We start from the raw sequence: 83845 nt of genomic DNA, 5'->3' as shown, positions 1-83845 counted from the left end.
TTTTTTAACAACTTGTTTTGTTGTTGTCGCCTCATCGAAGCGACTTAAATAATATATCATGTTAACCCGTAATATGTCAACAACTTTTTAAAATTTATTTTTAGAAGTTGTTGAGATAAAAAATAATCTCAGTCGCATTTCTTAACGACTGAGATATATATTATCATGGTTTATAGGTGTTGTAAATAGATAGTTGGAAATTTTTTATGATTTTTCGGATAGTCCATTAAAAAATAGATTCAATAATACTGCCACAATGGTTCCTGCTACTGTTCCTGAAGTGGTGATCCAACTTAACCATGCTGGTAAATTGGAAAAGGCTTCTGGCATAACAGCGACCCCTAGACCAACCGCAATTGAAGCCGCAATAATCATTGAATCATCATCACTAAGGGACATTGAACCTAATTCTCCAATTCCGAAAGCGAGAACATTCCCAAATAAGAAGACCATTGCGCCTCCTAATACAGGTTTAGGAATCATCGTCGCCAATACACCAAGTTTAGGAACAAATCCTAGCAGTAACATAATAACCACTAAATTCGCAATTACTTCTCGTTTACGCACACCGGAAACTTTGATAACTCCTAAATTTTGGGAAAAGGCTGTCTGTGGTGTGGTATTAAATAATCCAGCTAATATAAATGAGAGACCAACAGAAAGATACCCACGACGTAAGTCCCCTTCACTTAGACGTTCATCATCTTCTAATAAACCAAAGTAGTTTCCCGTAGCTTCTATAAATGTCACAATCCCAACAACTGTTAAAGTAATCACACTACCAAAATCAACTTCTGGCGTCGCTAATGCAAATGGCATTGGGAGTTGGAACCAACTGGCTGATTGTAATGCAGATAAATCAACCATCCCTAGAAATGCTGCACATATAGTTCCGGTAACCATTCCTATTAACGTCGAAATCGATTGTACAAATCCTTTAGTGAATCGATAAATAATTAAAATAATGACTAATGTAATAAATCCAACGATTAAATTTTGCAAGCTACCAAAATCAGCCGCTCCATCGCCACCTGCCCAGTTAGTAATCGCTACAGGAATTAAAGTAATCCCTATTAGTGCCACAACTAAACGTGTAACTAATGGGGGAAACAAGCGATTCAGTTTAGCAAATGCTGGTGCCAAGAAGAGCATAATAATCCCAGCAACTAAGAGTGACCCAAAAGCAACACCAGGACCGTGCGTTGATCCAATTTGAATCATCGGCGCAACGCCAGTAAATGTACTCGCTAAAACGACTGGTAATCCAATACCAATGACACGTCCTCGATAGACTTGTAGTAATGTCGCTAATCCACAAATCGCAATATCAGCTGCTACCATATAGGCTGTTTGCGTTGCATTAAGTTTCCAAGCTCCAGCAATTAAAATTGGAACAACTACTGCCCCAGCATACATCGCTAATAAATGTTGGATACTTAAGGTAATATTTTTCCACTGCCACATCTCTTTAAAAGAAAAATTTTTCATAAGCGCTCCTTTTGAATACTAACTGTTGCCACCAACTATATTATTGATTAATGACCCTCTTCAAAAGTAATTTTGTCTTTTCCTAATTCTTTAATTCGTGCGACAGAATACACATCGATACCTGCATCTTCTAATTTTTGACGTCCAGGTTGGAAAGATTTTTCAATACAAATACCAACCCCAGCAATTTCTGCTCCTGATTGTTTGACAATATCAACTAATCCTAATGAAGCTTCTGCATTAGCTAAGAAGTCATCAATAATGAGAACACGATCATCTGCAGATAAATATTTAGAAGAGACAATAACACGACTCGTTTTATTTTTAGTAAATGAATGAACATCATGCGTATATTGATCTTCAGATTTCATTGTCGATGGTTCGGTTTTTTTCGCGAATACCATTGGCACTTGTAATTCAGAAGCTACCCAAATAGCTGGCGCAATGCCTGATGCTTCAATGGTTAATACTTTTGTAATGCCTTTATCTCCAAAATAATCAACAAACTCTTTAGAAACTTCATTCATCACGACTGGGTCAATTTGATGGTTCAAGAATGAATCCACTTTTAAGACATCTTCATTTAGTGCAACCCCATCTGATAAAATACGCTCTTGCAAATAACTCATTTATTGTTCCTCCTCTAAATTTATCCTTCAAAAAGTAAGTCTATTATACGAAGAGTAATTAAGAATTTCAATGCAAAGTTCGGGTTTCAACATAATCCCTCACTTCCTACAACTAAAAAACTCCTAACAGTTTAAAACTATTAGGAGTTACGCGTTAATCTTGCCATTGACGTTCAATGAATGGTTTCCGTCCTGAACCAACAGAATAACGAGCATAATGTTCTGGATTTTTCTTGTAATAATATTGATGATAATCTTCAGCTGGCCAAAAGTCACTTGCTGGCGTAATCTGCGTCACGATCGGTTGGTCAAAACGACCACTGGCTTCCAACTGAGCTTTAGATTGTTCTGCTAACACTTTTTGTTCATCATTATGATAAAAAATTTCTGGACGATAAGAATCGCCACGGTCAGCAAATTGCCCCATTGCGTCAGTAGGGTCTGTTTGTTGCCAATAAATATCTAGCAATTCATTATAACTAATCACATCAGAATCATAAGTGATTTGCACCGCTTCCGTATGTCCTGTTGTTTCTGAACACACTTCACGATAAGTTGGATGATCGACATGGCCACCAGTGTACCCTGAAATCACTGACTCAATTCCTGGCATTTCGTCAAATGGTTTCACCATACACCAGAAACAGCCACCTGCAAACGTTGCTTTTTCCATTGTCATATGATGACCTCCTTTTGCTTCACTTTACACTATTACTCACTAGCAAACAAACGATTTGACCACTCTTCAAACATGTCCGCCATAATCCGACTAATATGAACAAAACGGTTAATCGCTAGAACATCTTCAGTTGGATAAATCGTGTTTTCTAAGGTCGGTTCATTGAATAGGGTGTCATAGAAAGGAGCCCTAGTTACTACTGTATTAACAGCTTTATCTTTATCTAACGGTGCATTTAAAACAATACGTCCTTTTGCATTATATTGCCAAGCAGACGAATAAGAAGTTTCGATATGATTTGACAGGTCATAATTATGAGGGACAAATAACCCAACATCTTCACCATAAACTAATGACGTCGTTTCAGATTGACCTTTGGAAATGTCAGCCGTTTGTCCATCCGTAATCGCTTCACCTTTTGATTGTAAGGTTACCCATTCTAATTGGTTTTGTAAGTAGTCAAGTAATCGATTGGTTTCTCCATAACGCGCCTCGTCAGAATCTGCTCCCATCGTAATCGCATAGACTTCTCGTCCAGCAATTTCTGTAATGACAATAATACATGATCCTGCTTCTTCTTCGGTTCCGGTTTTCAATCCATAAATATCAGACCGTTCATGAGGTAAGCCTGGTAGAAATTTATTGTGATTCACCAATTCATACGTTTCATCTTTAGAAACTGGAAATTCTTTCCTAGAGACTTGAGCACGATCTTGGATTTCTGGATATGTTTTCACTAATTCTCTAGCCAAAAATAGAATATCTCGAGCTCGCATTTTATTTTCCTTATCTAGGGAACTCGCATCCCCATTATCAGTCACCAAATATTGCGCCTTCATTCCACTAGCAGTATAAATTTCATAATCAGAAATACCAAGTTCCGTTAGTTTATCTTTCATTAGTGACACAAAGCCTTGCTCACTACCACCAATTTCCTCAGCTAACGCTACAATCGCGGCATTCGCTGAACCAATAATCGTCGCATCAATTAAGTCAGATACCGTATAAAAATCTTTTGATTCTTTTAATGGCACATTAGCATAGCCAGGCAAAGTCGCTAATTCTTCAACTTCTTTAGATACTGGTACTTTCGTATCCATCGACAATTTGCCATCATGAATGGCATCATAAACAACAAATAAACTTAATAATTTCGTCAATGACGCAATTCCATGTAATTGATTGTCATCTTTTTGATAGAGAATTTGTCCACTTTCATTATCAATCGCTAAAGCGGAATCCACTGATAGGGATAATTGATTCGAAAAATCCTCAACTGAAGGCGAGGTCTGTTCCTCAGCAAAAACCAACGTTGGAGCAACTAACTGTCCGCCAATTAAAAACAGACTAAAAGCTACCCAAAACTTTAACAAGCTAATCATTAACTATAAGCCCTCCTTTGTATAAGTATTGGGAAGTTCAAAAATAAAACGTGTACTTTCTTCATCTGATTCCGCCCAAATACGACCATGATGAAGCGTCACAATACTCTCCGTAATCGCTAATCCTAAACCGCTACCTTTAATGCCTTGATTACGAGAAGGATCGCCACGATAAAATCGTTGAAAGAGATTATTTAATACATCATCATCTATTTGATTCCCATCATTCGCCACCGTAAAACGAGTGACTTCTGGTTGTGGCTCAACCGTTAAACGAACCCATTTACCACATCCACCGTATTTAAAGGCATTCGTTAATAAGTTAGCAAACACACGGACCATCTTTTCACTATCCATTTCGACATACAGATCTTTTTGAGGTGCATCAACAATAATTGACCGCCCCACTTCATTCGCTTCAATTTCGAATTCAACAGCTAATTGTGCCAACATATGAGGGACATTTACCTTATCAATCGTTAATGCGGTATTCACTTGACGAACTTTCGTATATTCGAATAAGTCCTCTACCATTCGTTGGAGCTGTAATGCTTTGTCATAGGCAATTTGCGCATATTGATTGGCCTGATCCTCACTTTTATAGCGATGACCTTGTAGTAATCCTAAATAACCAATGACTGATGTTAACGGCGTTCGGATATCATGACTCATATTCGTAATCAATTCATCCTTCGATTGTTCAATTCGGCGCTCCTCTTCCATAGCTTTAACCGTACTATCCACTAATCGGTTAATACTATTCACCACTGGCTCCATGGAACTCGCCTTATCAATTTCAATACGATGATCATAGTGTCCTTGCGAAATATAATGCAATTCTTCCAGAATATAGCCCAGTTGAATCGTCCGCCGCCGTCTATAAATTCGCCAGACGACAAAAGCGACACTTCCAACTAAATACATCAATGTGAAACTCACAAAGAAGGTTTGTTGGAAGCGTAAGACACTCATCATCGCATCAGGATGATTTAAAATAAAAATAGGGTAATACTCTTCATAAAATACAATAAATAAAAACATTAAGCCGAAGTAAGCAATCATCAAAATAGCTAGCCAAACGACGGCTTCAATAATCACTTCGACACGTTCGCGTCCTTTACGTTTCTGCACGAAGATTCGCCTCAAATCCTTAATCTATTATTCGGGAGAGACAATTTTATAGCCAACGCCCCAAACAGTTGAAATCACTTTATCTCCGTTGGTGGCATCGCCAATTTTGTCCCGTAAATGGCTCACATGAACCATCACTGTTTTTGCTGAAACCACAGCTTCTTGTTGCCAAACACGTTCAAAAATTTCATCCGCACTAAATACCGTGTTAGGATGACTCGCTAGTAAGTATAAAATACCAAACTCTAACGCTGTTAATTTGATTTCTTCGCCTTCAATCGTTTTGACAATGTGAGAATTTTTGTCGATAACTAGCGGTCCAATTTCAATCACATTACTATTTTCTTCTTGAGAACGTGACCGACGTAACAATGATTTTACTCGTGCCATGACCTCTAATGGGTTAAATGGTTTTGTTACATAATCATCGGCTCCAGTTGTTAATCCAGAAATTTTATCCATATCCGTTGATTTAGCACTCAATAATAGAATCGGAATATTCATTTGGCGATGACGTAACTCTTCAACAACAGCTAAGCCGTCTTTCTCTGGCATCATAATATCTAAAATCATCAAATCAGTGTCAGGATTCGCAGATAATTGTTCCAAAGCTTCATTTCCGTCATAAGCTTTAACCACATCATAATCTTCATTCGCAGAGTAAATACTTAATAATTCAACGATTTCTTTGTCGTCATCTGCAATTAAAATTTTCATTACTGTTCACTCTCCATCATAAACTTGTCTATCTGTTATTTTACCAAAGTTTACCGAATGATTAAGGAAAATACTACTTAAAACGGTTTAAGAAACTGTTAAATCGCTCGCTAAGCATTGTGATTCATCAATCGAAGACATAAAAAAAGAGCCTGTCTCCAGGCTCTTTAGGTTAATATCTAACCTTTAGAATAGTTAGGTGCTTCTTTCGTAATTTGGATATCATGTGGGTGAGATTCAATTAAACCAGCACCTGTAATACGGACGAATTGAGCATTCATACGTAAGCTGTTAATGTCACCTGCACCAACATATCCCATACCAGCTTGTAAACCACCAATCATTTGGAAAATCGTATCAGTTGCTGTTCCTTTGTACGCAACACGACCTTCAATACCTTCTGGCACCATTTTATTAGATTCAGAAACTTCACCTTGGAAGTAACGGTCAGCAGAGCCTTTTTTCATTGCGCCTAAGCTACCCATTCCACGGTAAGTTTTGAAACGACGACCTTGGAAGATTTCAAATTCACCTGGTGATTCATCTGTACCAGCTAACATAGAACCAAGCATAACGGCATGTCCACCAGCTGCTAAAGCTTTAACAATATCACCAGAATATTTAATACCACCATCAGCAATAATCGTTTTGCCATATTCGTTAGCGACACCAGCTGCATCATAAATGGCAGTGATTTGTGGAACACCAACACCAGCAACGACACGAGTGGTACAAATAGAACCAGGTCCGATACCAACTTTTACAACATCGACACCTGCATCATACAATGCACGAGTAGCTTCTGCTGTCGCCACATTACCTGCAATAATTGTCGCATCAGGGAATGAGTCACGGAATTCTTTAATTTTACGTAGAACGCCGTCTGAGTGACCATGAGCGGTATCGATAACAATCGCATCTGCTCCAGCATCTAATAGAGCAGCCCCACGTTCAAACGTATCAGATGTTACGCCAACAGCAGCCGCACAGATTAAACGCCCTTTATCGTCTTTAGCTGAGTTTGGATAATCTTTAACGCGTTCGATATCTTTAAACGTTAATAATCCTGTTAAATGATTATCTTCATCAATAAGTAAGAGTTTTTCAATACGATGTTCTTGTAAAATTTTACTTGCTTCTTGTAAAGTCGTTCCTTCTGGAGCAGTCACTAAATCTTCTTTAGTCATCACATCGCCAATTTGTTGGCTAAAATCTTCAATAAAGCGAATGTCACGGTTAGTAATAATACCAACTAATTCATGAGATTCTTCACTTTTAACAATGGGTACCCCACTAATATGGTATTGACCCATTAATTGATCTGCTTCTTTAATAGTATTTTCTGGGAAGAGATAGAATGGATCAGTAATAACACCAGATTCAGAACGTTTTACTTTACGAACTTCTTCTGCTTGTTGTTCAATTGTCATATTTTTATGGATAACCCCTAAGCCACCTTGGCGAGCCATCGCGATGGCCATTTTAGAATCAGTGACGGTATCCATACTGGCAGATAATATCGGAATATTTAATTTTAAATTTGGTGCTAACCGTGTACGTAAATCGACATCATGCGGTAAGACGTCACTAGCTTGTGGTACAAGAAGAACGTCATCAAATGTTAAGCCTTCTTTAGTAAACTTGTTTTCCCAATTATTCGTCATTACAATAGCCATCTCCTTAAATATTTTTATCAACTTTACCACTTGCATACTCACTAGTCAACGGTTTTTATTAAAAACGAACGTAATTTTATATATTTATTTAAAATGTTCGGTTTTATCGTTTAAGAATGTGTGATTGTTAAAAAGAGATTGGAATTATTTTCCAATCTCTTAACTTTTATTAAAATAGTGTTCCTGTAATTCCATGTGCTTTTTTGAACCACCAACGACCCGCTAAGGCAATCACACCTAGAGCAATATAAATGAACGGTGGCATGACCGGATTAATAGCAGGTGGTAACAATTGTGTCATCGAAATAAAGAAAATCCATAAAACCATTACCCCTACAGCTGATAATAAATACCGACCCATTCCACGTTCCCCTTTTGGTTGGTTAACATCGGGTTGGTTTTTCGTAATCACTGCCATAGCGAAACCACCGATCACAAAGTTAAGTAGCATCGTAATCACACCGGCAGATTGTGCACCTTCTGTTCCATTACCAAATAGCATAATAATCCCATTGATTAAGGCGAAGACACCACCGATAAGTAAGCCACCTTCAACGACATATTGCCAGAATGGTGCGGATTCTTGCGGCGTCGCATTGTCATAGTCGCCATTTTCTAATTTATCTGCATAACCACGTGGCGTTCCATATAAGTGTTTCGCTGTGACTCCACTTGTTTGATGGGCAACTAATTCATGTAACATCTCATTTTCTTTTTCTAACCATTCACCATCAAAATCTCGATGCGCCATTTCTTTATTTAGTTGGTGCATAAAGGCATTATTCTTATTCGTTAATTGCGGATACAATTCCGCATTCTCCCGCTCCCAATTCGCACGTGAGGCGGTCATATCGACTTGTTCATGTTGTTTTTTTGCCATAACTCTCCCTCACTTACACGTTAAAGCGGAATAACATCACGTCGCCATCTTGCACGACGTAGTCTTTCCCTTCAGACCGATATTTTCCGTGCTCTTTGGCTGCTTGTGTGCTACCTAATTCAATTAAATCATCGTAGCTAACAGTCTCTGCACGAATGAAACCACGTTCAAAGTCAGAGTGAATAACACCTGCAGCTTGTGGTGCTCTCATCCCTTTACGGAATGTCCATGCACGAACTTCTGGTTCACCAGCTGTAAAGAATGTTTCTAATCCTAATAAAGTATAAGCTTGTTGAATCAAGACATCTAAACCAGATTGTTCCATCCCTAAATCTTCTAAGAACATATCGCGATCTTCTTCATCCAACGTAGCTAATTCTTCTTCAATCTTAGCGGAAACAACGACAACTTCAGCATCGTCTTGAGCTGCAATGTCACGCACTAATTCCACATAGTCATTACCTGTCGCGGCATCGTCTTCTTGAACATTTGCCACATATAAAACAGGTTTCATCGTTAATAAGTACATTTGTTTAATGAATGGATACTCTTCTTCTGTTAAATCCACAGTTCGTGCAGATTGTCCAGCTTCTAAGGCATCTTTCACTTTTTTCATTGCTTCTGCTTCAACTACGGCATCATGATCTTTTGATTTAGCCATTTTAGTCACTTTTTCATAACGTTTAGAAACAGATTCTAAATCCGCTAAAATTAATTCTAAATTAATCGTTTCAATATCTTCAGCTGGGTCAATTTTACCACTCACGTGAGTAATATTCCCATCATTGAAGCAACGAACCACATGACAAATAGCGTCAACTTCACGAATGTTCGCTAAGAATTTGTTTCCTAGTCCTTCACCTTTACTAGCACCTTTTACAATCCCGGCAATATCTGTAAATTCAAACGTTGTCGGAATCGTTTTTTTCGGTTGATACAAGTCAGATAATTTATCTAAACGTTCATCAGGTACTTCGACTACCCCAACATTTGGGTCGATAGTTGCAAACGGATAGTTTGCTGCTTCAACGGTAGATTTTGTAATTGCATTGAATAATGTGGATTTCCCAACGTTAGGTAATCCGACAATTCCAGCTGTTAATGCCATATTAATCCTTCACTCTTTCTTTATTCAGTTTCACTTGCTTTTTCTAAACGAGTATTCATTTTTTTCTCAAACTCACGCCGTGGCATCAATACAGATTGGCCGCATCCTTGGCATTTAATCCGAATATCAGCACCCATACGAATGACACGCCACGCGTTATTCCCACACGGATGTGGTTTTTTCATTTCTACGACATCATGAAGTTCATAATTTTTATCTTTAGCCATTATGTCCTCCTTAATCATCCAAACGAATATTTAAAATATCTAGAATTCGAGTCAAATCATTTTCAGATAAATACTCAATTTCAATTTTTCCTTTTTTACCTTGGTTTTTAATTTTAACAGATGTGCCAAATCGATCCATTAACTTATCTTCACTCTCACGAATATAGGCAGGTTTAGGCGGTTGTTTCGGTGTTTTCGTCACTTTTTGCACGGGCTCATTTAATGTTTGGATCAATTTCTCTAAGTGACGAACCGTCATTCCTTCATTAACGACTTTTTTCGCTAACCGTGATTGATCTTTTTTATTTTTTAATCCTAATAAAGTCCGCGCTTGTCCCATAGATAACGCGCCCGTTTGCACGAGTTCTTTGACATCATCATTCAAACCAAGTAATCGAATATGATTAGCAACATGCGTCCGGCTTTTACCTAATCGTTGACTCACTTCATCTTGGGTTAGATGTAGCTGTTCCATCATATTTTTGTACGCTGTGGCTTCTTCTAAAGGCGATAAATCTTCTCGTTGAAGATTTTCAATAATCGCCACTTCGACCATCGCATCATCTGACATGTCGCGAACAATGGCGGGAATGGTTTCTAAACCAGCACGTTTTGCTGCTCTAAAGCGACGTTCGCCAGCAATAATTTCATACCCTTTGATGGCAGATTCACGGAGAATAACCGGTTGAAAGACTCCTTGTTCTCGAATAGAAGCCGCCAATTCTTCCAATGCTTCATCATCAAAATGTGTTCGTGGTTGATAAGGATTCGGGCGAATCTTATCTAACGCCACTTCTTGAACTCGATTGTCATCAATGGTTGCTTGATCATCAGAAACGACTTCCTTCGTTTCTTCAAAGATATCCTCACTGGGCGCAAACAAAGCATCAATTCCGCGACCTAAGCCTCTATTCTTCTTCGCCTTCGTCATTTCCTAACACTTCCTTTGCCAGTTCCAAATAGACTTTCGCCCCGCGTGACTTAATATCATAATCAATAATTGATTGTCCATAACTTGGCGCTTCTGACAACCGAACATTCCGTGGAATCAAGCTATCATACACTTTTTCACCAAAGTATTTTTGGACTTCTGCAACGACTTCGTTCCCTAAGTTCGTCCGTGAATCGAACATCGTCATCAAGACACCTTCAATTTTCAACTGACGGTTAAAGTGTTTTTGCACTAATTGAATGGTATTCAGTAATTGACTTAATCCTTCCAACGCATAGTATTCACTTTGAACGGGAATTAATACGGAATCCGCTGCTGTAAAGGCATTAATCGTTAAGTGTCCTAGAGATGGTGGACAATCAATGAAAATATAATCGTAATCATCAACAATTGGCTGTAATGCTTTTTTCATCCGTGATTCACGATGCGTTAGATTCGTTAATTCCACTTCGGCACCGGCTAGCTGAATCGTCGCTGGGACAGCCATTAAGTTTTCTCGTGACGTTGGAACGATAGATTCCTCAATCGCCACTTCATTAATCAGCACATCATAAATATCCGCTTGTACTTCAGCTTTAGGGATGCCTAGTCCACTAGTGGCATTCCCTTGCGCATCGCTATCAATTAGCAATACTTTTTGATCATTGTACGCTAAAGCTGCTGCCAAATTAACGGTCGTGGTTGTTTTACCCACGCCACCTTTTTGGTTAGCTACCGCAACAATCTTACCCATCTTAAACCTCCTAGAGCATGCTAAAGACTTTTAACATGTTTTTTCCTATTTTTTCGAAATGAAAAGGACTATAACATCAGTCACAGCCCTTGCATTCATTAAGTAGGGCGTTCCTACTTTTCGCTGTTATTAAACTCACATCATTATTGTATCAAAAAATCACTTATTATGCTTCTGGAAACGATAAGAAATTGGTGTAAAATGATGAAAGATTAATTTTTTAAATACTTATACAAACTTAGCGGCAATGTTTGTTCAAAATCAAGTTGCATATGAACAACTGACGTTCCTTTCCCTTGATTATTAATGACGGTTGTCTGCGTAATCGTTTCACGCTGTGGTTGCACACGACCTAAATAATAAAATTTCTTATCTTGTTCGAGAGCTCTTTTTTGTACAAACATTAAGATGTTCCAATTATCCTCATGTTTTAAAATTTTGATTTCTGGCGACTGTAAATTACGAGGGGCTTTTGAATACCAGTGCATTGCTTGTTGACTGAGTAATTCGTCCCCATATTTTACTTGAGCACCTTGAAAATCGTCTCCCTTATCCAAGGTAACAAAAATAAGAAATAGATGTCGCTCTTTGTCTAATTTATATCCTCCAATATTTACTCCAGGAACTTGTTCTTTAAAATTGGCGAGCTGTAACGCATCGTCTCGCGTATATTTTTCATACATCGTAAACATATGAGTTTGATCATAATCTTTGCCATTCAATTTAGCCGTTTCAATGCTATCCATAAATAAATCATAAAACATTGGCTCTTCTAATGCTTTTACTAATTCATTTGATAATGAAATACCGTTATCAGTTATTGTAATTAATGGGCATCCAGCATATCTTTTAGCACTAGCTGAGACGTAATAAGTCAATGACAATACTTGCAACGTTGAATGAACCGTTTCATCATCAGCTCTGAGACCATTTTTATTAAATAGATTAACTATTTCTTTTAAAGATATCTCTTTTTGGCTTAATAATCTTTCTAGTAGAACAACTTCATTTAACCGTTTCCCACCAATAAGCTCTAAATGCATAAACTTGAGTAAAGTTTCTGCCTTTTTAGAAATCACCGGAATATCTTTCTCCATTTTCTGTAAAAAGAAATAGTAACCTTTATTATTTTTAGATGCTAATAATTCTGGATCTAACGTTCCTGTTGCTTTAAAATCCGCTAGTAGTGGGACACGATTTAAGCGATTTTTTAGTTGTAAATATTTCTCTTTTAGTTGTCGCATATCATCCGGCTTAAACTGATCAATCGCTTCAAAAATACGTTTTTTGGCAATTTGCTCCATATTAACGGCAGAGATTCCAGAAATATATTGCGTTTCTAATGTTCCTCGGCGAATATTATCTAAATCGTTCGAATAGTCACCCATCAAAGCCATAGGAATCATATAATTATTCGAATAATTTCCAATAAAATCTATAATCGTTACAAACTCTTTATTTGGTGACTTTCTTAAGCCACGACCTAATTGTTGAGTAAAAACAATAGTAGATTGTGTATTCCGTAACATAATCACTTGATTAATAGCAGGAATATCAATCCCTTCATTAAAAATATCAACAGTGAATATATATTCTAGTTCGCCATTCTCTAATCGTTTTACTTGCTCTTCTCGTTCAGGCATAGAAGTTTGCCCAGTAAGAGCCACAGATTTCTTACCTCTCTCATTAAATAATCGTGCTAATTCATAACATTCTTCGCGTCGACTACAAAAAACTAAACCTTTAGTCTTAACTCCAGATGTTTCGTAATAAGCAATTTTTTCTAACACAAAATCAACACGTTCTTGACTGACTAATTGTTGTAACTGTGTCGTTTCGTCAATCGTTTCGCCATTTTTTTCAAAATCTGTGACACCAAAATAATAAAACGGACATAATAATTCTTCATTTAACGCATCCTGTAGCCGAATTTCGTAAGCAACATTATTATCAAATAATTCATAAATATTAAAATTATCTGTTCGTTCAGGCGTTGCTGTCATCCCTAATAAAAATTGCGGTTGAAAATAGTCAATAGTTCTCAAATATGAATCAGTTCCTGAACGATGAACTTCATCAATTAAAATATAATCGAAAGCCTCAGGATTAAAAACTTTATACACATCTGGTTTAGAAATTGTTTGAATCGTTGCGAATAAATATTTTTTATCATAGTCTTTACTATTCCCTGATAAAATACCGTAATTATCAATAGGGCCACCAATCACTCGATGAAAAGACTTTAACGCACTATGAAGGATTTGCTCACGATGAACAATAAATAATAATCTATCTGGATGACATTGTCTGGCATCTAACGCTGCTAAATAGGTTTTCCCTGTTCCAGTTGCGGAAATGACCATTCCTCTATGTTCTCCAGACTCTCGTAATTGTTCTAGTTGTTCCAATGCTGCAGATTGCATTTTATTCGGTTGAATAGTTTTAGAATCACTTGATTTTTCCGCAACTAAAGCTAAATTTTCCCTAGTAATTGGTTGATAATTTTCCGCATATTGAATAATCCATTCTTTAGTTAATAGTGTACTTAATTGCCATTCCATTTCAATATGTTCTGTTAACTGGTGCAGAATTTCTCCGTGGTCATACGACGTTAGAAATACATTCCACTCATAGTTTGTTTTTAATGCCGTCATTGTAAGATTAGAGCTACCTATAATAAAAGATTTATAATTTTCGTGATAAAATAAATAACCTTTAGCATGAAAACCGGATTTGGGAGATATTCGAACATCTAAATTAGGAATTTTCAATAATTCTTGAAAGGTCTCTGGCGCGTTAAAAGCTAAATAATCAGAAGTTAATAATCGTCCTTTTACACCTTTACGATTTAAATCCGCTAATTGTGTCTTAATCGCATTTAATCCTCCAGGTGTTATAAATGCGATCGAAAAAAGAAATGATTGACACTGTTCCAATTGTTCCTGTAAAAGATTTAATAAAAACTCATGCTTATCCGGTTGATTAATCACTAATTGAGGATCTAATTCACTTCCCGTATTATTTTTATCAATAAAAGCTTTACGTAATGACGTCTCTAATTTGTCCATGGCTTATTCCTCATCTTTTATTTTTATCAATTTTTCTACAGTTGGTATATCAGCTGGAGCCCAATCTAGTTGTTCCAATTCATTAGAATATAACCATTTAATATTTTGATGTTCAGTTAAATGAACATCCCCATCCATTAACTGGCAACAATAAGTCGTTAAACAAACTTGTCCAAAATCATAAATATATTCTGCATATTTGAATGCTTCTTTCTCAACACATACATCAATTTGCAATTCTTCTTTGATTTCTCTCATTAACGCCTCTCTTGGCGTTTCATTTTCTTCAATTTTTCCACCTGGAAACTCCCATAAACCTGCTAAAGAATGCCCTTCACCACGTTGAGCACATAAAATTTTTTTATCTTTAATAAGGATAGCTCCTACAACATCAATTTTTTTCATTATATACACCTTGCTTTTATAAATAGTAAATACTTTCTTTACTATTTTATAGTATTTCATTCATAATTTCTTCAAATCTCGTGACTACTATATAACCATACCAAATAAAACTTTTCTTCATACATCTTTCTCCTCCCAAAAATGAAAGATATGTACAAAAAGCCTTCCTTATGGAGGGCTTTTTGTTTGTCTTTTTTGCTTATTTGGAATCATTCTATTGACAAGATGTAAAGGCTTTCGTATAATAGAAGTATCAAATCAATACCTTATGAGCAAGTAACCGATTATTAGGTTGCCCGGTCAAGCCGTGAAAAGCTTGGCAGCAGATGTCGATAATAAGACGTATCTGTGAGACAGTTTCGATTCTGTCCACGGATGCGTCTTCTTTTAAAATAATAGAGGAGGGATTCTGATGAAAATCAGAAAACAGACATTTAATAAAGGTGAAGGGATTAAAAGTTTAGTCTATGGTGGTTTGGATGGCACCATTACAACTTTTGCAGTCGTTGCGGGGGCTACTGGTGGCGCTCTCGATATGCGAGTCATTATTATTTTAGGATTCGCCAATCTACTCGGTGATGGGATTTCAATGGCTGTTGGAGATTATGTTTCAAGTAAATCAGAAAAAGAATATGCAGAACATCATAAACAAGAAATTGAAACGGAATATAATGAAGACCAGTCTGCTCAAATGTTAGAAGAAAAAGGTTTAAGCGCCATCGACGCCCATCATTTTGCGGAAACATTAAGTCACTATGATGCAGAAACGAGAGATAACTTATTAATAAACGATGACGAAGAAGAATCTAACCCAATTATTAATGCGATTATTACATTTATCTCTTTTGTTATTTTTGGCTTATTCCCATTACTTATCTTCATTTTTGCTTATTTCAATCATGATTTAATTCCGATTTCATTTATCACATCAAATATTTTAACGTTCACAACGCTGTTTATTCTTGGTGCCGTTAAAACAGTTGTCACAAAAGGCAATTGGTTCAAATCAGGTTTAGAAATGTTAATTGTCGGAGGATTAGCAGCTATGGCAGCTTATGGAATCGGTGTCGTATTAGGTGGTGTCTAAAATTTTTGGGGAAATCATTATTTTCACCCATAATCTTCATAATTTCTTCACATTTAACCTTTATTATACAACCATACCAAATAAAACTTTTCTTCATACATCTTTCTCCTCCCAAAAGAAAGATCGTTAAAAAACGTGTTGCTTGCTCGCAACACGTTTTTTTATCTTTTGATGCCAATCGAATTCTTTGCGTTAACTCTTATCATTCGTTATGATGAAAGTAACAAAGCTTTAAGGAGGCTAATTATGTTAAAAATTGCAGCAGTTTTAACCGACTTATTTGAAGACTCTGAATATACTGAACCTAAAAAAGCATTAGAAGATGCTGGACATGAAGTTGTGACTATTGGATTAGAAGCAGGCGAAAAAGCAACTGGTAAAGCAGATGGTACAGAAGTAACTATTGAAAACGCCGTTGCGAATGAAAACCCAGCTGACTACGATGCGCTATTAATCCCTGGAGGTTACTCTCCTGACAAATTACGTAAAGATGATGATATGTTAGACTTCGTTCGTCACTTCGCATCTCATCGTAAATGGATTTTCACAATTTGCCACGGTCCACAATTAATGGTGAATGCAGGAATCTTAAGCGGACGTAACATGACAGCCGTTAAACAAGTTGCTCAAGACGTTATTAACGCTGGTGGTAACTTCTTCGATGAAGAAGTCGTTATTGACGAACCAGGACGTATCGTTTCTAGCCGTACACCAGATGATTTACCTGCCTTCAACAAAGCCATTGTTGATGTACTAGACAAATAATCTCAGGTAATCCACTAACGTCCTTCCAATATATTGGAGGGGCGTTTTTATTTTGCCTACAATCCAATCGTTTCTACTATTATATCCCTAGAAAGGATAACTTATGAAAATCATTATCTCACCCGCAAAGGAATTATCAGCTGACGCCATTTCTAGTCAACGTTTACCCATCCTAATAGATCAAGCCAAGCAATTGAGTCATGCCAGTGATTTTAAAGATGATACTCACTACTACGAAGCCTTATCTCTTTATAATGGTTTACAATTCCGTTATTTAAAAGCAGACTTACAACCATCTGACATCAATTTTCTTGACGACCATCTCTATATTCTATCTGCACTCTACGGCCCGGTGAAACCACGTGATGGTATCCGCCCATACCGCAAAGATTTCAAAACAAAAGGATTGTATAAAGCATGGGGTGATGCCTTTTATCAAGTGATCTCTCAATCACAAGAACCAATTTTAAATCTAGCAAGCCAAGAGTTTAGTAAAACCATTACTCCTTACTTAACTTCTAACGACACCTTTATTACTTGTCATTTCTTCGAAGAAACAAATGAAGGCCAATGTAAGAAACATTCCACAATTTCCAAGAAAGCACGAGGCCAACTTGTTCACTGGATCGCTAAAAAACGTATCTATATGATTGAAGACGTCAAAGCATTTAATGATATGGGCTATCATTTCGTAGAGAGTGAATCTAGTGATAATGAGTGGGTGTTTGTGAGAGAACGAATGAAAAAGGACTGACTATCAAATCAGTCCTTTTATCATTTATTCAAACGTCAAATCTTCTCCATTTGTCGCAATGACTTTTTGATACCAAGCAAAGGAATCTTTTTTCATCCGTTTAAAACTTCCTTGTCCCTTATCATCGCGGTCGACATAAATCATGCCATAACGTTTAGACATTTGGCCGGAAGTAAAGGAAACCAAATCAATAATTCCCCATGGAGTATATCCCATTAACTGTACGCCATCATAATTGACGGCTATAGCCATTTGTTCAATATGCTTCGTCATATAATCCATACGATAATCATCATGAATCTGTCCATCAGCACTGATTTCGTCATAAGCTCCTAAGCCATTTTCAACAATGAACAATGGTAATTGATAACGATCCCATAATCGATTTAAAGTAATTCGCAATCCCATTGGGTCAACTGTCCATCCCCAATCACTACTTTCTAAATACTCATTTTCAACTTGATAAGGTACTTGCCCATGTACATTGGCTTCGTCATGTGTCGTTTGATTATCAATATCTACCGCATTCGACATATAGTAGCTAAATCCTATATAATCCACGGTACCATTCGCTAAAATTTCAGCATCACCCTCTAAGATTGGAATATTGAATCCTTCTCGCTCAAAATGTTTCAACGCATATTGCGGATAATAACCACGTACTTGAATATCAGGGAAGAAATAACGTAATCGCATCGCTTCTTCAGATAGCATAATATTCGCTGGATTGGCATTATTAGGATAGATTGGTACATGCGAAATCATATTTCCAATTTTAAACTCAGGATTAATGGCTTTTCCTTTAGCTACAGCAAGTGCACTTGCTAGCACTAAATGATGAGCTGCTGTATACATCACTTCTTCAGGATTTTCATCGTCTTCAACAGTCACTCCTGCATTTGTCCATAAGAAAATAGGATTGGTATAATCCATCATGTTATTGATTTCATTAAACGTCATCCAATATTTCACTTTATCTTGATAACGTTCAAAGACCGTTTCTGCAAATTTAACAAAGAAATCAACGACTTTTCGATTTTTAAATCCACCATATGTTTTCGCTAGATGAAGCGGCATCTCAAAATGCGTTAAAGTGATAACTGGCTCAATTCCATTCGCTAACAATTCATCAAACAAATCATCATAAAATTGTAAGCCAGCTTCATTTGGTTCTTTTTCATCTCCATTAGGAAAAATTCGTGCCCAATAAATAGAAGTTCTAAAAACTTTCAATCCCATTTCTTTGAAAAGTTGGATATCTTCTTTATAGTGATGATAAAAATCTACTGCTTCATGATTCGGATAATAAACACCATCTCGCACTTCGTCATGAATTTCACGAGGTTGTCCAGCAGCACCTGCTGTTAACACATCAGCTACACTTGGTCCTTTACCGTCTTCTAGCCAACCGCCTTCTAATTGGTGAGCAGCAACAGCGCCACCCCATAAAAAATCTTTCGGAAATTTACTCATAATTACCTCCTGAATATTCAAAGTTATAATTATCTAGTGTTACTTTAAACGAGAATAACTGTTTAGGCAAAAGGAAAATTTACATTTAAACAAAAAAGCCTTGAATAATTACTTTCTTAGTAATTATCCAAAGCTTTTTCTATATTATTCTATTTTTATTGTTGTTCTTGTTCTTTTGCTAAGTATTCTGCATTACGTTTTTTCATTTGTTTTGCGTACCAAGCAAATAATCCTAAGTATGCTACTGAAGCTAATACTAAGTAAACGATAGACATAATATTACCAACATTTGCAGTACCAACTAGATAAGCAACAAATTTTTCAATTGGTCCTTCTAGAGTAGAGTGAGTAATTAATGATCCAGCTGCTAATCCGTCTGGGAATGCACCAACATTGATTGCCATGTCAGTTACGGCTGGAGCAATTAATGTATCTGCCCATAAGAAGACTGGTAACATAAAGATACCAATTACAATCATACGCATAATTTTACCACGAGTAATAATTAATAATGATGGTGTTAATCCCATCGCAATAATACCACCTAAAGGTAAGATTTTGTTTCCTGGTAAGACTAACGCAATAACTAACATAATTGGTGCTAATACGTTAGCAGCAGCCCACATTTCAGCACGACCTGCAATAAATGGCCAGTCAAGACCAATATTAAATTGACGACCTTCGAAACGTTTATTAGCAAAGTTTGTAATTCCTTGTGACAATGGTTCTACAGATTCGATGAACCATGAACCAATAATTGAGAATAACTGCAAACAGAATGCTGCTGTAAACGCTAATTCAAAGATTTCAGTTAAGCTTTGTCCACCTAATAAACCAATAATAATACCTAAGTAAATACCGATAGCAAATTTAGATCCCCAGAAACCAATACGATCATTTAATGCAGCAGCATCAAAGTCATATTTATCTAACCATGGGAATAATTTATCAATGATTCTATCGAACAACATAACGATTGGATTCATCATATAGTTCATATGAGTACTTGTCATTGGGTTTTCTGCAGGTGCTCCTAGTAAATCATTGAATGTTGGTTTCATTAAATCAGAGTTAATGATTTTTAATCCACCGACAATTAATACAAAAATTGTTGTTACTAATAGGTTAGCTCCTAAATATCTTGCAATAATTGCTGTAATCGCTAAATGCCATACGTCGAAAATGTCGACATCTAATGTGTTCGTTTTATTTAAAACTAACATAATAATGTTAAGAATAACTAATACCATTAAGAAATAAAGAGTTAATGGTGAACCCCAAGTGATTGTTGCTAATGGTGCCCAACCAACGTCAGTGATTGATAATTCTACACCTGTATTTTCAACAAAAGCTTGTAATGCTTCTGAGAAAGCTCCAGTTAAAATACCAATGACGGCACCAATCGCTGTTAAGGCAATCCCTAATTTCAAACCACCTTCAAGTGCTTTTGTAAATTTTACTTTAAATAACAAAGCAATTAAGGTTAGGATAATTGTCATTAAAGGCCCAGCACCTAAGTCAATTAAGGGCTGGAATATCGTATTCGCAAAATCTATTACCGCTTGCATCTTTACACCCCATTCATAAATATTGCTTTATAAGACTATTATTTTAATTTTTTAATTTCTGCTTCAACTTTATCAAATACTGGTTGAGCCATTGCTGGAATACGATATAAAATTGGACCAGCTTCAACAACTGGAATATCTACTCCATAAGTATCTGTTTTTGAAATTGGTGTATAGATATCGTATTTACCTAACACTTCTGAGTTAACATCTTTGACCATTAAAGCATCCACTTTAATATCTTTGTGTCCTCTTTTTTTCATTTCTTCTGTAATTGCATTTGCAATTTGATGACTTGAGTTAACTCCGGCTCCACATGCTGCTAAAATTTTAATCATTTTCTCCACTCTCCAATACTTTTTTTGCAAATTTATAGACATCATTACTATTATTAATATCTGCGATTTCTTTTAACACTTTTTTATCAGAGCTTGTAATACCGCTCATAATTTTTGCTAAAATATTTGATTGTCCTGATGAATCATTATTTAAAATCATAAACATAAAGTTTACTTCTACTTCGCTAGAAGGATCAATCATGTTCCGCATTTTGAAAGGAACATTCAATTTGATAGGAATTACTTTTTGTGTTTTCACATACTCACTTTCTGTATGTGGAATAGCAATCCCACTCACATCTGAAAAAATTGGACTAATATCTAATGCTGTTGGAAAATCTTTTTCCCGTATTTTAATTTGTTCAGAAAATTCTTCTGTTACTAAACCTTCTTCAAAAAGAATCTTTCCAATCTCTTCAAATACTTCTGAAGATGATTCTTTTGATGTAATATAACAATATTTTTCATTAACTAAAGTATCAGCGTTCATCCAATTCCACCTTTTCAGTCCATGGTGTTGCTGTTTCTTTTAGAACATCACTTAATGATTCGATATTTTTGCGTCCCATTTCGCCTAACCATTGACGTGATCCTTCATCACCAGATTTGACGAATTCTTCTACTGAATCTTTCCAAGTAGCACGTCCACATAAGACACCATTAAATTTAGTTCCAGCTTCTTTAGAGAATTTCAATGTTTCTTTAAATAAGTCCATTGAAACACCTGCACTTAAGTAAATATAAGGAAGATTTGTTGTTTCATCTTGTTCTTTAAAGTAATTTAAAGCTTCTTCTCTACTATAAACAACTTCATCTGAACCAAAAGATTCCACATAGTTCATATTTACAGGAACTTCTACTTTTAGAACATCGACGTTATAGCGATCTTTAGAGAATTCTTCCATTGCTTTATTTACTTTATGAGGTTTTACTTTGGCGTATTCAGCACTTTTAGCATCTTCAATATTCGCATCATAAGAAACGATTTCTAAGAAGAACGGCATATCTTCTGCCATACATTCAGAACCAATCCGCTCAACAAACGCGTGTTTCTGATCGTTTATTTCGTCTCCTTCATCTACGTCATAATATAGAAGAAACTTAACGGCGTCAGCACCTTCTTCTTGTATACGTTTAGCAGACCAATTAGGTAATAAATCAGGCAAACGTCCTGGTTCTGTCGCATCATATCCCGTTTCTTCATATGCTAACAGAAGACCTGCTTTTTCATGACGTTTTTTAGCTGCTGGTAATCCATATTCTGGATCTAATAAAATTGAAGAAGAATACGGAGTTAAGACTTCAGATATTCCCACTTTAAAGTCTTCTATCGCTTTCTGAATATCCGATACGCCACCTCCAGATTGAATCATTTTTTTCAATGATCCTCTTTGGTCAATTGCTAAAGCTGAAATAACTTTCGAATCTGTAGAAAGGTTTTCTAATCTTTCATATTTTTTGTTCGAAATTTTTTTCATTATAGCCCTCCTTTTGTTCACCTTTGTTTCTTTTTGTTTATTATTGTCACCCTAAATAATAAACGCTTTCATGAGTCGTGTCAAGGCATTATTTTTATTTAATTTATTATTTCACAATTATTGACATTCCTATTTCTATCTTATATTATGTTAATGCAAACAAAAACAAACATTTAAAAACAGGTAGGTGGTCAGGTGATAAAAGAAGAACGTCTAAAATTTATTAAAGAATATTTGCAAGATCATAAAATTCTTCAAGTTCAATTTATAGTTGAACAATTAGGTGTAACTGATATGACTGTCCGCCGCGATTTAAAAATTTTAGAAAATGAAGGATTTCTTCAGCGAATCCACGGTGGTGCTAAATTAAATGAGGTAAATAACCTTTCTAAAATTGAATTAAGTCATAGAGAGAAAAAGAATCGTAACTTAAGTCAAAAACATGAAATCGCTAAAAAAATGGCAGCTAAAATTGAAGATAATGATATTATTTTTCTCGGTACTAGTACGACCACTGAACTTGTTTATGATTATTTAGATGTTGATAATTTAAAAATAATTACTAACTCTATTTTTGTTTTTGATAAATTCAAAAATGATGATCATTATGATTTGATATTAATCGGAGGAAATTATCGTTCATTAACTGGAGCCTTTATAGGAACCATTGCTAGTGATTTTATGAAAAATATTTATATTCAAAAAGCTTTTATCGGAGTGAATGCTCTGGATGAAAACTATTTATATAATGCTAATGAAGATGAAGGTGATATCCAACGCATTGCCTTAGACAATGCTAAAGAAAAATATATTGTTGCAGATGATAGTAAATTTGGTACGCAAGATTTCTATCGTTTTTATGAAATTGGTGATGCTGACCAAATGATAACTAATAAAGATAATCAATCAGAATTGTTAGAATCACTAAAAAACAAAATATCAATTATTAAATAATTTTATGGAGGTATTCTGATGAAAGTATTTTTAGCAAGTGATAAAGATGGTTTAAAATTAAAAAACTTTATTCATGAAAATATTAAAGATGACTATGAAGTTGTCGATTTAACACCAGAAGGAGAAGCAGATTTTGTAGAGTCTTCTAAAAAAATGGTTGAAGCTCTAGACTTTGGTAAATCTGAAGACTTAGGTGTTATTTTTGATGCATACGGCGTTGGTAGTTTCATGGCAAGCAACAAACATAAAGGTATGATTGTTGGTGAAATTTCTGACGAACGTTCTGCTTATATGACTCGTCAACATAACAATACAAAATTAATTTCTTTAGGTAGTGAAATTCTTGGTGAAGGTCTTGCTTTAAATGTTGTTTCTGAATTTCTTAAAGCATCTTATGACGGTGGACGTCACCAAGTTCGCGTTGATATGTTAAATGAAATGTGCTAATAAAATAGGAGGAATTTAAATGAAAATTGCTATTGGTTGTGACCATATTGTAACTGATATTAAAATTGCTGTAGCCGATCATTTACGTGAAGAAGGACACGACGTCATTGACGTTGGTACTTATGGTTTTGTAAGAACACACTACCCAATCTTCGGTAAAAAAGTTGGTGAAGCTGTTGCAAAAGGTGAAGCTGATTTAGGTGTTGTTATTTGTGGTACTGGTATTGGTATTTCAAATGCTGCTAATAAAGTTCCTGGTGTAAGAGCTGCCCTAGTTCGTGATATGACATCAGCTTTATATGCTAAACGTGAACTAAATGCTAATGTTATTGGATTTGGTGGTAAAATTACTGGTGAATTCTTAATTAAAGATATCGTTGATGCTTTCTTAAAAGAAGAATACCAACCATCTCCTGAAAATGAAAAATTAATTGAAAAAATTAATGCAATTGAAGAAACATATACAACTAAAGAGTTTAATGATAACCTATTCGATGAAGAAGTTAAAAAATGGGACGAAGGTTATTACCACGATTAATAACTCGTCAGTCAATTCTCTTGAGGTGAAGAAATCATGATTTTAACTGTTACATTGAATCCATCAATTGATGTTTCTTATCCACTAGATCAATTAAATCTTGATACTGTTAATCGCGTGGATAAAGTATCTAAAACACCTGGTGGTAAAGGGTTAAATGTTACTCGCGTTCTTAAAACATTAGATGCCGACGTTAAAGCAACTGGTGTTTTAGGGGGACATTTTGGTGAATATATTGAAAGCAAACTAGATGAAGTAGAAATTAATCACCAATTTTCTAAGATAGATGGTGAAACAAGATTTTGTATCGCTATCTTACATGAAGGCAATCAAACAGAAGTACTTGAAAAAGGGCCAGAAATCGATGAAGAAGATATCTACCATTTTAAAGATGCTTTTAGAGATTTAGTTTCTCATGCAACAACTATTACTATGTCTGGTAGTATGCTAAAAGGCTTCCCTAGCGATACTTATTCAGAATTAATTGCGATTGCTAATGACTATGGTCGTAAAGTTCTATTAGATACATCAGGAGATAGTCTCTTACAATCATTAAAAGGTGACCATAAACCTTACCTCATTAAACCAAACACAGAAGAATTAGAAGGTTTAGTTAACGAAAATATTGATCCTAAAAACACTGATCAATTAAAAGAAGTTTTATCAAACTCATTATTCGATGGTGTTGAAATGATTGTCGTCACACTTGGTGGAGATGGCGCCTTAGTCAAATATCAAGATAAATTCTATCAAGTCATTGTACCTAAAATTAATCCAGTTAATCCTGTTGGTTCTGGAGACTCTACTATTGCTGGTCTAGCTTATGCTATTGACGAAGGCAAAGACTTCTCTGAAATCATTAAAACTGGTATGACTTGCGGTGTATTAAATACACTGAACGAAAAAACAGGTGCAATTGATATGAATCAATTCGATACGTTCTTTGATCAAATTAACGTCTCTGAAATTTAAACCATTATGATTCTTTCTTTTAGGACTGATTTAAAAATCAGTCCTTTTTTGATACAAAAAATCAGGATTTGACGGTTAATCAAATCCTGATTTAATATTTTATTCTTCTAAATCAAAACTTATTTTTTATCTTTTTTCTTACGAGCTAGACCTAATCCTGAAACTAAAGAAGTTAAACCTCCCACAATCACTCCAACATTAACCCCTGTTTTTGGTAGCGTTTGATTATCTTTTTTAACCATTTCACGCTCTTCAGAAGCCATTAAAATGTTTTCCATTCCTTGATTATCCAAATTGATTGGTTGACTATTATATGAATCATCAATTTCACTTAAGTCGTGATCGATAAATTCTATAAAGTTATGATTCATCATTTCATTATCAATAGATTCATCATCATTTTCTTCTGAAGTAACACCTTCATTTGCAACTTCTTTGGAGATGATTTCTTTTCCTTCGATATATGGGTCTTCAACATATTCACTATGGAAGTCACCATTTGCTGGAAGGTCTGTGACATCTTTTTCGATGATGTTATCGCCTTCTACGTATGGGTCTTCAACATATTCTGATCCAGACTCTTCTGATGGTGAATATACATTTCTCAATAAATAGTCTGTTATATGTTGTCCATCTTCAGATTTTACTCGCAATATCCATTCTTGGTTTCCGTTAGCAATTAATGTGACATTACCATTATCTTCAGTAATTGTTTCAATTAATGGTGTATGAGCACTTGAAAATTCGAATGGTACATCAGGTGAGATGTCTACGACTTCCCCATTAATTTTAATTTGTTGAGCATTAGATTTACTATGAGCTAATTCCTCTTCAACATAAGTTAAAACTTCAATTTCAGTAAATCCAAAGGTTCTACCATCAACTTTATCTAACCAAATTCTTAATTTATCTGTTGTTACGGGATCTACAAAACTATAAGAAGTGACCCCTGATTGATAACTAACTTGAGTAATATTAGAGAATGGAATATTAACCCATTCTTCTTTTTCAGAATCATAATATTCAAAGTGAATACGATCAACGCCAGGTAATATACTATTATTATCTGTATAGTGCCATAAGTTTAAATTATTAAATGTATATTCTTGATCCCAAGTTAATTGTAAATAGAATGAATCAATAGAGTTATCATTTCTTAATGAGTATGTCGTCCAACGTTCATTCGTATTTCTACCATCATTATTTAATCCATCAAAACTGTCACTAATTGGTTTATCTTCTAAATCAGTGATGTTTCCTTCTTTATCTAAATAACCATTTGAAAATACAGGTTTTCCAATTTCAGGATTAGCGATATTTTTAGATTTTTCAATCGCTTCAACAACTCTCACATTTGAAATAACTGGAATCGTTTCATTAAAGATATTGGCCTCTCCATGAATTTGAACATTACCTAACTCATCAAACGTTTCATCACCAATATTCCATGTCACAGGAACTAAAATAGATTCTTTCCCTTGATTATCAATCGCACGTAAATATTCTGGTAAGTCTGGTGTTTCTCCTTGATATGTGAAAGTAGAATGATTTTCAACTGTCATCACAGGATTAACCACTTGCACTCGAACATTTACATAATAATCTGAGTCAGCTAATTTTCCAGAAATATTATAGTTTCCAGGTTTAGTAATTTGAGATAATTCTTCTTCATTCCAATTAACTGCTAATTCTTCTTGCTCACCATTGCTATCAGTGACTTGCACTTTATCTGGTAATTCTAAATCTTCACCAACAGTCATGTAGTAGCTACCAGGCATTTCATAGGATTCTAAATATGCTTCATTTTCTTTTTCTGGAGCAATTGATTTAATCATGATTTCATCAGTAGCTATATCATCTGAACTTGCAGTTAATTTAATATCTCCTGCTTTTTTCGTTGATTGTACAATCACTAAAGCCTTACCATGGAAAGCTCTTCGTTTAGTATCTTTATAAGAATCGGTATCCGCTTGATTTCCATTGTCAACACCGACAATTTCTCCTGGCCCCTCAATCTCAAAGTTAATCATATTATCTGCATTAGAAACAATATTTCCAAATTCATCTAAAACATCAACTTCAATATAAGCTAAGTCTTTTCCATCTGCAGTAATTTCATGATGCACAGTATTTAATTTTAGATTTGTTGGTGCATATGATGTTGAGATTTCATGTCTTCCAATAGCTTTTTCAGTTATTTCGTTTCCATCTTTATCAAATGCTTTGGCAGATAAAGTTCCTTCTTCCCAATCAACAAAGAAAGTTGGATAAGGTTTATCATTATCAAATCGACGATATTGATGTCCCATTGGAGTGGTATGTAATGTTGATTCAGCCTCTCCAATTAATTTATCATTCAAGTATAACTCAACACGATCCGCATCAGTATAGACATCCACTTGAACTTTGCCATCTTTTGTTTTAACGATTTCATCATCATTCCAAGTAGACATTAAGTGAAGCGTATTCTCTTTATCGTTCCACATACTATGATATAGATAATAAGTATCTTTAGGGAATCCAGCTGTATCTATAATACCGAAATAAGAAGAGTTAGGTTTCGCGCCTTGACCACTCACACTTCCAGGACCGATACCATTCCAAGGTGTTGGCTCTCCTATGTAATCAAATCCAGTCCATACAAAGATACCAGCATTCCAATCATTTTCAATAATATCTTTCCAAGCTTTGCTTGCAGAATGCCCCCATCCTACACGAGAAGAGTCGTTATCATATTCAGACATAGCTAATTTATTATTATCTCGTCCAAACGTACCATATTCTCCACGCGTATGAATAGCACTCGTTGTTTCTGATCCATAAAGAATCCAATCAGGGTGTTTTTCTCTCACTTGCTCTAAAGTTTTAGCATCTTTGTAGTTTTTACCTACGACACCACCAGCTTGAGTAATTAAATCATTAATCGGTTCTAGTATTGAATCATTAACTCTATTATCACCGATAGTTACTGGGCGCGTTGCATCAACTTCTTGGACCCATTTAATCAAATTAGCAGCCACTTCTGGATAGTGAGACATATCTCCAGAAGCTCCTTCTGTAATTTCATTACCGATTGACCACATAATAATTGACGGAGCATTTTTACCTCTCTCAACCATCGCTTTAGTTGCGAATTCTGCCCAGGTCATTTCTGAATCAGCGTGTAATAAGTAATCTTGGTCTCCTATTTTTTCATTAAAATATTTAGAAAAATCATTCGTATTACCGTTTTTATGATTGGTCCATCCATCAAAAGCTTCATCTATGATTAACATACCATGCTTATTAGCAAGATCAATTAAGGCCGTAGAAGCTGGATTATGCGTTGACCGAATAGCATTTGCACCCATATCTTTTAACATTAAGATTTGTCTTTCAATCGCTTTTTCGTTTTGAACAGCCCCTAATGCTCCTTGATCATGGTGCATAGATACACCTTTAATTTTCAATGGTTTTCCATTAAGGAAAAATCCTTTATCTCTATCAAAATTAAAGTATCTAAATCCATAGTCAATCGCTTTATGGTCAATAACGTTTCCATCACTTAAAATATCCGTTTCTAATACATATAAATAAGGATTTTCAACATCCCAAAGATGAGGATTATCGACATGTAATTCATTTGTAGCGATTGTACTTCCTGGTTTAACTGATAACAATTCACCTTCTGTAGATGCCACAACATTTCCATCGGCATCAATCGGTCGATGATTAATTTGAATATTTTTATCTTCATCTTCAGAATTAACAACAGAGACTTCGATAGGTACTGTAACAGTTCCTGACACTTCTTTTTCTAAATTAGGTGTTGTAACTGTGATACCATTTTGATCAATATGAACAGGATTTAATACAGAGATATTGACATCTCGGAAAATCCCGGTTCCAGAGTACCAACGACTACTTGGCAGTTTATTCTCTACACAAACAGATAAAAGATTCTCTGTTTTTCCATCTTTCACAAGGAAGTCAGTAATATCAAAGGTAAATGGTGTATATCCATTCTTATATTCTCCAACTTTCTTCTCATTAATATAAAGATCAGTTGTCATATAAGAACCATCAAAATTTAAATATATTCTCTTATCTGCATATTTCTCAGGAACTAAAAATTCTTTTCGATACCATGCGACACCACCAGGTAAAAAGCCACTTTCTGCTTCATATCTAGTAGAAAAGTCTTTACCAATACTAATATCATTTGGTAAGTCAATCGTTTCATAAATTTCATCATCAAAGTCTTTCTCTTTAGCAGACTCAACATCTTCTGGAATCAATTTCCAATTTTCATTGAAAGTAGTTTCTCTTTCATCTTCACTGATAAAATCTAAAGTTGTTTTTTCATTACTATCTGATTGAATACCCTTAATTTCTTCCGTATTAGTCTCAGTTTGAATATCCTCTTCAGTAGATTCTGAGACGTTTTCTTCTTCCTCTACTGACTGATCTTCTGTTTCTTCAACAACAGTTTCCTCAGAACTTTCAGAATTAGGTTCAGCTTCTGCTAAAGATTCTGTACCAGTCTCAGTATCTGAAGAAATATTATTTTCGACATCATTCACTTTTTCATCTTGGTTAAGATGATTTTCTTGGCCAACTTCAGGAGCAATTTCTTCGGCATGAACAGCTACTTGATTTTGGAACATTAAACAAGCTAAAGCACAGCTAACTCCTACAGAAAATTTAGAAATTTTTCGATAGTTCTTTAAATCTGGACCTTTCATAAATCTAATTCCCTCCTAAAAACATCTTATACATACCAATAACAAAGTTCATCGCAAACAAAACAAACATTACCCAACATAGTTACATAAATAATAAAGCGCTTTCAAACAAATGACAACATAAAGGAATATATATTTACAAATAATATGAAAAAAGTCCCCAATCGCTTGGAAAAAATCGATTGAGGACTCACTCTTTCTATCTTTATTTTCTACTCTTCATACGTATCCAAAAAGTGATGAACAATACGACAAGCTTGTCGAACATTTGAAGAGACAGCGTTATTAGGAAATTGTGTTGCTAAAATCCATGTGCCTAATGTATAAACATGATCTAATTGTCCATATCGAGAACTGATTAATTGGGTGTATGGCCAAGTCACTTTAATACCACCCACTTCATCTGCCATAATGATTCCTTTCTCATATAATGTCTTAATAAAGGCATCTTGCTCTTTGGCTACAGAAAGTCGATTTTCAAAACCAGTCGCATTGATTAAGACATCAGCTGTATAAGTATCGTTATTAGCAGTTAATGTAAATTGCTGGTCAGTTTTTTCGATATCAGTCAATCCAGAAACAATTCGCAATTGCCCTTGGTCGAGTAAATGAATGACTAATTCTAACGTTTCTTTGGGCATAATATTTAAGAAATGAATGATTTTTTTCGAATAGTGGGTAAAGAATTCCTGACGGTCACTTGTTGGTAACACATTAATTAAAGCGCTCATTTCCGGATACAACCCACTTATATATTTTTGAAAAGCCTGCATTTGAGGATCAGCTTCATTGACTTGATGACGAATCTGCTCAATTGACCCACTACCACAGTTTTCTAAAATATAATCATAGGTAATATCATGTGCTTTGAAATCTGCTTTGATTTGTTCGAAAATAATCTGTAACGGAATAATACCACCATAAGTTTCTAACTGTTCAGCTTGCCATTCTCTTGTTAAGGAATGAGGTTTCTCTTCTTCTAATTCAGGTTGGATAACCGTCGTAAATGGCTCTGTCCGAATATAAAATGTTACTGGTTGCTCAAACGTATAGTGATGATTTAAATAGCGAATAATATCTAGACCGGTTAATCCTGAACCGATAATTCCAATCGCCTCTTCAGCATTTAAATATGCTAGATTTTCTTTTAATGGTGCTGGATGATGAATGTAATTCTCTACTTCACGTAAATGGTACGGGTCCCGATATGGGGGATGGCCAATCGCTAGAAAGACCGCATCATAAGGTTGATGCCACGTATTATCCGTTGTTTGTAGGGCATAATATGGGTGGTTTAAATGACGCTGATTATAAACCACTTCGCCATCTTGATTAAGAATTTGCATATCTTTCACACGTTGCTTAATCACATGGACACGCTCATCCGCTAAATACGGTTGAATATGATCATTTAAATAGCGTCCATAATAATCACGAGGTGCAAACCAATGAGAAAAATCCTTATCTGATGAAATATGGGTATTCAACCAATCCGTAAATGCCTGTTTATTACGTTTGTCCATGCTTAATGCCCCAGGTGATGTATTAATCAATACACGTTCATCTTCTGGCTCATAGGGCAAACCAGCTCCGAGTCGTTCGCGGGTTTCAAAAATATCTAAACGATCATTTTCCCCAAATTGTTCATCATTTAATAATTCTGTTGTAATGGCTGTTCCACTAGCACCTAAACCAATAATAGCTACTCTCATGATGCCCCACTCCTTTATTTAGTTACCGCTACTATATCAAGGAACTGACAAATTTGTAAGCCATATACTAAAAAGGACCTAACACATCAATAAGTTAGGTCCTTTTTCAACATTATAGTGGGTTTTTCGCCGGTTTTCCGGGTTTACGAGGGTATTTATTTGGGGTTTCTTTGCGTTTTTCAATCCGAACAATATGACGCACACCAGCTTCTTGTGGCAATTCAAAAGCAATGTCTTCTATAAATTTTCCACCTAAAGTAGCGATAGCATGTTTCGCTTCTTCGATTTCATCATCGGTTTGTGAGGCTTTCATCGCTAAGAATTGTCCACCCTTTTTAAGTAATGGAAGACAAAATTCTGCTAATAAGTTTAATCGTGCTACTGCTCGGGCCGTCACAATATCAAATTGTCCTCGGAAGGTTTTATTTTGTCCAAAAGTTTCGGCACGATCATGATAAGCATGTACATTGGTTAATTTTAGTTCGGATATAACCGTTTCAATAAATTTAATTCGTTTATTTAGGCTATCCACAATTGTGACGTCAAGTTCTGGGAAGACAATTCGTAATGGGATGCTAGGAAAACCTGCTCCAGATCCGACATCAACTAATTTTTTAGGTTCTGTAAAATCGTTTGAAAAGGCTAAGCTAATTGAATCATAAAAATGTTTTAAATAAACTTCTTCCTTATCAGTGATTGCTGTTAAGTTAATCTTCTCATTCCATTCAACTAATAAGTTATAATAATCTTCAAATTGTTGCATCTGTTGATCAGTTAACTGAATGTCATGTTCTGCTAAAGCGTATTTAAATTCTTCAGGAGTCACTTCATCACCTCATTCATTGGTTCTATTTTCCTAGGCAAACATATCCGCATCATCACGGAAGCTAACAGAAGAGAATTTATTAAATTCTTTCGTAAAAATCAGTTTCACGGTTCCACGTTTTCCTGACCGGTTTTTTTCAATAATCACTTCAACGATATTATTATCAGCTTCTGGGTTATCTTCTTCGCCATCTTCACTGCGGTAATAATCTTCACGGTATAAGAAGGCAACAATATCCGCATCTTGTTCTATCGAACCAGATTCCCGAATATCACTTAATACTGGCCGTTTATCTTGTCGTTGTTCAACACCACGTGATAATTGTGACAATGCCACAACGGGAACTTCAAGTTCTTTGGCAATTTTTTTCAATTGACGTGAAATTTCTGATACTTCTTGTTGCCGATTATCACTTCGTTTACCGCTACCTTCAATTAATTGTAAGTAGTCAATCACAATAAGATCGAGTGATTTTTGTTCTTGTTTCAAACGACGCGCTTTGGCACGAATTTCAGCCACACGAATACCTGGTGTATCATCAATGAAGATATTAGACTCACCAAGTGCGCCCATCGCCACAATTAAATCTGACCACTCTTGTTCTTCTAATTGTCCTGTTCGCAACCGACTCGCATCAATACTACCTTCTGCACATAACATCCGGTTAACTAACGATTCAGCACCCATTTCTAGTGAGAAGATAGCAACTGTTCCATTTTGTTTAGTCGCAATATTTTGAGCAATATTTAAGGCAAAGGCGGTTTTACCGACTGCTGGACGAGCTGCTAAAATCACCAATTGATCCGGTTGTAATCCTGCCGTCATCTTGTCTAAATCAGGATATCCTGTTGGTATACCAGTGACGTCTTGTTGATTTTTAGAGAGTTCCTCAATCGTATCAACATTTTGCATAACAATATTACTAATATGTTTAAATCCGGCCCGATTACGACGCTCTGAAACACTTAAGACACTGCGTTCCGCATCTTCAATAATCCGTTCCACATCATCTTGTTCTTCGTAACTTTCACGGGTAATTTCATTTGCGGCACGGATTAATTTCCGTAGTACGGATTTTTCTTCAACTGTTTTCGCATAGTATTCCGCATTAGCAGCTGTTGGTGTATAGTCAACGAGCTGTACTAAGTAGTCCATCCCACCAGCATTTTCTAACATGTTCGTATTTCGTAACCGTTCCGCAACCGTTTTGAAATCGACACCTTCACCAGCGTTGGTTAAATCTTCAATCGCACTAAAAATAAGCTGATGACTCCGTTGATAGAAATCATCGGCTTGTAATATGGCGACAATATCCGTTATCACTTCAGCGTCCATCAACATGGAACCTAACACGGCTTGTTCGGCCTCTTGACTTTGAGGCGGCGTCCGTTGTAATAATTCATCTACCATTTTACTTGTCACCTCATATGTGTTTTCTATTCATTATAACATGAAAAAAGTAGCTGGCTGTAACCCCAGCTACTTGTAAAGAAAATAATCATCGATGTTATCCTTATTCTTCCACTACATGAACACGAATAGATGCTTCAACTTCTTTATGTAGTTTAACTGGAACATCTGCATAACCAAAAGCATGTAATGGTTCTTTTAATTCAATTTTACGTTTGTCGACTTTAATGTCATATTGTTTTTTTAGACCTTGCGCAATTTGTTTAGAAGGGACAGATCCAAATAAACGACCATCTTGGCCACCTTTAGCTTTAATTTCAACGACCGTATCTTCGTCTTCAATTTTTGTTTTTAATTCTTTAGCTTCAGCTAATTCTTCTGCCGCAACTTTTTTCTCTTTTTCTTGTTTACCACGTAATTCACTCATAGCACTATTTGTTGCTGCTTTTGCTTTTCCATTTTTAATAAGGAAGTTTTGAGCATATCCTGTTGAAACATCTTTAACTTCGCCTTTTTTACCTTGGCCTTTGACATCTTCTAGAAAAATAACTTTCATTATGAATCCTCCTTGTTATCACCTAATAATACATCTTTTAACATATCGATAGCTTCACTTACTGTCGCATCTTCAATTTGTGTGGCTGCATTAGATAAATGCCCACCGCCGCCTAGTTCTTCCATGACTGTTTGAACATTAACATTTCCTAGACTCCGTGCACTTATTCCAATCCGTTTATCTGAACGTAGGAAAACAACGAAAGATGCATCAATATCTCGCATAGAGAGCAACGTATCTGCCGCTTGAGCAGCTGTCACATTATCGTAGACGGTTTCTTCTTCTCCTGCTGCAATTCCTAAGTTTGGTTCGATAAATTCCACTCGAGAAATTAAATGATTACGTTTAATGTAATCTGATAAATCTTCTTTTAATAAATGTTGAATAAGTAGCGAATCAGCACCAACAGATTTCAAATAACTAGCGGCATCAAATGTTCGCGATCCTGTTCGTAACGAGAAGTTTCTAGAATCAACAATAATACCAGCTAACATCGTTGTGGCTTCAATACGATTAATTTGTTTCGCATTTTGATCTTGATATTCGAAAAACTCTGCAATCAACTCACAAGCTGATGACGCATAAGGTTCGATATATTCTAAAAGAACATTTTCTGGAACCTCTTCTCCTTTACGGTGATGATCGATAATAATAATATTATTAAATTTCTCAATTAAATCTGGCTCAACCGTAATCGATGGTTTGTGAACATCGACAATATATAAGAATGATTCTGAATCAATCATATCTTCTGCTTCTTTAGGGGTAATAATAGCTTCGTTAATTTTTTCGTCCTTACGTAATTCAACGAGCAAACGTTTAATATCTCCATTGATTCGACTTTCATTTAAAATGATATAACATTGCTTGCCATTCATTTCAGCAATCCGTCGAATCCCTAAGCAAGCCCCAATTGCGTCCATATCGGGATAATCATGCCCCATCACAAAGAACGAATCATTAGTTTCGAAGATGTTAGCAATTGTATTGGCAATTTGTCGTGATCTCACATGAGTACGTTTCTCCATTGGATTGGTTTTACCACCATAGTAACGTGCTTTAGAAGATTGAGTTTTCACCACAACTTGGTCACCACCACGACTTAGCGCTAAGTCTAAGTTAGATTGTGATAAATCACTAATCGATAGTAGTGACGCTTCTTCATTTTCTTCATGATAAGATAATCCGATAGAAATTGTTAATGGGAAATTTGCTTTGGAAGTCGTTTCTCGAATCGTATCAACGACATCAAAACCATCCTCTTCCATTTTTACTAACTCTCCATAAGTAGTAATTAATAAGAATTTATCATCATCAAATCGTTTAATATAACTATCATGATTTCCTGCCCATGTGGATAATTGTTTCATCATAAAGTTATCCACTGTGGATTTCCGACGATCACTAATCATTGTTGAGTTCTCATCATAGTTATCAATCATAATATTACCGATAACTAAACGATTATTACTTGCGTCCGCCGCAATTTCACCATAATACGTCACATCAATAAAATACAATGTTCGCTCTTCAGGTAACGAAAAAACATGGAAGTAAGAATCTTCCCAATATAAGCTTTTTTCTTTTACCTCATCATTCTCTTGAAATTCTTGGTAGAGCTGATATAAATCATCATCAAGTTCTTTCAAGTCGTTACCAATCAAGTCTTTTTTGAAGAAGAATTTTTGCATAAACGGATTTAACCATTTAATGGTACTTCCTTCGTCAAAAATAATTACTCCAATTGGCATTTTCAATAGAATTTCATTTTGTACAGATTCCACTTCACTCGCTAAATTCAACATATAGTTTTTCGTCAAATTTTTCATCGCGAATAATGCATAGGTGATTAACCCCGCTGCTATTAGAATCAAAGCAAAGACAATTATATTTTTAACCGTACCAGCAGTCACACTGACCAGAGCACTAATTAATAATAAAACCGCCGCAATGGCAATTGGAAGATATATATTGGGATCCTTAAAAAAACCTGGACTAAAGGTCCCATTATTTTTAGAATTCATATTAATCTCCTCTGTGTTTATACATAAATAGTATGTTAATTTTAACATATTATTAAAATAAATTAAAATTATTCAAAGGTCTATACGAATGAGCGTTCGTTCCTATTATCCTTAAAATGTTTCACGTGAAACATTTTTACTCAGACTACTACTAGCAAATTTATAAAAGTTAATCTAATACTATAAATAAAATAAAGCAGAGCAGGCGCAAAAGGTAGACAAAGTTGTGAGTAGCTGTAATAGGAAAAATACGATGGATAAGAGATAGGGATATGTGTAGGCTTACTATCGCTTTGAGATTTTTTTGAAGATGGCAAAAAAGTCCTCAAAAAGAGGACTGGACTAATCACTGTCTTTAATTGAAGTGCTTATCACTACTCGCTTTCTGAAGTAAATTCTTTATCAAAATTGCTTAATTTAAATAAATCTACCTATAACTGGCTGTTTATCCACCTGTGAATAACTTTTTTAACTGTCTAGCTCTTTAAATACAATGAGGGAGGTCCTTCAACTCTCTTACAATGAAGAGCTTATCTTTTTTAATAAAATTAAAACAAGTTCTATTGATAGATATAGGTATATGAAAACACCGCATAATTATATCTACATTTAAAAATATCATCTATCTTATATTCTAGTATCTAATTATTTCAAAATATAATAGTATCAGTTTCCATCTAATAATTCATCAATAAATCAAATACATATAAATAAGTGTACAAATAGATAAAAAAGAATTGCTACTTGATACTTATGTCCTTTTATCTGCTGCTTTTTCAGTATCTTTCTTTATTACGTACTGAATAAATGTTTCACGTGAAACATTTTAATTTATTCTTTAACCATCTACTTATTAAACCCTTCTTTTTCAATTGCTCATTATTTATAAACCCTTTAGATCCTTATTTTCCAATATTATAAGAAATTCGAACTTTATACTTACTTGTATGTAGCCGTAATATTATTTATAAAGCTTAAAATAAAAATATAGATTCCAAAGATTGTTTCACGTGAAACAATTAAATAAAATGACAAGTTTCTTTATTCTTTTGCTATTTATTTTATTTACTTAATAGAGAGTCTTCTCTACTTATATATTTAATACGAAAATGAAAGCTAGTTAGTTAAACAAAGCAAAATGAATATTATTACTGAATAACGATGATGATATATTGAAATATGATATAGAGGGAAGGGAGAGAAGAGGGAGAAAAATCAAAAAATTTAAATTAAATTCAATAATGTTTCACGTGAAACATTATTACTCTTGTATTACGTACGACTATAATTATCTTTTTATTCATTTAAAAGAGAGTAAAAGAATAAAATATAAAAATAATTAAAGGATATTATACATTTACTTTTATATTCCTATAAAAGTTGCTAAGTCCATCTTTTTGGGGACTGTCTATTTATCTATGATGCTTTATATAACAAATACTAATTTGGCATACAATAAGTATTTTTTATAATAATATACTTTTACTTGCTTCTATATTTCCACATCTTTCTTTTCTCAACGAAATAGTTTTTTTTTTTCAAGTAGAATAATATTGCATTGTCCAATTTATTACTCTCATCAAATGTTTCACGTGAAACATTTAATACTTATCTCATCGCAAACTACTATTTTCCTTCATTCATGTGCATAGCATGACAACAAATATTATGTTCTTCATTAAAGTCTGCTTTATATTAGTATTAATAAGAAATTTTTCTACTAATTTAAATATTATTCTTTTTACCTTTATCATCTAGAATATGAGTCTATCTATTGAGTAATTGTATTTTCATAATGTCTTTTATTTGTATACGATATGATTATTTACTTATCATCAATATCAGTTAAACTGCTTTTATTTTCCATTTTCTCAATTTCGATTCATTATTTGTCTTCATACTCTACTCTCATAAGCACCTAATTTCTCTCCTACTGATATCCTCCTTAAAATTATCCACAATCATCTGATAGCTCAATTTATTTACTTTTAGGAAAAATCCTTTTACCAAGTTTTCCACTTGTGGACAATCTTTTTATGACATCTTTTTCTCCTTTTCTTTTTAAATACGAACACTTATACACATATCGACTATAGTTATGCACAGCTGTGAATAACTATATTTACTTATCTTTTCCCCAAAAAAAAGCTCTAGCTAATAATTTCTTAGCTAGAGCTTTACTTTATTTTTTATTTAATTAGTCTTCAGCTGAATATGGTAATAATCCCATAAAACGTGCACGTTTAATAGCTTGAGTTAACGGACGTTGGTTTTTAGCTGTTGTACCAGTTACACGACGAGGTAAAATTTTACCTTTTTCTGATACGAAACGTTTTAATAAATCAGTGTCTTTGTAGTCGATATGGTCGATATGATTTGCGTTAAAGAAATCGACTTTTTTACGTCTACGTCCACCGCGACGACGTTGTGCCATAGTAGCAGTCCTCCTTATTTAGATGATTTTAGAATGGAAGATCATCATCAGCAATATCAATAGAACCATCGTCATTATTAGATCCGAATGGATTGCTATTGCTGTCTGATTGATCATTATTATTTGATTGATAAGAATCATTATTAGGCGCAAAACTATTGGCAAACGGATCATCGCCACCAAATGATGGTTGTTGGTTATTATTACCGCCAAAGCCGCCATAGTTTGATGACCCATTGCCTGAAGAAGCAGGGCGTTGTTCTGTCACTGATTTAGATTCAAGTAAACTAAAGTTACTTGCTTGAACTTCAGTCACATACACACGGTTTCCTTGCTTATTCTCATAGTTACGCGTTTGAATGCTTCCTTCGATACCAACTAGTGACCCTTTACGAGTAAATTGAGCGAAGTTTTCGGCAGCTTTCCGCCACATCACGCAATTAATAAAGTCAGTTTCGCGTTCACCTTGAGCATTTTTAAATGATCGATCAATAGCTACTGTAAAAGAAGCTACCGCTGTTCCACTTTGGGTATAACGTAAATCAACATCTCTTGTTAAACGTCCTACTAATACGACATTATTAATCATGACTTAACTCCTCTCAATCGTAAAAAGTTTAATTAGTCTTCAACTTTTGTAATTAAATGACGTAAGATATTGTCATTAATACGAGCTAAACGGTTAAATTCATCAACGCTGTCTGCGTTGTCAGCTTCGAACTCAACTAAGTGGTAAATACCTTCACGGTATTTCTTAATTTCGTATGCGAAACGACGTTTAGCCCAGTCTTTAGATTCAGTGATTGTTGCACCATTTGATGTTAATACTTCATCAAAATAGTTAACTAATTCTTTTTTAGAGGCTTCATCAATATCAGGTTTGATAATGTATAAAGCTTCATATTTTGTAGTTAATTCACTCATCAGACTTCGCACCTCCTTTTGGTCTTGTGGTCATTACCATCTGTAATGACAAGGAGCATATACATACTCACAATAATTAATTATAACATTATCCTAGCTGTTTAACAAATAAAATCTCATTTTTTATAGAGGGAATTAAAAAAGCGATTCGCAAATAACGAATCGCTTAGTTACTTCATCCTACTATTCATCATCCTCATTATGCTCAATCGCTTCATCAGCAAAATCTTGCATTTTAGCGGCTAATTTTTCAGTAGGAAGTTCAGAAGCCTCTTTTTCTTCATCAGTAGGCGTTACTTCTTCCTCTGCTTCCTCTTCAGTATCAGGAACAATTGGTGTCATTGTTGAAACGGTTGACCCATCATCTAAACGAATTAATCGAACACCTAAAGTTGCCCGTCCTGTTTCAGAAATATCATTTGAATGGAATCGAATTAAAACGCCTTTATCTGTCATCAACATAATATCTTCTTCACCAGTTACCGTAGTAAGACCGATAAGACGACCATTACGTTGATTGATATTAATGGTTTTAACTCCTTTACCGCCACGGTGTTTAATCGCATACTCTGATGTTTTTGTTCGTTTTCCATAACCATTTTCGGTAACAACTAATACGTAGCCTTCATCATGTAGAGGAGCCATACCAACGACGTAATCATCATTTCCTAGACGAATACCACGCACACCAGTTGCTGTCCGTCCCATACTTCGAACATCTTGTTCGTTGAATGATACTGCATATCCAGCATGTGATCCGATTATAATATTTTGATTACCATTCGTATGAAGCACTTGAACAAGCTCATCACCGTCTTTTAAGGAAATAGCAATTAAACCATTATTACGGATATTTAGGAACTCACTGGCTTTTGTTCGTTTGACTGTTCCTGCTTTGGTAGCAAACATTAAATGCGCATCTTCTTCACCGTGTTTATCAATACGGATTGTTGCTTGGACACGTTCATCACTAGCTAAGTTAAGTAAGTTAACAACAGGAATTCCTTTAGCGGTACGGCTAAATTCTGGGATTTCATACCCTTTACTTTTATAAACTTTCCCCTTATTAGTGAAGAAGAGAATTTCATCGTGAGTAGAAGTCGATAAGATGGTTTCCATGGCATCATCGTCATTAATACCCATGCCTTGGACACCACGTCCCCCACGATTTTGCGTACGGAATTCATCATCATCTAATCGTTTAATATACCCGTTTTTCGTTAATGTAATCACAACATTACGTTCTTCAATTAAGTCTTCATCTTCTAAGTTAGTAATTTCACCAACCATTAATTCTGTCCGACGTTCATCATTGAAACGACGTTGAATATCTAGTAATTCATCATAAATGATTTCATAACGTTTCGCTTCATTCGCTAGAATTTCATTTAAACGTGCAATTTCGGCCATTAAGTTGGCATGTTCGTTATCAATTTTTTCTCGTTCTAAGCCGGTTAAGCGAACTAAACGCATGTCTAAGATTGCTTGAGATTGTTTATCAGATAGGCCGAATTGTTCCATAAAGATGGTTTTCGCTTCATCGCCTGTTTTAGATGACCGAAGAATGGCCACAATTTCATCAATATGATCTAAGGCAATTTGTAACCCTTCTAAAATATGAGCTCGTGCTTCGGCTTTATTTTTCTCAAAAATAGACCGACGACGAATGACTTCTTCTTGATGAACTAAGTAATGACGTAAAATATCTTTTAAACTTAATGTTTGTGGTACACCATTAACAATAGCCACCATATTAAAGCTAAAGTTAGATTGTAGCGCCGTTTGTTTATATAAGTTATTAACGACGACTCCAGCACTAACATCTTTGCGACATTCAATCACAATTCGCATTCCTTCACGACCAGATTCATCGCGAATCGCTGTAATGCCTTCGATACGTTTATCACGTGCCATTTCAGCAATGCGTTCAACTAATTTCGCTTTATTCACCATATACGGAATTTCATGAACAATAATGCGCTCTTTACCGCTTGGCATTTGTTCAATATCTAGTTTCGCGCGGACAATAATACTACCTTTTCCGGTTTCGTAGGCTTTACGAATACCTGATTTACCAATGATAATCCCGCCAGTTGGGAAGTCAGGTCCTGGTAAAGCTTCCATTAGTTCGGATGCTGTGGCGTCGGGATTTTCCATCAATACTTGAATAGCTGAAATCACTTCACCTAAGTTATGTGGTGGAATATTCGTTGTCATCCCCACGGCAATCCCAGTGGCTCCATTTACTAATAAATTAGGAAAACGTGAAGGTAATACTTCTGGCTCACGTTCTTCACCGTCGTAGTTATCAATAAAGTCAACGGTTTCTTTGTTCATATCCCGCACCATTTCGTGCGAAATTTTACTCATACGTGCTTCGGTATACCGCATGGCAGCTGCTTGGTCACCATCGACAGAACCAAAGTTTCCGTGACCATCAATTAGCATATAGCGATAAGAGAAATCTTGAGCCATCCGCACCATGGATTCATAAATAGCTGAGTCCCCATGTGGATGGTATTTCCCCATAACATCACCGACAATACGTGCTGATTTTTTGTATGGTTTATCGCTCGTTACTCCTAGTTCATTCATTCCGTATAAAATCCGCCGATGAACAGGTTTCAATCCATCACGAACATCTGGCAATGCACGTGAAACAATGACACTCATTGCATAGTCAAGAAATGACGTTCGCATTTCTTGTGATATTTCACGTGAAGGCTGTCTTCTTATTTCTTCACTCACTCGTCATTCTCCTCACTTACAGGTCAATTGTGGCATAAGTTGCATTTTCTTCAATGAAATCACGGCGTGGACCTACGCGATCACCCATTAACATATCGATAATTTGGTCAGCTTCAACCGCATCTTCCACTTGAACTTGTAGTAATGTTCGATGTTCTGGATCCATTGTCGTTTCCCATAATTGTTCAGCATCCATTTCACCCAGACCTTTATACCGTTGAATAGCTGGTTTTGGTGATGGAGCTAAAGTGCTCAAGTATTCATCCAACTCTTTATCACTATTGACGTAATGAACTTTTTTACCTTGACGAACTTGATAAAGTGGTGGGACAGCGATATAGACATAACCAGCATCCAGAATAGGGCGCATGTATCGATAAATTAATGTTAATAATAAGGCACGAATATGGGCACCATCGACATCGGCATCAGTCATAATAACTAATTTATGATAACGAGCCTTTTCAATATCAAATTCATTTTCCCAACCGGTTCCCATTGCGGTAAATAATGAGCGAATTTCTTCGTTAGCTAAAATACGATCCATTGAGGCTTTTTCGACATTAAGGATTTTCCCACGAATGGGTAAAATCGCTTGGAAATGCCGAGAACGTCCTTGTTTAGCAGAACCTCCAGCTGAGTTCCCTTCGACGATAAATAATTCACTTTCATCTGGCACACGACTCGTACAATCAGCTAATTTACCTGGCAAGTTACTAATTTCTAATCCAGATTTTTTCCGAGTCATATCGCGTGCCCGTTTAGCTGCCATACGCGCTTTAGAAGCGACTAATCCTTTATCGACAATTTTACGTCCGATAGTTGGATTTTCGAGTAAGAATTTTTCAAAATGTTCTGAGAACAGACGATCGACAATTGTACGAACTTCAGAATTTCCTAATTTCATTTTCGTCTGCCCTTCAAATTGAGGGTCAGGGTGGCGAACAGATACAATAAGGCCAAGACCTTCACGTACGTCTTCACCACTCAAATTAGAATCATTGTCTTTTAAAATTTTAGCAGTACGAGCGTAATCATTAATCGTACGTGTTAATGCAGATTTAATTCCCGACTCATGCATTCCACCTTCAAAAGTATGGATGTTATTGGCAAAGCTTAAAATATTAGAGTGAAAGCCATCGGTATATTGCATAGCGACTTCAACTTCAATATCATCTTGTTCGCCTTCTAAATAAATTGGTTCGTCAAATAACGTTTCTTTATTTTTATTAATATAAGAGACGTATTCTTTGATTCCGCCTTCATAATGGTAATGAACGCTACGTGGTTCATCTTCTCGATTATCCATTAAGGAAATACGTAATCCTTTATTTAAGAAAGCCAGTTCACGAATACGACGATTTAACGTATCGAAATTGTATTCGATCGTATCAGTGAAAATATCAGGGTCTGGTTGGAATTTAACCACTGTTCCGTGTTTATCGGTTTGACCCACTTTTTCTAAGTCTTTAACGATAGCTCCTTTACGGAATTCTTGTTGGTAAATATGACCATTTTTATGAACTTGAACGGTTAGCCATTCAGATAAGGCATTAACGACAGAAGCCCCAACACCATGAAGACCTCCTGAAACTTTATAACCGCCACCACCGAATTTACCTCCAGCGTGTAAAATCGTAAAGACTGTTTCAACTGCTGGTCGACCAGTATTTGATTGAATATCAACAGGAATCCCACGGCCATCATCCGTTACGGTAATATAATTTCCTGGTTCAATCGTGACTTCAATGTGGTGAGCAAATCCTGCTAATGCTTCGTCAATTGAGTTATCAACAATTTCCCATACGAGATGATGCAATCCTGTTTCACTGGTGGATCCGATATACATCCCAGGACGTTTACGAACCGCTTCAAGTCCTTCTAATACTTGGATTTGACTCGCATCGTAATCTTCAGCTAAGTGTTTTAATTCCGCTTCTTTTTGTCTTTTCTCTTCTTCAGTAATCACGACTTCTTCGTTTTCTGTCTGTTCCGTTTGTCGCGCATTTTGATTATTTTCTTCAGACATGCACCCAACTCCTATCGTTCAATTTGTCCGTCACTAATCTGATAAATCCGTGGTTCATCAATATAATTCTTTTGAATACCATCTAAACTCGTCGTTGTTAAGAAGGTTTGAATTTTTTTCTCGATACTTTTAAGTAAATGGGTTTGACGTTCATTATCCAATTCGCTTAATACATCATCTAATAGCAGAATCGGGTAATCGCCTGTAATCGCCTTCATACATTCGATTTCAGCCAGTTTCATACTCAATACTGTCGTGCGTTGTTGACCTTGTGACCCATATTTTTGAACATTACGGCCATTCACTTTAAAAGTTAAATCATCACGATGAGGACCAACTAAAGTAATTCCACGTTGCAATTCACTTTCCTTAGCATTTGCTATTTTATCCATTAATCGTTGGTAAAGCGTCTCATCATCAGGTGCATCACTTAAGTCAACTGGACTTCGATAATGTAAAGTCAGTTCTTCCTTACCATGTGAAACTCTATGATGAATCGGTTGTGCCCATTTTTCTAATTGTTGTGTGAATTTTTGGCGATGTTGAATAATTTGGACAGCGGAAGTTGCCAACTGCTCCGTTAAAATCTCTAAATAGACCTTATCTGTTGCCTCACGTTGAATTAATTGCTTTAAATAGGCATTCCGTTGTTTCATCATCCGTTGATAATTGACTGACTCGTACAAATAGACGGGATTCATTTGTCCCAATTCTCGGTCAATAAATTTACGCCGCAATTGTGGAGACCCTTTGACGAGATCTAAATCTTCAGGCGCAAATAAGACCACATTTAAATGCCCCACAAAATCGCTGAGTCGCTTTTGTTCGAGGTGATTAACTTTGGCAATTTTGCCATTTTTTGTTAGTCGAATGCTTAATGAAATTTCAGACGTTTTATTGGTTAAACGCCCACTCACATAAGCCGCATCCGTCTGCCAGCGAATCATTTCTTTTTCATTACTCGTTCGATGACTACGAGCCAGTGACAACATATAAATCGCTTCTAGTAAACTTGTTTTACCTTCTGCATTCTCACCTATAAACACGTTAATTCCTGGTGAAAAGTCAACGCTCTCTTCCGTATAATTACGAAAATTACTCAAACTTAAATAATCAAGCTTCATGGGCATCATCTGCTTGGACAATAGTAAAGTGGCCTTCTCCTGGAATTGTCACAACTTGTCCAGGATACACTTTCTTACCGCGTCGATCTTCAAGTTCACCATCAATTTGAACAGGATGTTCTTGGAGGAACCATTTTGCTTGGCCACCAGTCCCAATCGCACCAACATATTTTAAGACTTGTGTGACGGTAATAAACTCTGTATCGATTGTGATTGTCTCTTGCATCATGTCACCTCCAACTTCTCATTAACATCTAAAATCGGCCGTACCAAAAAAACAGAGACCCAACCACATGTCAATGAGAAGTCATGTCATTCGCAATTTCTCTCATATTGAGCATGCGTCGGATCTAGTTATTGTTACTAACTCGATTAGCGATTTGTTCAACTGTTTTTACAATATAATTATACGCTATTCCGCGTTATTAAGCAAATAAAGGCCGTATAAGAGCTTTTTAATTTGTTTAGGCTTTTTAGAGGGAAAGAATTTGTATCGTGTGAGGTGGAAAATATTAAAAACACCTTTGAATCGTGAAGAATTTCTCATTATTTTTGCATTGAGAGTGCTACACTATAGATAAAAGCGATTACAATAAGGAGATAATTATGGTTAATATTAAAGAAGTCGCAAAACGCGCCCAAGTTTCTCCTGCGACGATTTCCCGTTATATTAATAATAGTGGTTACGTTAGTGGAAAAACGAGTAAAAAAGTTGAAAAGGCTATTCAAGAGCTCAACTATGTGCCCAATGAGGTAGCTCGATCGCTTTTCCAGAAGAAATCAAAATTAATTGGTTTCCTTCTTCCCGATATGGGAAACCCATTTTTTCCGCTAATGGCTCAAGGAATTGAAGATTATTTCTATCCGCATGGTTATCATGTCATTACTGGAAATATTCATGAAGATCAAACGAAAGTAGCTAGCTACTTACAAACGTTCCAACAAAATTTTGTGGCAGGGATTATTTCTGCCGTTCACTTACCCAAAATAGCTGAAAATACACCAGTAGTGGTTATTAATCGGAGTGATGAAGATTCGCTTTATCAAGTGAAAGCCGATTATAAACAAGCCGCAAAACTGATGATTGACGAATTAAAACAAACATCTTTCGAAGATGTTGTCGTCATTTCTGGTCCAAAATCATTAGAAGTCGCCAATATTCGAAGTTCTTATATTCACGATGCTTTAGACAAAGAAGGGATTTCTTACCATACGATGGCGAGTCAGTCATTCTTATTAAAAGATGTGATGCATTCTGCAGGTCGTCTATTTGAATTATATCCACATATCGATACGATTTTTGCGGCGAATGATTTGCAAGCGATGATGTTGATTCAAAAAGCCCAATACCTCGGTTATCGCGTACCAAAGGATATTCAAATTATCGGTTTCGATGATATTCCATTCAGTGAATTGACTGTTCCTAAATTAACCACGATTAAACAACCGGCTTATGAAATGGGACAAACAGCAGCCAAAATGCTCCATCAATTAATTACCGATGAAATCATAACTGAAAATGTAGTGACCTTACCTGTTGAATTGATGTCCCGTGATACATTACGTAAGAAAGGATGATTACCATGGGAAAAATTGCCGTCATCGGAAGTTGTTCCACTGATTTTACCGTCCAATCCAGTCAAATTCCTGCGCAAGGAGAAACCGTTCTAGGAGAGCATTTCAGTATTGATTTTGGTGGCAAAGGAGCCAATCAAGCTATTGCTGCTGCCCGCCTTGGTGGAAATGTGAAAATGATTGGCGCGGTTGGTGATGACGATTTTGGTCAAAAAATTCTCGCAAATTTTAAGCGTCATCATATCGATATTTCAGATATGCAAATGGTACCTGGTCCATCAGGAAGTGCTCATATTACGTTATATGACAATGACAATCGGATTATTGTAGTGCCTAGTGCTAATCATCATATAACCTTTCCTTCAGAAGCTGCCTTAGAGAAACAATTACAAGATGTTGATTTCGTCGTCCTTCAACAAGAAATCAACTTAAACATTAATGAACAAGTGATCCATTACTGTGCGGCGCATGAGATTCCTGTTTTACTCAATCCAGCACCTGCTACACAACTAGATCCTGAATTAATCCATCAAGTGACTTATTTAACCCCAAATGAAGCTGAACGGGAACTCATTTTCCCCAATCAAACTTTGTCTGAAAGTTTAGCTGCTCATCCTAATAAGTTAATTGTTACTTTAGGTGACCAAGGAGCAATTTATCATAATGGAATGACGGAATGCTTTATTCCTAGTTTTAAAACCCAACCACTGGATACAACTGGTGCGGGGGATACGTTTAATGGTGCTTTAGTTGTTGGTTTAATAAATGGGCTGTCTCTAGCTGATGCGATTAAACAGGCCAATCTTGCAGCTAGTTTATCCGTCCAAAAACTTGGTGCTCAAGGTGGTATTCCAACTTTAGAGGAATTACAGGCTGCCGAAGCTCAACTTTAATTATTTAAAATATTACATAAAATAACCCCCATAAAGTAGGACTTAAAAAAGTGACACTACTTTATGGGGGTTGTTTGTTAATAAAAATTTTTACTCGCCTTTAAAGCGCCAGTTAGTCATCATGAGATGATTTGCTTAAATAAATGATACTACCTAAGCTCAATATCGTGATAAGCACTAATAAAATAATAGAGACCATTTGTCGTTCATCAATTTGTTGAATACTAAACATTGCTAAGACCGTAATAATACTAAAGATAGGAATTAACTTATTTTTCATCTCTGACGCTTCTTTCTATTTTTAATATATATTATCTTACATACTTCCTGGTGTACGGATTGGTGTAATTAGTTGCAACATTTCGAAACTATCTGCAGATTCTTTCGGCACAATTAAGAATGGGCGAGATGCTGTTTGGAATTTAATTCGAACATCTTGGCCATCGAATGTTTTCAAGGCAGATTCTAAGTAATCAGGGTTAAAGGAAATGGATAATGGATTACCATCCGCACCTAAAATGTCCAATTCTTCTTCGAAATTACCCACTTGAGCAGAGTGACCAGAGAGAACGACTTTATTTTCATCTAATTCTAGTTTAACCACTTTATTTGAGCCAGATGCGAGTAAGACTTTGGCTCTGGCAACTGCAGAAATTAATTGTGTAGAAGAAATATCTAAAATCGTATCTTCACTATTCGTTAATAGATTATCGGTATTAGGGAACATGCCTTCTAATAAATTAGAGTATAGCGAAGTCGTACCAACTTTAAATAAAATCTGATTATTTGTGACTTGAATATCAATGTCTTCATCATCACTTACAATTTTTTTTAATTCACTCAAACTGTTTCCTGGAATATTTAATACAATTGGCTCATCACCAATATCTTTTGGACTTTCTAATGGAACAATTCGTTGACTTAAACGATGAGAGTCGGTTGCGACTAATTTTAAGTCATTATTACTTAATTCCACATGAATTCCGGTAAATATAGGACGAATTTCATTCGTTGAAACGGAAATAATGGTTTGATTAATCACTTTTTTGAAGAGATTACCTGGAATTTTAAAGGTTGAGTAAGGATCAATTTCTGGTAAACGTGGGTAATCATCTGGATTTTGACCATTTAAAGTATATTCTGAATTTCCAGAAGCAATCACTGTTTGGAAATTGCTGGTGACTTCTAACGTTACTTGTTCACCAGGTAATTTCGAAATTAAACTACTTAATAATGAACTATCTAAAATAATAGCTCCTTTTTCAGTAATCGTTAATTGATTTTGATCATTATCTGAACTAATAAAATCTTCAATCGTAATTGTGGCATCAGAACCGGTTAATAAAATACCTGAACTAGTTGCTAAAATTTTAATGCCTTTTAACACATCAATTGGTGTTTTACTAGAAGCAGCTTTAGCAACGACTTTTAACGCTTGATCAAAGATTCTTCGATTAATCGTAAATTTCATCATAGGTGTAAGCTCCTTTTATTCTTCTTAATAATAAATAATAGTAATAGTAGGTCTTGTTAACATTGTGGAAAAAGGCTAAAAAGTGGATGGATAAAGGTTTTCCACATGTGCATAACTTGTGGAAAACAATTTATCTTCTTTCTCTTTTATCCACAATAGCGAATTAATGACTATTTTCCAGTAATTTTTTAATACTGTCAATATCGCGACGAATATCGCTATTTTTTTGGACTTCTTCTGCCATTTTCTCATAAGCATGTAATACCGTTGTATGGTCTTTCCCACCAAATTCTTGTCCAATCTTAGGTAGAGAGGATTCGGTAATTTCTCTAGCAAGATACATCGCAATTTGTCGCGGAACAACAATAGTACGCACGCGTTTCTTACCTTTTAAGTCCGCAACTTCTAAATTGAAATATTGAGCAACCGTTTGTTGAATAAACGGTATAGAAGGTGCAGTTTTTGGTTGATTCGATTGATAAGAACGTAATGCTTTAGCGGCGATGTTTGGTGTTAAATCTTCTTGATTCATGACAGCATAAGCTTGAACACTTGTTAGAGCGCCTTCTAATTCACGAATATTGGAATCAATTTGACCTGCAATATAACTTAATGTGTCATCCGGAATATCTAAGCCATTAACGGTCGCTTTATTACGTAAAATGGCAATCCGTGTTTCAAGATTAGGTGGCGTAATATCCGTTGATAATCCTTGTTTAAAGCGGGAAACTAAACGATCCTCTAATTCAGGAATCTGACTAGCATCACGGTCACTTGTTAAGACAATATGTTTATTATTGTTATAAAGAGCATTAAAGGTATGGAAAAATTCCTCTTGGGTGGATTGTTTGTTTCCACCAATAAATTGAATATCGTCAACCAATAGCATATCAACGGTCCGATAGTCTTTATGGAATTGATCCGTCGTATTCGTTCGAATCGCATTAATGAAATCATTGGTGAATGTTTCACTAGTGACATATTTAACACGTGCTTCTGGGTTAATCCGTAATACTTCATGCCCAATTGCTTGCATTAAGTGCGTTTTACCTAGTCCCACACCACCAAAGAAGAATAGTGGATTATAATCGCGTCCAGGTCCTTCAGCTACAGCTAGGGCGGCAGCATGAGCCATTTTATTCCCTTCACCAACAATAAAATTGTCAAAAGTGTATTTAGGGTTTAATTGGTCCTTGGAAGGGTTATGAATAACTTCTGTATTACTATTAGAAGAATTCCCACCATTTCCCATTTGAATATGATTATTTGAGTTTTCGAGGTGAATATAAACATTCACTTCGCGATTTAAGTATTCGAAAATCACTTGTTTAATCGTAATTAAATAGTAATTTTCAATATGTTTTTTGTGTAATTCACTTGGGGCATTAATATGAAGGTTTTTACCATCAAAGTCAGTTGGCGTTAAAGCTAAAATCCAAGTTTCAAAGCTTCCTTTTGACAGTTCTTTTTCAAAATGTTGCTTGACATATGCCCAAAGCTGCTCCATTTCTTTCATAATTTTGATTCTCCTTTATAGAGATAATAAAAACGAGAGGCTTGTTTAAAATTATCCACAAGCCGATGCTTCATTATTTTAACATGAACAGATGATAATTTTCCACAGATATGTGAGAAAAAGAAAAAACTTTTCCCAAAGTAAGGATAAAGTTATCCACACCTTGTGGGAAACAAAAGAAAAAATGTGCATTTCTTTTTATCTGTGGATAAAAATTCGTTAAATAAACCTTTAAAGAAAGGGAATTTGTCTTGTTATGCACAGCTGTGTATAAGTTTTACCAATTTGTGGATAGTTGGAAAAGTCTGTGTATGAGGTGTTGATAATCACATGTGAATAAATGTAAATTAACAGGACTGTTTATGATTTTTACACAGGTGGGGATGACGTTTAAGCTAAAATGGCAATTGTTTAGTGGTAAAAACTGTGCTAAAATAACGATTGTGAGTGTTAAAATTTGAAAAAATGATTGAATTCAACCAAATTTTAAATTATACTATTATAGTCGCGTTATCTAACTAACGCAGTAGAAGAACATAGGAGGTGCAACTATAATGAAAAGAACCTATCAACCAAAAAAACGTAAACGTAGTAAAGTTCATGGCTTCCGTAAACGTATGCAAACAAAAAATGGACGTCGCGTTCTAAAATCTCGTCGTCGTAAAGGAAGAAAAGTTATTTCTAGATAAGATCACAGAACGCTGTGGTCTTTTTTGTATTTATAGGGGGCAAATGAAAGATGCGTAAGTCATATCGTGTGAAATCAGAACAAGATTTTTCAATGGTATTTAATCATGGCAAAAGTAAAGCGAATCGACAATTTGTCATTTATCATTTGCCAAAAGAGCAAGCTCATTTTCGAATTGGTATTTCTGTTGGGAAGAAAATTGGAAATGCTGTCCATCGAAACGCAGTGAAGCGTAAAGTTCGCCAAGCAATTTATGAGTTGAAGCCCTATATTAAATCAGATGTTGATTTTATTGTGATTGCTCGTAAACCCGCTGATAAAATGTCAACGGCTGAAGTGAAGAGCAGTTTAATCCATGTGATGCGTCTGAGCCATCTATTTACAGAAGACCCTAGTCATCCATAATTAGCGGAGGATATCATCGTGAAATTAAAGACTAACAAACGCATGTGGCGATTAACGGCATTGATTGCTAGTGTATCGTTATTTTTAGCAGCTTGTGGCCAATCAGTCCGCGAACCAATTACCGAAAATTCAACTGGAATTTGGGATCGTGGCATTATTTATAATTTGTCACGTTTTATTATTTGGTTAGCTGACATATTAGGTGATAATTATGGTTTAGCGATTATTGTTATTACCTTAATTATTCGAATTATTTTAATCCCATTAACTATTTATCAAAATAAAACAACTGAGAAGATGCAAATTGTCCAACCAGAAATGCAAGAGTTGCGACAAAAATACTCTTCTAAAGACCCTGAAACGCAAGAAAAACTACAAACTGAGTTAGCCAAATTAAATGAAAAATATGATTATAATCCGTTTGCTAGTTTTCTACCTTTAATTATTCAGTTACCAATCTTGATGGCATTGTATCAAGCGATTAGCCGGACAGAAGTGATTTCACATAGTCATTTCTTATGGATGCAATTAGGCCAACCAGATCCTTATTTTATCGTACCGATAATTGCCGCTCTATTAACTTGGTATAATTCTAAGTTAATGATGATTGGTACCCCTAATCCAAGTCAAGGTGCCGTAATGCAGTGGATTATGCCACTATTAATTCTATTTATGGGGGTTTCTTTACCTAGTGCAATTGCGATATACTGGGTAGCAAGTACAGGATTTATGATTATTCAAACCTTACTATTAAATAACCCATATAAAAAACGTGAAGCACGAGAAGAAGAAGCACGTAAAAAACGTGATTTACAACGTCGATTAGAAAAAGCCAAACGTCACCCACGTAAACGATAAGAATTAGGAGGATCGTCATGAAAAAAGAAAAATTTCAGGCGGAAACACTTGAAGAGGCTGTACGTCAAGCATTAGAAAAATATCAAGTTGAACGTAGTATGGTACAAATTGATATCATTCAACGCGATCGTAAAGGATTATTAGGAATTGGTGCTAAAGATGCCATTATTGAAGTGACTTTCCCAGAAACTCCTGAAGCGGAAGATGTTCATACAACTCGTGAAACAACTGGCGTTGAAAAACCAGCGACACAATCAACGGCTACTATTGAAGAAACAGATATGTTTAATGAAGGAAAAACAGTCGATACTGATAAAGATGTCATTGTTTTAGATGATGAAGAGACTTCTGCAGCGATTCAAACAGATGATGAATCAGTGGCAGTCGTTGACAATCCTAGTGTTGTGACATCAGATGACGAAGAACCTTCTGGAGTAGTCAATCCTGAAGAAGGCGATTTGTCAGATCCTAATGATGACAAAGACTCTCTAGATGTTTCGGGAGCCGTTGCTGGTGATTTAACCGCTGAAAATGATGTCGATACTGTATCTGATGATGCCAATCATGAAGAAACTCAAGAACCAGTAATGGCTGAATCAGAACCGTCTAATGATATGACGATTGATGAAGGCGACGAAGAAGAATCAGCTTCTGAAGTCGAAAATATTGAAAAAGTCGCTCGCTATTTAATGGATGTTTGCGACGCTTACCTTGCACCTATTACCGTAGATGTTGAAGATTATGGTGATGAAATCATTTATCATTTAAATACGGATAAACCTGGTTTGGTTATTGGTAAACATGGTAAAATTATCAATTCACTAGAAACACTAGCTAAAGTGTTAACACATCGTCATGTGCGTAATCGTGTCCATGTGATGGTAAATGTTGGTGATTATCGTGAACGGCGCGAAAAAACGTTGGAACATTTAGCTCGCAAAACTGCGGACCGAGTAACAGAAACGCAAGAACCTGTTTATTTAGATCCATTACCTGCATCTGAACGGAAAATTGTCCATTCTCAATTAGCTCGTTATCAACATATTTCTACTCACTCTGAAGGTCGCGAACCTCATCGTTATTTAGTGGTTAAATATGTCAATTAATAAAAAAACGATTTTTGTGCCTTGAATCATTGTTCAGGGCACTTTTTTTGTGTCTAAAACAGCGTATATCAGTTAATAACAAATTCTATAGTACAATAATTGTTCTAAATCATAGTGTATTTAAAGAAATTTAAGAAATTAAGACCATATTAGTTGAGTTGATTTAAGGAATTCTTTACTATTGGACTATAGGTATTATTTTGAAATTTTACAGAAAGAAGGAGAGAAAAATAATGGACTTTACACAGTTAGGTCAAGACCTATTATCTGCAATTCCAACCATTTTATTTGGAATTGTATTGATTATCATTGCTTGGGCACTTGCCAAAGTAGTGAAAAAAGCAGTCGTTAAAGCAGCGAGCGCCGCTGGTTTACAAGACAGATTAGTAAGTTGGAATGTAGCGGATTCAAATGAAAGTGCAACAAACACTATTGAATCAATCGCTCAAGTGCTTTACTACTTAGTATGGGTATTCTTCTTACCAGGAATTTTTGATACATTTGGTTTACAATCAATTGCTGATCCAATCCGTAACATGACGGATACGGTATTACAATTTATTCCAAAATTATTTATTGCTGGTATTATTTTTGCTATTGGTTTCTTTGTTGCTCGCATCGTGAAACAATTAGCTGTTAACTTAGCAACAACGGTTAATGTTGATCGTTACGTTAACAAATTTACTGGTTCTAAATCATCTGGACATAAAACACCTGTTGCTAACGCATTAGGAAATGTTGTTTTTGCCTTAGTGATTATCCCAATCGCAATTGTTGGTTTAGAAGCATTAGGTATTGAATCAATTACGAACCCAATTGTTGAATTATTAAATACAGTATTATCTGTTATTCCAAATATCTTAGTTGCTGTTATCTTAGTAGCTGTAGGTATGGTAATTGCAAAAGTTGTTGGTCAATTAGTTACTAGCTTATTAGATGGTACTGGTATTAATGAATTATCTAAATACGTTGAAGAAAAAGGTTCTACAAAACCTGTAGACTTCGCTAAAATTATTGGCCAAGTTGTGTCAGTTGTTATTGGTCTATTCTTCACTGTTGAAGCATTAAATGCTTTAAACTTAGATGTTTTAAATACAGTTGGTTCAGCATTAATCGCCTACATCCCTAATGTATTAATTGCTTTAATTATTTTAGGATTAGGTATCTTCGGTGGACGTTTCGTAGGAAACTTCATTGCTGAAAACACACATTCTAAATGGATTGCTGAAATTGTTAAAGCTATCTTCGCTGTTTTTGCAGTATTCATGGCTTTAGAACAATTAGACTTTGCTTCAAGCATTGTTAATACAGCATTCTTATTCATCATTGGTGGTTTAGCTGTTGCGTTTGCCCTATCATTTGGTTTAGGTGGCCGTGACTTTGCTCGTAAACAATTAGACAAATTAGACCACAAAATTGATTCAGAATCAGATGACAAAATGACACGTTAATCTGATTAAAGTGTCTGTAACGACTAGGATATCATGTCCTAGTCGTTTTTTATTTAGGGAAATATTAAGTTTTAATAGTTTACTTTGCGAAAAAAATCCCCTATAATAACAAAGAATTATATATTTGGCAGTCAAAGTGTCTACTATTTCCATACGGGGATAGTCTAGGCACTTTTTTAAATGGAAAAATTATGAAGAGAGGAGTTTTCAATATGATGACCGCTGGATTTGACACCATTGCAGCTATTTCAACAGCACCAGGAGAAGGGGCAATTGGCATTGTTCGTTTATCAGGAGATGATGCCGTCGCTATTGCTGATAAGGTCTATCGTATGGGACGTAAAGAACTGGCGAAACAACCGTCACATACTATCCATTATGGACATATTGTTGATCCTTATGATGGGCAAGAGATTGATGAAGTAATGGTTAGTGTGATGCGGGCACCAAAAACATTTACCCGTGAAGATGTTGTTGAAATTAATTGTCATGGCGGAATGGTCGCTACTAATCGCATTTTAGAATTGGTTCTAAGAGAGGGTGCTCATCTGGCGGAACCAGGTGAATTCACGAAGCGTGCGTTTCTTAATGGACGGATTGATTTGACCCAAGCAGAAGCGGTAATGGACTTAATTCGTGCGAAAACAGACCGTTCGATGGATATGGCTGTTAAACAATTAGACGGTAATTTATCTCATCTCGTTAAACGACTCCGTCAGGATATTTTGGATACGTTAGCACAAGTTGAAGTGAATATTGATTATCCAGAATATGATGATGTTGAAGAAATGACCTTACAATTGTTACAAGAAAAAACGACGATGGTTAAAGACCAAATTGATCAATTGTTACAAACAGCGAAACAAGGAAAAATATTACGTGATGGAATTCAAACGGCTATTATTGGACGTCCAAATGTTGGAAAATCTAGCTTATTGAATGCTCTATTACATGAAGATAAAGCCATTGTTACTGAAGTCGAAGGAACGACTCGAGATACAATTGAAGAATATATGAGTATTCGCGGTGTTCCACTGAAATTAATTGATACGGCTGGTATTCGTGATACCGAAGATATTGTTGAACAAATTGGGGTTGAACGGAGTCGAGAAGCGTTAAAAGAAGCTGACCTCGTCATTTTAATTTTAAATCAAAGTGAACCACTGACGACAATGGACAAAGAATTGTTGCAGTTAACGAAACAAAATCAACGAATCATTTTATTTAATAAATCCGATTTACCAACGAAGTTACAACCAGAAGATATCTTGGAATTTGCAGAAGGTGAGGAAATTATTACGACATCAATTCTAAATTCTGAAGGTATGGATGATTTAGAACAACGGATTGCTGATTTATTCTTTAGTGGTCAAACGGGTGAACGGGATGCGACATATGTTTCTAATGCCCGTCATATTGATTTACTACAAAAAGCCTCTCAAGCCTTAGATGATGTCAATACCGGAATTGCTCAAGAAATGCCAGTTGATTTAATTCAAATTGACTTTACACGAGCATGGGAATTACTTGGTGAAATTGTTGGTGAAGGCGCACCAGACGAGTTATTAAATCAACTATTTAGTCAATTCTGTCTCGGAAAATAATATAGAAAGGAAGATGATATGCAAACTTACGAAGCGGGAAATTTTGATGTCATTGTTGTTGGAGCTGGTCATGCTGGTAGTGAAGCGGCATTGGCTAGTGCACGTATGGGAATGAAGACATTATTAGTGACGATTAATATCGATATGGTAGCCTTTATGCCATGTAACCCTTCCCTAGGTGGTCCAGCAAAAGGAGTGGTCGTTCGCGAAATTGATGCCTTAGGTGGCGAAATGGGACGTAATATCGATAAAACGTATATTCAAATGCGGATGCTAAATACAGGGAAAGGCCCTGCTGTTAGAGCATTGCGTGCCCAAGCGGATAAAGAAGATTACTCTAAAACGATGCGTCATACAATTGAACAACAAGAAAACTTAACGTTACGTCAAGGAATTGTTGAAGATTTAATTATTGAAGATGATGAATGTCGAGGCATTATCACGCAAACAGGAGCCATCTATCGTAGTCAGGCAGTCATTTTAACGACTGGAACGTCTGCTCGTGGGGAAATTATTATTGGCGAATTGAAATATTCTTCTGGTCCAAATAACTCACAAGCAGCCGAAAAATTAACAGCAAATATGGCAGATAAATATGGGTTTGATATTACCCGTTTCAAAACGGGAACACCACCACGGATTGATAAACGCACCATTCATTATGATGAAACCGAAATTCAACCAGGCGATGAAACCCCTCATCATTTTTCTTTCTTAAGTAAAGATGATCAGTATTTGCCATTAGTTGATCAAGTTCCATGCTATTTAACATATACGAATGGAAAAACTCATGCAGTTATTAGAGAAAATCTAGAGAGAGCGCCAATGTTTACTGGTATTGTCGAAGGTGTGGGAGCCCGTTATTGCCCATCTATCGAAGATAAAATTGTGCGTTTTGCGGATAAACCGAAACATCAAATTTTCTTAGAACCTGAAGGGTTAAATAATGAAGAAATTTATGTTCAAGGAATGTCCACGTCTTTACCTGAAGATGTCCAAGCTGATATGCTTAAAACCGTTAAAGGTCTAGAAGATGCTCGTATTATGCGAACAGGATATGCCATTGAATATGATGTGGTTCGTCCTAACCAATTAAAAATGACGTTAGAAACAAAAAAAGTGAGCCATCTTTATACAGCTGGCCAAACTAACGGAACAAGCGGTTATGAAGAAGCGGCTGGCCAAGGATTGATTGCTGGTATTAATGCAGCGCTTAAAATTAAAGGTGAAGATCCATTCATTATCGGTCGTGATGAAGGGTATATCGGTGTAATGATTGATGACTTAGTTACAAAAGGAACGACAGAACCCTATCGTTTACTAACATCACGTGCTGAATATCGTTTATTACTACGTCATGATAATGCTGACTTACGTTTAACTGAGCGTGGTCGAGAACTGGGATTAGTAGATGATGAACGTTACCAACAATTTATCGCTGACAAAGAATTAATTGATGAAGAAATTGAACGCTTAAATCGTGTTCGCTTAAAACCAACTGAAGATTTACAAAACTATTTAGAAAGTAAAAATTCAGCTCGATTAAAAGATGGGTTTATTGCAGCTGACTTATTAAAACGCCCAGAATTAACCATTGACGATATTTTAAAATTTGCTCCAGCTGACCAAGATATTCCACGTCGAGTGCGTGAGCAAGTCGAAATTCAAATTAAATATGATGGTTATATTAAGAAAGCCCAAGCAAAAGTTGATAAACTTCATCGTATGGAAGAAAAAGCGATTCCTGAAGACATTGATTGGGATGCTATCGATGGCTTAGCAACCGAAGCTAGAGAACGACTAAAAGAAATTGGCCCAAGAACCTTAGCCCAAGCTAGTCGAGTATCTGGTGTCAATCCAGCCGATGTTTCAATTTTAATGGTTTATTTACAAGCCGGAAAAATTGCTCGCATAAAATAGGATGCGATAAAGCACGGTTAACCACGGTCGTTGGACCTAAAAGCTCCTTCTCTCTGTAAGAGAGAAGGAGCTCTTTAGGGAAACGCAGTCGTGGTTGTGCTTTAGAGCTCGACTACAAAGGGTGTGAGAAAAAGCGGTTAGCCATGGAACGTTGGACCAAAACCGAAGATTTCTGCTAAGAAATTGGAGGCTTTTGGGAAACGCATGCCATGGCTGCTTTATCGAACCCGACTAAACAGGGTGTGAGTAGCGCCGTTTAGACTTGACTTCTTGGAGACATTTAACCGGAGTTTGTAAAACAAACAGAGGATAAATGCGAAAGAACGTCAAGTCTGGAGATACGAACCCGACTAAACAGGGTGTGAAGAAACGCGCTATAATTCATTCACCTTGCTTTATATATCAATAGGATTATAATGCAAGTAGAATCATGTTTAACAAAGGAGCGGACAAAATGTTACGAGATTACCGTAAAGCACGGCCATATAGCTATTTACAAGCTCCAGATGATCAATTGTATACCGCTAAATGGGGAAATAGAATTCAATTACTCGATTTAAATGACGAGTCATTGGAACCATTTGACGACATGCATTTTGCCTTAATTGGTTTTAAATCAGATAAAGGTGTCTATATTAATAATGGTCGTCCTGGTGCTGTTGAAGGGCCAAGAGAAATTCGTTACCAATTAGCAAAATTACCATGGCACTTAGGTCGCGATGTCCTCGTTTATGACTGTGGAGATATTGATGGCCCTAATCGTACAATGGAAGATTTACAAGATAGTTTAAGTGCAGCCGTAGAACGCGTCATGTCACTTAATTTATTCCCAATTGTTATTGGTGGCGGACATGAAACAGCTTTTGGGCATTATCAAGGCTTAAAAAAAGGTTTGGAAGCTTCTAAACCGGACTTAGGTGTCGTTAACTTTGATGTCCATTTTGATCTACGTCCTTATGATAAATCAGGTCCAAATTCAGGAACTGGTTTTAGACAAATGCACGATTTGAACAAAAAATTAGATGATTACTTTAAATATATTGTTTTAGGGATTCAAGAACATAGTAATAATCTTAACCTCTTTAATTTTGTGGCGAAAACCGATAATATTGATTTCCTAACGTCACAAGACTTATTTAAAGCCGATTATCAAACAGTTCGTGATTGGGTTGATAACCAAATTGCTGATATGGAAAAAATTTATTTAACGATTGATATGGATTCATTTAACTCAGCATTTGCACCTGGTGTGAGTGCAATTCAATCATTAGGAAATGATCCGCAAATGACGTTAGCGATTATTGAACATATCGCAGCTACTGGCAAAGTTGTTGGATTTGATTTAGTGGAAACTTCTCCATCACACGATATTGATAATCACACGTCCAATCTTGCAGCTACCTATATTTTCTATTTAACGCAAATTATTGCTAAAAATTATCGGTAATAAAATACTTACTAAGTCTGAAACAGATGGTTTCAGGCTTTTATTTTTGTTATTATTGAAAGTACTTGCTCAATATAAAAAATTCTTGCATTTACTTTTGAAACTGCTATCATGAAGAAAACGGTTACTAAGGGAGGGGGTTCAATGAGCAGTCCAATCTATTTACCTAGAGTGGAATTGGTTTATTCATCTTACAAACGATGCACTTTGTTTAAGGTAAAAATATAGAGGAGACCGAAGCAAAAAGGCTTCGGTCTTTTTGTTGGGTGGTTTCTTCCAAAATCAAGGAGCTAATCGCAAATGTTCTCACCCTTTTTTGTATTATGTTAAACTATTCTAGTATAGGAGAGAGGTGTGGTGAGTTGAACCAACATAAAAAAATGTTAGAGACGGCGCTATTGGCTGGGCAAATTATGACGGAGAGTAATGCGGAGTCTTATCGGGTGGAGGATACGATGAACCGTATTCTAACGTCTTCTAATGCGGCTTATGCCGTTGCTGTTTCGTTTTCAACATCCCTTTATGCGACGCTAGACGATCCTAGTTTTATAGATGGTAGTTTTACAGGGATAAAACGAATTAATTCAAAATCTACTAATTTAAATAAGATTGCTTTAGTGAATGAAGTATCTCGTCAGTTAACGAGTAATAAAATCAATATTGACCAAGCTTACCAACAATTATTAGAGATTAAGCAGCAAAAACCGCAATATAATCGTTTGGAACAAAGTTTTGCGATTGTAGGTTTAGCGGCTTCTTTCAGTGTGTTGTTTGGAGGAAGTTTGGTTGATTTAATTGCGGCAACTATCAACGGCATTATACTCGCTCTGTTGATACGTTTAACTGATCGGTATTATATTAATTCAGGTATTTCTAATGTTTTTCAAGCATTTGTTGTCACATTAGTTTCTTTTTTACTTCATTTATTTGTAATACATTCGATTAGTACAGATATTGTGACGGTATCGACGTTAATGCCGATGGTTCCAGGAACAGCGATTACGAATTCACTTCGGGATATTTTTAGGGAAGATTATATTGCTGGTGGTGCCAGAGCGATGGAAGCATTTCTCGATGCATTAATGATTGCTCTAGGTGCTGCCATCGCCTTATCATTACTGCGGGGGACGATATTATGATGGCATTTATTTTTCAATTAATTGGTGCCTATTTAGTTTCGATTGTATGTGCTATCTTTCTAGAAGCGCCTAAGAATTTAATGTTTAAGGTGCCAATTGTTGTTGTTGGCGGATGGTTTGTTTACTTGATTTTACTAAATGGATTAGGAATTAATATCATTGTAGCGACATATTTAGCAAGTTTAGTCATTGCTTGGTTGTCACATAAAATGGCAAGACGGTATCATAAACCGGTCACTTTATTCTTTTTACCAGGATTCTTCACGTTAGTTCCTGGTGGTGGTATGTACCGTACAGCTTTAGCTTTTATTCAGGGCGAAACCACTTCTGGATTCCAAGAGCTTGGGACAACCATGTTTACTGCTTTAGCAATTGCTTTGGCAGTATATACGATTGATTCAGCTGTAAATATTAAATATAACCAACAACGACCTAAATTTATTCGTAAAAATCGAATGATTCCGTTACGAAAATATACGAAAAACAAGTCACGATAAATATTTTTTAGTGAAATAACTTATGATATGATGGTTAATAAAGGATAAAAAGAAAGCATGTAATGAATTGATATGCTTCAAATGGAGGCCCATTGATGGAAAAGACGATACCTAAAGCAGGAAATTGTTTAACGTCTCGTAAATTGCTAGAGGAAGATGGCCATATCCTCTGGGCATGGCGAGAAAAACCCTTAATTCCAAGTGATAGTGGTTGGCGTTTCTTATCAGATAAAGATACTCAAGCAACCATTAATCCTGAAGAAAGTTTTGTGATGGTGGCAATTGAAGAAATCTTTAATATCGAGCCTTTAGTAACAGGCATTTATTGGTACCCTGTAGGTGCTGATTTTCAATTTTATGATTACGCTGGAGACAAGCATTTTGTCTATAATGATACGTTGGAACGGGTCGAATTAGCACATCGATTTAATGACTTACCGACCACTTCGCCAAAATTTCAACAGCATTTTCCGAATTATCAACGCCCACAAGTGGTTTCTGACAGTCAACGAACACAATTGGTAGCCAATTTACCAACTAATGAGGAATTAATTGCACGCGCTGAGGAACGAGATGCGATGGTTAAACAATCGCAAGCGGCATTTTCAACTAACGCGTCAGCTATTGATCAGACCACTTCTCATTTATCGGTGGCAGATTTGAAGTTGTTGGCAGATGCTAAAAAAGAAGTTTCTGATTTAGTTGAAATTTGGCAAAAGGCGTTGAAAACTTTACCGACAACTAATGATCAATATGTTATGACTGGATTATTGTTAGGATATCTTGCTAATCGTAATGCAGAAGTCCCATTAGAATGGGCAACACGACGGAATCTGATTGTTAATATTTTTTATGATAAGTTTCATATTGCCCAAGAACAAATCAAACAGTTCATTGCGACATATGAGCAACGTCGTGATAATCCGGAATATTTGGCAGAATTACAAATTATTCGCTATGGGAAAGCCATGTATGAATGGTATTGGCAACATGACAACCAACTGATTGCTGATCAGTTTAGTCAATTGCTTAACCACTATCGCGAGTCATAATGATTAAAAAACGCTTCTGAAAAATTAGAAGCGTTTTTTAACGTTTAAGTAACGGGCTCTACAATATATAGGACTGATGACAAAATAGTCATTAGTCCTATTTTTATTGCACGAAAAAGAGGTCCTCCTTTATCATTAAGTTAACCACAACCAAATGAAGCAAAGGAAAGGACCTCTCATATGAGTAATATTATCAATTTTACCTTACAATGAAAGACCAAAACATTGAATTTAGTGAATCTAAATTTGAGAAATGTAAATTTCGCGGACAAAACGCTCTTTTTTATTACGGGAAGTTAGTCTATGAACCTAGTCATTGCCCAACCTGCGATTCAGTGAAACCAGATTATAATATCGTGAAGAACGGAACGAAAATATCCACTATCACGCTACCTCAAATTTCTGCGATGCCTACGTATCTGAAGATTCAGAAGCAGCGATTTTACTGCAAGGAATGCCAGTCTTATCTCACTACCCAAACACCTATTGTAGGCGAGAATTGTTTCATTTCTAAACGTTTAAAGAATCTAATCGTTAAACGGTCCAATTGAAGAACTAAAGAATAAATTGAAAGTACTCAAACGAATTTCATATGGTTATAGAAATCACTCAAACTATGTCAGTCGTATACTTCTAACCACTAAATTATTTATTCATAATAATCAAGGGATGATAAAAGAAGAAGCAGCTTAAACGCTACTTCTTCCTTTCTAAACTCATTGGTCAGTTCCGTATAATGCAGAGTACTAATTGAGACATCTTATCTAATTAAACTTTACTTATGACGTCACTATAGGTGCCAGGGTAGATTAGTAATGTATTATTTTTCAATAAGCATGTGTAATTACAAATCTTATCTAAAAAGTAACGGTCATGGGATACAGCTATTATACTACCTGAATAGTCAGTCAAAATTTCTTCGATTGTCTCCTTAGCTTCAATATCTAAATGGTTGGTGGGCTCGTCTAGAATTAACAAGTCTAAATTTTGGTTAAGCAACTGAGCCCATTTTAGACGCATCTTTTCGCCACCACTTAGTGATGCGATGGTTCTATGAACTTCATTTCCAAAAAATAAAAATTTTGCTAATTTATTACGGGCTTCTTGTTCACTAATTTGAAAAGGAGACCGAAAAACATCTAGGACAGTAGATTTATCAACACCTTCAAAAGGGAACTGAGGTAGATAACCGATATTCATGTCTTCGTATTTTTTTACGTTTCCTTCATCAGGCATCACTTCTTCTAGAATGATTTTTAATAATGTTGATTTTCCTGCGCCATTACTACCTATAATAGCTAGCCTTTGGTTTCTTTTGACAATAAGATTAATGTTAGAAAGAAGTAATTTATCATATGATTTAGATATATTTTCTAATGAAACAAGTTTTTTGGCTATTTTTTCTTTGGACATATTTAGTTGAGCGTCAGTTATATTTTCGCTTTGAGGTTTGTGTTGCAATTCTATTTTTGCTAGAGCCTTCTCAATACTTTTTGCTTTACGAAAGTGTTTGGGATTACCTTTTTGGTTCCCCCATTTTCTTAATTGTTTAATTTGTTCTTTCATACGGTCAATTTTTCGTTGTTGGTTTTGGAAGGCTTGAAACTCTGATAAAACTCTCTTTTCACGTTCCTTAGTATAATTGGTGTAATTTCCAGGATAAATATATATATTCTGGTTATCAATTTCAAATATTGTGTCTGCCATTTTATCCAAAAAGTAACGGTCGTGGGAGACAACAAGGACAGCTCCGTGATATTGATGAATAAAGTTACTCAACCAGTCTAATGATTCAAAGTCTAGGTGATTTGTAGGTTCATCTAATAGTAATAAATCTGGTTCTTCTAGCAAGAGCTTTGCGAAAACAACTCTAGCACGCTCTCCCCCTGATAGGTCTTGCCAAGTACTATCAATGATTGTTTCTATTTTTAGACCTGTTGTCACTTCATCAATTTTATATTCTTTTTCATAGCCACCCTTTTGAATATATTCTTCTTGTATTTCGCCATAAGTTTGTATTATCTTTTGTATGGCCGGTTGGTCTCTAGTCATTTTAAATTCAAGCTCGCGCATCTTATCCTGAATATAGTTGAGCTCACTAAAACTACTTTCTAATATAGATAAAACAGATTTGTTTGGGTCGAAAGATGGGGTTTGTTGAAGTAACCCTACAGACAAATCATTTTTCCAAGTAATTGTGCCTGAATCTGCTGGTGTTATTCCAGCTATCAATTCAAGTAAAGTAGTTTTCCCAGTACCGTTTCTTCCAACAATACCTATACGATCGTTATCCTGAATACTAAAACTAGCATTATCAAATAGCTGGTTTGTAGTTATCGATTTTGTGAGCTTCGAAACATTTACAAATTCCATGATTATCCTCCTAAATTAGCGGGAGAAAAAGGAATCTTCTCCCTTAAATCTCTTTAACATCTAATTCAGGAGATTGAACTCCAAACTTGGAGCGAACTATTTGTTCGAAACGACTTTTCTTATTATTGATATGTCCCATGGTCTCACCCCATTCTTAAAAGTTTGTACAATTATTTTAAGGCCTAATGAAGTATTTCCCAACCAGTGTAACATGTACAGTTTTCACTGGTTGGGAAATACTTTGATAGCCATCTTAAGGGGTTGTGTCATCAGTCCTATATATTGTAGAGCCAAGAAATGATTCTTTTATTCTACACCATATTCTTCACGAACTTGATCAGCAATACGGTTCGCATAGTCTAAAGCTTTTTCGTCGGTAGTTGCTTCTACCATGACACGAAGTAAGTTTTCTGTACCACTTGGACGAACAAGAATACGACCATCACCGGCCATTTCTTCTTCAACTTCTTTCATCACGGCTTGAACGGATTCAGAGTCCATAGCGGCTTGTTTTCCTTCTTTAGTGACACGGACATTAACAAGTTCTTGTGGGTAAGAGGTCATTTCGCTAGCTAGATCAGATAATGTCCGTCCAGTTTGTTTCATGACATTTAATAATTGGATACCTGTTAATAGACCATCACCCGTTGTATTATGTTTCATAAACACAATATGACCAGATTGTTCGCCACCTAAAATATGACCATTTTTACGCATTTCTTCAACGACATAACGGTCACCAACTTTAGTTTGAGGAGCTTCCATACCATTTTCTTCAATTGCTTTATGGAAACCTAAGTTACTCATCACGGTTGAGACAATCGTTTTGTTATCTAATTTACCACGGTCATTTAAGTATTTACCACAAATGAACATAATGTGGTCACCATCAATGATATTTCCTTTTTCATCGACAGCGATACAACGGTCACCATCACCATCAAAGGCTAAACCAACATCCGCACCATTTTCTACCACTTTAGCTGATAATGCTTCTGGGTGAGTAGAACCAATGCCATCGTTAATATTTAAACCATCAAAGCTTGTACCAATTGTATCGAAATCTGTTTCTAAGTCGGCGAATAGACGAGCTACGATTGGAGCAGTTGCCCCATTTGCTGCATCTAATGTGACGTTAATACCATCTAAATATTGAGACAAAGTTGAACGTAAGAATTCCATGTATTTAGCGGTACCTTCAGGATAGTCAATAACAGTACCTAGTCCTTCAGCACTTGGACGAGGAAGGTCGTCTGTTTCTTTATCTAAATAAGCTTCGATTTCTTCTTCTTGGGCGTCAGATAATTTAAAACCATCGCTACCAAAGAATTTAATCCCATTGTCTGGCGCTGGGTTATGACTAGCAGAGATCATGACACCTGCTGTGGCACCTGTTGTTCGTGTTAAATAAGCGACAGCAGGCGTTGGAATAATTCCTAATAATAAAACTTCTACTCCAACTGACATAAGGCCTGAAACTAAGGCATGTTCTAATAATTGTCCAGAAATTCGTGTATCGCGAGCGACTAGGACACGTGGATGTTCCACATCTTCAGGAGCATGTTGCATAAGCACATGACCACCGAAACGTCCGAGTTTAAACGCTAACTCAGGTGTTAGTTCGCTATTTGCTTGTCCACGTACACCATCTGTTCCAAAATATTTTCTCATAATATTCTCCTTATTCTTGTTTATCGTTGTTCATTTTAGCATAGCTTATATATGATTAAAAAAGTTGGCGACAGTATGAAAAGGGGAGGCCAATATCTCCCAAAAAGATGAGTGATGACTGCCTGATTGACTATTCATTGGTCGACCAGTTGGATTCACTTCACTATTATCAGCCGCTTCACCAGCATCTGCCTCTGTTGGCGTTTCTTCAGACTCTGAAGTGCTTGATTGCGAGGTACTGCTGTTGTTAGATGATTCGCTACTTGATTGGCTGTCTTCAGTTGACGCGTTCGTTTCAGATGACTGATTACTTTCCATTGCTGATTCGCTACTTTCACTAGCAGAGCTATTCTCATTAGTGTTATTGTCACTTGTATTTTGGTGAGGAGTGACCCGAACGTCAACGGAATCAGGATTTAGACTTTTAACTCGATTAGGGACGTCTAGCGGGACAGAGACCACGGTTTCTTCGGTAATGTCGCTGACATCAACTGTCCCTGTAACTTGGTCAATATTACCGTTAGAATCATCACCAATTAATGTTGCCTCGTTAGGCCCGATATTTTCAACGTCATACGTCATATCATCACGTTCGTTTGCCGTTTCAATAGTGATTGGAACAGAACGACCGGTTTTTCCGACTTCAACAGTAGCATTAATCTGTTTAGGATCAGCATTCACATTTAAGATCGTTCCATCACCATCTTCGGCAATGACGGTAGCTTCTTGTGTATAATCTTCTTTTAAACCATCCGGAATTTTTAAGTCAACGTGAACATCTGAAATGCTGTCAATTGCAGCTTTCGAACCGGATAGTGTCACTTCACTAGGATTTGTCGTATTTTGTGTCATTTCATATCCTGAAGCGACACTGTCGGGGTTAGTAATATTGACCGAAACAGGAAATGTTTCCTTATGCAAAGTTTCGAGTGTAATGTTGACACTTGAAGGAGAAATTTCATATTTCACACTATCAGAGGCATCTTTGACATGCAACTGGATGTAATGATTACCTTCTTCAAAATCAGTTAGGTCTTCAGTAACCACTTGGAAATCTTTGCTTTCTAATATTTGGTCAATAATATTACTAGGGCCTGATAATTTCACTGTCACACTTTCTGGAAGGCCAGTCACGTAATATTGCTCAACGTCGCCTTCAATATTAACCGGGACATTAGATACAGTTTCAGTTGTGACTTCACTGACATTTTGGAAGAGTTCTAATGGGCTGCGGCTACTACGTTCTGTTTTAACAAAAACGAATAAGACAAGTGCTAGAATCAATGATAGAATAGCTAAAACAATTTTATTTTCATAAAACTTATTCATCATCATCCTCACCTCCTGTTTTAGTTTGGAAAAGGCTCGTGAAGATATTATCTGGTGAAGAGTCTTGAGATTTGAAATTATCTTTCAAAATTTGGTAAAGTTCACTTTCACTTAAATCACGAGTAATTTCGCCACGTTCCGTCACGGAGATGTTTCCTGTTTCTTCTGATACAATAATTGTTAATGCATCAGTCACTTCACTAAGACCAACTGCTGCCCGGTGTCTTGTTCCTAATTCCTTAGGGATATTAGGATTTTCAGATAACGGTAAATAGCTAGCCGCTGAAGCAATTCTTAAGTCTTGAATAATAACAGCACCGTCGTGTAGAGGCGTGTTAGGAATAAAAATATTAATCAATAATTGTGAGGATATTTCGGAATCCATTGCGATTCCAGTATTCGCAAACTCAGTCAGTGATTGATTTTTTTCAATTGAAATTAAGGCACCAATCCGTCGTTTGCCCATATATTTACAGGCTTCAATAATTTCACCAATCATTTGTTCACCAGGATCGTGATAAGTCGTTTGTTTATTACCACCAAAGAATTGGCGGCCGATATGACCTAATCCACGTCTGATTTCAGGTTGGAAGATAATTAAAACCCCAACTACTGACCAACGAATAATACTATCCATAATCCAGTCAATCGTTTCTAAATGGAAGAGAGAGCTTAAAATTTTAATGAATAAAATAATTAAAACTCCATTTAAAATATTCATGGTTTTTGATTTTCGAACCATTCGTAATAGTTGGAAAATTAATAGCCATACGATGAGGATATCAATAAGGTTAGCGAGACTTTGCCATGAGAAAATTCCCGCCCAGTCTATGTCCATAGGGTCTCCTCCTTGTTAAAAATTTCGTTCCTTATTATTATATCACAGAGAAGAGATGATACGATAGCTAGGTAAATGGAAGGAAGAAGGATTTTATGCATATTTTAGATGCCTTAAGTGAGGGATTACAGATCTCTAAAAAACGGTCGAAACAATTGATTCGGCAACAACACGTTGTTTTAAATGGAGAAATAGTGTCAGCATTTAATTTAGCGGTCGATGCAAATTGGGATGAACTAATGGTTAATGGCCAACAAGTAGACTTTCAAAAACATCATTATTGGGTAGTGAATAAACCAACTGGGTGCGTAAGTGCCAAGAAGGATAGTCAATGGCCGACAGTATTAGACTGCTTCCCTTCATCGTATGGTCCCAGTCAACTGAGTATCGTTGGTCGTTTAGATCGCAATGCTTGTGGGCTCATGTTGCTAACGGATAATGGTCAGCTTCATTATTTGCTAGAAAATCCTAAATTTGTCGTGAGTAAAACGTATCGGGTTAAAGTGAATGGTTGGTTAAGAGAGGATGCTATTCAAATTTTCCAGGAAGGTGTTGTATTTTTAGATGGTTATCAATGTCAACCGAGCCAGTTGCGTATTTTACATCAGGGATTAGATGAAAGTATCGCTGAGGTAACTATAATAGAAGGAAAACGACACCAAGTGAAAAAAATGTTCCTATCGGTTGGAGTAAAAGTGACATACTTAGAACGGATTGCTTTAGGTCCACTAACCCTACATTCAGATTTATCGCGAGGAAAATTTCGACCACTAACAGCTAATGAAGCGAGAGGTTTACATCAAATACTGCAAAAATATCAAAAAAGATAAGAAAACCCCTTGACTTTAATAGTATATGGATGCTACTATAATTTAGTAACGTTTTGGAGGGATAGCGAAGTGGCCAAACGCAGCGGACTGTAAATCCGTTCCTTCGGGTTCGAAGGTTCAAATCCTTCTCCCTCCATTTTATATTTTTGGGATATAGCCAAGCGGTAAGGCAACAGACTTTGACTCTGTCATGCGCTGGTTCGAATCCAGCTATCCCAGTCAGTAAGCATCGACTATTAGTCGATGCTTTTTTACGTTCTGTTCGTATTTATTTACATTAGGGGAAATGACCTTATGTTACAAATATGTGAAACAATAAACGAAGATAAATGTTGATTTACCAAGCTTTTTATCTTTTTATTGGTAAAAAAGCGGACATTTTTACGTGATTTATGTTACAAAACACCGTTTGATTGTGAAAACCTCCGAAAAAATACGAATATAAGATTACTGTAATGTTACAAATTAACAGTAAAATGTCATATCCTGGGTTTAGCATGTCAATGCAGTTAAGAGAGGTTAACAAACCCCCTTTTTGGGTTTTCACCCTATACACCCTATGCTAGTATATTGCTTGTGGATGCGAGAGGTATCCAATGAATAAGAAATTTAGATAACAAGGTGCTAAGACCACCGAAACAAAAAGGAGTTTTATTTAATAATGAAATTAAACAAGGTAATTGCAGCAGCATCATTAGCATTAGCAGGATTTGTCGCTGTTAACGAAACTGAAGATGTACAAGCCGCAGAATGGGAAGCACGTACTGTAGAACAAGTACAAGCTGACATGAAAGTAGAAGACGGAGACGTTAAATCTTATACTATTCAATCAGGAGATACTTTAGCAGTTATCGCTAACGCAGCTGACGTTGACTTACACGGTTTAGCAGAAGCTAACGGTATTGAAGACGCTAACTTAATCTTCCCAGGAAACAAATTATCATTTACTGAAGATGCTTCAGGTGAAGTGACAGAAGTTTCTGTAGAAGACTCAGAAGGACATGAAACTGCACATTACGATGTTGCTTCAGAACAACAAGCAGCACCTCAACAAGCAGCTGCTCCTGCTCAAACTGAAACTCAACAAGCAGCTCCACAACAATCTTCACAAAGCTCTGCTAGCCAATCAACTGTTTCTGGTTCAGAAGCAGAAGCTAAAGAATGGATTGCACAACGTGAATCAGGTGGTTCATATACAGCTGTAAACGGTCAATACTATGGTCGTTACCAATTAAACCCATCATTAGTAAGCCACGGTGCTTCACCAGCTGAACAAGAACGTGCAGCAGACAACTATGTATCAAACCGTTACGGTTCATGGACTGCAGCTAAACAAGCTTGGTTAGCACAAGGTTGGTACTAAGATTAAGTTTTTACAATAAAGCAAAATAATAATTGAAGACTGAGGGTATCCCTCAGTCTTTTTTATTGTTAATCAAAAAGATAGAAAGCCAATTTTTTGTTTTTCTATTAAGTGCGTGGTAGCCTTTAACTAGTTTAAATATGGAGGGATTAGTCATGAAAGACCCAATGGATAAAAATGGCTTAGGTAAAGGTTCTAGTAGTCGTAATCAAAATGTACCTGAAAACCCAGCTTTACATACTGATGAAGGAGCGCCAGTTGTTAATAATGATGATACAATGACAGCTGGAAAACGCGGACCAAGTGTTTTACAAGATACATGGTTACAAGAAAAATTAGCTAATTTTGACCGTGAAGTGATTCCTGAACGACGGATGCATGCGAAAGGCTCTGGTGCTTTCGGAACATTTACAGTCACAAATGATATTACCAAATATTCAAAAGCTAAAATCTTTTCTGAAGTTGGTAAGAAAACAGAAATGTTTGCTCGCTTTTCTGAAGTTGCCGCTGAACGTGGCGGTGCAGATGCTGAACGCGATATTCGCGGTTTTGCATTAAAATTTTATACAGAAGAAGGGAATTGGGACTTAGTTGGAAATAATACCCCAGTTTTCTTTATGCGTGATCCTAAACATTTTATTGACTTAAACCGAGCCATTAAACGGGATCCTTATACGAACATGCGGAGTTCCAACACGAAATGGGATTTCTGGACATCATTGCCTGAAGCGTTACATCAAATTACGATTACGATGAGTGATCGTGGTATTCCATCATCTTATCGCTTTATGCATGGTTTTTCTTCTCATGCTTATTCAATGATTAATGCGAATAATGAACGTGTATGGGTCAAATTCTTCTTCCGTTCTGAACAAGGGATTCAAAACTTGACGGATCAAGAAGCTGAACAAGTCATCGCGAAAGACCGCGAATCACATCAACGTGATTTATTTGAAGCGATTGAACAAGGCCAATATCCAAAATGGAAATTATATATTCAAATTATGACAGAAGATGAAGCAAAAGAAGCTCCATTTAATCCTTTTGACTTAACAAAAGTTTGGCCAAAAGCTGACTATCCGTTTGTTGAAGTTGGAGAAATGGAATTAAATCGTAATCCAGAAAATTATTTCCAAGATGTCGAAGAAGCGTCATTCAACCCAGCTGCTTTAGTTCCTGGTATTGGCGTTTCACCTGACCGCATGTTACAAGCTCGTTTATTTGCTTATCCAGATGCTCAACGGTATCGGATTGGTGTTAACTATCATCAAATTCCAGTTAACTCACCACGTGGCGTAAAAGATTTCCATCCATATAGTCGTGATGGTCAAGGACGTATGGACGGCAATGGTGGTCGTGAAATTCATGTTGAACCTAACTCTTATGGTAATTGGAAAGATCATAAAGATATGGCTGAACCACCAATGGATGCTAGTGATGTCGATTATTATGATTTTAGAGCGGACGACAATGATTATTACTCTCAAGCCGGTATCTTGTTTAATCGTATGACACCAGAACAACAATTAGTGTTATTTGAAAATACAGCTCGTGATATGGGAGATGCAACTTTACAAATCAAATACCGTCATATTAATAATTGTTACCAAGCAGATCCTAAATATGGTGAGGGTGTCGCTAAAGCCTTAGGAATCGATTTAAATGATGTAAACTTAGAACCAACGCCTAGAGATTCTGACGCCGCTAATCGCGAAGCTAATGCACGCGGATTTGAGGATTTAAATGTTCCAACCGAACCTGCTGAACCTGAATCAGCGAAAGACTTACCAGCTGAAGGACGCGATACGAATGCTGAAGATCCAACGTCATTATCTGGTATTATGGAAGATCCTTATGTGATTTAAGAAAAAGGACTGCTTATAAGCTATCTAGATTATCTAGGTAGCTTTTTTGTTTTGGCTTTTTACTTGTTTCATAACCAATATCAAGATATGATAAAAACCAAATACCGAAAGGAAGTGACGATATGAAAAAATTTGCTTATGGTGTTCTCACCTTATCTGTTATGACGCTACTAGGAGCTTGTGGTTAGATGTCTGATAACGAAACGTCTAATTCAGAGGTAGAAACGCAAGAGTCTCAGTCTAAAGAGACTAATACTGACTCAAACTCTCAAAAAAGTTCTTCTACAGAAGACCAAAATTTAAAAAAAGATGGCATTCAAGATTATCAATTTGAACTCAGTTTAAATGATGCTAAAGAAAAATTTGAAGATACTGTCGATGATCAAAATATTAAAATAAAAGAAGTCAATTTCGATGATGATCGAGGAACTTATTATTACGAAGTGACCGGATTTGATAAAACAAACGAATATGACGTGAAAATTGACGCAGAAACTGGAGAAATTTTAGAAAATAAACAAGAAAAAGAAGACGATCAAGCTGTTGCGTTGGAATTTGATCAAATAAAAACGCCAGAAGAAGCAATGAAGGATGCTTTAAATCAAGTTGACAATGGCCGCGTGGAAGGTTGGGAACTAACGAATGAGAATGGGCGAGCTATTTATGAAATCGCCCTAATTGATCAAGACGATTTAGAGATTCCGGCGTTTAAAAATGAATAATCTAGCAAGTACCTGCAATAAAAGCAGGTACTTTTTTATTTATTTGCATTAAAAAAGGCAAAATCTTAACGGTTCCTTAAGGAGATTAAACCGGAATGAATTGATAATAATTAAAAAATAGTATAAAATAGGAAACGCTATTACTTTAGTGAAATCCCAAACAATGGGATAGCGCCAGGCTTTTTAAAGTGACGAGGACTGAGTTTATCGAAATTTTCGGCGGATGGCTCAGGGGCTATACGGTCCAAAATGATGTGTATGAAACCCTTTATGGACAAAAGACATCATATGTATGTAGTAGCAAATACTTTCATTCTGCGTTGAATTAGTAGAAGATTTAGGAGGAACTACAACTATGTGTGGTATTGTCGGATATATTGGAAATGACTCGGCGAAAGAGGTCTTAATGAATGGATTAGAACGATTGGAATATCGTGGTTATGATTCAGCTGGGATCTTCTTATTAAATCGTGATGGCGAAGGCAGTCAATTGTTTAAGGAACAAGGGCGGATTGCAGACTTAGAGAAAAAAGTGAGTGATGCTCAAACGACGAATATGGGAATTGGTCATACACGTTGGGCAACTCATGGCGTGCCAAGTGCAGAAAATGCCCATCCTCATCAATCGAATTCGGGACGTTTTACTTTAGTGCATAATGGTGTGATTGAGAATTATGATTCGTTAAAACAACATTATTTAACAGATTACCAGTTACACAGCGAAACGGATACGGAAGTCGTTGTTAATGTGATTGAATATTTTGCGTTAACAGAGCAATTAGATGCTAAGTCTGCGTTCAAAAAAGCGTTAACTGTAATCGAAGGGTCTTATGCTTTTGGATTAATTGATAATGAAGAACCTGGGAAATTATTTGCGGCAAAAAACAAAAGCCCATTATTAATTGGTCATGGTGAAGATTTCAATACGATTGTTTCTGATGCGATGGCGTCAATTGATTTAACGGACCAATATATTGAAATTCATGATGGTGAATTAGTGACTTTAACGGATGATGCTGTCACGATTGAAACTGCTGATGGTGACGTTTTGACACGTGAACCATACACGGCTTCCTTGGATGCTAATGAGTTAGACAAAGGGACTTACCCATTTTATATGTTAAAAGAGATTGATGAACAACCAGCTGCTATGCGTCGAATTGTTCAAACGTATCAAAATGATGCAGGTGAGTTAACCATTGATGAAGATATTGTCAATGCGATGCTTGCGAGTGATCGTATTTATATCATTGGTGCGGGAACTTCTATGCATGCCGGACTCGTTGGTAGTCAGTTAATCGAACAGTTAAATGGTATTCCTGTAGAAGTTCATGTAGCTTCTGAATTTGCTTATAATATGCCGATTTTAACAGAAAAACCATTCTTTATTTTCTTATCACAATCTGGAGAAACGGCAGATAGTCGTCAAGTATTAGTTCAATTAAACCAATTAGGCTATGATGCGTTAACCATTACTAACGTGAAAGGTTCGACACTGTCCAGAGAAGCAAAATATACATTATTATTACATGTGGGACCAGAAATTGCTGTCGCTTCAACAAAAGCTTATACGGGTCAAATCGCTGTAATGGCGATTTTAGCGGATGCTGTTCGCCAAGCACAAGGCAAAGCAGCCCCATTTGATATGGGACAAGAATTGAGTTTAATTGCCAATGCTATGGAAACAATGATTGATGAAAAAGACCATATTCATGAGATTGCGACGGATTTATTTACGGATAAACGACATGCGTTCTACATTGGTCGCGGGATGGACTACTATGTGTCTTCAGAAGCAGCCTTGAAGTTAAAAGAAATTTCTTATATCCAAACTGAAGGGTTTGCTGGCGGAGAATTAAAACATGGTACCATTTCATTAGTTGAGGATGGCACACCAGTGATTGCGTTCATTACGCAACAAAATACTGCTGCTCATACACGTGGAAACTTGGAAGAGACGCGTTCTCGTGGTGCCCAAACAGCTGTGATTACAACGGAAGCGTTAGCGCGAGAAACGGATCAAATCGTTTTACCGACTGTTAATGAACTATTAACACCGCTAGTGAGTGTTGTACCGGCTCAATTGCTTGCGTACTATGCGTCATTGGATCGCGGATTAGATGTTGATAAACCACGTAATTTAGCTAAAGCTGTAACTGTTGAATAACAAAAAAGGATTGCTATATAAGCAATCCTTTTTATTAACGATGAAAAATTATTTCAATTTAGCAGCTGCGGCTTCATCAAGAACAAGTGTGACGTCATCATGATTTTGTAAGATGCTAGCGGGAACATCTGTAGTGACGGGGCCGTTAACTGTTTTTTCAATGGCATCAGCTTTATTGTCACCGAAAGCAATTAAAATGATTTTTTTCGCTGCCATAATAGAGCCAAGTCCCATACTAATTGCTTTCGTTGGTACATCGTCAATATTTTCGAAGAAACGCGTATTAGCTTCGATAGTGGCTTGAGTTAAATCAACGAATTGTGTTTGACCATCAATTGGTGAACCAGGTTCATTGAAACCAATATGACCATTTGTTCCGATTCCTAATAATTGAACGTCGATTGGATGATCAGCTAAGACGCCATTATAACGTTCTAGTTCAGCTTCAACATCATCGGTGTCCCCTTTTGGAATAAAGGATTGGGCAAAAGGTTTGTTATGGAATAATTTGTCTTCCATATAGTAATGATAACTTTTTGGATGACCAGGTGTTAAACCGTAATATTCATCCAAGTTAATGGATACTTTATCAGAGAAGTCGACATCAGATTCACCTAATTGTTTATAAAACTCTTCAGGTGTTCCACCAGTTGCTAACCCAAAAACTTCTGCACCATCAGCTAATAGTTGTTTATATTGGTCAACTAAGAAAGCTGACGCCTCTACTTGATTGGAAAAAACTTTAATATCCAATTCTTATCCCCTCCTGTTTTGCATTTAGTATACCTCATTTAAAAAGCAAATACTATGAAAGCTCTTGAAACTTGTGAGTATATAATTAGATAATCTATTCATTTCCATGTATATTTATCACACGATAAATTTATCAAGTGATAAGGAGTGAGGGAATGTTTTTAGCACTTAAAGAAATTCAGTATTCGAAATTGCGGTATGCATTAGTTGTTGGCTTACTATTTTTTGTGTCATTATTGGTGTTCTTCTTAACCGGATTAGCTTATGGATTAGCTCAATCTAACCGTTCAGCTATTGATGAATGGCAAGCAGATGAAATTATTTTGTCAGATGGGGTAAGTAACCAATTGCGAATGTCTCAGTTTCCATTAGATGATTGGGATGAGATTTCTGCAGATGAAAAAGCACCAATTGGCGTACAAGATGCTTTATTTGAAAATCCTAATGATGGTGAAGATGAAGCCATCCAAGGACAATTATTTGGTATTGAACTCGATAGTTTCTTAAAACCAGAAATTGTTGATGGTGAAGATATTGATGGCGAAAATGAAGTGATTGTTGATACAACTTTATTAGAAAAAAATAATTTAAGTATCGGTGACAAATTGAAATTTAACGATTCTGATGATGAGTTAACGATTGTTGGTGTCACAGAGGGGCATCAATTAAGCGTACAACCAGGGATTTATTTATCATTAGATGACTATGCGAATTTAGAGATGACGCCTGGTAGTGAAGATACTCCAATCATTAGTGCGGGTATTATTCGTGGCGAAGCTTCTGTTGATGAAGATGAATTTGATCAATCAGCAATTGATGATTTCATTCAAGATTTACCAGGTTATGCTGCTCAAAACTTAACTTTCTTATTAATGATTGGGTTCTTAGTGATTATCTCAGCGATTATTCTCGGTATTTTCATCTACATCTTAACACTACAAAAAGTAAGTACATTTGGTGTGATGAAAGCTCAAGGGATTGGCGACCGTTATATTATCACGTCTGTGGTTGCTCAAACCTTTATTTTAAGTATTATCGGGATTGCAGGTGGACTAATCGTGACGGGATTAGTATCTTTTGGCTTACCTGCTGATGTTCCTTATGAAAATAACTGGCCATTCTATGCAGGTATTTCGGCTCTTATGGTGGTCGTGTCAGTACTAGGTGGACTATTCTCAGCTCGTACCATTACGAAAATTGACCCACTAGAAGCTATCGGATAGGAGGAATATGATGTCTGCTATTACATTTAAAAACATCACTCGTGATTTTAAAGATGGTGGAAGAACCATTCATGTATTAAAAGATACCAATGTTGAAATTAATTCCGGCGAATTTGTGGCAATTGTTGGGCCATCAGGTTCTGGAAAATCAACGTTTCTAACGATTGCTGGTGGGTTACAGACCCCAACTTCTGGAGAAGTATATATTAATGGACAGGAATTAAGTGTCTTGTCTGAGAAAGAACGCGAAAAATTACGGTTAAATGAAGTGGGTTTTATCTTACAAGCTTCAAATTTAGTCCCATTTTTAAAAGTGAACGATCAATTTAATTTATTTGATCGAATTATGAAGGATGATCGCTCAGATTACCGGGATGAGTTACTTGAACAATTGGGAATCAAAGAGCTAAGTAATAAATATCCTGAAGACTTATCTGGTGGGGAACAACAACGGGTAGCCATTGCCAAAGCGTTATATAATGATCCCACTATTTTGCTTGCTGATGAACCAACAGCTAGCTTAGATACTGAACGGGCATTAGAAGTCGTAGATATTTTGGCCAAAGAAGCAAAAGAACAAGATAAAGCGATTATTATGGTCACACACGATAAACGTTTATTAGATAAATGTGATCGCGTATTAGAAATGAAAGATGGCGAATTAAACGAGGTTGAAGAGTAGGAGTGTGAAGACTATGGCGTTAAGCACTCATACCGATACGGAAGACCGTATTCTTGCTGCCGCAACAGAGATGTTTATGAGTATTGGTTTTAAGCGAACATCTACGCGTGCAATTGCCCGTCAAGTAGGGATTACGCAACCGAATTTATATCATTATTTTCCTAACAAAGAAGCGTTATATTTAGCTGTTATTGGTAACGAATTGCAACAATTGAATCATGACTTATCAGCTATTCTAGAAATGGACATTCATTCTCTAGATGAGGCATTGAGAGAGGTCACCTTAATCTTATTGAATTATGATAAAGTTGACTATATGTCGTTACATTTTGATATGATTCATTCCGTTAGCGAACCAACGCGGAAAAAAATGTATACAGGTTGGGAAGAAAAAATGTTAGTTCCTATTACACAAATTTTTGCCCAATATAAAGCAGATTTACCAAAAGAAATGTCAGAGTATGAACTCGCTCAACTATATTTTGGCCAAATGGCAACAATGATGCGCTTTTATCCACATTTAGATAATAATGAATTAGCAGTTAAATTTATTCATTTATTTTTACATGGAATTATGGGCTGAATCGAGATATAAAAAGACCATCAGCAAGATGCTGGTGGTCTTTTTAGTTAGTTATTTTTCCCAATTAACCCGTGTAAATCGACTTGGATATGATGTAATTGACTCGCTTGTGTTCGTTGATTTTTCGATGCGTGCCACATCAGGGGAGTCATCGTTTGTAATGCTTGATTGGCTTCGTCAGATAAAGGAACGTCGCGTTGATAACGTATCATTGACGTCTCTGTAAATTGTTCATTAAAACGTTGAATCGATGATTGCCCATCATTAATGACATCTTCAGGCGGTAACACACAAGCACGTAATTCTTTTAAATAGTTTGGTCCCGGGATAATTTTTAATATCCAACCATTAGGTTTTAAAACGCGTTTAATTTCTTGATAATTGGCTGGAGATAAAATCGTTAAAATGCCGTCGATACTATTATCTGCTAACGGAATATGACTTAAATCAGCAATTGTCCAACGAGCAGCTGCTGATTGTTTAGCTGCTAATTGAATCCCGGCTTTAGCTAAATCAATTCCCATTCCTGTAACTTCAGGATATTGATGGTTTTGCCACGCTTTTAGAAATTGGATAAAATGGGTACCTTCACCCGTTCCTAAGTCTAACAGACGTTGCGGCTTGTCAGCGGTTAAATAAGGGATTAAAGCGGTCATCATTTGTTGGTAGATGTCACCATAAAACTGATAATCATTCATTAATAATTGCCGGGCAATAAAAAGGTCTTTCGTATAATGTTTTTCATGATGTTGTGGGGCAAGATTCAGATAGCCAGATTTCGCAATGTCGAAACTGTGGCGATTTTGGCAACGTAATTGATTATTTTCCCATTTCAGAGGTTGGTGACAATGTGGGCACAGCAAGTGAGGTGTCCAGCGATTTAGTTCTTGAATAGTCGTCTCTCTTTTCGATAGCATAGTATCTTCTCCTTTATAGAGCGTAGTATATCATGTACGGATTCATTCTCTCTACTAATTTTCAAGTGTTCATTGATTTGGTATACTGTTACCAGGAGATGATGGAATGTTACAACGTAAACGAATTTATGATGATTATCATGAATCTGATGGCCAACGACTACTTGTCGATCGGTTATGGCCACGAGGTGTTAAGAAAGAGAATGCGCATATTGATGACTGGGTGAAAGTAGTTGCACCTACTAAAGAATTGCGCGAAGCTTTTCACCAAGGAGAGCTAGATTTTAATCAATTTAGTCGTTTATATCGCGAAGAATTAGACTCACGAAAAGAAGCGAAGGAAAAATGCCAAATCATTTTCAATCAACAATTAAATGACACGGTAACATTAGTTTATGCTGCGAAAAATCCGACTGAAAATCATGTTGTGGTATTAATGGATTATATTCTATCCTTCGCAGATTAGAGAGTGAGACGAATGAAACGTAAACATTGGATAAACAGTATAGTAATTGGGGGAGCCATGGCGAGTTTGCTCGTCGTGATGACGCTTTGGTTTACGAACCCTAGTTTTCAAGCCATTTTAGAGCCGAGTTTCTTTTTTAAACAAGGGTTATATCCTATATTACTATTTTTATTGAGTTGGCTCTTTTTTACATTATTAACGATGTTTTATGAACGGATTGACTTTCGTTTGCCAGGTTCAAAAGGATTTAAGGCAACTTTATATGTGATTAGCGAGCTTTTGATTATTTTCTTGTATGTATCAGAGCCTCTACCTCATCGGGTCGATTTGGATTGGATTTTAAATCCATTGAAATTATTAATTTTATTTATGTTACAAGGAAAACTCATTCAGCATTTACTAGTGAGAGAGCGTTTAATGTATCGACCAAAACCGTTCTTCTATACGCGTGGGTTACTTGTTTATATGATAACGTTTATTTTATTCCGATTGATTATTTATTTAGGTTTTAATGGGTATCAGCTGCCTCAGAGTCACTTAGGAATTAGTGTCATGTGGAGCGGTATTATGGGATTAGCGATTGGATTATCGTTTAGTACCTTACAACGATATCTCATTCGCCAAGAGCAAAAAGGAAAAGCTAATTTATTTGCCCTACAATTTTTTGCCTTGTTAAGTATTGGCTATCATGTATTTATCATTTTATCTTATGATGTTTCCTGGTTAGATATGATAACGCGTTGTGCATTGGATATTTTTGCTGTTTGGTTAGCAACATTTATTATTTTATATTTTCAAATTAATGAAAAATCTGAATTAAGCTCACGACCTTTCGATGAAGGAGCTTAGAGAATATTGAAAAAGCGCGAGGTTTCTATCTTTTAGAAATCTCGCGCTTTTGTATGCTATCAGGAGTGAGATAGCGGTTTTGGTCCAACGCTCCATGGCTAACTGCTTTTTATCGCATCCTAGTTGGGTTCGTATCGCCAGACTTGACGTTCTTTCGCATTTATCCTCTGTTTGTTTCACAAACTCCGGTTAAATGTCTCCAAGAAGTCAAGTCTAAGCGGCGCTACTCACACCCTGTTTTAGTCGGGTCCAGAAACGCTGATTCGAAGTCTCTTCAGAAAAATCACTGGGTTAAAAAAGCGAAACTTCGTGCTTTTTCTTCCAGGTGTTCGAATCAGAGCGCGTTTCTTCACACCCTTTCTAGTCGAGCTCTAAAAAGCAGCATCGCTGTTCCTTCAGAAAGCTTTGAGGCGTTCAAAGAGCGAATGCTCTTCACCTTTCTTCCAGGAAAACGATGCTAAGCGCTTTTTATCGCATCCTGTTATTTATATTCGGCGGTTCTGAAGTATTGTGAAACGCCGTTAGGTTGGTTAGTCACGTTTTTTAGTTTTGGATCAACAAGGTTAGCGAATGCTCCTTGATAGATTGGACTAACGGGTGCTTGATCTTGGACGAGATATTTTTCAGCGTCCTTGAATGCATTCCAACGACCGACAGGATCATCGATATAATTTGTTTCCGCATCGCTAATCATTTGGTCATAAGTCGTATCTGAGAAACCACCTGATGACATATTACTTGAAGAAACGTAGAAGTTTAAGAAAGCAGATGGGTCTTTATATGACGGTGCATAAGTACCGTACACAATATCAAACTCTCCAGATCCGGTAATTCCTTGGCGACTTTTTAGTGGGACGTTACGAATGGTTACAGTAAGTCCTGGTAAATTATCTTGTAACTGGGCTTGTAAGAATTCAGATGTTGCTTTAGATGTTTCTGTATCTGACGTTAAAATTTCAATTTCGATACTATCTTTTCCTAATTCATCTAAGGCTTTATCCCATTCTTTTTGAGCAGCTTCAGGATCAAAAGGCATTAAATCGCCATTATCATCACGGAAATCTTTATCTGTTTCTGGATGATTGGCGTAGTCGTGAGGAATCCATCCGCCTACTGGTTGTGACCCATCTTTTAGGATGGTATCGACGAAAGCTTGACGATCATAAGCTTGGCTGATTGCGCGACGGAAATGAACATTATTGGTAGGTTCACGTTCACTATTAAATTCTAAGTAACCAACCATCCCTTTTGGTGATATTTGTAAGTTATCGTCACCTTCATATTGTTCGACGAAAGGTGTGGTAATCGCGGTATATTGCACTTCCCCTTCGTTAAATAGGTTAGCATTAGTAGAGTTTTCTTTTGACATAATCCAATGAACATCATCAATTTGAACATTATCTTTGTCCCAATAATCATCATTTTTAGTCATTGTCCATTCGATGTCTGATCCGTTCCACTCTGTTAATTCGTATGGGCCATTGTAAACGGCATTTTCTGCTGAATTACCATAGCTATCGCCCTTTTTTTCAGCTGGTTCTGTTGCAAAGTTTTAAATAAAGAATAAAATTCCTTACGGTATCTATGATTTAAGCTGGGATTCCCAATAATACCTTGATTTCAGTACAG

The 83845-nt window shown here is 36.1% G+C and carries 73 protein-coding genes, 2 tRNA genes and 1 pseudogene; 34 read left to right on the top strand and 42 right to left on the bottom strand.

The window, feature by feature from the left end:
- Nucleotides 1-204: 204 nt before the first annotated feature.
- From B8955_RS06375 to B8955_RS06310, 14 genes are all read right to left on the bottom strand, one after another.
- Nucleotides 205-1488 carry a nucleobase:cation symporter-2 family protein gene (locus B8955_RS06375; RefSeq protein ID WP_084099401.1) on the bottom strand — a complete coding sequence of 428 codons (1284 nt, stop codon included), beginning with the start codon at nt 1486-1488 and terminating at the stop codon, nt 205-207.
- 47 nt (nt 1489-1535) lie between these two features.
- Nucleotides 1536-2117 (bottom strand): xanthine phosphoribosyltransferase, encoded by a 582-nt coding sequence (locus B8955_RS06370; protein ID WP_084099400.1) that lies wholly within the window; start codon nt 2115-2117, stop codon nt 1536-1538.
- Between the two features lie 154 nt (nt 2118-2271).
- A complete protein-coding gene (msrA, locus tag B8955_RS06365) occupies nt 2272-2796 on the bottom strand; it encodes a peptide-methionine (S)-S-oxide reductase MsrA (protein WP_084099399.1) in 525 nt (174 codons plus the stop codon).
- Nucleotides 2797-2828: 32 nt separating this feature from the next.
- Nucleotides 2829-4178: a D-alanyl-D-alanine carboxypeptidase family protein gene (locus tag B8955_RS06360; protein WP_084099398.1), complete on the bottom strand. Its 1350-nt coding sequence runs from the start codon at nt 4176-4178 to the stop codon at nt 2829-2831.
- Between the two features lie 3 nt (nt 4179-4181).
- On the bottom strand, nt 4182-5309 hold the full coding sequence (locus B8955_RS06355) for a sensor histidine kinase (RefSeq protein WP_084099397.1): 1128 nt from the start codon (nt 5307-5309) through the stop codon (nt 4182-4184).
- A 27-nt stretch (nt 5310-5336) separates the two neighbouring features.
- The gene (locus tag B8955_RS06350) at nt 5337-6026 is read right to left on the bottom strand and encodes a response regulator transcription factor (protein WP_084099396.1); all 690 of its coding nucleotides are present in this window, start codon (nt 6024-6026) and stop codon (nt 5337-5339) included.
- A 179-nt stretch (nt 6027-6205) separates the two neighbouring features.
- Nucleotides 6206-7690 carry an IMP dehydrogenase gene (guaB, locus tag B8955_RS06345; RefSeq protein WP_084099395.1) on the bottom strand — a complete coding sequence of 495 codons (1485 nt, stop codon included), beginning with the start codon at nt 7688-7690 and terminating at the stop codon, nt 6206-6208.
- A 181-nt stretch (nt 7691-7871) separates the two neighbouring features.
- On the bottom strand, nt 7872-8582 hold the full coding sequence (locus tag B8955_RS06340) for a DUF1129 domain-containing protein (RefSeq protein ID WP_084099394.1): 711 nt from the start codon (nt 8580-8582) through the stop codon (nt 7872-7874).
- A gap of 13 nt (nt 8583-8595) precedes the next feature.
- Nucleotides 8596-9690 (bottom strand): redox-regulated ATPase YchF, encoded by a 1095-nt coding sequence (gene ychF, locus B8955_RS06335; RefSeq protein ID WP_084099393.1) that lies wholly within the window; start codon nt 9688-9690, stop codon nt 8596-8598.
- Between the two features lie 20 nt (nt 9691-9710).
- Nucleotides 9711-9917 carry a DUF951 domain-containing protein gene (locus B8955_RS06330; protein WP_084099392.1) on the bottom strand — a complete coding sequence of 69 codons (207 nt, stop codon included), beginning with the start codon at nt 9915-9917 and terminating at the stop codon, nt 9711-9713.
- Between the two features lie 10 nt (nt 9918-9927).
- Nucleotides 9928-10848, bottom strand: a complete 921-nt coding sequence (locus B8955_RS06325; protein WP_084099391.1) for a ParB/RepB/Spo0J family partition protein — start codon at nt 10846-10848, stop codon at nt 9928-9930.
- Nucleotides 10826-11602: a ParA family protein gene (locus B8955_RS06320; protein WP_084099390.1), complete on the bottom strand. Its 777-nt coding sequence runs from the start codon at nt 11600-11602 to the stop codon at nt 10826-10828. The genes B8955_RS06325 and B8955_RS06320 overlap by 23 nt, the downstream gene beginning before the upstream one ends.
- Nucleotides 11603-11814: 212 nt before the next feature.
- Nucleotides 11815-14670 (bottom strand): DEAD/DEAH box helicase, encoded by a 2856-nt coding sequence (locus B8955_RS06315; protein ID WP_084099389.1) that lies wholly within the window; start codon nt 14668-14670, stop codon nt 11815-11817.
- A gap of 3 nt (nt 14671-14673) precedes the next feature.
- Entirely contained in the window at nt 14674-15075 is a 402-nt protein-coding gene (locus B8955_RS06310; RefSeq protein ID WP_084099388.1) for a (deoxy)nucleoside triphosphate pyrophosphohydrolase, read from the bottom strand.
- A 412-nt stretch (nt 15076-15487) separates the two neighbouring features.
- On the opposite strand from B8955_RS06310, the gene B8955_RS06305 reads away from it, so the two are divergent.
- The 3 genes from B8955_RS06305 (at nt 15488) to B8955_RS06295 (ending at nt 17681) form a co-directional block, all read left to right on the top strand.
- A complete protein-coding gene (locus B8955_RS06305; protein WP_200804278.1) occupies nt 15488-16162 on the top strand; it encodes a VIT1/CCC1 transporter family protein in 675 nt (224 codons plus the stop codon).
- Nucleotides 16163-16408: 246 nt separating this feature from the next.
- On the top strand, nt 16409-16927 hold the full coding sequence (locus tag B8955_RS06300; RefSeq protein WP_084099387.1) for a type 1 glutamine amidotransferase domain-containing protein: 519 nt from the start codon (nt 16409-16411) through the stop codon (nt 16925-16927).
- A gap of 103 nt (nt 16928-17030) precedes the next feature.
- Entirely contained in the window at nt 17031-17681 is a 651-nt protein-coding gene (locus B8955_RS06295) for a YaaA family protein (RefSeq protein ID WP_084099386.1), read from the top strand.
- 24 nt (nt 17682-17705) lie between these two features.
- Here the strand turns inward: B8955_RS06295 and B8955_RS06290 are convergent, their stop codons facing one another.
- From B8955_RS06290 to lacD, 5 genes are all read right to left on the bottom strand, one after another.
- Nucleotides 17706-19154: a 6-phospho-beta-glucosidase gene (locus B8955_RS06290; RefSeq protein ID WP_084099385.1), complete on the bottom strand. Its 1449-nt coding sequence runs from the start codon at nt 19152-19154 to the stop codon at nt 17706-17708.
- A 155-nt stretch (nt 19155-19309) separates the two neighbouring features.
- Nucleotides 19310-20722, bottom strand: coding sequence for a PTS galactitol transporter subunit IIC (locus tag B8955_RS06285; protein WP_084099384.1), 1413 nt, complete (start codon nt 20720-20722; stop codon nt 19310-19312).
- A gap of 38 nt (nt 20723-20760) precedes the next feature.
- On the bottom strand, nt 20761-21060 hold the full coding sequence (locus tag B8955_RS06280) for a PTS sugar transporter subunit IIB (RefSeq protein WP_084099383.1): 300 nt from the start codon (nt 21058-21060) through the stop codon (nt 20761-20763).
- Nucleotides 21053-21550, bottom strand: coding sequence for a PTS sugar transporter subunit IIA (locus B8955_RS06275; protein ID WP_084099382.1), 498 nt, complete (start codon nt 21548-21550; stop codon nt 21053-21055). Before B8955_RS06275 ends, B8955_RS06280 begins: the two co-directional genes overlap by 8 nt.
- Complete coding sequence (lacD, locus tag B8955_RS06270; RefSeq protein ID WP_084099381.1) at nt 21540-22538, bottom strand: tagatose-bisphosphate aldolase; 999 nt, start codon at nt 22536-22538, stop codon at nt 21540-21542. The genes B8955_RS06275 and lacD overlap by 11 nt, the downstream gene beginning before the upstream one ends.
- Nucleotides 22539-22733: 195 nt before the next feature.
- Here lacD and B8955_RS06265 point away from each other — a divergent pair, with 195 nt between their 5' ends.
- From B8955_RS06265 to B8955_RS06250, 4 genes are read left to right on the top strand one after another with little or no spacing between them, the layout of a single operon-like run.
- Nucleotides 22734-23492, top strand: coding sequence for a DeoR/GlpR family DNA-binding transcription regulator (locus tag B8955_RS06265; protein ID WP_084099380.1), 759 nt, complete (start codon nt 22734-22736; stop codon nt 23490-23492).
- An 18-nt stretch (nt 23493-23510) separates the two neighbouring features.
- Nucleotides 23511-23939, top strand: a complete 429-nt coding sequence (lacA, locus tag B8955_RS06260) for a galactose-6-phosphate isomerase subunit LacA (protein WP_084099379.1) — start codon at nt 23511-23513, stop codon at nt 23937-23939.
- Between the two features lie 19 nt (nt 23940-23958).
- Nucleotides 23959-24477 (top strand): galactose-6-phosphate isomerase subunit LacB, encoded by a 519-nt coding sequence (lacB, locus tag B8955_RS06255; RefSeq protein WP_084099378.1) that lies wholly within the window; start codon nt 23959-23961, stop codon nt 24475-24477.
- 36 nt (nt 24478-24513) lie between these two features.
- Entirely contained in the window at nt 24514-25449 is a 936-nt protein-coding gene (locus tag B8955_RS06250) for a hexose kinase (protein ID WP_084099377.1), read from the top strand.
- Nucleotides 25450-25568: 119 nt separating this feature from the next.
- Here B8955_RS06250 and B8955_RS06245 read toward each other — a convergent pair whose 3' ends face one another.
- From B8955_RS06245 to yaaA, 13 genes are all read right to left on the bottom strand, one after another.
- On the bottom strand, nt 25569-30173 hold the full coding sequence (locus B8955_RS06245; protein ID WP_084099376.1) for a glycoside hydrolase family 2 TIM barrel-domain containing protein: 4605 nt from the start codon (nt 30171-30173) through the stop codon (nt 25569-25571).
- Between the two features lie 212 nt (nt 30174-30385).
- Nucleotides 30386-31885: an FAD/NAD(P)-binding protein gene (locus tag B8955_RS06240; RefSeq protein WP_084099375.1), complete on the bottom strand. Its 1500-nt coding sequence runs from the start codon at nt 31883-31885 to the stop codon at nt 30386-30388.
- 112 nt (nt 31886-31997) lie between these two features.
- Nucleotides 31998-32711, bottom strand: coding sequence for a 16S rRNA (guanine(527)-N(7))-methyltransferase RsmG (gene rsmG, locus B8955_RS06235; protein ID WP_084099374.1), 714 nt, complete (start codon nt 32709-32711; stop codon nt 31998-32000).
- A gap of 30 nt (nt 32712-32741) precedes the next feature.
- On the bottom strand, nt 32742-34121 hold the full coding sequence (gene dnaB, locus B8955_RS06230; protein ID WP_084099373.1) for a replicative DNA helicase: 1380 nt from the start codon (nt 34119-34121) through the stop codon (nt 32742-32744).
- Nucleotides 34122-34224: 103 nt separating this feature from the next.
- Nucleotides 34225-34677 (bottom strand): 50S ribosomal protein L9, encoded by a 453-nt coding sequence (rplI, locus tag B8955_RS06225; protein ID WP_084099372.1) that lies wholly within the window; start codon nt 34675-34677, stop codon nt 34225-34227.
- Nucleotides 34677-36701: a DHH family phosphoesterase gene (locus B8955_RS06220; RefSeq protein WP_084099371.1), complete on the bottom strand. Its 2025-nt coding sequence runs from the start codon at nt 36699-36701 to the stop codon at nt 34677-34679. The genes rplI and B8955_RS06220 overlap by 1 nt, the downstream gene beginning before the upstream one ends.
- 2197 nt (nt 36702-38898) lie before the next feature.
- Nucleotides 38899-39135 carry a 30S ribosomal protein S18 gene (gene rpsR / locus B8955_RS06215; protein ID WP_084099370.1) on the bottom strand — a complete coding sequence of 79 codons (237 nt, stop codon included), beginning with the start codon at nt 39133-39135 and terminating at the stop codon, nt 38899-38901.
- A 28-nt stretch (nt 39136-39163) separates the two neighbouring features.
- Nucleotides 39164-39724: a single-stranded DNA-binding protein gene (gene ssb / locus B8955_RS06210; protein WP_084099369.1), complete on the bottom strand. Its 561-nt coding sequence runs from the start codon at nt 39722-39724 to the stop codon at nt 39164-39166.
- A 32-nt stretch (nt 39725-39756) separates the two neighbouring features.
- Nucleotides 39757-40059, bottom strand: coding sequence for a 30S ribosomal protein S6 (gene rpsF / locus B8955_RS06205; protein WP_084099368.1), 303 nt, complete (start codon nt 40057-40059; stop codon nt 39757-39759).
- Nucleotides 40060-40242: 183 nt separating this feature from the next.
- Nucleotides 40243-42807, bottom strand: coding sequence for a DNA gyrase subunit A (gene gyrA, locus B8955_RS06200; RefSeq protein WP_084099367.1), 2565 nt, complete (start codon nt 42805-42807; stop codon nt 40243-40245).
- A gap of 16 nt (nt 42808-42823) precedes the next feature.
- Complete coding sequence (gene gyrB / locus B8955_RS06195; RefSeq protein ID WP_084099406.1) at nt 42824-44773, bottom strand: DNA topoisomerase (ATP-hydrolyzing) subunit B; 1950 nt, start codon at nt 44771-44773, stop codon at nt 42824-42826.
- Nucleotides 44774-44847: 74 nt separating this feature from the next.
- A complete protein-coding gene (gene recF, locus B8955_RS06190) occupies nt 44848-45960 on the bottom strand; it encodes a DNA replication/repair protein RecF (protein WP_084099405.1) in 1113 nt (370 codons plus the stop codon).
- Nucleotides 45950-46186: a S4 domain-containing protein YaaA gene (gene yaaA, locus B8955_RS06185; RefSeq protein ID WP_084099366.1), complete on the bottom strand. Its 237-nt coding sequence runs from the start codon at nt 46184-46186 to the stop codon at nt 45950-45952. Before yaaA ends, recF begins: the two co-directional genes overlap by 11 nt.
- A gap of 380 nt (nt 46187-46566) precedes the next feature.
- Here yaaA and B8955_RS06180 point away from each other — a divergent pair, with 380 nt between their 5' ends.
- Both B8955_RS06180 and rbsK read left to right on the top strand, forming a co-directional pair.
- On the top strand, nt 46567-47538 hold the full coding sequence (locus B8955_RS06180) for a LacI family DNA-binding transcriptional regulator (protein WP_084099365.1): 972 nt from the start codon (nt 46567-46569) through the stop codon (nt 47536-47538).
- A gap of 5 nt (nt 47539-47543) precedes the next feature.
- Entirely contained in the window at nt 47544-48428 is an 885-nt protein-coding gene (rbsK, locus tag B8955_RS06175; protein WP_084099364.1) for a ribokinase, read from the top strand.
- Nucleotides 48429-48540: 112 nt separating this feature from the next.
- Here rbsK and B8955_RS06895 read toward each other — a convergent pair whose 3' ends face one another.
- From B8955_RS06895 to dnaA, 3 genes are all read right to left on the bottom strand, one after another.
- On the bottom strand, nt 48541-48708 hold the full coding sequence (locus B8955_RS06895) for a hypothetical protein (RefSeq protein ID WP_159444446.1): 168 nt from the start codon (nt 48706-48708) through the stop codon (nt 48541-48543).
- Between the two features lie 36 nt (nt 48709-48744).
- Complete coding sequence (dnaN, locus tag B8955_RS06170; protein WP_234983541.1) at nt 48745-49902, bottom strand: DNA polymerase III subunit beta; 1158 nt, start codon at nt 49900-49902, stop codon at nt 48745-48747.
- 163 nt (nt 49903-50065) lie between these two features.
- Nucleotides 50066-51418 (bottom strand): chromosomal replication initiator protein DnaA, encoded by a 1353-nt coding sequence (dnaA, locus tag B8955_RS06165; RefSeq protein WP_084099363.1) that lies wholly within the window; start codon nt 51416-51418, stop codon nt 50066-50068.
- A 554-nt stretch (nt 51419-51972) separates the two neighbouring features.
- Between dnaA and rpmH the strand changes: the two genes are divergently transcribed.
- From rpmH to B8955_RS07140, 13 genes are all read left to right on the top strand, one after another.
- Nucleotides 51973-52107 carry a 50S ribosomal protein L34 gene (gene rpmH / locus B8955_RS06160; protein WP_084099362.1) on the top strand — a complete coding sequence of 45 codons (135 nt, stop codon included), beginning with the start codon at nt 51973-51975 and terminating at the stop codon, nt 52105-52107.
- Nucleotides 52108-52157: 50 nt separating this feature from the next.
- The gene (gene rnpA, locus B8955_RS06155) at nt 52158-52511 is read left to right on the top strand and encodes a ribonuclease P protein component (protein WP_084099361.1); all 354 of its coding nucleotides are present in this window, start codon (nt 52158-52160) and stop codon (nt 52509-52511) included.
- Between the two features lie 18 nt (nt 52512-52529).
- Complete coding sequence (yidC, locus tag B8955_RS06150; protein ID WP_234983540.1) at nt 52530-53369, top strand: membrane protein insertase YidC; 840 nt, start codon at nt 52530-52532, stop codon at nt 53367-53369.
- A 17-nt stretch (nt 53370-53386) separates the two neighbouring features.
- A complete protein-coding gene (gene jag / locus B8955_RS06145; RefSeq protein ID WP_084099360.1) occupies nt 53387-54475 on the top strand; it encodes an RNA-binding cell elongation regulator Jag/EloR in 1089 nt (362 codons plus the stop codon).
- A 233-nt stretch (nt 54476-54708) separates the two neighbouring features.
- Nucleotides 54709-55926 carry a mechanosensitive ion channel gene (locus B8955_RS06140; RefSeq protein ID WP_084099359.1) on the top strand — a complete coding sequence of 406 codons (1218 nt, stop codon included), beginning with the start codon at nt 54709-54711 and terminating at the stop codon, nt 55924-55926.
- A gap of 212 nt (nt 55927-56138) precedes the next feature.
- Nucleotides 56139-57530 (top strand): tRNA uridine-5-carboxymethylaminomethyl(34) synthesis GTPase MnmE, encoded by a 1392-nt coding sequence (gene mnmE / locus B8955_RS06135; RefSeq protein WP_084099358.1) that lies wholly within the window; start codon nt 56139-56141, stop codon nt 57528-57530.
- Between the two features lie 18 nt (nt 57531-57548).
- The gene (gene mnmG / locus B8955_RS06130) at nt 57549-59450 is read left to right on the top strand and encodes a tRNA uridine-5-carboxymethylaminomethyl(34) synthesis enzyme MnmG (protein ID WP_084099357.1); all 1902 of its coding nucleotides are present in this window, start codon (nt 57549-57551) and stop codon (nt 59448-59450) included.
- A 454-nt stretch (nt 59451-59904) separates the two neighbouring features.
- The gene (gene hutG, locus B8955_RS06125) at nt 59905-60897 is read left to right on the top strand and encodes a formimidoylglutamase (protein WP_084099356.1); all 993 of its coding nucleotides are present in this window, start codon (nt 59905-59907) and stop codon (nt 60895-60897) included.
- Nucleotides 60898-61259: 362 nt separating this feature from the next.
- Nucleotides 61260-62036, top strand: coding sequence for a threonine/serine exporter family protein (locus tag B8955_RS06120; RefSeq protein WP_234983539.1), 777 nt, complete (start codon nt 61260-61262; stop codon nt 62034-62036).
- Nucleotides 62033-62533: a threonine/serine exporter family protein gene (locus B8955_RS06115; RefSeq protein WP_084099354.1), complete on the top strand. Its 501-nt coding sequence runs from the start codon at nt 62033-62035 to the stop codon at nt 62531-62533. The genes B8955_RS06120 and B8955_RS06115 overlap by 4 nt, the downstream gene beginning before the upstream one ends.
- Before the next feature lie 95 nt (nt 62534-62628).
- On the top strand, nt 62629-63585 hold the full coding sequence (locus tag B8955_RS06110; protein ID WP_084099353.1) for an immunity protein Imm33 domain-containing protein: 957 nt from the start codon (nt 62629-62631) through the stop codon (nt 63583-63585).
- A gap of 209 nt (nt 63586-63794) precedes the next feature.
- The gene (locus B8955_RS07145; protein ID WP_084099352.1) at nt 63795-64136 is read left to right on the top strand and encodes a transposase family protein; all 342 of its coding nucleotides are present in this window, start codon (nt 63795-63797) and stop codon (nt 64134-64136) included.
- Complete coding sequence (locus B8955_RS07140; protein WP_143238417.1) at nt 64132-64278, top strand: transposase; 147 nt, start codon at nt 64132-64134, stop codon at nt 64276-64278. Before B8955_RS07145 ends, B8955_RS07140 begins: the two co-directional genes overlap by 5 nt.
- A 75-nt stretch (nt 64279-64353) precedes the next feature.
- On the opposite strand, the gene abc-f is transcribed toward B8955_RS07140, so the two are convergent.
- From abc-f to cdaA, 4 genes are all read right to left on the bottom strand, one after another.
- Nucleotides 64354-65958 (bottom strand): ribosomal protection-like ABC-F family protein, encoded by a 1605-nt coding sequence (abc-f, locus tag B8955_RS06100; RefSeq protein WP_084099351.1) that lies wholly within the window; start codon nt 65956-65958, stop codon nt 64354-64356.
- Between the two features lie 306 nt (nt 65959-66264).
- Nucleotides 66265-67629 carry a phosphoglucosamine mutase gene (gene glmM / locus B8955_RS06095; RefSeq protein WP_084099350.1) on the bottom strand — a complete coding sequence of 455 codons (1365 nt, stop codon included), beginning with the start codon at nt 67627-67629 and terminating at the stop codon, nt 66265-66267.
- A 45-nt stretch (nt 67630-67674) separates the two neighbouring features.
- On the bottom strand, nt 67675-68961 hold the full coding sequence (locus tag B8955_RS06090; RefSeq protein WP_159444444.1) for a CdaR family protein: 1287 nt from the start codon (nt 68959-68961) through the stop codon (nt 67675-67677).
- Complete coding sequence (gene cdaA, locus B8955_RS06085) at nt 68951-69796, bottom strand: diadenylate cyclase CdaA (protein ID WP_084099348.1); 846 nt, start codon at nt 69794-69796, stop codon at nt 68951-68953. The genes B8955_RS06090 and cdaA overlap by 11 nt, the downstream gene beginning before the upstream one ends.
- Before the next feature lie 95 nt (nt 69797-69891).
- Here cdaA and B8955_RS06080 point away from each other — a divergent pair, with 95 nt between their 5' ends.
- The 7 genes from B8955_RS06080 (at nt 69892) to glmS (ending at nt 76743) form a co-directional block, all read left to right on the top strand.
- On the top strand, nt 69892-70626 hold the full coding sequence (locus B8955_RS06080) for a pseudouridine synthase (protein WP_084099347.1): 735 nt from the start codon (nt 69892-69894) through the stop codon (nt 70624-70626).
- 55 nt (nt 70627-70681) lie between these two features.
- Nucleotides 70682-70762: transfer RNA gene (locus B8955_RS06075), tRNA-Tyr, on the top strand.
- A gap of 11 nt (nt 70763-70773) precedes the next feature.
- Nucleotides 70774-70845: transfer RNA gene (locus tag B8955_RS06070), tRNA-Gln, on the top strand.
- 442 nt (nt 70846-71287) lie between these two features.
- Nucleotides 71288-71989 carry an aggregation-promoting factor gene (gene apf / locus B8955_RS06065; RefSeq protein WP_084099346.1) on the top strand — a complete coding sequence of 234 codons (702 nt, stop codon included), beginning with the start codon at nt 71288-71290 and terminating at the stop codon, nt 71987-71989.
- Nucleotides 71990-72144: 155 nt separating this feature from the next.
- Nucleotides 72145-73854 (top strand): catalase, encoded by a 1710-nt coding sequence (locus B8955_RS06060; protein WP_084099345.1) that lies wholly within the window; start codon nt 72145-72147, stop codon nt 73852-73854.
- Between the two features lie 188 nt (nt 73855-74042).
- The gene (locus B8955_RS06055) at nt 74043-74576 is read left to right on the top strand and encodes a PepSY domain-containing protein (RefSeq protein WP_084099344.1); all 534 of its coding nucleotides are present in this window, start codon (nt 74043-74045) and stop codon (nt 74574-74576) included.
- 355 nt (nt 74577-74931) lie between these two features.
- Nucleotides 74932-76743, top strand: coding sequence for a glutamine--fructose-6-phosphate transaminase (isomerizing) (gene glmS, locus B8955_RS06050; RefSeq protein WP_084099343.1), 1812 nt, complete (start codon nt 74932-74934; stop codon nt 76741-76743).
- A 48-nt stretch (nt 76744-76791) separates the two neighbouring features.
- On the opposite strand, the gene B8955_RS06045 is transcribed toward glmS, so the two are convergent.
- On the bottom strand, nt 76792-77496 hold the full coding sequence (locus tag B8955_RS06045; RefSeq protein ID WP_084099342.1) for a glucosamine-6-phosphate deaminase: 705 nt from the start codon (nt 77494-77496) through the stop codon (nt 76792-76794).
- Between the two features lie 155 nt (nt 77497-77651).
- On the opposite strand from B8955_RS06045, the gene B8955_RS06040 reads away from it, so the two are divergent.
- The 3 genes from B8955_RS06040 to B8955_RS06030 are packed head-to-tail and all read left to right on the top strand — an operon-like array spanning nt 77652 to nt 79984.
- Nucleotides 77652-78719, top strand: coding sequence for an ABC transporter permease (locus B8955_RS06040; protein WP_084099341.1), 1068 nt, complete (start codon nt 77652-77654; stop codon nt 78717-78719).
- Nucleotides 78720-78729: 10 nt separating this feature from the next.
- On the top strand, nt 78730-79401 hold the full coding sequence (locus B8955_RS06035) for an ABC transporter ATP-binding protein (RefSeq protein ID WP_084099340.1): 672 nt from the start codon (nt 78730-78732) through the stop codon (nt 79399-79401).
- 13 nt (nt 79402-79414) lie between these two features.
- Nucleotides 79415-79984 (top strand): TetR/AcrR family transcriptional regulator, encoded by a 570-nt coding sequence (locus B8955_RS06030; RefSeq protein ID WP_084099339.1) that lies wholly within the window; start codon nt 79415-79417, stop codon nt 79982-79984.
- A 47-nt stretch (nt 79985-80031) separates the two neighbouring features.
- Here the strand turns inward: B8955_RS06030 and B8955_RS06025 are convergent, their stop codons facing one another.
- Nucleotides 80032-80901 (bottom strand): putative RNA methyltransferase, encoded by an 870-nt coding sequence (locus B8955_RS06025; protein ID WP_084099338.1) that lies wholly within the window; start codon nt 80899-80901, stop codon nt 80032-80034.
- A 106-nt stretch (nt 80902-81007) separates the two neighbouring features.
- On the opposite strand from B8955_RS06025, the gene B8955_RS06020 reads away from it, so the two are divergent.
- Both B8955_RS06020 and B8955_RS06015 read left to right on the top strand, forming a co-directional pair.
- On the top strand, nt 81008-81367 hold the full coding sequence (locus tag B8955_RS06020; protein WP_084099337.1) for a DUF488 domain-containing protein: 360 nt from the start codon (nt 81008-81010) through the stop codon (nt 81365-81367).
- Nucleotides 81368-81379: 12 nt separating this feature from the next.
- Nucleotides 81380-82216, top strand: a complete 837-nt coding sequence (locus tag B8955_RS06015) for a hypothetical protein (RefSeq protein WP_234983538.1) — start codon at nt 81380-81382, stop codon at nt 82214-82216.
- 481 nt (nt 82217-82697) lie between these two features.
- Here the strand turns inward: B8955_RS06015 and B8955_RS06010 are convergent.
- Nucleotides 82698-83741: pseudogene (locus B8955_RS06010) on the bottom strand (peptide ABC transporter substrate-binding protein); the annotation flags it as partial.
- Between the last annotated feature and the right edge of the window lie 104 nt (nt 83742-83845).

The organism is Aerococcus suis, assembly GCF_900176325.1.
Lineage (GTDB): Bacteria > Bacillota > Bacilli > Lactobacillales > Aerococcaceae > Aerococcus > Aerococcus suis.
The sequence above is the reverse complement of the archived record's forward strand: the minus strand, read 5'-3'. Positions and strand labels throughout refer to the sequence as shown.

Coding starts and splice junctions, on each gene's coding strand:
- B8955_RS06375 (WP_084099401.1), bottom strand. CDS start 1,488: ATGAAAAATTTTTCTTTTAAAGAGATGTGGCAGTGGAAAAATATTACC.
- B8955_RS06370 (WP_084099400.1), bottom strand. CDS start 2,117: ATGAGTTATTTGCAAGAGCGTATTTTATCAGATGGGGTTGCACTAAAT.
- msrA (WP_084099399.1), bottom strand. CDS start 2,796: ATGACAATGGAAAAAGCAACGTTTGCAGGTGGCTGTTTCTGGTGTATG.
- B8955_RS06360 (WP_084099398.1), bottom strand. CDS start 4,178: ATGATTAGCTTGTTAAAGTTTTGGGTAGCTTTTAGTCTGTTTTTAATT.
- B8955_RS06350 (WP_084099396.1), bottom strand. CDS start 6,026: ATGAAAATTTTAATTGCAGATGACGACAAAGAAATCGTTGAATTATTA.
- guaB (WP_084099395.1), bottom strand. CDS start 7,690: ATGACGAATAATTGGGAAAACAAGTTTACTAAAGAAGGCTTAACATTT.
- B8955_RS06340 (WP_084099394.1), bottom strand. CDS start 8,582: ATGGCAAAAAAACAACATGAACAAGTCGATATGACCGCCTCACGTGCG.
- ychF (WP_084099393.1), bottom strand. CDS start 9,690: ATGGCATTAACAGCTGGAATTGTCGGATTACCTAACGTTGGGAAATCC.
- B8955_RS06330 (WP_084099392.1), bottom strand. CDS start 9,917: ATGGCTAAAGATAAAAATTATGAACTTCATGATGTCGTAGAAATGAAA.
- B8955_RS06325 (WP_084099391.1), bottom strand. CDS start 10,848: ATGACGAAGGCGAAGAAGAATAGAGGCTTAGGTCGCGGAATTGATGCT.
- B8955_RS06320 (WP_084099390.1), bottom strand. CDS start 11,602: ATGGGTAAGATTGTTGCGGTAGCTAACCAAAAAGGTGGCGTGGGTAAA.
- B8955_RS06315 (WP_084099389.1), bottom strand. CDS start 14,670: ATGGACAAATTAGAGACGTCATTACGTAAAGCTTTTATTGATAAAAAT.
- B8955_RS06310 (WP_084099388.1), bottom strand. CDS start 15,075: ATGAAAAAAATTGATGTTGTAGGAGCTATCCTTATTAAAGATAAAAAA.
- B8955_RS06305 (WP_200804278.1), top strand. CDS start 15,488: ATGAAAATCAGAAAACAGACATTTAATAAAGGTGAAGGGATTAAAAGT.
- B8955_RS06300 (WP_084099387.1), top strand. CDS start 16,409: ATGTTAAAAATTGCAGCAGTTTTAACCGACTTATTTGAAGACTCTGAA.
- B8955_RS06295 (WP_084099386.1), top strand. CDS start 17,031: ATGAAAATCATTATCTCACCCGCAAAGGAATTATCAGCTGACGCCATT.
- B8955_RS06290 (WP_084099385.1), bottom strand. CDS start 19,154: ATGAGTAAATTTCCGAAAGATTTTTTATGGGGTGGCGCTGTTGCTGCT.
- B8955_RS06285 (WP_084099384.1), bottom strand. CDS start 20,722: ATGCAAGCGGTAATAGATTTTGCGAATACGATATTCCAGCCCTTAATT.
- B8955_RS06280 (WP_084099383.1), bottom strand. CDS start 21,060: ATGATTAAAATTTTAGCAGCATGTGGAGCCGGAGTTAACTCAAGTCAT.
- B8955_RS06275 (WP_084099382.1), bottom strand. CDS start 21,550: ATGAACGCTGATACTTTAGTTAATGAAAAATATTGTTATATTACATCA.
- lacD (WP_084099381.1), bottom strand. CDS start 22,538: ATGAAAAAAATTTCGAACAAAAAATATGAAAGATTAGAAAACCTTTCT.
- lacA (WP_084099379.1), top strand. CDS start 23,511: ATGAAAGTATTTTTAGCAAGTGATAAAGATGGTTTAAAATTAAAAAAC.
- lacB (WP_084099378.1), top strand. CDS start 23,959: ATGAAAATTGCTATTGGTTGTGACCATATTGTAACTGATATTAAAATT.
- B8955_RS06250 (WP_084099377.1), top strand. CDS start 24,514: ATGATTTTAACTGTTACATTGAATCCATCAATTGATGTTTCTTATCCA.
- B8955_RS06245 (WP_084099376.1), bottom strand. CDS start 30,173: ATGAAAGGTCCAGATTTAAAGAACTATCGAAAAATTTCTAAATTTTCT.
- B8955_RS06240 (WP_084099375.1), bottom strand. CDS start 31,885: ATGAGAGTAGCTATTATTGGTTTAGGTGCTAGTGGAACAGCCATTACA.
- dnaB (WP_084099373.1), bottom strand. CDS start 34,121: ATGGTAGATGAATTATTACAACGGACGCCGCCTCAAAGTCAAGAGGCC.
- rplI (WP_084099372.1), bottom strand. CDS start 34,677: ATGAAAGTTATTTTTCTAGAAGATGTCAAAGGCCAAGGTAAAAAAGGC.
- B8955_RS06220 (WP_084099371.1), bottom strand. CDS start 36,701: ATGAATTCTAAAAATAATGGGACCTTTAGTCCAGGTTTTTTTAAGGAT.
- rpsR (WP_084099370.1), bottom strand. CDS start 39,135: ATGGCACAACGTCGTCGCGGTGGACGTAGACGTAAAAAAGTCGATTTC.
- ssb (WP_084099369.1), bottom strand. CDS start 39,724: ATGATTAATAATGTCGTATTAGTAGGACGTTTAACAAGAGATGTTGAT.
- rpsF (WP_084099368.1), bottom strand. CDS start 40,059: ATGAGTGAATTAACTACAAAATATGAAGCTTTATACATTATCAAACCT.
- recF (WP_084099405.1), bottom strand. CDS start 45,960: ATGAAGCTTGATTATTTAAGTTTGAGTAATTTTCGTAATTATACGGAA.
- yaaA (WP_084099366.1), bottom strand. CDS start 46,186: ATGCAAGAGACAATCACAATCGATACAGAGTTTATTACCGTCACACAA.
- B8955_RS06180 (WP_084099365.1), top strand. CDS start 46,567: ATGGTTAATATTAAAGAAGTCGCAAAACGCGCCCAAGTTTCTCCTGCG.
- rbsK (WP_084099364.1), top strand. CDS start 47,544: ATGGGAAAAATTGCCGTCATCGGAAGTTGTTCCACTGATTTTACCGTC.
- B8955_RS06895 (WP_159444446.1), bottom strand. CDS start 48,708: ATGAAAAATAAGTTAATTCCTATCTTTAGTATTATTACGGTCTTAGCA.
- dnaN (WP_234983541.1), bottom strand. CDS start 49,902: ATGATGAAATTTACGATTAATCGAAGAATCTTTGATCAAGCGTTAAAA.
- dnaA (WP_084099363.1), bottom strand. CDS start 51,418: ATGAAAGAAATGGAGCAGCTTTGGGCATATGTCAAGCAACATTTTGAA.
- rpmH (WP_084099362.1), top strand. CDS start 51,973: ATGAAAAGAACCTATCAACCAAAAAAACGTAAACGTAGTAAAGTTCAT.
- rnpA (WP_084099361.1), top strand. CDS start 52,158: ATGCGTAAGTCATATCGTGTGAAATCAGAACAAGATTTTTCAATGGTA.
- jag (WP_084099360.1), top strand. CDS start 53,387: ATGAAAAAAGAAAAATTTCAGGCGGAAACACTTGAAGAGGCTGTACGT.
- B8955_RS06140 (WP_084099359.1), top strand. CDS start 54,709: ATGGACTTTACACAGTTAGGTCAAGACCTATTATCTGCAATTCCAACC.
- mnmE (WP_084099358.1), top strand. CDS start 56,139: ATGATGACCGCTGGATTTGACACCATTGCAGCTATTTCAACAGCACCA.
- mnmG (WP_084099357.1), top strand. CDS start 57,549: ATGCAAACTTACGAAGCGGGAAATTTTGATGTCATTGTTGTTGGAGCT.
- hutG (WP_084099356.1), top strand. CDS start 59,905: ATGTTACGAGATTACCGTAAAGCACGGCCATATAGCTATTTACAAGCT.
- B8955_RS06115 (WP_084099354.1), top strand. CDS start 62,033: ATGATGGCATTTATTTTTCAATTAATTGGTGCCTATTTAGTTTCGATT.
- B8955_RS06110 (WP_084099353.1), top strand. CDS start 62,629: ATGGAAAAGACGATACCTAAAGCAGGAAATTGTTTAACGTCTCGTAAA.
- B8955_RS07145 (WP_084099352.1), top strand. CDS start 63,795: ATGAAAGACCAAAACATTGAATTTAGTGAATCTAAATTTGAGAAATGT.
- abc-f (WP_084099351.1), bottom strand. CDS start 65,958: ATGGAATTTGTAAATGTTTCGAAGCTCACAAAATCGATAACTACAAAC.
- glmM (WP_084099350.1), bottom strand. CDS start 67,629: ATGAGAAAATATTTTGGAACAGATGGTGTACGTGGACAAGCAAATAGC.
- B8955_RS06090 (WP_159444444.1), bottom strand. CDS start 68,961: ATGATGAATAAGTTTTATGAAAATAAAATTGTTTTAGCTATTCTATCA.
- cdaA (WP_084099348.1), bottom strand. CDS start 69,796: ATGGACATAGACTGGGCGGGAATTTTCTCATGGCAAAGTCTCGCTAAC.
- B8955_RS06080 (WP_084099347.1), top strand. CDS start 69,892: ATGCATATTTTAGATGCCTTAAGTGAGGGATTACAGATCTCTAAAAAA.
- apf (WP_084099346.1), top strand. CDS start 71,288: ATGAAATTAAACAAGGTAATTGCAGCAGCATCATTAGCATTAGCAGGA.
- B8955_RS06060 (WP_084099345.1), top strand. CDS start 72,145: ATGAAAGACCCAATGGATAAAAATGGCTTAGGTAAAGGTTCTAGTAGT.
- B8955_RS06055 (WP_084099344.1), top strand. CDS start 74,043: ATGTCTGATAACGAAACGTCTAATTCAGAGGTAGAAACGCAAGAGTCT.
- glmS (WP_084099343.1), top strand. CDS start 74,932: ATGTGTGGTATTGTCGGATATATTGGAAATGACTCGGCGAAAGAGGTC.
- B8955_RS06040 (WP_084099341.1), top strand. CDS start 77,652: ATGTTTTTAGCACTTAAAGAAATTCAGTATTCGAAATTGCGGTATGCA.
- B8955_RS06035 (WP_084099340.1), top strand. CDS start 78,730: ATGTCTGCTATTACATTTAAAAACATCACTCGTGATTTTAAAGATGGT.
- B8955_RS06030 (WP_084099339.1), top strand. CDS start 79,415: ATGGCGTTAAGCACTCATACCGATACGGAAGACCGTATTCTTGCTGCC.
- B8955_RS06025 (WP_084099338.1), bottom strand. CDS start 80,901: ATGCTATCGAAAAGAGAGACGACTATTCAAGAACTAAATCGCTGGACA.
- B8955_RS06020 (WP_084099337.1), top strand. CDS start 81,008: ATGTTACAACGTAAACGAATTTATGATGATTATCATGAATCTGATGGC.
- B8955_RS06015 (WP_234983538.1), top strand. CDS start 81,380: ATGAAACGTAAACATTGGATAAACAGTATAGTAATTGGGGGAGCCATG.